This window comes from Thalassotalea sp. Y01, assembly GCF_012932945.1.
Classification (GTDB): Bacteria; Pseudomonadota; Gammaproteobacteria; order Enterobacterales; family Alteromonadaceae; genus Thalassotalea_A.
Genome location: NZ_JABBXG010000003.1, coordinates 271,145 through 378,700, shown reverse-complemented (window position 1 = coordinate 378,700; position 107,556 = coordinate 271,145). Strand labels below are relative to the sequence as shown.

The following is a 107,556-nucleotide window of genomic DNA, read 5'->3' as shown; positions in this document are numbered from 1 at the left end:
ACCAGAGATATCGTAAACAACGCGTGAGATGCCGTCGATTTCGTTGATGATTCGGTTAGATACCAAACCTAGGAAATCGTAAGGCAAATGTGCCCAGTGAGCGGTCATAAAGTCAATGGTTTCAACGGCACGAAGTGATACAACCCAGTCGTATTTACGACCGTCACCCATAACACCTACTGAACGTACAGGTAAGAATACGGTAAATGCTTGGCTGGTTTTGTTGTATAAGTCGTGGTTGTGCAACTCTTCGATAAAGATAGCGTCGGCGCGACGTAGTAAATCGGCGTACTCTTTCTTCACTTCACCTAAAATACGAACACCTAAACCAGGACCCGGGAACGGGTGACGGTATAGCATGTTGTAAGGCAAACCTAGCTCCAAACCAATCTTACGTACTTCATCTTTAAATAATTCACGAAGCGGTTCAACAAGACCTAGCTCCATATCTTCAGGCAGACCACCAACGTTATGGTGTGATTTAATAACGTGGGCTTTACCTGTAGCAGATGCCGCAGATTCGATAACATCTGGGTAAATGGTACCTTGTGCTAACCACTTAGCATTGGTTAATTTGCTCGCTTCTTCGTCAAAGATTTCAACGAACACATTACCAATGATTTTACGTTTCGCTTCAGGATCATTTTCACCCTTAAGGCGATCTAAGAAACGATCTTCAGCATTAACGTGGATAATATTTAGACCGAAATGGTCACCAAACATTTCCATTACTTGCTTACCTTCGTCTAAACGCAATAAACCGTTATCGACGAATACACAAGTAAGCTTGTCACCAATTGCGCGGTGTAAAAGCATGGCAACAACAGACGAGTCAACACCACCAGATAGACCAAGCACAACTTCATCGTCGCCTACTTGCTGTTTCATTTTGGCAATGGCATCTTCAATAATTGATGCTGATGTCCAAAGTTTTTCACACTGACAAATATCAATAACAAAATGCTCAAGCATACGCATACCTTGTTTGGTATGGGTTACTTCAGGGTGGAACTGAACACCGTAGAATTGCTTTTCTTCATTGGCCATTGCTGCATGTGCACAGCTTGACGTTTGTGCGATGGTGCTAAAACCAGCTGGAATCGTCGCAACTTTATCACCGTGACTCATCCAAACATCTAACGTTGCATTACCGTTAGCGGCAATCGCATCTTCGATGTTTTTGAACAATTCTGATTTTTTAATCACTTCAACCGCTGCATAACCAAACTCTTTGTGCTCAGAGCTTTGTACACTGCCGCCAAGTTGCTCGGCCATGGTTTGCATACCGTAACAAACACCTAAAACCGGTACACCAGCATCAAATACATATTGTGGTGCACGAGGCGAGTTGTCTTCGGTTACAGATTCTGGACCACCAGCAAGGATAATACCGCTAGGGGCAAATTCTTTGATTTGCTCTTCGCTTACGTCCCATGCCCACAGTTCACAGTAAACACCTATTTCACGAACGCGACGGGCGATAAGTTGGGTGTATTGAGAACCGAAATCTAAAATTAGAATTCGACTGTCATGAATGTCTCTGCTCATTATCTTTTCTCTTTGCTAAGAAGCACCGCCTTCATATAGGCCATGCTTATATATTTTAAACCAATAAAAACTAACGACAGGTTAACCTAAACGATAGTTTGGTGCTTCTTTGGTGATGGTCACATCATGTACGTGAGACTCACCCATACCTGCACTGGTTACGCGAACAAACTGTGGCTTAGTGCGCAATGTCTCAATATCAGCAGAACCGGTTAGACCCATAGCACTGCGAATACCACCGAGTTGTTGATGGATAATATTTGAGATTGGACCTTTATAAGCAACACGGCCTTCGATACCTTCTGGTACCAATTTGTCGGCTTCGCCATCACTTTTCTGGAAGTAGCGATCTGATGAACCTTCTTTTTGGCTCATCGCACCTAAGCTACCCATACCACGATATGATTTGTAGTAACGACCTTGGTACAGTTCAACTTCACCTGGTGCTTCTTCAGTACCAGCAAGCATTGAACCCACCATGACACAGTGAGCGCCTGCGACTAGGGCTTTAACGATATCACCAGAGAAACGAATACCACCATCGGCAATAATGGTGACGTCCATACCTTGTGTGCCTTTTACTGCTTCAGAGATAGCGGTAATTTGCGGAACACCACAACCGGTTACGATACGCGTGGTACAAATAGAGCCTGGGCCGATACCAACTTTAACGGCGTTAGCACCCGCTTCTGCTAGCGCTTTTGCGCCTTCAGCTGTAGCGATGTTACCGGCAACAATTTGCAACTCAGGGTACTTAGCGCGAGTTTCTTTAACGCGATCAAGTACACCTTGAGAGTGACCGTGAGAGGTATCGATAAGCAGAATATCAACGCCAGCTGCAACCAGGGCATCAATGCGTTCATCGGTACCTGCACCAACACCTACTGCCGCACCAACGCGTAAACGACCGAACTCGTCTTTACAAGCATTTGGTTTGCTTTCAGCTTTTTGGAAATCTTTTACGGTGATCATACCTTGCAAGGCAAAATTCTCATCAACCTGGAGGATTTTCTCAATGCGGTTTTCATGCATTAGGTTAAGAATATCTTCACGACTGGTACCTTGCGTCACGGTTACTAGCTTGTCTTTGCCAGTCATCAACTCAGATACTTTCTTATTTAAGTCTGTTTCAAAGCGCAGATCACGAGAGGTGATAATGCCAACCAAACTGTCGGTATTATCGACAACGGGGAAGCCTGAGAACTTAAGTTCGTCAGCTAGTTTCAATACTTCTAGAATACTAACGTCTGGACGAACAGTTACTGGATCTGTCACAATGCCAGACTCAAATTTCTTAACTTGACGTACATTTGCCGCTTGCTCTGCAGCGGTCATATTTTTGTGAATAAAACCAAGGCCACCTTCTTGCGCAAGAGCAATAGCAAGGCGCGCTTCTGTCACGGTATCCATAGAGGCAGACAGAATTGGCACATTCAATTGAATTTTGCTAGTCAGTTTGGTTTTTATATCTGCAGTGTGAGGTAACACTGTCGAGTGGGCAGGTACTAGTAGTACATCATCAAAGGTTAAGGCTTCTTGAGCTATTCTTAACATGGCAACATTCTCGCTTATGTGGGAGTAGTAAATATTGCGGTCGGATTTTATCGCCTTTGTTATCTAAGGTAAACCGAAATTTGCGAAAAACTTGCGTTTTTTATGAAAAATTAACATCAGCGAAAGAATAAACATGTTTAATAACCCCAAACAGCATATATTACAGGTCAGCGAGCTTACTAAAAAAGTACGTTATATTCTCGAATCTGAGCTCTCTGTCGTATGGTTATGTGGTGAAATATCGAATTTTATCGCCGCAAGCTCCGGTCACTGGTATTTATCGCTAAAAGATGCAAAATCTCAAGTCCGCTGTGCGATGTTTAAAGGCAATAACCGTAGCGTGCGCATTAAGCCTGCAAACGGGAAACAAGTGCTGGTGAAAGCGCGGGTGTCACTGTATGAGCCTCGCGGTGACTTTCAACTGATTATTGAGCAAATGCAAGACGCGGGTGAAGGCGTACTGCAACAAAAATACGAGCAACTCAAAGCACAACTGCAAGCCGAAGGCTTATTTGAGCAACGCTACAAACAACCGATTCCAGAGTATGTGCAAACCATTGGTGTGGTCACCTCGCCAACAGGCGCCGCGGTTCACGATATCCTTAATGTACTTAATCGCCGAAACCCGGGCATTAAAGTCATCATATACCCTACTCTGGTGCAAGGTGAAGGCGCCAGTGAGCAAATCGCCGATGCCATTTATACGGCTTATGAGCGTGACGAAGTAGACGCCTTAATTGTTGGTCGCGGTGGTGGTTCATTAGAAGATTTATGGTCATTTAATGAAGAAGCGGTAGTGCGTGCTATTTTCGATTGTGACATCCCCATTATCAGCGCTGTGGGTCATGAAGTGGACACCAGTTTATCCGACTATGTTGCCGATATGCGTGCCCCTACACCATCGGCCGCTGCCGAAATTTTATCGAAAGATACAGGTATCCAACGCCGTCAAATTCAAGCAATGAATCAAGCGTTGCGCTTAAACGCCAGTGCCATCGTGCATCGCTTGCGTCATCGACAGCAACAATTATTGCAGCGTCTGTCGATGCAAAGCCCGGTTGCACAATTACGCTTGCAACAACAAAAATCCGATGATTTACAAATTCGCTTAATTAATTGCCTGAAAGAGCAACACCAACAGCGTATTAATCAGCAACAATTGTTGGCACAACGACTAAGCTCGGCCACGCCAGCAAGACAATTACCTCTGCACGCTACGCACCTTGCTGATTTAAGCACTCGTCTTAAAAAAGCCATGCTGCATAGCAAAGATAATAAACACATGCGTCTGGCGATGTTGGCGCAGAGCCTAAATTTGGTCAGCCCGTTGGCGACCATAGGTCGAGGATACAGTATCAGTCGAGACAATGATGGCAAGGTTATCCGCAGCATTGAACAAATCAACACAGGCGATGCTATTTCGGTGCAAGTTAATGACGGTCAAATTATTGCCCAGGTAACCGAAAGAACGGATAAGCGTTAATCTTATATTGCCTTTGTTAAGGATTCGCATTTCCCCGTAAGCCGGTCCGGGACTACACTTGAGGTATGCGAATCCAATATGTCTTTGTCATTGCCTTGTTATGGCTTTTGTTATCCTGCGGCTCAGATTCAAGTAATGATAACTTACCAACCAAACAACGAGACAATGGTCTGTGCGAAAACCTTGAACTAAATCAAGGCCAGACATTTGATGCCAGTATTTACCAGCAACCTGGCATTCACTTACTGGTTATGGGCGACACTGGCACCGGCTCTGATCAACAAAAACATGCCGCCCAATTATTTGAAGACTTCCACTTAAACTATCCATTTGACGCCATCATACATACTGGCGATGTTTTTTATCCCGACGGTATTTCATCGAGTGACCACCCATATACACAAACTCGCTTTAAAGATATTTATTTTGATAAAGCTTACGGACAGTTGCCTTGGTATATGGTGGCGGGTAATCACGACTATGACGGTAGCATTTCGGCGTTAAAAGGCTTTTTTGCTGAATATGACCACCTGATTTATCCAAACAATTATTATCACCAACAAATAAGTATCGAAGGTATTAATCTCGAGCTTGTTGCTCTGGATACAGATCCGGTTATTAAAGGTGTGGTTCAGGCAGAGCAAATCAGTTGGCTCGCGGATACCTTTGCTACGGTTAATACGCAAGAGTCCGTGGTTTTTGTGTTTGGTCACCACCCTATGTATTCCAATGGTTCGCATGGTAATAACGATGCTTTACTCGGTATTTTTTACGACATGTTAAAAGAGTATCAAGCCGAGCTGTATCTTGCCGGTCACGATCATAGTCTGGAATATCTGGTTAAAGGCAAGTTACCGCAATTTGTTATCAGCGGTGCGGCGGGAAAAACATTGCGCGATATCGATTGTGGTAAAGACAGTGTCTATGCTCGCTCAGAAGCCGGCGGTTTTGCACTGTATGTACAACAAGAAAACATATGGATTATTCCCTTGGTGAACAGCAATCCGGATTATATGTTCACTCTTAGCCATTAACCATGGCCTTTTAAAAACGGTAATTCAATTCGATGTTATAACGATTGACATCATGATTGAATTTACTGTCATAGCCCAAATCGGTTAACAATAATAATCGCCAATGATGGTTCATTTGGTATTGATAATATAAGCCGACATCGTATCTATCATTATCGTATATCTGATAGTAACGAAACCTCAGCCCAGCATAGTGGCTATCGGTAAACGCATATTCACCGTTTATTTGACCAAGAAAAGAAGAGTCGCTTTGTTCACTGTCGAACTCAACGCCGTCGAAATCCAACTGCTGATGATGACCACCAATAGATAAGGTCCAGGTTAGCGCGGTGGGCCAGTCGAAATGATAGCTGACACCCCATAACTGCCTTGATAGGGTGAAGTCGTTATCATCAATTTCTTCTTGTAAAAACTCGAACTCAGCAAAGACTTGCCACTGTGAAGCCACATCATATTTAGCTTTAAATATCAGACCGTCAAATTCAATATCTTGATTAAGTGGCACATAACGCTGCAAGCCCATACCGATTTCTGTGGCGTAAAGATTGGTCGAAATCAGCAACAAGCCAGCTATGCACAGCTGTCTGATGCTCTGACCTAAATCTTTGAAATTGTGCACAAACACACCTTAATCTGAAATCCGATTAGAGTGTTAAGTGTAATACGGCTTTACTTTGTTTGCCGAATATTGCAAACAGGCCAATTCTATATCCAGCGCCTTACTTTTTGGCAATAAAAAGTAAATGCGTCACCAAATTTTTGCTGCAAAAAACGCTCTTCCGGAACAATTTGCAAACGGTTGATGTAAAGAATAAAAACAATGGCTAATGGAAATAACCATAACGTGTTTAGCGCAAGCCCCAAGGCAACGATCAACAGTAAAAAGCCAAGGTACATAGGGTTTCGGCTGATACGATACACGCCTTTAACCACCAAGGCGTCGGTTTTATCCGGGTGCATGGGGTCAACGGTGGTTTTTTCTTTGCTAAAACCAAACACAGCAAACAACACTAGTAGCACCGCTATGGCGGTTAACGCCAACCCTGTTATATGTAGCCAATGTACTTCCGGTCCAATGAATATCGGTGAGTGAGGCAATAGATAGATGCCAAGAAGGAAGATTATAACTAACAGCAAAGGTGGCACTTTCAATTCTAATTTTTCTAACATCGTATCTGTCCTTATTGTTATCTGCCCACCGGCAAATATTTCGCTTTGCTACAGACAATGATACACTTTCGCCAATTTTACAATGCATTGATGGACTCCGTATGAGCAAACCATTTCCACGGGCAGGTTTCAGACGCCGACTGGGCTCTTACATTTATGATTTTTTAATGGCTGTTGCCGTCTACATGTTGGCAGGGTTTATTGTCTCTATCCCGTATCTGTATCTGTTTGATCAAGGCATTATTGACTCGCAAGGCTATACACATGCGATTGATTTGCTCAATTCGCATTGGTTTTACGTTGCCTTAAACGAAGCATGGAAGTTGTTTTGGGTGGGCTTCTTTTTTGTCTATTTTTGGGCCAAAGCGGGGCAAACCATAGGTATGCGTGCATGGCGATTACTGGTACAACATCAAGATGGTTCGCCAATTAATAAAGCCACTGGCTGCAAGCGTCTGTTATTTACCTTATTAGGGCTCGGTAACTTTTGGGTGTTATTTGATCGTAAAAACAAATTGAGTTTACAAGACCGAATGACTGATACCGAAGTTATCGTGCTCAGCGTCGACGCGAATCGCGCGGCTATGGGCTAGTCAAACGATGTGCTAAACCTTTGGTTTAGCACATAAAAAAAGACGGCATTGGCCGTCTTTTTTTGTCGGTTAAGGCAATTAACTTATGCCGGCTAGCGCTACACTTTTCGCCTCAGTAAATATACGGCAATAACCACAAACAGTAAGCTGGGTAATACCGCTCCTAAAAATGGTGGCATATTGAAAGTTTGACTAAACGAGCCAAACATACGGTTAATAAAGTCATATGCGATGCCGGTACCAATACCCATCATGATACGTGCTCCCATAGACACACTTCGCAATGGTCCGAAAATATACGACAAGGCAACCAATAACATCACCGCCACAGTAAATGGCTGCATTAACTTGCGCCAAAATGCCAACATATAACGACTGGTATCTTGTTTGTTTTCTTCTAGATAATCTAGGTAGCTAACTAAGCCTTGTAACGATAACGCTTCAGGTTTTACCGTCACCACACCTAACTTTTCTGGCGTCAAACTAGACTGCCACATTTGAGAGTCTATATGTTCGGTATCAATTTTTTCCTCGCCAAAGGTGGAGACTTCGACCTCATTAAGTTGCCATTGTTCATTGAGCCAATTGGCACTTTTCGCACTCAACCAACGCTCCATCTTGCGTTCATCACTGAACTTGTACATCGACAAGTTTTTTAAAGTGCCGGTATCTGCGACTTCAGTAATATGCACGATGAACTCGCCATCTTTGGCCCATACGCCATTTTTCGCCGATATCAGGCTGCCCTCCGATATCGCTTGGGCACGTATTTCACGAGCTTTGGCTTCACCCTGCGGCGCTAAAAACTCACCAATAGCCATACTTAATACAATCAGTACCGCCGCACTTTTCATCACCGATTTAATGATTTGTAGCTTCGATAAACCAGCGGCTTGCATAACCACCAACTCTGAATTACTGGCCATCATACCAAGACCGATAAGACCACCCACTAGTGCCGCCATTGGAAAGAAGATTTCCACATCACGAGGGATTGAATAAAAGGCAAATAATGCCGCATCAAGCAAGTCATAATTACCACGACCAACGGCACGCATTTGTTCAACAAACTTGATGATGCCACTGATACTGACCAATACTGATAAGGTTAAAAACGTGGTCATGGCAATAACGCGACCTATGTATAAATCTAGGATCTTCATTATGCGTTGCCTCGTTTCAATCGAGCTTTTAATTTTTTGCCGCTACCTCGACTTTTCAGTAACAACATCCAACCAACAAACAACGCCGTTAGATGAATTGGCCACAAACCGACTGCCGGAGCAATTTTGCCATCATCCATTGCTGAGCGGGCACTGGTAAGTAGCAAATAGTAAATCAAAAACAGCATCAAAGCGGGGAACATTTTGGCGAACTTACCCTGCCTTGGATTGACCACACTTAAAGGCACCGCGATTAGGGTTAAGATCAGTACCGTAATTGGAAATGACATTCGCCATTGCAATTCAGCTTGGGCTTCAAAATCATCGCGACCGATTAAATCCGAGGTTGGAATCGCACTGAGTTTACGACGTTTTTCTTCGACTTTTTGGTCTTGTATTTTCATCTGATAACCGGCAAATTCCATGCTTTCGAATTCTGTCGTCAGATTATTTTTTTGGTAGCGATTACCTTCGCTCATGATCAGCTTTTGCGCGCCGGTTTCGTCTTCGGTTACTTTACCTGTTTTGGCAAAGATAACGTTAATCATGTCTTGTCTGCCGCTCTCGTCTTTTGGCAGTTGTGCGACAAATACATTTCGCAGTTCATTTTTATCGTTAATATCTTCAATAAAAACAACGGCTTCATCGTTACTGGTTTTTTGGAACCGACCTGCGGTCAGCGCGGTCAAACCGATGTCTTTAGACAGCTGTTCTTTGACTTGGTATTCCTTTTCTTGCGCTAATGGCGACAAGTACAAGGTAAATAGCCCAGTGACCAAACTTGTCACCACCGCCAATACTAAAGTGATGCGAACCACATACCATTCACTAACCCCACAGGCATGTAAAACCGTCATTTCATTTTCGGCATAAATACGCCCATAAGCGAGTAAAATACCAAGAAACAAACTAAGAGGCAGCATAACGCCCATTAAGTGCGGAATTGTCAGCCCCATGAAAGTCAAAATCATCTCTGCAGGAAAATCCCCATCAGAGGCATTGTCGAGAATACGTACAAATTTTTGACTGATAAAGATGGTCATTAATACAAAAAACACACCCAATTGAGTGCGACCAACTTCATTTAATAAATATCGAAAAATAATCACAAAATTAACCCAAAAAACTTTGTTTTTTTCTGACAACCGCTCAAATTTTGAGTAAACTACTCATTTTTATAAGTCATTCGTTTTTGGCCGTTGTCTCAATAATTCATAAAGACGCGTAATATCTAGCTATAATTACTAGATCTAATAATAGCGCAAAGAATTTAAAATGACGCTAAATAGTCTATCGTTTCCACGTTGTTTTTAGCAAGTTGATAAACAAAAAAGTGGTCAAAAACCAACAATTAAGCATTAAATAGGAGTGTTCATGGAGTTCAGTGTAAAAAGTGGCAGCCCGGAAAAGCAGCGCAGTGCCTGTATTGTCGTCGGTGTATACGAGCCACGTCGCCTAAGTGCGGTTGCTGAGCAACTAGATGACATTAGCGGTGGCTACATTTCTAATTTGTTACGCCGCGGTGACCTGGAAGGTAAGCCAGGCCAAATGTTGTTATTACACCAAGTACCAAATGTCCTGTCTGAACGAGTTCTTTTGGTTGGCTGTGGTAAAGAGCGTGAATTGGACGAGCGCCAGTATCGCCAAATCATCAGCAAAACCATCAACACCTTGAATGAAACTGGTTCAATGGAAGCGGTTTGCTTCTTATCTGAGCTACATGTTAAAGGTCGTGATACCTATTGGAAAGTACGCCAAGCCGTAGAAGCGACGCAAGATTGTCTGTACAGCTTCAATCAGCTGAAAACGCGCAAAGAAGAAGCCCGTCGTCCACTACGTAAAATCGTTTTTAACGTCCCTACTCGTCGCGAATTGCCTATTGGTGAACGCGCAGTCGCACATGGCTTAGCTATCTCTACAGGTATGACATCATGTAAAGATGTTGCCAATATGCCACCAAACATTTGTAATCCTGCGTATCTTGCAGAACGCGGTCAGCAGTTAACCCAGATCAACGACAAAATCAGCGTTGATGTTATCGACGAACAACAAATGGAAAAACTGGGTATGGGTTCATACCTAGCCGTTGGTCGTGGCAGTGTTAATGAATCGTTGATGACCATCATCAACTACAAAGGCGCTAACGACGACAGCAAACCAATTGTGCTTGTCGGTAAAGGTCTAACCTTTGATTCTGGCGGTATCTCTATCAAGCCAGGTGAGGCAATGGATGAGATGAAGTACGATATGGGCGGTGCTGCCGGTGTACTAGGTGCTATGCACGCATTGGCCGAACTTGACCTGCCAATCAACGTTATTGGTGTATTGGCTGGTTGTGAAAACATGCCTGGTGGCAATGCATATCGTCCAGGTGACATCTTAACCACCATGTCTGGTCAAACGGTTGAAGTGTTAAATACCGATGCTGAAGGTCGCTTGGTTTTATGTGACGCATTAACCTATGTTGAGCGCTTCGAGCCAGACACGGTAATCGATGTTGCTACCCTAACCGGCGCCTGTGTGATTGCCTTAGGTGCCCATGCAACCGGTCTATTGAGTACACATAACCCACTTGCTCACGAATTGCTTAACGCTTCGGATCAAAGTGGCGATCGAGCATGGCGTTTACCGTTATGGGATGAATACCAAGAACAGTTAGAAAGCCCATTTGCTGATTTCACCAACCTAGGTGGACGCGCAGCGGGTACCATTACTGCCGCTTGTTTCTTAGCGCGATTTACCAAGAAATATAACTGGGCTCACCTTGATATTGCTGGTACAGCATGGCGCGGTGGTGCGAAAAAAGGTGCAACCGGTCGTCCAGTAAGCATGTTGACTCAGTTCTTGTTAAACCGCAGCGGTCAGGAACAAGGTGAGTAATATGACGACTCAGGTAATCTTTAGCGTACTCGATGCAAGCGCCCAAGATCACCTGCGTCTGGCGTGTGAAAAAGTCGCTAGCCTTTACAGGCAAAATAAGCGAGTGTTTATTTTTTGTGACTCACAAGGTGAGGCGCACAAAATCGACGAGCTGTTGTGGTCATTTGATAGCGACAGCTTTGTTCCTCACAACCTGCCTGGCGAAGGGCTGGAGTCTGGTTCACCCGTCGAAATCAGTTGGCAAGCGCCAACCAATCAAAGACACGTATTAGTAAACCTGGCCACAGACGTTCCCGCGTTTGCTGGCCAGTTCAAACACATTTTAGATTTTGTCCCTGCCGACGATGGTTTAAAGCAACAAGCTCGCCAGCGATATCGCAGCTATCAACAAGCGGGTTGCCAATTGGCAACTGAGTCGGCCTAACAAGCAAAGAATTGTAAGAAAATCATGGAAAAAACGTTTAATCCTTCGGCTATTGAACAGGCTATGTATACAGCCTGGGAAGAAAAAGGTTATTTTGCACCAACCGGTAAAGGTGATGGCTACTGTATTGCTATCCCACCACCAAATGTTACTGGTAGCCTGCATATGGGCCATGCCTTCCAACAAACCATTATGGACTCATTGATTCGCTATCAGCGCATGCAAGGTAAAAACACCTTGTGGCAATCGGGTACCGATCACGCCGGCATCGCCACGCAAATGGTGGTTGAGCGCAAAATTGCGGCAGAAGAAAACAAAACTCGCCACGACTATGGACGTGACGCCTTTATCGATAAAATCTGGGACTGGAAAGCACACTCAGGTGGCACCATTGGTCAACAGATGCGTCGCTTAGGTAATTCTATCGATTGGTCTCGTGAACGCTTTACCATGGACGACGGCATGAGCAATGCTGTGCAAGAGGTGTTTGTTCGACTTTATCAAGACGATTTAATCTATCGTGGTAAGCGATTGGTCAACTGGGACCCCAAATTGCACACGGCGATTTCTGATTTAGAAGTCGAAAACAAGGATAAGAAAGGCCACATGTGGCATTTTCGCTACCCGCTTGCTGATGGCGTAATAACCCCTGATGGCAAAGACTACATTGTGGTTGCAACAACGCGACCAGAAACCATGCTTGGTGACACCGGTGTTGCGGTAAACCCTGACGATCCGCGTTACAAAGATCTTATCGGTAAGAATATCCTATTGCCTATCGTTAATCGTTTGATTCCAATCGTTGGTGATGAACACGCTGATATGGACAAGGGCACAGGTTGCGTAAAAATCACCCCTGCCCATGACTTTAACGATAACGAAGTCGGTAAGCGTCATAACTTACCAATGATCAATATTTTTGATGTTGATGCCAACATATTGAGCGAAGCTGAAGTATTTGATGTAAACGGTGAAGCGTCGGACGCTTGTAGCGATGCATTACCAGAATCTTATGCTGGCCTTGATCGCTTTGCAGCGCGTAAGCAAATCGTTGCCGAATTTGAACAGTTGGGCTTGCTTGATGAAATTAAAGACCATGATCTGACGGTTCCATACGGTGACCGCAGTGGTGTTGTGATTGAACCATTTTTGACTGATCAGTGGTATGTACGAGCTGATGTATTAGCCAAGCCTGCAATAGATGCCGTTGAAAAAGGCGATATTGAGTTTGTACCTAAGCAATATGAAAATATGTATTTTGCTTGGATGCGCGATATTCAAGATTGGTGTATTTCACGTCAATTGTGGTGGGGTCATCGTATTCCGGCTTGGTATGACGAACAAGGCAATGTCTATGTTGGTCGCAGCGAAGACGAAGTACGCAGCCAAAACAACCTGTCTGCTGATGCTGTATTGCGTCAAGACGACGATGTTCTGGATACCTGGTTCTCGTCAGCACTTTGGACCTTCTCAACCTTAGGCTGGCCTGAAGATACCGATGCGCTAAAACAATTCCACTCAACGGATGTACTGGTAACCGGTTTCGATATTATTTTCTTCTGGGTTGCCCGCATGATCATGATGACCATGCACTTTGTTAAAGACGACGAAGGTACACCGCAAGTGCCATTTAAGAAAGTCTATGTTACCGGTCTTATTCGTGATGAGAACGGCGACAAGATGAGTAAATCAAAAGGTAATGTAATCGATCCTTTGGATATGATTGATGGTATCGAGCTTGATGATCTACTTGAAAAGCGCACTGGCAACATGATGCAGCCACAGTTAAAAGAAAAGATAACTAAGCTGACCAAAAAAGAGTTCCCTGCTGGTATTGAAGCCCATGGTACCGATGCCCTGCGTTTCACCTTAGCTGCGGTTGCGTCTACAGGACGTGACATCAACTGGGATATGAAACGTTTGGAAGGTTACCGTAACTTTACCAACAAGCTGTGGAACGCCAGTCGCTATGTATTAATGAATACTGAAGAGCATGACTGTGGTCTTGAAAATAAAGACATGATGTTGTCACTAGCGGATCGCTGGATCATTGGCCAGTTTGAAAATACCGTAAAAGCCGTGCATCAAGCATTTGATAGTTTCCGTTTTGATATTGCCGCCCAGGCATTATACGAATTCACATGGAACCAGTTCTGTGATTGGTATCTTGAATTAACCAAACCGGTCATTTTCAAAGGCAGTGAAGCCGAGCAACGTGGTACCCGCCATACCATGGTCAACGTCTTAGAAGCGTTATTGCGTCTTATGCACCCGATCATGCCATACATCACCGAAACTATTTGGCAACGTGTTGCACCGCTTACCAAGGCTGACGTTAATGACGACAGCATCATGATACAAGCGTACCCACAATTTGATGCAGCACAGGTTGATGAGCAAGCGATTAGCGATGTTGAGTGGCTTAAGCAGTTTATCGTAGCGATTCGTAATATTCGCGGTGAAATGGATATTGCGCCAAGCAAGCCATTACCGGTATTGGTGAAAAACGTTAACGCTGACGATGAGCGCCGCTTGCAACAAAACAGCCAATTCTTAAGCGCCTTAGCCAAGCTAGAAAGCATTGATATTCTAGCCGATGACGAGCAAGGCCCTGCATCAGCAACGGCTGTTGTTGGTGAGATGAGCGTACTTATTCCGATGGCAGGCTTAATTGATGTCGAAGCCGAGCTTGCACGCCTCAATAAATCAATTGAAAAAATTGAAAAAGACGTTCAGCGCACACGCGGCAAACTAAGCAATGACAACTTCGTCAGTAAAGCACCTGAAGCGGTAATTGCTAAAGAGCGCGACAAACTTGCTGAAGCAGAAGCGACGTTGGCCAAGCTTGAAGAACAAAAGCTGTCTATCGCCAACATGTAACATCAACGCGATTGCAAACATTGAAAAGTCAGCATTTTATATGCTGACTTTTTTTTGCCCATAGCAAGTGCTACATTAAATTGAGTGACCATAATAAAATATAATAACTGAGTTTGTCGTATGAACGCTTTAGCTAAATTGCTAGGTACGTTACTGATCATATTTGCGCTTAACTCGCCATCATCAAACGCTTTCCAAGAAAAGACAACCGACAATAAACCGGTTGTACCAGATTGGCCTATTGATGTGCCAACTATTCCGCAAAAATGGGACTGGATACTGCTTAAAAAAGGCGAGCTATTAGGCGGCGAACTGATTTCCATGTATCAAGACACCGTCGAATTTGACAGTGATGAGGTTGGTCTCGTTAATATCAAGATGAAAGATATTGCGCAAATCCGCACCAATTCAGTCATGAGCATTCGTATGGACGATGGCCTTATCGCCCACGGTCAATTATTGATCACCGAAGATAAAATCAAATTCATCAATCAACCTGACGTAAGCTTTCCACGCATTATGTTACTGTCGATAGCCCCTTCTGAGAAGAGTGGTGATAGTTTGTGGGATGGCGATATCAGCATCGGTATGAACTTTAAAAGCGGTAACTCGGAGCGCTTTGACTACACAGCGCAAGCCAGTGCGACTCGCTTAACCTCTATTACGCGAACCTTGCTAGCCTATACCGGCATATTCTCAGAAGTCGAAGACCCCGACACCGGCAGCAATGTTAAAACCGAGGAAAATCATCGTTTTAACGCGTCATTTGACTGGTTTTATTCGCGCCGATTCTTTTTCCGCTTACCGTCATTCGAATACTATACGGACGAGTTTAAAAACATAGAATACCAAGTAACCACCGGTGTCGCTGCCGGTTATATTCTCTATGATGAAGCGGATTTCAAATGGGATATCTATGCCGGTCCAAGTATCCAGTACACTCGGTTCAATAAAGTTGATGAGGGCGAAAAAGACGATGATACTTCACCGGTTATTTTGCTTGGTACCATGTATGAGCGGGACCTCACCGATGACATTGAATATGTATTTATTTACAGCGCCAAATTTGTCTCTGAAGAGTCCGGTAAAGTTATACATCATTTAGAAACGGGCATCGAAATAGAAGTACTCAGTGATTTTGATATTGATTTAAAGGCCATTGTTGATCATGTTGACCAGCCGATCCCAGATGAAGACGGCAATATACCTGAACAAACCGACATACTGTTTATTGTCGGCTTGAGTTACGATTTCTAAGCATTAAAAAAGGCTGTAATAACAGCCTTTTTAATGATGCTAGGATTACAATTATTCTTCGAAATAGGTGCCCCAGCCATCGTAATCAATATTACAACGTTGGGCGAATTCAAACATTTGCAGTGTTTCTTTCTTCAGCACGTCGTCATCAAGATATTGTTCTGTAATCACATCGAAAGCAAATACACGAGCACCGTTTTCAAGCTCCGCTTCTTCCGGTTCTTCAACTTCCATGCCCTCTTTAAAGGCACTGATAGCTGCTGCTTCTAGGGTATCAAAATTTGAACAGGAAAAGTGATGCTCTATGGTATGCACCGCATCATCATTAGTGCCATCTTCGAGTAGCTCATTAATCAAGGCATCGGTATGAGCATACCATTCTTGCAGTTCAGCTTTTTGCTCGTCAGTTAAATTCACCCTTGTTTCGCTCATTACACTATCCTGCTTTTTTCTCTACCGCGGGTAGATTCTCAAATGGGTTACCGGCTTCTACGCTCAGCTCTTTAATTCGTTCCATCATCAAGACACGAGTGTCATTGGCAAAGTGGCGTATGTATTCGCGTTGGCTGCCTTCGACATCGATTGGCTCTTGAAATTCAATGATCATCTTACCGTTATTCCAACGATTAAGTTTAACCATATCATGGGTGTTACTGACACATACTGGCACCACAGGCACCTTCGCTAAAGCCGCTGTGTGGAATGCGCCCGCTTTAAATGGTAGTAGACCGCGACCGTAACTGCGAGTCCCTTCAGGAAACAACCATACAGAGATATTTCGTTCTTTAATTTTTTCTGCTGATGAGGCAATCGTACCGTGCGCTTTTGAGCGATTACCACGATCAATCAAGATGTTACCGGTAAACCAATACATTTGTCCGAATAATGGAATCCACTTAAGGCTCTTCTTACCAATACTCACCGTACCTTTTGGCAATGACGCACTAACGGTAAACACATCGTAGGAATTTTGATGGTTGGCAACGTAAACAACCGGACCGATTTTATCAAGACTTTTAGGTCGTCTTATCTCAACTTTAATACCAAGAATAATCGCAATTTTGCCGATAAATGATGCGGTGTCATGAACGTTATTTCGGTGAAAAGGACGAACAACACACAGCACCATTGATGTAAGGAAAATCACCACCAAAGCAATACAAATAAAGATAACGCGCAATACAGCCAGCACAGAAAAACCTCAAAAGCTAAATTTCAGGTTGCGAATTATACACATATTTAGGGTTCGTTGCGAAACCCTATTAACAATTAGTGATTAATCGCTGCACAAAATAAAAAGGGCAGCGACGCTGCCCTTATTCACTTGACGTGTTTTATCAGTCTTCGACGCCGACAATTATTCGTTCAACGCGCTGTAATCCACGAGGTAATTTGTTACCACGTCGACCTCTTTCACCTCGGTAATGCTCTAAATCGGCAGGTTTTAAGGTTAGCTTGCGCTTACCCGCGAATAAGGTCACCGGTTGTTCATTATCGACCACGGCCAATATTGTCACAAACTCTTCACGACTCTTAGCGCGAGCCGACGGAATATTAATGATCTTATTACCTTTACCTTTGCTTAGTTGTGGTAAATCCGCCAACGGAAACAATAGCATGCGTCCTTCAGTGGTGATCGACAGACACAGTTGCTCATCAATGTTTTCAACCACAGAAGGTGGGATGACTTTGGCACCTTGTGGCAAGCTCAGTAAGGCTTTGCCGTTTTTATTGCGAGACACCATATCGGCGAACGAGCCAATAAAGCCATATCCACTATCAGAGGACAGTAAGAATTTTTGCTCGTCGTTACCCATAACCACCTGGGTAAAGGTTTCACCGGCGCTCAAATTAAAACGTCCGGTTAACGGTTCGCCTTGTGAGCGAGCCGATGGCAAGGTATGCGCATCGGTGGCAAAGGCTCGACCAGATGAGTCAATAAACACCGCCGGGTTATTACTGCGGCCTTTGGCACTGCATAAGTAAGTGTCACCAGCTTTATAACTTAACGCAGCAGCATCGATATCATGGCCTTTTGCAGCCCTTGCCCAGCCTTTCTCAGAGACCACAACCGTCACTGGCTCTGATGGCATCAAGTCTTTTTCATTTAATGCTTTAGCTTCACTACGTTCAACCAGCATACAGCGTCGGTCATCACCATAGTCTTCTGCCGCCTTTAAGATCTCTTTTTTCATGAGCGTATTAAGGCGTGCTTTTGAACCAAGAATTTTTTCAAGGTGTTCGCGTTCTTTAGCAAGCTCATCTTGCTCACCGCGAATCTTAATTTCTTCAAGTTTGGCAAGTTGACGTAACTTGATTTCGAGGATGGCGTCGGCTTGAATTTTACTCAAACCATAGCGCGACATTAACTCACCCTTGGCATCATCGTATTCACGTATAATGGCAATGACTTCATCAATGTTTAGATAAGCAATCAATAAGCCATCTAAAATATGTAAACGCGCTAATACTTTGTCTAATCGGTACTGCAAGCGACGACGAATGGTTTCACGTCTAAACTCCAACCATTCCGACAAGATTTGCTTTAAGTTCTTAACCGCAGGACGGTTATCCAAACCTAGCATGTTTAAGTTAACGCGATAGTTTTTTTCCAAATCTGTGGTGGCAAATAAATGCGCCATCAGTTGTTCAACATCAACTCGGTTTGAGCGCGGTACGACAACCAAACGAGTCGGGTTTTCATGGTCTGACTCATCGCGCAAATCGACAACCATAGGTAATTTTTTGGCTTGCATTTGCTGCGCGATTTGCTCAAGAATTTTGGCGCCAGAAGCTTGATGTGGCAACGCACTAATAACAATGTCGCCCTGCTCGATATCGTACACGGCACGCATTTTAATACTGCCGCGACCGGTTTGATAAATCTTCGCAATCTCTTCGCTTGGGGTAATGATTTCCGCATCAGTTGGGTAATCAGGTGCCTTTACGAACTGCAATAAATCGTTTATTTCAGCTTTAGGTTGCTCAATTAAATGCACACACGCATCGGCCAATTCACGCACATTATGCGGCGGAATATCGGTCGCCATACCAACTGCGATACCGGTTATGCCGTTTAAGAGAATATGCGGCAAACGCGCTGGAAGGGTTTTAGGCTCCTTCATGGTGCCGTCAAAGTTTGGCAACCAATCCACCGTACCTTGGCCTAATTCAGATAATAAGACTTCGGCAAATTTTGATAATTTGGCTTCGGTATATCGCATCGCTGCGAATGACTTAGGATCATCAGGCGCCCCCCAGTTACCTTGACCATCAACCAAAGGGTAACGATAAGAGAATGGTTGTGCCATTAACACCATAGCTTCATAACAGGCTGAATCACCATGAGGGTGAAATTTACCCAACACATCACCGACGGTACGGGCTGATTTTTTATATTTCGCCGCAGCATTTAAGCCAAGCTCACTCATCGCATAAACAATACGACGTTGTACCGGCTTCAAACCATCACCAATGTGTGGCAAAGCACGATCCATAATGACGTACATGGAATAATTCAGGTAAGCATCTTCGGTAAAGCGTCTTAATGGCAGTTGCTCTACGCCATCTAAACTCATTTCGATTGCATCAGACATAATACATGGGGTCCCGAATCCTGACGAAAACTCGTCAAAGTATCTGTATAAATATGATTATTATTATGATTTCTAGAATATCGAAAAAACAGCAAGTTAAAAACTGTTTTTTCTGGTTTACAAGATTTTAACCACTATTTTGAATAATTTACGTCCCAAAAGCTGGCTTCGATGCGATGTCCATCTAAATCCACAACAAAGCAACCATAATATGGGATACCGTATTCAGGACGCGGTCCTGGTTTGCCATTGCATCTCGCACCATGATCTATCGCCACTCGATAAAAGGCATCAACTTGTTGTTTACTGGTTGCCATAAAACCAATATGTGAGCCATTAGCGACCGTTGCCACACCTTGATCAAAGGGAATTTGCAACCAGAAGGTAGGGTAACCTTTACCATAGGCGACAGATTGCTCGTGCTCAGTGACTCGATGAATGTTCAATGTTGCTAAAACCGCATCGTAAAATTCACTGGCTTGGGTTAATTGGTTGGTACCCACAGAAATATGACACAGGGTCTTTGCTTGTTGTTGAGATTCACTGATATTCATGACTAGTTTATTGCTCGTGGCGAGAGTGGTGATTGAAAAAACTAGTGTAAATTATTATTTTGCCAATAGCGACCTGGCTGGAGAGCAATTGGCTGATAACTGCCATCTTCTGCAACGAGATAAGCATTTATAATGTCTGGTTGAAACTGATAATTTTGTTGCTCTGGCAGGTCATCGATGTCATCAAATGTTTTCGCTTGGCTAATGAACGCCATCATGTTGCTATGACTGTCAAAAACAATCAGTAAGCGTTGGCTCACATCATTTAATGATGGTGTTTGCGCGAGCAGAAAAACATTTTCACTGTTTTGCTGATTTCGTAATACGCCAACAGCCATATCGCTTGGAAACGGTAGTTTGTCGTTTGCGGCAAGGCCAAACACTGCATAGCCAGCTTGACGCTTGATGGATGCGGCAAAGCTATGATCGTATTCGCTAATGTCGGCAATGGTTTGATCACGCAAGCTTAGGATTTCAGCGCGCACATGAGTCGCCGGTACGCTAGCGCTACACGAGCTGAGCAAGCACATTATAATAATGACCGAAAAGCTGCGAAAGATGAGGCTATTTTTCATGTCTAGCTCATTAGTTTACATGGTGTTTATAGGTATTTACTTAGCATAGTAGAAATTTTATCGCTCAGCGTAACAATAAACTGCACGCATAAAAAAGCCCCTGATGACAAGTCAGGGGGCTTTTCGGGAGTAACTAATAGAATGTTTAAATCAAATTAATTCAATTCATCATTCTTCGAGTATTTTGTACCTTTCAACGTCGCTTGCAGAGCCAAACCAGCTTCAGTCATTTGATAGACAGTGATGTCACCGATGGTCACACCACCGCTTGCTTGACCGCCTTTATCGTTCGCTTTTGCCGCAGCATCGGCTTCAGCACCGAATGCCCAGCCTTTTTCAACGAAATTATTGAACGCTTCTGCCGTGTGAAAGACAAATAACACATCAAAATCTTTTGCACCTAAACCTAAACCAATGCCACCTTCATACATATCCATATAGGTCTTCTTACCACCACTGCTGGTCGCGACGCCAAAACCACTGCCTGCGGCGAAGAATATCAAGTTAACCTGACCATTTGTAAATGTCGCATAACCACCAGCGGCTGATTTTGCTTTGGCAGCAGCGCCTGGGCTTTCTTTATCGACTTTGGCAAGAACTTCATTGTTTATATTGTCAATTGTTGCGCGTTGCTGCGCAGGGGTATCGCCACTTGCAGAACAAGCAACCAAGACAACACTTAGCATTGCAATCAGTAGTTTTTTCATGACACCTATCTCTAGTTTTTTGCACAGAATTATCTCAAGTATAGGCTAATATTTTTTATTTGCAGGGCGATTTTGAAGTTATTGCCTGATATAAAAAATTAACATAGATTCAACCAGTTACCCGGACAAAAGGTAATAAAAAACGCAGTAAAGACTGCGTTTTCTATGTCAATATGAAAGGTTTATTAAGAATAATTAGGTTAGGTTAACCAAATTACCTTTTTCTTGTAGCCACTCTTTACGGTCACCTGCACGTTTTTTCGATAACAACATATCCATAAGTTCCATCGTTGTATCAAATTCATCTACCGTTAGCTGCACCAAACGTCGTGTATTTGGATCCATGGTGGTCTCTCGAAGTTGCAGTGGGTTCATTTCACCCAGACCTTTGAAGCGCTGTACGTTGACTTTGCCTCGCAGTTTTTCCGCTTCTATGCGATCTAACACACCGTCTTTTTCCTGCTCATCAAGCGCGTAAAATACTTCTTTACCGACATCAATACGATATAACGGTGGCATAGCTACATGCACATGACCCGCTTGAACTAAAGGCAAAAAGTGCTGCATAAACAATGCACAAAGTAAGGTTGCGATATGCAAACCATCAGAGTCAGCATCCGCCAAGATACAGATTTTACCGTAACGTAAGCTTGATAAATCTTCAGACTCAGGATCGATTCCTAAGGCGACGGAAATATCGTGAATTTCCTGTGACGCAAGAATTTGTCCTGATTCTACTTCCCATGAGTTTAGGATTTTACCACGCAGCGGCATGATCGCCTGAAAGTCACGGTCTCGAGCCTGTTTAGCACTACCACCAGCAGAGTCACCCTCTACTAAGAATAATTCGGTGCGCTCAGGCTCTTGTGAGCCACAATCGGTCAACTTGCCTGGCAGGGCTGGACCTTGTGTGACCTTTTTACGGACCACTTTTTTGCTGGCACGCATACGACGTTGTGCATTGGAAATACAAAACTCAGCCAAGGCTTCTGCGATTTCAGTATGCTCATTCAACCATAAGCTGAATGAATCTTTGACCACACCAGACACAAACGCTGAACACTGCCTTGATGACAAACGCTCTTTGGTCTGTCCGGCAAATTGTGGGTCTTGAATTTTTACCGACAAGATATAAGAACACTTATCCCAAACATCATCGGGCGTCAGTTTAACGCCACGAGGAATAAGGTTTCTAAATTCACAAAACTCACGCATGGAATCCAATAATCCCTGACGTAAACCATTGACATGGGTACCGCCTTGAATGGTCGGGATAAGGTTTACATAGCTCTCACCAACATTATCACCGCCATCTGGTAACCAAGTTACAGCCCAGTCGACGGCTTCATGCTGTGATGAAAAACTGCCAATGAATGGCTCTTCTGGAAGATTGGTAAATTTATTTACCGCTTCTTTTAGATAGTCTTCTAGGCCGTTTTCATAGCACCACTGATACTTTTCATTACCGACTTTATCGTGAAACTTAATCGATAAACCAGGACAAAGTACAGCTTTGGCCTTAAGGATGTGTGCCATTTTAGCCACTGAAAACTTATGTGAATCGAAATAGCCGCCATCGGGCCAAAATCGCACTCGTGAACCCGTATTTCGTTTACCTACGCTACCTGTGACGGTGAGATCAGAGACTTTTTCGCCATTCTCAAATGCCATTTCAAACACTTGTTGATTACGACGAACAATGACTTCTACTCGTTTGGACAAGGCATTGACAACAGAAATACCGACACCATGCAAACCACCAGAAAATTGATAGTTTTTATTTGAGAATTTACCACCGGCGTGCAATCGAGTGAAAATCAGTTCAACCCCAGGCACCCCTTCTTCAGGGTGGATATCAGTGGGCATGCCTCGACCGTCATCAATAACCTCAAGTGACTGATCTTCATGTAAAATAACTTGGATATTACTGGCATGACCGGCCAAAGCCTCATCGACAGAGTTGTCGATAACCTCTTGCCCCAAATGGTTTGGGCGAATGGTGTCAGTGTACATACCCGGTCGTCTGCGTACCGGATCGAGACCACTTAATACTTCAATGGCTTCAGAATTATATTGATCAGTCATAAACGTCTATCGTGAAAGAAGTTGAATTATTGTTTTTATCGTTTTGATGACAGGGGGCGTGTTGTTAAACACTGAAAATAAATCAGATTTACGCCCTCTCGCTATGCCCATTATTCTCTAATTGGAAGAATTTAACAATAACAGGCAGCATTTTTTCAAAGTCGATAAAACTATGGTCGCCTCCTTGCTGCACAATTAAGTGGCTGTGCTGGTACTTTTCTACGGCTTGACGGTAATCCAATACCTCATCGCCAGTTTGTACCATTACCATATAATTGTTAGCGTCGATGCGATTTTGATACATATCTTGCAATTGTTGCATATGCTGCGGCAACACATGATAGGTTTCATTGGTATAAGGATTGGTTTGTTCACCAATCACATCTTGCAGCAGCTCAAACGGCCTAACCGCTGGGTTTATTAACACCGCTTTGTGGCCATATTGCTCACTCAAGTAGGTAGCAAAAAAGCCACCTAATGATGAACCGGTAATATACCAGTGTGCATTTGGTTGGGATGCAATGATGTCCTGTAATTGCTGTAACGCTTGTAACGGCGACGATTTTAATTGCGGCGCATGCACTTTAATCTGGGGAAAGTGTTTGTCGAAATACGCCATAGTTAACTGCGCTTTCATCGAGCCCGGAGAGCTATTAAAACCATGAATAATTAGCAATCGTTGCATGCGCATCAATCCAGATAGACCAGAGTCGTGGTAATAGTGCCATCATGATGCAACATAAACTGTCGATAGCCTGCGCCTTGCGGTAAAGCCTTTACGCCATCAAAGTCTGGATCAAATTGAATCGATGTTGCCGGGCAAGCATACACATGCATATTTTTAGGGCCTTGGTATGTCTGGCCGCGATGAATATGACCACAAGCAACAGCTCTTATGCTTTGGTTTGCCTCAACGGCTTGCCAAAAGTCAGCTTGATTATTAAGGCCATGACGGTCGATAAAATACCCCACATCAACTGGATGATGATGCATAAATAACAACGTATGCTCTACCCTATCAGCAACATTTGCTAATTGCTGTAAATGATGGCTATCGACAAAACCTGCCGGCGTTTCGCTTTTGCTGCGCGTTAGCAATAACTGCCAGTTGTCGTGCTCAATATGTTTTTTATGATTTATCGTTGACGCCGTTAACGTCGTAGCCATGACGTGCTCATCATCATGATTACCCGCCAATACATACAATGGACATGATAGCTTGGCATCAATTATTAATTGATTAAACAATAGATACGAGCCAAGACTATGATCTTGGGTTAGATCACCGGTAAAGACGATGGCATCTAAATGCGCTAATTTACCAAGCTCATCGAGAATACGTTGTAAATTGTCAAACACATTGGCGCCATAATGCAATGCACTTTTATCTTCATAGAGGTGGCAATCTGAGATTTGCGCGACGGACATTGTTAGCATTAACACAGCGTCCTTTTACTTGGTTGTGAAAGTGACATTGGCTTTACCTTGTTGCAGACACAACTGTAGCCATTCAACTAAAAACACCAATGTCTGGCGTTTTTCATCGGGTTGGTGCATGCGCTGATTCGGGTAATCATAGCGTGGTTTGATTTGTCGCATATTTTGACTTTCGACCACTTCAACAATACGAGCATCATGATAAACACGGATTGTCATTGCCGGCTTGGGCAAATAAACCTTGCTTGCTAAGGATTCTTTGGCATTAATTAATTGTTGAAACTGAACCATTTGCGTATATCGAGTTTTTTCCAATATCGACATACGATAAGACAATGACTCGCTTATATGAAATTCGCGCACTTGCCCCTGCTCATCAATACCACCAAGTAATCGAATAAGCATCATATAGCTGGTTTCAGCTAAATTAATGAGGTTTTTAATATCAGGACGATAACGTGCCATAAACAGCCTGTGTTTTCATTTTAAATACGACAGTTAATGTTATTCACCAAACTGCAGAGCCAACCATTGTAAGCCAATAATGCTGGAGGCGTTATTTACTTTGCCTTGTGCTTGCAACGCCAACGCCTCAGTTAAGGGTAGCTTATGCACCATAATATCTTCATGTTCATCAGCAAGGCCATGGCTTTGACCATCTTGATAGGCTGATAAGTCTGTATAAGCAACATACATATAAATTTTTTCAGAGGTACCACCTGGGCTCGGCAGAAATTCGCAAACAAAATGACAATCGTCAGCCGAAATGTCAATATTGGCCTCTTCTTTAGCTTCGCGAATGGCGACATCAATTGGTTGTTCGCCTTGATCAAACATGCCAGCAACAAATTCAAGCAACCATGGATTATCTTGACTGCGGATTGCACCGACTCGAAATTGCTCAATCATTAACACTTGCCGTTGTTTTTTATCAAAGATAATTAACACAACCGCATCACCACGCTCAAACACTTCACGGCGTATTAACGCACTTTCACCACCTGCAAATAACTTATGCTTAAGTTGATATTGATCAATGCGAAAAAAGCCCTGGTACATAACATCGCGGCCTTCGACAATATAATCGTCAGAGTTAAATTGGTTGATTTTGTAAACTTTGTTCATATTGTGTAATTCTTTTGAGCGAATACAATGTGTTAGAGAAATTTTCTGTTACACTTTAACTAGGCTGGATACCCCTATTTTTGTTCAGCATAGCATTAAATACCGATACAATTACCAAATAAAATATCAGCATTGGTAAATTAAGGGAAAGTAAACTCATGATAAAAAAATTAAATTCTGTTGTTGCGGGTTTAGTATTGGCTGGTTTCAGTTCACTTACTAACGCGCAAGACCTACAACAAATTTATCAATTAGCGCTAGATAACGATCCAACTGTACTTCGTGCACAAGCTCAATTTAACGCCTCGCAAGAGACTATTGAGCAGGCTCGCTCTGTTTTGCTGCCTCAATTGAATGCCACCGCCACCTACTCACAAACTGAAGTAGAACGTGATGACCAAGATTTCCTAGAGCCAGAAACCACTGAGCTTGCATTGCAACTTAATATGCAGCTGTATCATCACAACAGTTGGTTGAGTCTAGATATTGCCGAGAAGAACGCGCATCGTTTTGACATTAATTATCAGTTTGTAAAACAACAATTGATCACACGTGTCACCGAAGCATACTTTAACGTTCTCGCCGCTTATGATGGCCTAGAATTTGCTCGTGCAGAAAAAGCCGCTATCGAACGTCAATTAGAGCAAACCAAGCAACGATTCTCCGTTGGCTTGACCGCGATTACCGATGTTCATGAAGCACAAGCACAATTTGATACCGCAGTAGCCGATGAAATTGCCGCAGAAAACCAAGTCTATACTGCAGAAGAATTACTGCGCGAAATTACCGGTGTATACCCACGTGACCTAAGTGTATTGAATACCGAGCGATTCAGCCCTTACTCGCCAACGCCGAGCAATGCTGACGAATGGCAAAAATTGGCTGAAGCGAAAAATTTACAATTGCTAGGTCAAAAAGTGAACTTGGATATTGCTAAAGAAAGCATCGATTTAGCCAGTTCAGGTCATTTACCTACGCTGAGCTTATTTGGTAGCTTATCTGCCACCGACACCGATGATGACTTCTTAGATATTGATGGCCAAGAAGACGATACACAAGTGATTGGTTTGCAATTGAATGTGCCGATATACTCTGGTGGCAATACCAGTTCACAGGTACGTGAAGCGCAACAAAATTACGTTGTTGCTAGCCAAGATATGGAATTGATTTATCGTTCGATTATTCGTGAATCACGAAATGCCTATAACACCATCAATGCCACTATCTCAGGTGTTAAAGCCCTAGAGCAATCGGTTATCTCTGCAGAGAGTGCATTAAAAGCGACCGAAGCAGGCTTTGAAGTTGGTACTCGTACCATCGTTGATGTCTTGGAAAGTACCCGTAACTTGTATAATGCCAAGCGTCAGCTTTCAACAACACGTTACGCATATATCGTTAATATGCTGCGTTTGAAAGAAGCTGCAGGTACGGTATCCGAAGCCGATATATCAGCCATCAATCAGGGCTTGACCGCGCCAACACAGCCACAAACTCCGTAGGCTAGTTATCGCGGCTCTCTATTTGAGGCGAACACGATAAATAAAAAGGCGACCTTAGGTCGCCTTTTTTAATAGTCTTATGTGCCTATATGAGCGCTTACTTGTCTTTATCTAGATTCCAACCCTGAGTCGCTCGGGCTCGTTTCTTTTGCTCTGTGTAAGTTAGCTTACGTTTGTTAGCAAATGGGTTCATTGTGCCTCTAAAGTCGACTTTGATTGGCGTACCCATTATCTTCAACGACTTGCGGAAATAGTTAATCAAATAACGTTTATAAGACGCTGGTAATTGATTCACTTGATTACCATGAATAACAATCAATGGTGGGTTATAGCCACCAGCGTGAGCGTATTTAAGCTTAATGCGACGTCCGTTCACCAATGGTGGTTGATGATCAAACACTGCCATATCAAGAACTTTGGTCAGCATTGCCGTCGAGGTACGTCTGGTTGCAGAATCAAACGCTTCTTCAACCGACTCAAAGATATGACCGACACCAGTACCATGTAATGCTGAAATAAAATGCAATCGAGCAAAATCGATAAAGCCTAAACGGCGGTCAATTTCAGATTTAATGCGATCTTTAACGTCGTTATCTAAGCCATCCCACTTATTAACAACCAACACCAAAGAGCGACCTGAATTTAACACGAAGCCCAGTAAGCTCAAATCCTGATCAGTAATGCCTTCACGGGCATCCATAACCAATAACACCACGTTGGCATCTTCAATGGCTTTTAAGGTTTTAATTACCGAAAACTTTTCCACCGCTTCGTGCATATTCTTACGACGACGAATACCGGCGGTATCGATAAGCGTATATTCACGCTCGTTACGCTCCATAGGGATGTACACACTGTCACGGGTAGTGCCAGGCATATCATAAACCACAACGCGTTCTTCACCGAGAATACGATTGGTTAATGTCGACTTACCAACATTTGGCTTACCTATGATGGCGAGTTTGATATTATCATCGGCAGCGATTTCATCGCTATCATCAAACTCTTCACCTTCTGCCAGCTCGACAACATCATCGTCGCCTTCGTAAAGGCTATCGTCTTCATCAATCTCATTGACACTGCGAGCAAACGCTTCAACATGCGGTGCGAGTGCAACATACATAAGTTGGGTAACACCACGGTTATGTGCCGCGGCGATCTGATGTACCGTCTCACCAAGGCCAAGAGAGTAAAACTCAGCAATAGCAGAATCTGCATCGATACCGTCGATTTTATTGGCAACCAAAAACACCTTTTTGCTTTGCTTGCGTAAATGATTGGCAATCGCTTCATCGGCTGATGTTAGGCCAGCACGAGCGTCCACCATAAACAACACCGCATCGGCTTCTTCTATCGCCAGCAGAGATTGCTCCGCCATTTTTGCATCAATACCTTGCTCATTGCCCTCAATACCACCGGTATCGATAACAATAAAATGCTCACCGTCCACTTCGGCTTGACCGTATTGTCTATCACGTGTCAGTCCAGGAAAGTCAGCAACCAACGCATCTCGTGTGCGGGTTAGACGATTAAACAAAGTTGATTTACCCACATTAGGGCGCCCAACTAGGGCAACAACAGGAAGCATGGCCACCTCAATAGTACTTCGTTAAAAAAACGAGGAAAATGAAACAAATAACGGCCCCATTATATAATGGGACCGTTAATAACTTTAGCAACTCGGACGATTTTTTGCCGAGTTTAGGGCGTATTGCCCTTACATTATTTTATTCAGCTGCAGCTGGTTCAGGTGTTTTAACCACCTCTAAGTCACCATCGCGACTCATTACATAAAGCAAGCCGTCAACAACCGTTGGTGTCACATAGATACCGCTTGAATCAACTTCGTGGCGTGCAACTATGCTGCCATCGGTTTTATCAAACCAATGCAAATAACCTTCAAAGTCGCCAACCACAACGTATTTACCAACGCTTACCGCACCGGTTGTACGACGATTGGTCAACAGCAGGTTACTCCATTGCTCCATACCACTATTGCGGTCGATAGCATAAACGTGCCCTTGCACATCGGTTGCGAAAATTTGGTTACCGCTGATGGTCAATTGACGATAAGACGAGTATTTACGTTTCCAAAGTTCACGACCACTGCGTAAGTCAATTGCCGCTAAATTACCATTCGTAGAAATAGCGTAAATTTTATCACCCACCACGATCGGGGTGACGTCAACATCAACAATACGTTGTAATTCAGTCGCACCGCTTGGCTCACCGATTTCGGTTGCCCAACCTTGCTGACCACTTTCAATGATATAAACACCAACTTCACCAGATGCTAGACCAAGGAAAATACCACCAGAACTGGCAACAACACCACTAACACCACGTAACGTTAATGGCGGCACCGATTGCTCGGCTTTCCAAACTTGTTCGCCGGTATTTGCGTCAAGTGCAATCAAGGCACCAGAGCCGGTGTTGGCAATCAGCATGTTGCTTTCAAAAATTGGCTTCGAAATGACTTCACCTGACACTTTAGCGTGCCAAACAAGCTCACCTGTGTTGGCGTCTAAGGCAAAAACGTCACCGTTTTCACTGCCCCATACCACCTTGTCATAACCTAGCGTCGCGCCGCCAGCGATACGAGCAGAAATAGGATCATCAAAAAAGCCTAGTTCATCGTTAATGTCGAAAAGGTCAACAGACCAAATTTCATCACCGGTTTTTTGGTCAAGCGCGTAGGCTTCACCAAAACGGCTCGCAGCGAATACTTTATCGTAACCAATGGCAGGTTTTAGACGAGAAAAGTAATGTGCCACACCGTCACCAATGCTTTCGTCCCAAACCACTTCTGGCTCAAACAATGCATCAATTTCGGTTAGCTCTGCCACCTTATCTTCTTCTTCTTCGTCGTCTGATGAACAAGCGAATAACGCGCTTGATAACAGAACAACACTTATTAGGCGTTTATTAAAAAATCTCACGGAGATCTCCAATTATTGGGCTAAAGTAACAGCCAGATCATCCAGTTTCATTTGCAATGTCGGGTTGCCTTGCAAGCCACCTGCATCGGCAGCGGCTTGGTACGCTGCGCGCGCTTGTTCTTTATCGTCTTGCAATAAGTACGCATCGCCTTTGGTTTCTTCAACATTTGCCTTAAAAGACTCAGGGAAGCTCGTTGCTAACGTTTGTAACGCCGCATCAAACTGCTGTTGTTGAATTTGTACACGAGCTAATCGTAAGTTGGCGATCGCTGTTAAGTCATCGCTTACGGTTAACGCCAATGCTGCATTTAATTGCTTTTCTGCTTCAGCATAATCTTCTGATTGCACAGCATCTTGCGCTAACGCAAATGCAGCAAACGTGGCATAGACTTTATCAGAGTTGGCATCGATAAAAGCTTGAGTATTACTACGAAAGTCTTGTTCTTTGCTCGCAAACGACTCCATAGTTTGCTGATACTCATAAGAGGCTACATACTGCGACTCCAGCTGGCTGTCCTGATAATAGTTCCAGCCAATAAACCCGCCTAACCCTAGTACTAGACCAGCAATTAACGAGTTACCATTTTCTTGCCAAAACGACTTTATCGCTTCAACTTGTTGTTCTTCAGTTTGAAATGCTTCCACAACACTACCCTTTAAATTAATTCTTCAAGCAATTTAGCGACACCATCGAACGGTACCGTTTGTTGCTCTTTTTTCTCACGCAAATATTTGATTGTTGCCTGTTGCTGCTCAATTTCACTGTCACCTAAGATGATTGCAACGTGAGCACCGGACTTATCCGCGCGTTTTAATTGTTTATTAAATTTGCCACCACCACAGTGACATTGAATACGTATATCTTTTACTTGATCTCGCCATTGCTCTGCAAGTGCGATACCTGTAATTTCTGCCTGCTCACCAGCCATAACGATGTAAGCATCTACCGATGAACGAATATTGCCGAGCTTTTCAAGTTCAGTCAACATAAGAACCAAACGTTCGATGCCTAAAGCAAAACCAACACCTGGTGTACCTTTACCACCGAGTTGTTCCACCAAACCGTCATAGCGACCACCAGCACATACCGTGCCTTGTGCGCCCAGACTGTCAGTGACCCATTCAAACACAGTGCGATTATAATAATCTAAGCCACGAACCAAACGCTCGTTGATACGATAACTCACTCCAGCTGCATCTAAACGTTTACACAATTCATCAAAATGCTGCTTTGATTCAGGATCAAGGTGCTCTGATAAACTTGGTGCATCTTTTAACAATGCTTGCACGTCAGGGTTCTTAGAATCCAACACCCGTAACGGGTTAGAATACATACGACGTTTGCTGTCTTCATCAAGAATATCTTGATGTTGCTCTAAAAATGCAATCAATGCATCTCGATATTGAGCACGCGCCTCATTAGAGCCTAATGAATTCAACTCTAGTGTGACAAACTCACTGATACCAAGTTCCCGCCATAAACGAGCACTAAGTAAAATAACTTCGGCGTCGATATCAGCGGTGCTGATACCAAAGCTTTCAATACCAAATTGATGGAATTGACGATAACGACCTTTTTGTGGGCGCTCATGGCGGAACATTGGTCCCATATACCATAGACGTTGTTCTTGGTTGTATAACAAACCATGCTGATTACCGGCACGCACACAACTTGCCGTTCCTTCTGGACGCAAGGTTAAGCTATCACCGTTTCTGTCGTCAAAGGTATACATTTCTTTTTCAACGATATCGGTCACTTCACCAATACTGCGTTTAAAAAGATTGGTAGACTCAACAATCGGCATGCGTATTTCTGCATATCCATAATTGCTGGCTACTCGACGCAACACGTCTTCTACCATTTGCCACTTATTGGTTTCACCTGGCAAACAGTCGTTCATGCCGCGAATTGCCTGAATCGCTTTGCTCACAAAAATTGTCTCTTCAAAGTGTTTAAAATAAAGGCTGGCATTATAGGGGATTTTTGCTCAATCTTACAACAAAATCCCCTAAAAACAGCGTGATCAGGATTGTTTTATGTCGATTCGATTATTGCTATCCATCATTTGTGCTTTGGCACGAATTTTACGTTCAAGCTGATCAACAATATCAAGGTTGTCAATTCGCTCTCTTTGGCGTTCGCCATCGACGTAAAAACCCGACTTTTTCGCACTACCGGTTAAGCCTAAATCAGAAATTGTCGCTTCCCCAGGGCCGTTAACAACACAGCCGATAATAGACACATCCATAGGCGTGATAATATCTTCCAAACGTTCCTCTAGCGCATTGACGGTAGAGATGACATCGAATTCCTGACGTGAGCAGCTTGGACAGGCGATAAAATTGATACCACGGCTTCTCAAACGCAACGATTTTAGAATATCAAAGCCAACTTTAATCTCTTCAACCGGATCTGCCGCTAACGAGACACGCAAAGTATCACCAATACCTTCCGCTAACAGCATGCCCATGCCAACCGCCGATTTTACCGCACCGGAGCGGAAACCACCGGCTTCGGTGATACCCAAATGCAATGGATTGTCGATTTGTTTCGCCAGCAAACGATAGGCACCGACCGCTAAAAAAGCATCCGAGGCTTTCACACTGACCTTAAATTGATCGAAGTTAAGTCGATCTAGGATATCAACGTGGCGCATTGCCGATTCAACCAGAGCTTCTGGCGTCGGTTCACCGTACTTTTCTTGTAAGTCACGTTCTAACGAGCCACCATTGACACCAATACGAATTGGAATATTTTTATCGCGAGCGGCATCAACCACTTGGCGAATTCGGTCTTCTTTACCAATGTTACCTGGGTTAATGCGCAAACAATCAACACCATACTCTGCCACTTTAAGGGCGATGCGATAATCAAAGTGTATATCGGCGACTAAAGGCACTTTGACCTGTTGTTTAATCAATTTAAACGCTTCTGCGGCATCCATAGTCGGCACACTGACTCGGACAATATCGGCACCGACATTTTCCAGTGCACGAATTTGTGCCACCGTCGCATCAACATCGGTAGTCTTGGTGTTGGTCATCGATTGCACAGAAATAGGCGCATCACCACCGACGGCGACATCACCAACCATAATTTGTTTTGACTTACGGCGTTTAATAGGAGATTCACTAAACATAATTACTTACTTGTCACTTCGGCATTAATTTAAAAAGGCCGCCATAGTTTAACACGGCGGCCATTGATTTTCTTTGATATCGATTGATAATCGGCCCATTTATTGGCTATGGCATTTGTGCTGTAGGCAAATTAAATTTGGCAATTTGACCTATTTGGTAGCCACTTAAATCGACCGACTCTTGGTTGTAGCTTAGCTCAACCAATTCTGGCTTGCCTAAAGTGATTTTAAACGGTGCCTGACCGTTTAAGTTCATCACATAACCGGCTTTCTTTACACCCCAAGCCAGTCGCTTACCATTGGCGTCAAATATATTGACCCAACAATCGCCTTTAAAGGTGAATTGTAAATTTGATTCAGGTGCATCATTAGCAACCGGTTGTGCAGCCTCTGGTTGTTGGCTAGCAACGGTTTCTACAGGCGCTTCAGGCTCTGCTTGCGATTGTTGCATATGCCTTTCGAATACTCGATCTTGGGTTTCGATCTCGTCTGGCTGTGCGGCAACCTCTTGGCTTACAGGCTCTGCATCGGCGCTTTCGTTGCTTTCAACAATGGTTTGTTTTATCGCAGGCTCGCTTGTTCGCTGTGCATCGTCACTTTGTGTGGCGACGGTTACCGTATTTAACTCTGGTGCCAATGACAGTGCCGTGGTGCTTGAAGTTTGCTGCCACCACCAAACGATGGTCAATACAAACATGCTGAAGATCAATAAATAGATAACCAACATCAAGCGATTATTCTCGGCCTTTTTACGAGTACTTTGCGAGAAGCTTTTCATGTCGCCAGTACCTTGTAAACCATGATCAACACGGTCAAAACGAGCGACTATGTCATTATCATCAAGATTGACTAATTTCGCGTAGTTCCGGATGTAACCGCGAATAAATGTTTTCGGCGTCTTACCTGAATATTGATCTGATTCTATTTCTTGCAACAGGCTTACTCTCAGGTTCAGTTGATCACCGATTTCTTCCTGAGATAACTGCATTAACTCTCGTGCCTGACGCAGCATGGCGCCAGGACCTATTTTGTCAACACCCTGTTGTTCGATGTTGTCCGCTTGTTCACTCATAATTCTATTCTGGTTTCGTTAATCTAAGCACCTGCCCTAGTTGGATCTCTTCGTTGGTCAAATTGTTCCAACGACGCAGGGTGGAGATGGTAATGTTGTATTTTATCGAAATTTGGTAAAGGTTATCACCTTTTTGCACCACGTGGACCGGGCTTGCCATGTCCGCAACCCGTATTTTAACAGGTTTTGCCGGCATTGTGGCAGCAGGTATTGGCGGCGTAACCGCCGGAGTTGCTGCTTGCGTAACCGGTTTGCTTACAGGTTGTGGTGTTGTCACCGCTGCCGTTGCACCACTACTTTGCGCTAACTGCGCGTTATTATTGGCTTTTGCTTTCGCTCCGGTTACCGGCGCTGTCGTTTGCGCTTGATTCGCCTGGCTTGCGACCAAACTGTTATTATCAATGCTTTGCCCCGTCTGTTTGGCAATTGTTGCATCATCAACCAGTTTATTATTGCTAAAGTCGACTTTCGGCTTTTCGGTCCTCAAACCATCAGATGGCAATTGCTGCTGTTTGTTTTTATTGACTACCACAATCGGCTTTTTGTTTACTTTGGCGCCAGATTTAAGCAACTTATATTTTTTATAGTCCTTGGCCATATCATCAGCACTAATATGACTTAATTCGTTGTCTAAATATTGTTTTGATTCCACCGATTCTGGAAACATATTAAGCAACATAGTGGCATAGTTATTGGCAATTTCGTCATTACCAAGATTCTTTTGCACCTTAAAGCTTAACGCTATCGCCTGAGGCGTGAATCGGCGAGTAGCCAACTCAAAGCGACTTAAAAAATTTGCTGCTTGTTCATAATCTTTTTTCGCGTATTGCAACTGCGCCATTTGCATTAAACTCGACGCACTATTCGGGCTGTGCAAAATACTACGACGCAATGCATCTTCAGCCTTATCAAACTCAGGCTCTTTCAAATAACATAACGCGATATTTTCATAGGTTTCCGAGACACGAATATAGGTTGGCACACGAATGGCTTGTTTAAAGTAGACTTCCGCTTCTTCAACACGACCGCGGCGACATAAAAACACACCAAAGTTATTAAGCGTATCTGCGTCATCTTCCGCGAGTTCCAGTGCGGTCAAATACGATTCTTCAGTTTGCTCATACTCACCTACGGTTTCATAGTAATGCGCAAATGCAGTATACACATCGACTAAATCAGGGGAAAACTGACGGGCTTTTTCAAGATTGTATTTTGCCTGAGCAGTATTGCCCATATCCAAATAGCCAAGCGCAAGGGAAATACGGGTTTTTGCCAGTTGATCATCACTATAATCTTTTTCAACGACAGGGGTATCATCGGCGAAGTTTTGGGTAACACAGCCGCCAAGACCGGTAAATACAGAAAGTGATAACAAGGTGAGGGCCACTTGCCCTGCCGAGTGTAGACGTTTGCTCATATCTTCAGCTCTATGTTTGTTATTATTGCCAACAAGGTAATCTAACTGTCTAGATTACCTTGCCTGACGACAAATTACACCACTTTAACTGAAATTTCTTCGCTGTCTTTAAGTTGTTTCTTCAGGGCCCGCTTGGTTCTGTCCTTGATATCGCCTGCCAGTTGTCCACAAGCGGCATCTATATCGTCACCTCGGGTACGACGAGTAATAACAGTAAGACCATAACTTTGCAGGACTTTATCAAAACGATCTATGCGCGAATTGCTTGAACGACCGTATGGTGATCCAGGATATGGATTGAACGGAATTAAATTGATTTTACTTGGCGTACCTTCTAATGCTTTTGCTAAATCGTGCGCCTGATCGGTCGAATCGTTAATATGATCGAGCATGACATACTCAATAGTCACCTGTTTATTAGCCTTTGAACCGTCTATATAACGACGACTCGCGGCTAAGAATTCTTCCAATGGGTACTTTTTATTGATTGGCACTAATTCGTCACGCAACGTGTTATCTGGGGCATGTACTGAAATAGCCAAGGCACAATCGACCTCTTTCTTAAGCATATCTAACGCAGGGACCACACCAGAGGTCGATACCGTTACACGACGTTTTGATAAACCATAGCCCAAATCATCTAAAAAGGTTTTCAAAGCTGGGATCAGGTTTTTCATGTTCAATAAAGGTTCACCCATGCCCATCATAACGATGTTGGTGATAGGACGAGTACCAGCAATACGAGTCGCGCCAATATCATTGGCAACACGCCATACCTGACCGATGATTTCAGACACCGATAAGTTACGATTAAAGCCTTGTTGCGCGGTTGAGCAGAAGGTACATTCTAATGCACAACCAACTTGCGATGAAACACACAGCGTCGCGCGACCGTTTTCTGGGATCCACACCGTTTCGACTTCTTGACCACCTTCAAGCTTAATGGCGTATTTAATGGTGCCATCATTTGACACTTGTTTTTCTGAAATTTCTGGTGCTTTAATTTCAGTCAAGCGAGCTAACTTTTGACGCAATGCCTTATTTAGATTGGTCATTTTTTCAAAGTCATCGTAACCAAAATGATAAATCCACTTCATCAATTGATCGGCACGGAATGGTTTTTCGCCTATCGAGGCAAAATATTCGCGCATCATCTGATGATCAAAATCCAGCAGGTTTACCTTTTTTACAGCAGTGTCAGTCATTAAATTGGCTCACTTTCATTTACACGGGGACAGATTGTACATTTTTTAGACAACCTAAACAATTTTACATTGTTATGAATTTGTTAATGGACTGTATTGCCAGTCGACTAACAAATTCACAACCGCTGAGTTAATCGGTCACATTAAGACAAAAAAGGATTTCACTGATAGCAGCAAAATCCTTCTTGTTTACAGGTCGCAACGCGACCTGTTATACGTCATTCGCTAAATTAGCGAGTACGTGGGCAGATTTCTTCGTCAGAGAAGAAGTATGCGATTTCACGAGCAGCTGACTCAAGAGCATCAGAACCGTGAACAGCATTTTCGTCGATTGATTCAGCGTAGTCGCTACGAAGAGTACCGGCTAAAGCTTCAGCTGGGTTAGTAGCACCCATGATTTCACGGTTCTTAAGAACAGCGTTTTCGCCTTCTAGAACTTGAACCATAACTGGACCAGACGTCATGAAGTCAACTAGTGCACCAAAGAATGGACGCTCGCTGTGTTCAGCGTAGAAACCTTCAGCTTTTTCACGGCTCAAGTGAACCATTTTAGAAGCGATGATTTTAAGACCAGCAGATTCGAAACGGTTGTAGATTGCACCGACAACATTTTTAGCAACTGCATCAGGTTTTACGATAGAAAAAGTACGTTCGATAGCCATGATAAGCCCTCAATAAATTGTTATATAAAAATTTTGGCGCGATTATAGAGGAAATAATGGAAAAACACACGCTAAAATTTTCCCTAAGTCGGCTTTTACCTGATTCTTGTGGCAAATAGTGCTAGTTTGGATATATCGATGTTGCAATTCTGTTGTTTATAAAGAATGACTAAACCTAGTTTTCAGATAAAAAGCGAACTTCCTAGTGCTTTGTTACGTGCTGTATCACTGCTGCTGACGTACTGTTTTTTGCTTAGCATATCGCCAGCAAAGGCCAACGATGGCCAGATAAGCAGTAAAGAATTACTGGACAAGACCATGTGTCGTGAAGCCACCGCAAAGTATCAACTTGCCGATGAAAACGGTTACTTACATTGGTATCAAGGACAGGTTCAAGTGCATGTAAAAGTCGTCAGTATCATTGCCGATGATACCGTTAGAATTCGTATTTTAAGTTGGTATGCCCATGACGAAACGTTAAGACAGTGGCAACCTTATTTAAAAAAACCACCTTTATTAGACAACTTGGTATTGGAAGTCGGTAAATACCATTCGGTAAAACGTAATGATTGGTACCTGTGTGCTGACAAGCCCGGTACCTTTGTTTAGCCTGATTTATCCATGTCCATAAAAAAGCCCGGAGAGTTTACTGTCCGGGCTTTTTGTTTGAATAAGCGTAAATGTTTAGACGGGGGAGTGCTTATTGCTTAACGTTTATTCGAACACTTGCGCTGAGCAGCAGCAATAACAGCGATAATAATGCTATTGAACCACCAGAACTGCCAGATTCTTTTTTCAGCTCTAATGAATCTGAACCCGACTCTGTTTCAGACTCTGATTCACCGTTAGCGCTGCAATCAGCGTTTGCTGTAAAACCATTGACTTGCTGTACGTTAACCAAAAATGACGTGCTGGCCTTGTCATCCGTGTTATCCATATCAGCAACGGTGACCAGTACTTCTGTGGTACCGGCAAAATCACAACTTGCGTCTATGGTCAAAATAGAGCCTGGGGTGTGTCCAGATAACTCTGTCATAATAGAGTCTGATTGCACGGTAATTTCATTGACGCTATTGGCTAAATCGTTATAAATCACAAGGATTTCGATACGTTCACCCTGATTAATCACCACATCATCAATATCACGAATAGTTAGGTTACCAGCCACATTTAAGGTATTGGTTACCGATTTGGTCATACGATCCAATTTGGTTTTTACAGTAAAGTCGATTTGCTCACCCGCGTACCCCTCTTCCACTTTAACCCAGAAGTTAAAGTTTGATTTACTGTAATCATCGCCAATATAGTCAAAACAAATCACCAAATTATCATGCAGTAGTTGGTCTATATTGTTGTAACCGACAGAGCGATTGCGGTAACCGCCAACAGGACCAAAGGTCGTACGCAGACCCGCCATCCCGTGCAGACCAATTGAGCCCTTATTGTGAGTTGTTTGGATATTGTCATAAGCATAAATCAACTCATAACTGCCCATTTCATAGCTGTATTCAAGGTCGATCATTGCCATGAAATCGAAACTGTCACCTTGCGGCGTACCCTCACTGCCGAAGTTATAACGATCACCCTTGATGGTGTACGCGTTATCCCACTCGATGATCAGGTTTTTGTTTTCTCTACTCATAAATGCCGCCAGGGTAATACCCTCAGCATCATCGGCTTGCAAGGCATCTTCAGGGGCTTTTTTACCGGTCGTTAATTGCGTATCAAAGCTACCCACCATCAATGGCCCTAAGCGAATATCAGGTAAGAAATGCATCACCGTGAATGGGTCTGCGTAAGGCACACCAAACAATGGGTAGTCCACACCTGAGTCGATATATCCCATCGGACTAATGCGTAGCTCATGGTAAGCGTTTGGCGCGTTATACAGATTAAAATCAGCGTCTGTACCATAACCAAACAACTGCTGTGTATTAACGCGAATTTGATCTCTCCATGAAGTCATCTTGTCTGGATTTTCTGAACCATAAGGCGGCGTTGCCATTCGCGGGTTCAAACGAGCCAAATCGATATAACCACCGTTTGGTGAAGAGCCATCAATATAGCCACCAACAGGTGGTGTTTTACATTGGGCGTTGAAAGCCGCTGCCAATGGGTGATTCTCAAACTCTTCTTTTGACGGATCAACATTGCTACTGATTTGATAGAACGGCAATAGACGATAGCTGTTTGGTTGATAACCGCTAATGGTCAGATTACCGCCTTGCTCGGAATAACCGGTGACAAAGCGTGGGTCACCACCAACGCTGTAAGGAATGTAGGTTAAACCATCCGGGAATTCGACATCTAGGGCAAAGGTGCGTTGATAACCGGTATGGTTCGGCGCGTAGTTAACATCAACACGAACATAGTTACCGGCCTTTACCTCAGTATCAGAAACCTCAACCGTAAATGCGTCAGCACCACGTGTCAGCTTAACAGGGATGGCACCAAGGTTATCGAGATTATTTTCTGATGTTCCCAGTTCGACAAAACCGTATACCGCATCGCCTTGGTTAAGTTTAATATCATAGGTCACGTCCAACGTCATAGCTTGAGTACCTTGGTACGAATCAGGGGCTACAACCGCCATGGCACTTGATGTTTCGTCGCCAATCACAGAAACAGCATACTTAAAGGTATCTTTAACGGTATTAAATTGACGAGTGCCCACGTTTTGTAAATGAATCCAATACTTACCTGGTTCAGGATTGTGGATTAGACAGTGATTTAAGCTCAACTCTGTTGACGATACACACATACCTTCTTGTTTATAGTCAAGCTCTTGGTTGTCATCATTGTCGCGGCCAACGACCACCAATAAATCACCACGTTTCCAGATATCAGCAGGGTTGCCGCTGGCCTCTGTCGAACTGCTTACATGCTCAAGTATATCAATAGCCAACAGTTTGCTATTGGCCGGTACATCGACCCAAATCAAGTGCAGTGAATCTTCTTCGATAGAGAACTCCGCAGCTTCCTGAGTCAAGTCGCCATGATCAGGGCTTTGATCAACGGTAAGCTCAGTTTGACCGATTATGGTCGAGCCGTTAGCGAAATCCGCTGCAGAAAAGAAGAATTGCCCCGCTCCTGTGGTTGCAACATGTCCGTCATTATCTGTTTTAACGTAGCTAACACCACCTTGTTGATAAATATTCGCTTGTAAATCGTCGCTAGATCCCCACGGGGCAATCCCGTTGAGAGGGAACTGACCAACGTCTTCTGACGCAGAGCCGTGCCCCATAAGTGGTAATCTAGATGGTGTTAAGGCAATACCAACCGGTAAATGCGCTGACACCACACCAGGAGTTTGAGGAATTAGGTTAACCATGCCGTCAACCATTCCTGAGCCATCACTGCTGGCACTGGTAGAACGTTTGATTCGGGCAGTAAAGAAGATGGTCACCGATTCACCTTTTCGTAAGGTGAAACTTGATTTTGATGCGGTTAGTTCGATGGACTCTTCCGAGTTTTCAATATCAATAACCCAGGTATTATCACCGGCAACCGTCGAGGTGAAGGTACGGGTAAAATAACACTCTTCATGACAGGCGCCATTAAACAAATACGGTAAGTTTAATTGTGTTAGGTCACCGCCCTTAGTTGGGTCTGCTGCTAGATAGTTCTCATGGGTTTCATCCATAATAAGACCGGAATTAAGTGCCGCGTCGACATTAACTAGACCTGAACCAGCTTCCCAAGGACGAGTCCCTTGACGTTCAAAGTAACTTTTAAATACTTTTAGCAGAAGCTTGTCTTCTTCATCTCTGGCGTACTCACCCGTTTCTTTATCAATATAAGGTGCTTCAAAAACAAATTCTTGATGGAAAATATTGTCGGCATCGTACTCAGGACAGATGACATCAGCATCTTGATTATAATCGGTAAAGTCTTGGTTATTAACGATGTCTAAACCAGAACAGTCAATGCGCAACCATGAACCACCAGTAACCACTCCCGCGGTTAACATGGCTGCAGATTCACGCTCGGCAGCCGTCCATTCGTCGCCTCGAACCTGTGCCAATAACGCCATGACACCCGCCATATGTGGTGCTGCCATAGATGTACCGGTATCAAAAGCGTACTCAGCTGAATTTGCACGGGTAGTAAAGGCACTATCATTGGTATACGGCGCCAAAATATTCTCACCAGGCGCGACAATAGATGGCCCCATCAAACTTGGGTAGTGTTTATTTGGCCCTTTAGATGAGAAACCCGCCAAATCACGGATACGTTTCGGATCGTAAGAGACAGACTTTTGTACGGAACCAATTTCTAAATACAACGCGTCATTTTCGATAAACTTTTGACGTAATGTTCTGCGGCCAATACCTTTTCTCCAAGTGGCATTGCCAACATGGATATACGGGAAATTTTGGTAATCGACTATCTCAGTTTGTTCGTCATCGGCATAAACCGGAAAATTTAATGCGCTAGCAAAGCGTGCATTGTACGGATATTCCTTAACCGTGTTGTACATTACCATACCGGCCGCATTTTTATAGAAAGCGTCTTTGGCCTTATTAATGCGCGGTTTGTTGTCTTTAACCGTATCGTCGCCACGACCACACACTAATACTTTATCGGTAAAGTCGAAATCGGCACTAGGATCGTTCGGATCCTTCCAGCTATCGAAATCAAGACAGTACGGGTCGCCAGCAAATATTTTTTGTAATGGCAAAGAACCGATTACCGTCTCTTGTTGAACGGTAACGTCTTCAGTTGGTGTGGAGCTCGCGACAGATGCCATAGTCTTGTCAACTTGACCGGCCGCTTCAAGCGCATATTCCAGTTCAGTAAGGTTACCTTGACTCAAGAAACCGCCACCACTTGGGCCATGGCATGCACCGTGGAAACTATCATAAATATTGTGCGGTTCACCAGGCCAGATGTTTTGATCTGCAACATCGGTGTTATCAATAACACCATAAGCACAACATCTCCCTGTCTTGGCCGACTCACCACTGAAAGGACGGTGGTCGACAGCACAGTCTTCCACTTTGATCGTAGGACAAATAAAAGCTTGCTGGATAGCATCATTACCAAGGCTTGGATACACTGCCAACTCTTGACCTTCACAAATGCTTTCCCAGCTCACTGGGCCGCTAACGTGATCCGCTACACAGCCAATTGGCGTCATGGTTTCACCAATTAGACAAGCACCGCTATCATCACCAGAACCTGGGTTTGATGTCGATAAACGCTCGCATTCGAGAGTGTCATTATTGCGACGTTGCCCTTCGGCACATTGTAAATAACACAAGCCATCGATTAGCTCTGAGCCTTCTTCACAAACCGGGGCAGGTGAACAGTCAAAGTTAATACATTCGCCCATGTCAGCGCCTAATACCGCCACGCCTTGCACGCCACCAGAGATACTGTATGCACGCTCGCCACCAAGATCGATAGAATCAAAGTCTTCACCATCGGTGCTGTAAAGCAATGTTGCTGAGCCAACATTTTCGTTATTACGACCAAGTGACGTGGCGCCAACAGATAAGGACCATGGAGTTACGTTAGATACTTGCTCATAGCCACCGGTATTACCAGCGGCCGCGGTGACATGAATCCCATGCTCTTTTAAGCTTAAGAAGCCAAGTAAGATAGGATCGCCCCAAGGGTCGCGTGAACCACCGCCAATAGACCAATTGAGGACATCAATACCGTCGATAACGGCTTTTTCCAAGGCTGAGATCATCGCGGTTTCTAAACAGCCTGCAAGCGCATCACCACCACCTCCAGGTAAACAAACCTGATACGAAATTACATTCGCATGCGGGGCAATACCGGATAAGTCACCTACGGGTTCTTCCATTGCCGCAATACCCGGTCCAGCCAATAATTGACGATAAAGAAAATCGACATCTTTGACATAGTTACCCGCGGCAATACCACCGGTATGACTACCGTGGCCAATATAATCAATACCCGTCGCTGGTCGAATCATGCCATCGTTGGATAAATCTACCTCTTTACCACGATTTTCGGTGATTTGATGGGCAATTTGACTGCGATAATAACTTGTAATTTCCTCGTAAGAGTAAATACCAACAAGCTTGTTATTACATAAATGGCGCCATTCTGCTGTCGCACAATCACCCAAGAAATTGCCATCACCAAATGGGTTTGTATGCACATAACCATCAGCACCGACTTCGGCAAACGAGGCGCTACTGGCATTAATACCGGTATCGGCGACACCGACAATCATGCCTTCACCTTTATAGCCCCATGCATTCCAGACTGACTCGACATTAATAACCTCACTCGAGCCCAACAGTTCACTGTTTACCAACTCTTGCAGTTGGAAGGTGCGAACCGGTGAGATGGAGACAACGCTGGAAAGCTGAGCAAGGCTTTGTGCTTGCTCTTGAGTCATTACCGTCGTAAATCCATTTACGGCGTTGGTGTATTGAAAGTTGGTGTTAATGCTAACCCCAAGTTTGGCGGCTGCATCGACGATTTGCTGCTGGCTTGCTAACAAATAGTTTTGATAGGCTTCAATTCTGCGTTGATATTCTGATGAATTTTGCATGGCTTTTAGAGTTGCACGGTCTGTAACCGCCGGCTTACCATTTGCTTGAATAGTGCTGCCATGTTGTTGTTGAGCAAAGGTTTTTAAATGGGTTGCCGCTAGACCCGCAACGCCACCTTTATAAGCAGCGACAGGTTGTTCTGCCAGAACCACCACAAACTCATGTTCTCCACTGATTGTTGGGTCATAGCTGAACTTTTGGCTGCGAATAATTTGTTGGTTTACAACATTATTAACGCTTGGCATGCCATTAAAACGATTAACTTTTGCCTCGACATTGTTTGTCGTTGATACCGCTGTTGCTGGTATCTCAACTTGCTGACGTTGATTCGACTCAAGCAAGTGTGCCGGTAATTGGGTTTTATCAATATCCCAAACCTGAGTAGCTGCCATAGCGCTGCTGACATACAGTGCCCCGCCTGCCGCTAAAATGAACTTTTTGGTATTCATAATTTATACCTTTTTTTATTTACCCGCCTGTTGGCGTGTTAACGAAACTGCTTAAAAATGATGACTTAACTGAATGAAGTATTCGCGCCCTAGCGCTGAACCTGAATAGCTGTAGATGTCGTACCAAGGCCATTCAGTGGCCATAAAGGTGTCATCTTTTGGCGCTTTTTCATCAAACACGTTTTGTACGGTTAACGAAATATTGGTATCACCTTCGTTAAAGGCATAAGCCAATACCAAGTTCGCGGTAATGTATGGGTCAAGACGTTTTTGCGAGCGTTTGGTTTCACCAACTAAACGCGCATCTTCACCTTCGTAATAACCGTCTTGAACGATGTACTCACCGTCATCATTGATTTGATAGTTAAGCGGGTCGCCGTATTTATCGAAGAAAATAATTTGACCATTTTCATCTGTTTTCGGTTGAATTCGGCGTGGTGCCAGCTCACTCATATAACGTGCGGATAACGTCGCAGCGAAGTTCTCATAAAAGTAACTCACCGATGCGGTGACAATATCTTGCGGCTCGCGGTTAGCGATGTTGTCGCTAAAGCTGTACGGCGCTTGGTCATCATCGGCTAACGCGTCATATTCGGTGGTCAAAATACCGGTGTGATTAATGCCAAATTTCAAGTCGCCCCAAGCACCGATATCAAGTAGATAATCGATGGAACTGTCGATACCGGTCTGACGATAAGAGGCTAAGTTAAACGCCGTGGTATTCACCGCTTCCAAGCTACCGCCGGCCAGTGGGTCGTCACTGTTTGGATTCTCATTACGGATAACTAGGCCTTGACGGTCTTCGGTACCGGTAACGATGTCACAACCAAAAATAGGTGCCGACTCACCGGTGCCATAGCGACAATGGAAGTCCTCAATTAAGATTGATGAAATATCACCACGTTGCACCTGATTGCGGATTTCTACATCGTAATAGTCAAACTTGATGGTCAACTCTGTCATTGGAGAGTAGACAAAACCTAAACCAATCGAAGTGCCTTCTTCGTTTTCCAGTTCGGTATTTGGCAATTGCTCGGCATTAAAGGTACTGCCCAAACATTGACTGTAATATAGAGAGTCTTTAACGAACTCACTCGGGCTTACCCTGCCGGCAAAGAACTGCTCATAACAGGAGACGTAATCGGTACCAAAACTAAAGGCTCGCGAGCGAGTAAATATTGCCTGCATGTCCGGCGCTTTGAACGAGCGCGAGTAACTGGCACGGAACAGCCACTCGTCATTTGGTCGAAATTCAACATTATAAGCTGGCGTATACTGACCATCGTTGGCGGTCGATGCGCTATCGTATTGGTCATAACGAATGGCGAATCCAAAATTTAAATAATCAGATACCGGGAATTTGGTCTCTAAACCGGCAGAAGAGCGAGAGCGTTCACCAAACCCACCAAAGCCAGCTAAGCCCCACCAACCTTCACCTTCTGGCATGGTCATAAGCTCATCTGGTTGGTATTCAAACTCTTCATTCACGTATTCAAGCACCGCCGCATATTGCGCAGGCCCAGACGGCATGTCGAACATATCACCGCTGATCACCGCACTCGCCATTTGCGCTTCGGTTTTATTATTAGTGGTAGTTGTACCGACCAAACGACGGATATCTTCCTGACTTAGGCGATCATAAACACTATGCGTACCGGTGCCATCGTAGACCTTGACGCCGAGTTGTTCTTTTAAGTAGTTACCAAAGAACATTTCTTCGGTTTCTTGATAACGCAGGGCTTGTTGTTCGGTATCCAACTCGTAACGGGAATCGGTGAAATACACCTCCCAGGCGTGGTCGCCAAGATAACCTTCAATACCTAAGGTGATGCTTAATGACTCTTCATCAAAATGGTACGCCGTGTCGCCAATTTCTTCGCTTGGTAGGATACGACCAAGGGTGTACCAATCAGGCATCACCAAATACTGGCCATTTGGCCCTTTGACCTTTAGTTGGTTCGCGCCACTTTCAAGCTCAACCGTACCGCCATTGACGGCAATATGACCATGGTCGGTTTCGGCGGTGTTTTGCGTGTACAAGAGATCGATAAAGCCACTGACGTCGCCACCCATGTCATGGTTGGCAGAAAGCATAAAGGCGAACTTTTCAGTTTCTGGTCTTAGCGTGCGATATTTAGCGTTATCAAATCCGCAATAATGTCCCCAAGAACCACCTGTTTGCCCTAGCGCTTCAGCTTCAGGCAATTGGCTGCGATATTCATAACTGGTCCAAGGTAAATTGCTACAAGCATCCTCGCCCGCATCAACATAGGTTGGCTCACCGGTTGGATTTAACAAGTAATCGTAAGCCGCCCAATTGTCGATTTGAACCGCACCACGCGCCATAACGGGATCGCCATAAGGGTAATCAAAGGCAGAATCAATATCTTCTAGATCGCCACCTTTTATGTAATCACTCGACGCATACTCACCGATTAGGGTGATATTGCCGTTTTCTAGGTCAATACCATGGGTCAGTTGCAAACGATAATTGTCTTTATTGTGCTCTTCGCCAGTGCCATAGGTTAAGGCAACATTGCTATCATCGACGTCTTTTTTCAAAATAACGTTAATAACACCAGATACCGCATCACTGCCGTATATAGCGGATGCACCTGTGGTTAGCACTTCCACTCGTTCAATAGCAGCAGTTGGAATGGTGCCGATATTAACCACCGAGCTATTTGACTGATAGGCAGCAGGATAGTTAGCTAAACGACGACCATTAATCAGCGTCAGAGTATATTGCGGGCCGAAACCACGCAGATTAATGACATTAGCATTCGGCGTAAAACCGCTCGCACCTACCTCACTAGTGTCAACCAAACCGGTGTTTTGTGACAGATCCCGAAGCGCATCGAACAAGGTAATATGACCTTCGCGCGCCATATCTTCACCGGTAATTACCGTAACCGGATTAGGGCCTTCAAATGAAGTCTGACTAATTCGCGAACCCGTTACTTGAAATACTTCAATGTCTTCGTCGTTATGTTGCTGCTCTGCTTCTTGTTCAACCGTCGTTTCGGTTTGTTGTTCAGCAAAGGCATATTGAGATACAGGCACATTCAGCACGGATGCTAACAGCGAATAGCGAATGCTTTGTGCCAGTAATTTAACAGATACGTTCATCTCTTGATTACCACTTATTATTAGTATGTCTGTCGCCCCAATAAATGAAATAGTGCAAAAAGGGGCGAGTTTTTATAGCACACGAGAATGCAACTCAAGCGTTAAAAAGTGTTAATCGTAAGTACAGAGATGTGTTGTGAGAGTTAACTTATTGCGCCATAAGGCAAACACCAAAACGGACGAATAAGGCAACAGTTAAAATTTAAAAATCGGCAAAAAACTCAGCTAAAATCAAGATTATAAAAGCTTTATTGATTGCTACAAAAGATCATAATTAAGTCACTGATTAAAGGGAAATTAAAGCGGTTATTGGTGGTATATATTGTGACTGAAAAATTGGCAAAAAAAAGCCGGGCATAAGCCCGGCGTTTTGTTGTTGATAGGCAGGCTTATGCGGTAACCGCTTGGCCTTGCATAGGGATATCGATTTCACCTTCAGATTTGGCAACAATGGTATTGATGGCCGTATCACCAACCACGTTGGCTGTGGTACAGAACATATCACAAATACGATCGACGGCAGCAACGATAGCCAATGCTTCTACTGGCAAACCGAATGTATGCAAACAGATACCGATTGATACGATACCACCACCAGGCACACCACCGGCACCAATAGATAGCAACAATACCGTAAATCCTAGCGGCAGCATTTGCTCCATTGTCATTGGCATGCCATAGGCATTGGCAACAAAAATGGTGGCAATCGTGGTATAAATCGCCGCGCCTGACATGTTCATAGTAGCCCCAAGCGGAACACCAAATCCGGCAACTGAACGACTAACACCAAGTTTTTCTGTAACCGTACGCATGGTCACTGGGATGGTGGCATTCGAAGACGCACTCGACAAAGAGAACATGATTTGCTCACGAATGTGCTTTATAAAGGTTACCGGCTTAATACCTGTAGTGATAAACACCAGCATCGGGTAAACCACCAAGAACATAAAGATAAACATGCAAACCACTAACGCGATATAACCCGCAACCGCTAACATCTTAGATGAGTCTAATGTCGCGCCCAAAGAAATCATCAAGAAGAACACACCGTATGGTGCTAAAGACATTACCAAGGTAATAAGCTTCATCATGATTTCGTTCGCCATTTTGAACGAACGGATCGCAGGTCCACCGCGCTTATCTAACGCTTGAATGGCAATACCGGTCATGATCGCCATAAAGATGATTTGCAACATATTACCTTCAGCAAACGCTTGGAAAGGGTTTGACGGAATAATGTTGATCACCATTTGCCACATATTCGGTGTTTCTGTTGCGGCAAGTGTGACGTTTTCGGCCATCGCACCAAGGTTTACACCGACGCCAGGCTGGAGCCACATAACAATTGCCATCGTTAAGGCGATAGCTGCAATGGTATTAATAATATAGAAACTGAATGTTTTAGTGCCTAAGCGGCCAAAACTTGATAAATCTTTTAATTCACAAATACCGCAGGTAATGGAAATAAAGACTAATGGTACGACGATAAGTTTGATCATCGAAACGAACATACCACCTAGGCCTGTCGATGCCTCAGTTGCAAAACCGGCAGCAGCCCATGATGGTGGGATAACATATTGGATCATCGTACCAATAATGAAACCCAAAACTAGACCAAGAAAAACCTTGGCTGATAGTGAATTTTTTATTGCAGTCATTATTTAACTCTTACTTCTCGATTTACTTCTCTTGCTGTAATTTTCCAATCGAGTTAACTCACCAAGCTAGCGATATCTTGGTCAGTTAACCGGATTGAGCAGCAATCATAATGAAATTGCCTTGGATCACTAGGAAAAATCCGTCAATTTTACAAATCAAAACAGCGTATTCACAGACGCTTACCGAGAGGCAACAGCCTAGATCAAAGATGTGCTAAGTCATCACAAACTTACCTTAAATAGTGACATTTTAGTGCAGCCAAGCAAACAGTCGATTAAAAAAGCAACTTATAGCTTTTGTGTTGTTTTCCTAAAAATTAATCGCTTTGTATATAAATGCAGCGCTTTCTCATCAAGGGGCAATCTTTGTTCTATAGTTAATAACATTGCTAGCAACGACTAATGAGGACACGCGTGAAAAATGAATGAAACAATTGAAGTTGGTGCGATTGAATCACTTGTCATCGCAATACTCGTATTGTTTATAGGTCGCTTTATCAATCATATTGTCAAACCTATTCAAAAGTTTAACTTTCCAGAGCCAATCCTTGGCGGTCTGGCAATTGCCATCGTAATAACTTGGTTACACGCGCAAGGCGTAAACATCGAGTTTAACCTGCCCTTGCAAAGTACCTTTATGTTGTTGTTCTTCTCTACCGTAGGTTTGTCAGCGAATTTTAAATTGCTGGCACAAGGTGGCGCTAAGGTCTTTATCTTTCTTGGTGTCGCGACGCTCTATATCATTGTGCAAAATGGTCTAGGGGTGACGCTCGCCAGTCTGCTTGGTCTCGAACCTATCATGGGATTGATTGCCGGCTCTATTACTCTTAGTGGTGGGCACGGTACTGGGGCTGCATGGTCGGCAACGTTTCAGGAAATGTATGGCATTAATACCCTAGAGCTGGCCATGGCAGCGGCAACCTTTGGCTTAGTCATGGGTGGTATTATTGGTGGCCCGGTTGCACAGCACATTATAGACAAGAACGGCTTCGAATCAGAATACGGCCGGGGTGCTCATCATCACGATACCCATCCAGACTTGGTAACCTATAACCAGTTGGAAGAAGACAAAGTAACCGCTAAAAAAGTATCAGAGACGCTGTTTATTATGCTTATTTGTGTTGCAGGGGCAAAGTACTTTAAAGAGTTTGTCGACTCCTTCGATATCAGTTATCTGAAAATACCAGATTTTGTTTACGCTTTATTTATAGGTGTGGTCATCACCAATATTTGCGAAATCACAGACAAATACAAAATCAATAGTGAAACCGTCGATATCTTAGGTACCGTGTCTCTGGCGCTGTTTCTATCGATGGCATTGATGAGCTTGAAACTGTGGGAAATATTTGATCTTGCCATTCCATTATTAGTGATTCTGGTTTGTCAGACCATAACGCTAGCACTGTTTGCCTACTTTATTACCTTCCGTCTAATGGGCAGAGACTATGATGCTGCGGTTATGGCTGGAGGTCATTGTGGTTTTGGTATGGGGGCAACGCCAACAGCGGTGATGAACATGGGTACCTTAGTATCACGCAATGGTCCTTCACCAAAAGCGTTTATGGTGGTGCCCATTGTCGGTGCGTTCTTTATCGATATTACCAACTTGATTATCTTGCAAATGTACCTAGCCTTTATCGGTTAATAGCAAGCTAATTTATCGCAACAATTAACCTTAATTCAGTCGGTCTGTTATGATACAGACCGACTTTTTATTTCCTTTTACTCATACAAGGATGCAGCATGTTAACAATCAAGGACTCCGCACGCCTTAGCTATCGCTTTATCGACCTAAATGACACTGAGGTGTTGCAAGAACTCGATAGCGATCCACAAGTCATGAAATACATTAATGGTGGCAAGGCCAATAGTATGCACACCATAGAAAGCGTCTTTATCCCGCGTTTAGCAAAGTATCGTAATGCAGATAAAGGCTGGGGTCTGTGGCAAGTTAATGAAAAACAAAACGGCCAATTTCTCGGTTGGGTATTAATCAGGCCGATGCATTTTTTCACCGAACAACCGCATTGGCGAGATTTAGAAATCGGCTGGCGATTTAAGCAAGGTGCATGGGGTAAGGGCTTTGCCAGTGAGGCTGCTAAACAGGTGATGAATGCGTTAATCGCTGAAGGTAAAGTCGATTATTTTAGTGCCATTGCCGATGCCAAAAACCTGGCATCAATCGGGGTAATGAAAAAGCTCGGATTAGATTATCAAAAGACGGACCAGCACCCGGATGTTGCAGGTGAACAAGTGGTGTTTTATCAACTTAAGGTAACGACGGATAAGCCATAGCGCTATAGGATGCAACAATAGAAAAGACCTATAATTATTGGTCTTTAATCATCCATACTTTGCTAAAGCCGATTCGCGCAAACTCCTTTTGCCTAAAATTTTTCATAATACCTTGGCCACGGCTAACCATTTCCAGTTGCTGCTCCATAGCAAGAATGGACTGGATATCGACACCTTCCGCCGCTGCTACCGCTTCGTACATATCGCGATGTTGAGAATAAGAAAAGGCAATTTTCTTGGTTTTACCTCGATAGATGTACTCTACAAATCTTGCCATGTATGACTCCTAGATTATGCTAATCGTGCGCTGATCCAGTCAGCAATATCACTAATTTGCTCTGCACAAACCGCGTGCGGCATGGCGTAGGTTTTCGACTCTACCTTGTAATCTAATTGGCGCAGATTCTGCTTCGCTTGTTCACCTAGTTCCGGCAACACCACAGGATCTTGACTGCCATGCATCACCATAATATCAATATTGCGATTCGCCGCCGATAAGCTAATACAATCTTTAGTCGCAAAGTAGGTCGACATCGCCAATAAACCTGCCAAAGGCTGGGCAAATCGAAGCGCGGTCTCATAGGCCACCGCGCCACCTTGAGAGAACCCTGCAATAATGATTCGTTGCGCTGGAATGCCTTGCTCAATTTCCCGTTGAATTAATGCATCGATAGCGTCTGCTGACTGTTTAAGTTGCGCCGCATCAACTTTGCGATCCACGCTCATATCTAAAATGTCATACCAAGCAGGCATCACCATGCCGCCGTTAATGGTGACTGGAATTTTTGGTGAATGGGGAAAGATGAAGCGAATATTCGTGTTCTCTGGAAACTTCATCATAGGAACAACCGGCTCAAAGTCGTGGCCGTCGGCACCTAATCCATGCAACCAAATAACACTGGCATTGGCCTGAGCTTGTGGCTCAATCACCACACAATCAAGATAAGACATAAATTCTCTCGCTATAAATTATTTCCCTATGATAACGAATATCGCCGCGAGAAACATACTTGATAGCAGAAAAAATCACTGGAGTGGTGTTTCAATAGCTGTTAGCTTGCCTAACACGCACGATAAAAATAACGGCGTGATGCAAGGAACGCCCATTCATGTTTAGAAAATATATACGCCCGGTTAAAATCGGTATTAAAACCCGTCTTGAACAAACCGTACTGGAACTGGCTGCGAGTATTATATGCGCGGTATTCAGTTATCAAGGATACCTCGCAGATATCGCCCTGTTGGCGATACCATGCGCTATCGTTAGCGTCGTCAGCTTTGTGCTGTTTTTACAAAACCTATATTTGCAATTAAACGACTGGCGTAGCAATTAGTACCCAACCATTTTTGTACCGCCAATTTTTAGCAAATACCTATAAATCTCTTATAGTTAAGTTAGTTAAATTGTTGCTTGGATAACAATGTGATGCAAGCGATGCAATAACAACATCTTCAATCTTAATAAGAGGTGGTGATGAGAACCTTACTCACAACATTACTGTTGCTGTTAACGTTATTTGGCTGCGCGAGCCCACCCGAAACTCTCGACATTGAGGTTAATGCCGATGGTGACGTTAATCGTGCTGATTACAAGACTTTTAGCTGGATAAATGATCATTACGCCTTAAATCACAGCAGCAATGTCGAACCACAAATCGTGAAAAAAGTCGCTAAACAAATCACATCGACATTAATTGATATGGGCTATACCCCTGCTCTTTCGGTATTTGATGCAGATTTTACTGTCGGCTTTACCCTGGGGGCAAGAGATAAAATGCCCGCAAATGCCTACCCGAGTGGTTACAACAAAGAAGACTGGTTGGTGGGGCCACTAGGTTACGCCTGGGCACCGAGTGATTCAAACGCTGGTCGCGCCTACAAAGAAGGTGAATTAGCCATTGATATTTTTGATGGTAAGCAAAAGAAACCTGTTTGGCATGGCTATGCAAAAACCATGGTAACCCAAGACGACAATGTGGATGCCGTGGTCGAAGAAGTGGTGGCTGCAATTTTACAACAATTTTAATCGCTATCGCGGCCACAGCTGTGACAAACTAGTGACCATAAAAAACGGGATGATTATCGATCCCGTTTTTTATGACATATTGGCTGGCATGTTAGCTGACGTTAGAACAAAACATTAGCATCAGAAATTAAACGCTGCGATTGGCGGCAATATTTGCCAGAGCAATCAATGCTTGCTTGTAAATACTGTCATCTAGAGTCGCTAGTGCTTCTATGGCTTTTTGCGCTTCCTGCTCAGCCATTTGTTGGGTATAGGTTAATGCGCCAGTTTGTTGCATCGCCACAAGAATATCATCTAGGTGAGCCATACCATCGCCATTTTCTATAGCAGAGCGGATCATCGTGGCTTGTTGCTCATTACCATGGTGCATAGCATAAAGTAGCGGTAAGGTTGGTTTACCTTCGGCTAAATCGTCACCGACATTTTTGCCCATTTTTTTGGCGTCAGCGGTGTAATCCATCAAATCATCGATAAGCTGAAAGGCTGTACCTAAATGCATACCATAGGCTTTCATTGCCGCAATAACATCACCCTTTTGCCCTGTCACCACGGCAGCTAAACGTGTCGCCGCTTCAAATAACTTAGCTGTCTTTGAGTAAATGACCTGCATATAACTTTCGACAGTGGTATCTGGGTCGTTGCAGTTCATGAGCTGCAAAACCTCGCCTTCGGCAATGACATTGGTCGCATTAGACAACACTTGCATAACCGTCATGTCGTCAAGTGTCACCATCATCTGGAACGAACGGGTATATAGGAAGTCGCCCACTAAAACACTGGCACTGTTGCCGAACATTGCATTGGCAGTTTCTCGACCACGTCGTAATTCCGATTCATCAACAACGTCATCATGTAACAAGGTAGCCGTATGGATAAACTCGATGATCGCCGCTAAACAAATGTGCTTGTCGCCTTTATAGCCGAGCGCTCTAGCAGCCAATACCGTCAACAAAGGACGAATTCGCTTACCACCAGCGTTAACTATATACATACCTAACTGGTTTATCAGCACCACGTCAGATTCGAGCTGCTTATATATAAGGCTGTTGACGCCGGCCATATCCTTTTCGGCCAAGGATTGAATCTCAGTAATATTCATATATATCGGTTTGATCCCAGGGGATCCTTTATTTAAAGCCGAAGTTGGCTAAAAATCTATTGCTAAAATTGTTGTTGCTGATTTTACACTATTTTACGCAAGTGCAAAGACACTTAATGAAAATTTGGGTAAAATATCATCGCTTTATCAACACTTTTGATCTAGCGCAGAATAATCTCGCAACGCCTTGTAAGTCTGGATTTGCTGTGAAATCTCTGTGTGTGATTTTATGTAATCAGCATTTCTCAAAAAATTACAGGAAAAATTCATCTTTAGGCTTGCGAATCCAATAATCTTAGCGTAGAATCCGCGACCTATTATTTTAATTTGTGCGTCACATGAAGATGGCGTGTATCGGAGTAGCAAATGTACGCGGTATTCCAAAGCGGTGGTAAACAACATCGTGTAAGCGAAGGTCAAGTTGTTCGCTTAGAAAAATTAGAGCAAGAAATCGGCTCTTCAATTGAATTTGATAATGTTTTAATGGTTGCTGATGGCGACGACATCAAAGTAGGTGCTCCTTACGTTGATGGTGGCAAGGTTACAGCTGAGATTGTAGCTCAAGGCCGCGGTGACAAAGTTAAAATCGTTAAGTTTAAACGTCGTAAGCATTCACGTAAGCAGCAAGGCCACCGTCAGTGGTACACTGAAGTGAAAATTACTGGCATCAACGGTTAATAGGAGTAGTTAACGATGGCACATAAGAAGGCAGCAGGTAGTACTCGTAACGGTCGCGATTCAGAAGCTAAACGTTTAGGCGTTAAACGCTTTGGTGGTGAGACAGTATTAGCGGGTAACATCATCGTTCGTCAACGTGGTACTAAGTTCCACGCTGGTACAAACATGGGTATTGGTAAAGACCACACTCTATTTGCTCTAACTGACGGTAAAGTTCAGTTTGAAGTAAAAGGTCCTCAAAACCGTAAGTTTGTATCTATCGTCGCTGAATAATAGCGATTAACGACACAGATTGAAAAGCCTCGCTTCAAGCGAGGTTTTTTTTTGCATAAGAGTAAGGGCCTAACAGCCAGTAAAATACTGTGCTGATAAAATATCTACGCTGAAGTTTTATGACTTAAGCGGGATTACGTTTATAATTAGGTTCTTATTGCCAAAACATTGTTCCCCAGATTGGAGCTTGATTAAAGCTAATGAAATTTGTTGATGAAGTAGAAATTCGCGTAGACGCCGGTGACGGTGGTAGTGGTTGCGTCAGCTTTCGCCGCGAGAAGTATATCGAATACGGTGGTCCAGATGGTGGCGACGGTGGTGATGGTGGCGATGTCTACCTCGAAGCCGATGAAAACCTAAACACCTTAATAGATTATCGCTTTGAGCGTTTTCACAATGCCCAGCGCGGTGAAAACGGTAAAGGTCGTAATATGACCGGTAGACGCGGAAAAGACTGTACTTTGAAAGTACCTGTTGGTACTCGCGTTCTTGACTGCGATACGGGTGAGCAAATTGGCGACTTAACCAAGCACAAGCAAAAGTTAATGGTTGCTAAAGGCGGCTGGCATGGTCTAGGTAATACTCGCTTTAAAAGCAGTACCAACCGAGCACCACGTCAAAAAACATTAGGTACTCCTGGTGAGATCCGTAACTTGCAACTAGAGCTGATGTTGCTTGCTGATGTCGGTCTACTTGGTTTACCGAATGCCGGTAAGTCGACACTGATTCGCAGTGTATCAGCAGCCAAACCAAAAGTTGCTGACTATCCATTTACGACGTTAGTACCAAACCTAGGTGTTGTGCGCTTAAACCAGCAACGCAGTTTTGTTATTGCTGATATACCGGGTTTAATCGAAGGTGCATCTGAAGGTACCGGACTTGGTATTCGCTTTTTAAAACACCTTGAACGTTGTCGTATTTTATTGCACTTGGTTGATGTATTGCCAGCAGACGAGAGCGATCCTGCGGAAAATGCCGCCACTATCGTTAAAGAGCTTGAGCAATATTCAGATAAATTAGCGAATAAACCACGCTGGTTGATCTTCAACAAATTGGATTTGTTGCTTGAAGACGAAGCGCAAGAAGTTATTCAACGTGTTGTTGAAGCTCTTGATTGGCAAGGTGAAGTTCGTACGATTTCAGCGTTTAATCGTGAAGGTACGCAACAGCTAACCCAAGACATTATGAACTTTATTGAGTCATTACCAGATGAAGATGTTGTTGAGGAACAAGAATCTGAATCTGTTGAATTCAAATGGGATGACTATCATAAAGAGACCGTTGAAAACTACGATTATGATGATGATCTAGATGATGAAGATTGGGATGACGACGATTACGATGTAGAAGTCGAATATCGCAAGTAAGCGACAATCTGTATGCAAATAAAATAAAACGCCAGAGCATCGCCTCTGGCGTTTTTGTATCTCACTATTTTTAAGCGTTGTCAGCACTGCAACGAGAATCTTGCAATTTCTCTTACATAGCTCAACGATGAAGCTAGCAAAAGCCTTAAAAGCCCATTAGAATTGCCTAATTCAATGCGCAATAGTGCGAAGCCCTTAGCTGCTATCATCGCCAGTTAGCAAGGCACGTCAGACTATGCAAATAAACCCGTGCTCATATGATATAGAGCGAAGAAATAAAGAGACTCACATGACTATTCTTTCGATGATTGTTGCTCATGCTAACAATCGTGTTATCGGTAAAGACAATGATATGCCATGGCATATGCCTGCAGATCTAAAATACTTCAAAAAAACCACCTTGAAAAAGCCAGTGATCATGGGCCGAAAAACGTTTGAATCAATAGGTTTTCCGCTGCCGGGTCGCCGTAATATTGTCATTACCCGAGATGCCAATTACCAAGCTGATGGCATCGAAACTGTCGATAGCGTCGATGCGGCATTGGCGTTAGTGACTGATGTTGAAGAGATCATGGTGATTGGTGGTGGCAGTATTTATCAGCATTGCTTACCGGCTGCAGACCGACTGTATATTACCGAAATCGATCTTACCACAGACGGCGATACTTTCTTCCCAGATTATAATGCCGATAATCGTTGGCAGTGCGTTAGCGAAGATGCGCATCAAGCAGATGAAAACAATACCCACCCGTATAATTTTAAGGTTTATGAGCGCAAGTAATAAGTAGGGTCAGCACAAAAAAACAAGGGGTCAGAACTAAAGTTCTGACCCCTTGTTTTTTTGTGCTGACCCTTGTTTTTTTTCGTTATAACTTAATTATGGTTTTCTGCTGCCACAGGCGTTGATTCACTGCGCGGTTGCGCCTCGCCTGAGGCGATATTAAACCAGCGACGAAATACCGCTTTAATATCTTCAAACAACACGTACAAACATGGAATCAACATCAAGGTTACGACCGTTGCGAACAACACACCAAAACCAAGTGATACCGCCATTGGCACAACCAATTTAGCCTGCATGCTGGTCTCAAAGAACATTATTGGTGCTAAGCCGATAAACGTCGTTAACGAGGTCAACAAGATAGCACGGAAGCGATAACAACCGGCATCAACCACCGCATCTTTGGCGCGTACACCCGCATCACGAGCTTTGTTGATGTAATCAATCATAACCAATGAGTCATTGACCACAACACCCGCTGCCGCTATCAGACCAAACAATGACAGTACCGACAAGTCCATGCCGAGTATCATATGTCCGCCAACTGCACCGATAATACCAAATGGAATCACCGACATAATAATCAATGGCTGTGAGTACGACTTTAATGGAATCGCTAACAAGCTAAAGATAATCATCATCGAGATAATAAAGTCACGTATTTGCGTGTTAGCACTTTGCATTTCTTCTTGGATTCGACCCGATAATTGACTCTTCACCAAAGGATACTTTTTCAAAAGTTGCGGGATATAATTATCGCGAATATCCGCAGCAATTTTAAATGGTTCGGCTTGCATCGCATCGACTTTGGCCCAGACATTAATGGTGCGGTTACCGTTTTCACGACGGATTTGATTAACACCATTAGTGACCTTTATCTCAGCGATTTCTGATAGTGGCACTTCACCGCCGTTTGGCAATTGCACCATAACATCATCAACGTGACCAATTGAGCTACGATCTTTTAATGGGTAACGCACCATAACTTTGATTTCTTCACCGTTTCGCAATATGCGTTGCGCTTCCAAACCATAAAAGCTGTAACCTACCTGAGAGGCAACATCCGCTAAAGTTAAGCCCATACTGTAAGCCAAAGGTTTAAGCTCAAACTGGACTTCGCGGGCACTGTTCATACGAGAATCAGTGACATCACTAACACCAACCAAGGAGTTTAACTTCTCTTTTAAGTCGCGTGACGCTAACAACAACTGTTGGTCATCATTGGCTTCTAGACGGAAACTGATATCCCCATCATCACGATCGTTACCAAATAAATTATCCTGAGTATCAAGGCGTTTAACCCCTGGGATCAATGGCATATTGGCGCGCCACATTTCCGCTAATTCAAAGGTATTCATTGGGCGCAATTCTGGCTCAATCAACTTGACCATAATTTGGGCTTGAGTTCGTTCACGCAAGTCAACTTGCATATCAGAAATCATGCGCACACCATGCTCTTGCTCAATTTTATCATCAACCGCATAAAGCGATTTTTCGATGGCGCGAGCCGCATCTAGTGTTGCCTGCTCTGAAGAGTCCAAGTTCATTTCCAAGTTAATACGTGGAAAGTCATGTGGAATTTTAGGCTGGCCAACAAATCGCACTAAACCACTTTCAAATAAGCCAACACAAATCATCACCATGGCGACAAACAAACAAGTAACGCCGTAACGATATTTGACCGCTTTTTGCAGGGTTGGGCGGTATTTGTTTTCAACAAAGTACTTTAAGCCCGAATCTATCTTCGCACGAAAACGTGACATCGGATTTTTTGGGTTTGGCTCGGTCACTTTCATACGCGCTAAATGCGCTGGTAATATCAGTTTTGACTCAACCAATGAGAAAAACAGACACAAGATAACCACAAAACCGATGGCGTGGTTCCACGCTGACGCAGGGCCATCACTGATAACCAATGGCATAAATGCAGCGATTGTTGTTAAAACACCAAATGTTGCCGGCATAGCGACGCGTTTTACACCACGAATAACGTTATCAACACTATGCCCTTTATTTTCAATTTCGGTATAAGCGCTCTCGCCCATAACGATGGCATCATCAACGACGATACCAAGCACCAAAATAAAGGCAAATAACGAGGTAATGTTGATGGTTACATCAATCATGCTCATAGGCATCAGTAATAATGTACCAAGGAAACATACCGGTAGACCCATCATTACCCAAAACGCTAAACGTACACGCAGGAATATAGCAAGCATTAAGAAAACTAACACCGCACCTGTCACTAGGTTAGACATCATCATATCCAAACGCTGCTCTAGATATTGGGTTAAATCTACCCAGGTTTCCAAATGCATGCCTTCAGGTAAGGTATTTTGTTTATCGGCGACATAGGCTTTGAGCACTTTGGCAACATCAGTAATGGACTGATCATTGGCTGCACCAATGAAGAATGTCACCGAGTTTTGACCATTAAACTTAGAATATTGAATGCCTTCTTCAAATTCATCGGTTATGGTTGCCACTTCACCTAGCATAACTTTGCTGCCGTCTTCACGGGTGATCAGCGGCAGGTTTTCAAATTCGTGACCAATGTAGGCTTGGTTTTCAACGCGTAAGTTTATATAGCCATTTTCTGCGCGGATTTGCCCTGCTGACATATTACGGGACCAGTTACGTACCGCATTGGCGACATCAACAAAGGACAATTTGTATTCACGCAGCTTGTCTTTGCTGACTTCAATGGCAATCTCGTAATTCAGGCCGCTGTAATATTCAGAAATATTGATCAGTGGTAATTGCTGTATTTCATCGTGTATTTTGCGCCCGAATTCCTTCAGTTGCTTTTGCTCCATATCCCCGTAGAGGCTGATATACATAACCTCCTGTCGCATTTTAATGCGCTCAACCGTCGGCCTTTCCATGCCGGCTGGAAATGAGGATATTGAATCAATTTGAGATTTTACTTCTTCAAGAACGACTTGTGGGTCGTAAGCTTCATCAACGCGAAACCAACCGTAAGAGGCGTTTCGACCCGAGTAAGTAATCACTCGCTCTAAGCCTTGAACAGACTCTAGGGCCTCTTCGACTTTGATGGTAATGCCTTCTTCCACTTCTTGTGGCGCGGCACCAGGATAGATAGTGCGATATTCAAGCCAGTTAATTTCCACTTGCGGGAAAAACTGTTTGCGGATGGTGCCCATAGTCAACAAGCCGCCGATGATGATCACCGCCATCAACAGGTTTGCTGCTACTGGATTTCGAGCAAACCAGGCAATGAGACCTTTGTTGGTATCAATCATTACTCACCTTCCTTGAGAGCGATTTGGGTGTCGGTGTCGTCCTCGTCTGCCGCAGGGGTATCGACTTCAGCACCTAGTACTGAAACCGCCATGCCATCGACAGGGAAGTCTAGCGCCGAAGTAATGATCATGTCACCTTGCTCTAATCCATTCGTCACCACGACGCGGTTACCTTGTTGACGTAAGATTTCAACGTTGCGGTAACGTAATTTATCATCATCACCAATAACGGCTACTTGACGATTATCAATTAGATGGCGTGGCACAAGTACCGCACTATTTATCTCTAGACCGGAAATAGTGGCATTCACATACGTACCAAAACGAATAATAGGCTTGTCGGTTTCACGGCCATACGGATCTTCGATTTCAGCAACTAAGTAGTTCATGCGAGATACTTTATCGATCACCCCTTCAGAGCGAGAGATATTGGCTTTCCATTGACTTTCTTGACCCGAAAACTTGCTGCTTAGTAGCACCTCAGCATTAACACCACTGTCGAGTAGAAACTGCAACTGATTATCAGCGACCGGTAAACGAACTTCGGCAATATCGGTACTCAATAGATGACCAATTCTATTACCCACGTTCACAAATGAACCTAAACCAATGTCACGGGCGTCGACCATAGCATCATATGGGGCAACAATTTTGGTGCGTTCCAAGTTACGTTTTGCACGTTTTACTGCCGCTTCAGCAGCATCTACGCGCGCCATCTCTTGCGCTAATTGCGGCTTACGTAAGCTCAACTCGGTTGGTGTAGAATTTTGGATACGTTGCCATTCACGTTCAGCAACTTTACCTTGTGCCTTTTCTTGTTCAAGAGAGGCTTTTGCTGATGCTAGATTTGCATGTGCTTCAATTAATGCCGCTTCATAATCGTTTGGATCGATTTCAGCCAAAAGCTGACCTTTACTCACAAAACCACCGCGCACAAACGTATCAGACAAGGTAACAATTTGTCCTGAGATTTGTGCGACTAATTCTGTTTGATATTTAGGTTCAACCAAACCATACGAGCTGACATCTAACGTCAATGGTTGTAAGTCAACTGTTTGTACCGATACAAATGGAGTGGTATCGATTTCTTTTTTCTCTTCGGGTGGCTTTTTCATTGCACTTAGTGCTTGAAAACCGCCAATGCCTGCGACTAATACGAGAATAGGTATGAAAATTTGCTTTTTGCTTGCCACGTTAGTTTCCCCCCGGAAATTCTTTTCTACGTAATAGATTAACAAAGTGATTACAATCTTGGTGTGTCAATATGTTACGAGTTATTACAATTGGAATATATGTGCCAATCTACGCTTTTCACAGGACCCAAAAAATTACTACCAACCTGCAAAAACAAACAAAATAACAATTACAATCAACTACTTATATTAAAAGCTATTTTGCACCGCTTAAAATGTAACAACATATTCACAACGGTCTATTACGATAATAAATGCGCGACACCATAGCACAGATTAATGGCTATTTTTAGGGCAATCTTTACAGTTTTTAACAGTTATTTTCGACATTACCGCCCATTTATGCCGTTACATCGCTGAAATCGACAAAATATAGCGTAAACCACTTGCAATCTAAATGTTATAAAGTAACAATAGCTGACATTATGTTACATTATAACAATACCTACTTAAGGACTTACTATGGCTACAGCTAAAACTTGGGGACTGGCACTGTTACCTATGCTTGTCTCTGCTTCACTCGCAGCGCAAGATATTACCGGCATCGTTGTCGATAAAGATGGCAATGCGTTAAAAAACGCCAAAGTAAAACTAAAAAGCCAAACCATTTACACGGATGAGCAAGGTCGATTTTCATTTACCGAACTTGATGCTAAAGATCATGAAATTCATATCAGTGCGACTGGCTATGGTCACATCAGCAAACAGGTACTCGCGGCCAACAACGCTGAAATTAACGTTATATTATCTCCTTCACCAATTGAAGTTGTTGATGTTTACGCGACACCATTACATACCTCAAACATAGAATCAGCATTGCCCGTTAATGTGTTGGCTGCAGACGAGCTACGTCGCAAACAGGCTGCTACCTTGGGTGATACCTTAAAAGGTGAAGTTGGCGTTCACTCAACCTCTTACGGCAGTGTGTCTAGTAGCCCAGTGATTCGTGGCCAAGATGGTCCACGTGTGCTAATCACACAAAACGGCCTAGATGTTGCCGATGCATCACGGGTTGGTCCTGACCACATTGTCGCGGCAGAGGCGAGTACCGCACAACAAATTGAAGTACTAAGAGGTCCATCGACCTTGTTTTACGGTAGCGGTGCTATCGGTGGTGTGGTCAACGTAGTCGATAATCGCGTGCCAACCAACAGCGACAATCGTGTTGATTACATGACCTCACACGATTCGGTTAATGACCAAGATGCGGCATCACTTGCGATTAACACTGGCTCAGACAGCTTTGCCCTGCATGTAGATGGCTTTTGGCGCGAATCGAATGACGTTGACATTCCCGGTCATGCCGAATTACATGATGAGCATGATGAAGATCACGATGACGGTAATGACGAACACGAAGAGCATGATGAGCACGAAGGCGAAGCCAAAGGTACTATCGAGAATACCGCCGCCAAATCAACTGGCTTTAATATCGGTACAAGTTATTTACTCGATAATGGTTACATCGGTATATCCTATGGCCGTTTAGATCGTGAATACGGTATTCCAGGTCACGCACATGGTGAAGAGCACGAAGAACACGATGAGCTCGAAGGCCTTGATGAACACGATGAGCATGAAGAGCACGAAGAAATGGTCAGTGGTGAATTAGAGCAAGATCGCTACCAAATGCTCAGTGACTTAACATTCGATGACAGCTTTATAAACCGCGTTGCCACCAAGCTTGCCTATACAGACTACGAACACCGTGAAATTGAAGGTGGTGAAGTAGGTACACAATTTAACAATGAAATGTTTGAAGCACGGGCCGATTTATACCATCACGAAGTAAATGGCTGGAAAGGCGCATGGACATTACATTACAAAGACCGTGATTTTGAAGCCATTGGTGATGAAGCATTTAGCCCACCATCAGAGACAACATCGGTCGCGTTTGGCTGGTTAGAGGAGAAACATTTTGGCGATGTACTTTGGCAAATTGGTGCGCGTATTGAGTACGTTGAGTTATCTTCAGATGGTGACTTTTTCGAGCATGATGAAGAGCACGAGGAACACCAAGAAGAATTCGATGAGCATGAAGGCGAAGAGCATGCCAGTATCGATGATCAAGACTTCACCCCTGTTAGCTTATCGGTTGGTGCGGTATGGGATTACCAACCAGGTTACAACCTAGGTTTTTCAGTATCCTATTCACAACGCGCTCCATCCGCGGCGGAGCTATTCGCTAATGGCCCACATATCGGTACTAATACATACGAAGTTGGCGCCATATATGATGTCGAACAACATGACGATCACGTCGATGTTGAGGTCGGCTCACAAAATGTCGATCTGGAAACATCGTATAACTTAGATTTGACCTGGCGTAAATTCGAAGGTGACTTTGGTTTCGTACTAAGTGCTTTTTACAACCAAGTTGAAGATTACTATTACCAACAAAACACAGGCTTCTTTGCCGAAGACGGCCACGAGCATGAAGACGAAGTCGACATGATGGAAGAAGACGATCACGGCGATGAAGAAGGTTTACCGATTTACGCTTACCGTCAAGCTGATGTTGATATGTATGGCCTGGAAGCTGAGTTTGTATATCAAATATCTCAACCATTACAATTATCGGTGATTGCTGATTACATTCGTGCCGAATTATCTGATGGTGGAAACCTACCACGTATTCCACCGATGCGTATCGGCTCTGAACTTGCCTATGAGCAAGACAGCTACGTAATTTCAACCGGTGTAACTCACTACTTTGAACAAGACGATGTCGCAGAGATGGAAACATCGACCGACAGCTATACCATGGTCGATGCCAATTTAAACGTCTATTTAGATAACATCGGTGACGATTTTGTAATCTTCTTTAAAGGTCAAAACTTAACGGACGAAGAAGGTCGAGTGCACGGTTCTTTCTTAAAAGATATCGCCCCACTGCCAGGCCGTAATTTTTCTGTCGGTATCCGCGGTAGTTTTTAAGCTCAGCGTACCCCCATTAAAAAGCCCGCATCAATAGCGGGCTTTTTTATTTTTGTATAAAACGTTAGTGGTTATTAGTCAGCGAAAAACGCTATTAGCACTACACTTTTATGAAAATTTTGTGGCGGTACATCCAAGCCAACAACAGCCATTGCACAGCCAAGAGAAATACAATAAATATCAATGCCTGCCATGCCTCAGGCAATGCAGTCAAAATGCCACCAAATAAGCTGTTCACCAAATACTGCCAATTAACCAACGCCGTTGCCAAATAGATGATGATTGAATTCATGCCAATGATAGCAAATGGCTTCGCCATCTTTTGGTAGTCACAGATATCAATTAAGAAATAAAACAAGGCCAGAAATAGTAGGCTCCAACCACTGGTAACCAAAACAAAACTTGGCGTCCATAAGGTTTTATTCACAGGGACAAGATTGTCTAACCCCCAACCGATCAGCAAAGTCACAAGGCCAGCAATCAGCAAGTATTTCAACAGTGTATATGGTTGGTGCTTAAACTGGACAATTAAGCGACCAACAAACACACCGGCAATGGCATTTAATATAGAGCCTAAATTAGACAATAAACCTTCCGGATCGACCGCCAAATTCTGATAGCGAATGCCCGGTAGCAGCGTTTGATCAACCCAAGCATTAAGAGAATAGTTAACCGAGTAATTACCGCCATAATCGCCAATGGTCGGCACCGCTAATAACAACCAATAAGCAAAAAATAGCAGTGCAGCAACCGCAAGTTGGGTTTTCAAATTGCAATGCCAAACCAACATGGCAGCGACAAACCACGCCAAACCAATACGACCTAAGACACTGACATAACGTACACTTTCACTGTCCATTGGGATACCACCACCCCAGCCATGGTTATAGACAATGCCTAATAGAAACAATAATCCGAGCCGCTTTAGCGCATGCTGATATTTACCCTTGCGCTGTTGCGCGGTTAGACTTGCAATTGGCTTTGCCGCAAGACCTAAACTGACGCCCGATAAAAAGATAAACAGGGGAAAGATCAGATCATAAAAGGTAAAGCCATGCCATTGACTATGCAGCATTTCAGCAGCGGCCAGATTGAAAAATCCAATACCGGTCAGGGTAAATAGGGCGGCAAACAAGCCTTCGGCACCTAATATCCAAAACATATCGAAGCCACGCAGCGCATCAATTGACAGCAATCGTTGCTTAGCCTGTGGTTGTTTTATTTCTGTCGTCATAACCAACTAATTTGTTGTAAGAAAAAGTTTATTACCCCACTCTAGCACAGCGATAAAGTTACGATAAGCAATTTTTGACAGCGCTGTCATGTATGCTATTTCTAGCTTAAGGTATTGATGCGCGACAAAGCGTAAACACGTGCTTGTGACGTTGACCAGAAAAATGCATTATCTGCCAATAACAGCTATTATTAGCAAATCAGAATTATAAACCCTAAACGCTATGATCAATCGAATTCGAGTATTTATTAAGACCCTGCAAGTAGACACTGTTGTTGCTAACACCATCTCACTGGAAATTGCCACGGCAGTGTTATTATTTGAAGTTATGCGCGCTGACCAACAAATTGAAGAGCAAGAAAAACAGCTTGTCGTCGATGCCTTGCAACAACATTTTGACTTATCAAAAGCCGAAGTCATGGATGTGCTTTCACTGGCTGAAGATGAATCCGCCCATGCCCATGATTTATACAAGTACACGTCATTAATAAATCAGCAATTTGAGCTCGGAGATAGAATCAAAATCGTCGAATTACTGTGGCAAGTTGCTTACAGTGATGGTCATCTTGATGTTATTGAAGAACATGTAATTCGCCGAATCGCCGACTTATTGCATCTGCGACACGGTGAATATATTCAGTGCAAGTTAAAAGTACAAAATCAACACGGTATTGAAAGTTAAAATGATGTAGAATACCACGCTCTTTTTCCCCTCAGTTGAATAGCAGGATTCGGCATGGCTGATATTGGCAAAATAAACACATTAACGGTTGCAAAACTAACCGAACAAGGCGCGTATCTTGACGCCAATGATCTAGGTGAAGTTTTATTGCCTAATCGTTATATGCCTGAACAATTAGCCGAAGGTGATGCTATCGAGGTATTCATTTACTTTGATTCAAGCGATCGGTTAATCGCCACCACCGAAACGCCAAAAGCACAAATGGATGAATTTGCTAGTTTGAAATGCTTGGCGGTTAATAAGATTGGTGCTTTTCTCGACTGGGGCTTACCGAAAGATTTATTGGTTCCATTTAACCAGCAACACCATAAAATGGAAGTCGGTAAATATTACTTAGTTAAAGTCTATAAAGACCAATACAGTGATCGTATCGCCGCGACAAGTAAAATCGATCGATTTTTGGATATCTGGCCAGCAAACTATGAGATAGGTGATCGCGTCGATTTGATTATCGCCAATAAAACCGATTTAGGTTTTAAAGCAATCATCAATGAAAAGCATTGGGGTCTGATTTTCCACACGGATATTTTTCAACCACTAAGATCAGGGTTGAAAACTCAAGGTTATATTAAGCAAGTACGTGAAGATGGCCGCGTTAATCTAACCCTAACACGCAGCGGCATGGGTAAAATCAATGATTTTGCGCCTCATTTTTTAAGCTATTTGCAAGAGCACGATGGCGTTTGTAACATCAATGACAAAAGCTCTCCTGAGCAGATCAAAGACGCGTTTAATGTCAGTAAAAAGACCTTCAAAAGCACCGTTGGTAACTTATTAAAGCACGGCAAAATTCGCATTGATGGTGACAAGATATTGTTAGAGAAAAGCAAACCTCAAGGCGCTAAAAAACGCCCAACAGCAACAGCGAAAAGCAATCGTAAAAGCAAACCTAAGAAGCGCTAGAATTTGCGCTTTTTAGCCTACCAACATACAATGGGTTAACCTAATAAAAGGGGTTAACCCTATGACAAGCAACATTATTCTTCCTGTTTTAGCACTGTTATTACTGACCATAATCGTTTGGCTGTACATGTACTACAAACGACTTTCTTATATCTTTAAACACAACATAGACGCGCAAGACTTAGTTAGCCCAGAGCAGCTAAAAGCGATTATTCCCGAGATCGTTAATCGACCGGCAAATAACTTGGCAAACTTATTTGAAATGCCAGTGTTCTTTTATGTGTTGATGCTACTGGCAATGCAGCAGCAATTTGATAAACCAATGTTCATCGCCTTGGCATGGGGTTTTGTCAGTTGCCGAGCCATACATTCTTTGATTCATTGCAGCTATAACCAAGTCATGCACCGTTTCGTTTTCTATTTTCTGGCCAATTTGTGTTTGATTGGCCAATTTGTACTGTTCGCGTTGGAGATACTGACATGATCGATGTTCGCTACCAAGACAATATCGCTATTGTCACCCTTAACCGACCCGACAAGATGAATGCTTTAAATATCGAGTTATTTGAAGCTATCGACAAGGTGTCAAAACAGCTGCGTAAAAATCGTAAAATACGAGCCATCATCCTGACCGGTGCTGGCAACAACTTTTGCGCCGGCATTGATATAAAGTCAGCGCTTGGTAGCAAAACAGCGGCGATAAAACTGCTGTTTAAATGGTGGCCAGGTCAGGCAAATTTAGCGCAAAGAGTCAGTCACAACTGGCGTACAATTCCAGTTCCCGTGATCGCCGCTATTGAAGGCCATTGCTTGGGTGGTGGTGTGCAATTGATTTTAGGAGCAGATTTTCGTATCGCCAGTCACAATGCCCAGTTTTCCGTCATGGAAGGAAAGTGGGGCATCATTCCCGATATGAGTGGCAATATGGGCTTAGCGCAGCTGATGCCAAAAGACCAAGCAATGAAGCTGGTGATGAGCGCACAAACCATTGATGCCAAGCAAGCTCTGCAGTATGGCCTGGTTACTGAGCTAGATGACAAGCCAATGGAACGTGCCATCGAATTTGCTCAATCCTTGTGCCAGCGCTCACCTGATACTTTGGCCGCCAGCAAAAAGCTCTATCATAAATCATGGACCGACAAACCGTGGCGCTGGCTAATGCGCGAATCTTGGTACCAAATTAAGATTTTGCTTGCCAAGAATCAGCGTATTGCGGTTAAGCGTCAGCAATCTATTGACAAAGGTGAACAACCACGCCGAGATTTTGTCCCTCGTCAGCGTTGGTAATGACTAAGATTATATATCCGCTACAAACATAAAGGGCTTGTTTAACAAGCCCTTTATGTTTGTAGCGCTAGATTGCGAGCTTACAACTCGAAATAATTGGTGAATACTTTATACAGTTCGGTGCCTAAATTGACGCTTGCTGAGGCAAAATGCAAAATAGGAATAGCATCTTCTTCTAATTGGATATAATGCAACGCATCACCATCACCGTAGTTATCCATGCGTAAAATGCGCGCCAACGGTGAGCCAGCTTTTAGTTCTTCACCAAATTGCGCAAGATAGTCGACCATACCGCCCATCGGCGAATAAAATATCTTGTAATCTTTTAAGTAACAGCCATAACGGGTGATGTTTTGTGGCACAAATTCGTCACTGGCAATGACCTGCTTATATTGTAAATAAGACAAGATTGACTTAGCATCGTATAAGGCTTCATCCAGATCAATTAACTCTTGTGAGCCAAGTTCTACGGTAAAACTTTCCTTACCAAAATCAAGTTCGCGGCCATTTTCGGCAAACTTCTCTGCTAGAGTCCACCATGGACAAAACGTCGCTTCGTCCATTGCCCCGGCAAAATCATTGGGGATCAATATGGTATGTGGAATATTGAAAAAGCTGGCACTATTGCGTGCGTATTCCGGACAATAAATATGTTTTGATGATATTGGCCCGGTATGTAAGTCCAAAACAATATCGTGCTGGTGCGCTAATTGTTGTAATCGATAAGCAATTCTTCGGCCAGTACTTAACCCGTAATTGTTGTGATCCAGCTTTTGCTCAATATCATCTAACATCAACTGCTGAAAATATTGTTTTATGGTATCAACATCACTGTTACTGTGCTTTTGCATGACGTGTTCAATCAACTGTTCATTATGATGGAACATGCGATTCCAGTTCACACCGGTAATCGGGTCAAATCGACCTAAGGTGTACTCACCATTTTTATGATTACAGCCGACAGGGTTGGCGTAAGGCACCAATGTGATATCACCAAGCAGAGATTGCTTTTGCAACAACTCAAGTAACTGATAGATTACCGCATTGCCTTGCACTTCAGCGCCGTGAATATTGGCTTGAATATATACTGACGGTCCTTGTCCATTGCCTTTTAAGCGATAAACAGGAATGGTCAGTGACACGCCACTGGCCATCTCACCTACGGTTAATACTTGTTTGGTGAACAACTCTGACATAAGTGCTATTAAAGGTTATTGCGGCTGTTGCACAACCATTCAGTGATTGCTGTATCCGCCGCCAAGACTTTGCTATCAGAAGCCAGTTCCAGATGGGTTAGTGGTGCACGCAATACAGGCGATGAGATAACCCCTTGCTTGTGCATTAACACTTTGACTGGAATTGGGTTGGCAACCTCAAACAACGGACTGATGGCGTTATACCAAACAGGAAACAAGCTAGCACCTTGGCCAGTCAATGCTTGACGCACATACAAATGAGTCGCCTCAGGCCAAGCGTTGGCGCAAACCGACACCAAACCGACAGCACCAGCCGACGCAAGGTATGGGATCAGAGCGTCTTCACCTGAGTACATTTTCATGTTCGGCGCTGCTTCGACAAAACCTAAAAACTCATTGATGTCGCCACTGGCTTCCTTCATCGCCCACAAGTTTGGATGCTCGGCAAGGTTTTGTACGGTTTCAACGGGGATACTCACGCCAGTTCGAGAAGGAACGTTGTATATCATGCACGGTTTTGTGGCGATATCCATCAATGCTTTAAACCAATTGGTTTGACCTATGATGCCAGGTTTAGTGTAGAGCGGCGCGGTGAGCAAGTAACTGTGTATAGGTAACGAATTGCATTGTTCAATCCAAGCCGATTGTGCTGCTAAGTTAGCACCACCAACGGCAACCATAAGTGGTACCTGCGGCTGCAAATCACAAATAAATTTAACAATTTGGTATTGCTCGTGTTGTTCGATAGCCAAGCCTTCACCGGTACTACCGCAAATCAAAATACCATTACCAGCTTGTACTTGATCCTCTACGATTTTAGCTAGGCTGTCATAATCTATCTCGCCAGCGTCATTGAACGGCGTGACTAAGGCTGTCCATAGAGGAAAATCATCAAGTTGAAAAGTTGTCATGTTACGTCTCGTTACTGCGTGCGATGTGTTTATCTTAATCGCGATATTTATTATTCGAGCGTAAATAGAAAGACTGGAGCCAGCAATACGATGCTGGGGCCAGAAGCTCTCCACTTAAACTCATGTTAAGCGACAGCTGCAGGGATTCAACCCATACAGCCGACAGTATACCTACCTTTTTCGGTATCTGCCTCGGCGATAATCCCCCTGATTATCCTTTATACGGGTAAGGCCCTAAGGATAACTGCCTGGTTAACGCTCCTCTTCTGATCCTCGGAAGGAGGAGACACATATTTAATGTGTCGGAATGTCGCGTATTTAACCACTTTAAGAAGGGACTTTCAACACAAACGTACCGGTGTAACCTATTTACCAAACACAGTGTCAGATGAAGCCGATGTAACCACTTTAGCAAACGCAATGCAAACCACAAAACCACATTTATATCGTCAGCCTAAGTTCTCGCATCTGGCTTGCCTAAAATGATAGCTGCGTTGGCAATAAGGTATTGTGTTAGCTCGGCTAAATTTATGCTTTTTTCCATAGTCATAACATGCGAAAATAGCGTTTTTACGACATCACGGTAACTTATGGCTGTTAGTAATCCATCACAACTATTACTCAGAAATACTGACTTATTGGACAGTAAACATCCCTTAGTTGTCGGTTGCCCTGATGTAGAACTGATCAAAGAACTGACTCAACTGTATCCTGATGCCAAGGTTACCAGTTACCAGGTAAATTATGCGCAACATCAAGCGATAAGCAAAGCCTGTCAAAATGTGCACTGTGAATTTGGCGAACAATACCAAAGCAAGCAGCAACATGATCTGGTTATCTTTTACTTCCCGAAATCTAAACCTGAATTTACCATGCAAATGGCCATGCTCTCGAACAGCCTAAGCGATAACGCCATTGTATTGTTCGTTGGAGAAAATAAAGGTGGGGTTAAATCGGCGGCGAAATTGGCATCAGACTATGCCTTGCGCTGCGATAAAGTTGATTCAGCAAGACATTGTCTTTTGTATGAGATGGTGTTTAACAATAACCGTTCAGCATTTGTGCTTGATGATTGGTATCGCCAATATCAGATACAGCAAGCTGATACGGCATTGACCATTTGCGCTTTGCCGGGCGTGTTCTCCCATGCAGAGCTTGATATCGGTACCCAGTTATTATTGCAGCATATACCAGACAAAGTGACCGGTAAGGTGCTTGATTTTGGTTGCGGCGCGGGCGTTATTGGTTGTTATATTAAGATGGCCAATCGCGATGCCGATATTGAAATGATTGATGTCAACGCCTTGGCGATTGCCAGCGCTGAAAAAACACTGGCTGTTAACAAGCTTAGCGGTAACGTCTATGCCTCAGACGGTTTATCTAATGTTGGCCAAGGTTATCAACTCGTGGTATCTAATCCGCCATTTCATCAAGGCTTAAAAACCCACTACCAAACCACCGAAGTATTTTTGCAAAGCGTTAAAAACAAAATCAACAAAAATGGTAAATTGACCATAGTTGCCAACAGCTTTTTAAAGTATGCACCGATTATTGAAAAGCAATTTGGGCATTCAAACTTGCTCGCTAATCACAAAGGTTTTGCGATTCATCAAGCGCAAAAGCGTTAACACAGAGGTAAATGTTAAACACAGCAAAACACAGGGTAAAAACAAGGTTAATATTGACAACAAATTAACCTACCAGTAATGCTTTTTTGTCAATTTTGATTTGTTACTAACCTAATAAATGGCCAAGGATTACAATTTGTTGCAAAGCCGATTTTTCCTCCCTCACATAACCACTCACAACTATAAACATAATAATCAATAACTTAAAAAGAAACACAGGTATTTTGTTTACATTTTGTCACTTACATTTTTACAACAATTTCACCATTGTTTACTTTCTGACATTTACTATCATATGCAACATAAATTTTAGTCTTGAGTTTGCAGCCAAAAATGCAGCGACTCTATACGCCCTTATGTTTTCATGCTCGCTGACATTTGGGTATTAACTGTTGAGGTATATATGATCAACCAACCGCAAGCCAAAGTTCTCATCGTTGAAGATGAAGAAGTAACACGTTTAAATCTGAAAAATCTGTTTGAAGCTGAAGGTTACTTAACCTACGTAGCGGCAAACGGTGAAGAAATGGAGCGTCAACTACAAGATCGTAATATTGACCTTGTTTTGATGGACATTAACTTACCAGGTAAAAACGGTCTGTTATTAGCTCGTGAAATCATCGAGAAAGACGACAAAGGTTTGATCTTCATCAGTGGTCGCGACAGCGATGTGGACAAAGTATTGGGCTTAGAGATCGGTGCGGATGATTATATCACTAAACCTTTTAACCCACGCGAGTTAACTATTCGTGTACGCAATCTACTTAAGCGTATTAGCCAAGTAGAAAAAGCGGCGCCAATGGCAGCAACTGAGTTGATTCATTTCGACAACTGGCAGTTAGACCCTAACTCTCGTCAAATGACATCACCAAATGGCATTACGTTCCCAATTCCTCGTGGTGAGTATCGTGCCCTACGTCTATTAATGGCGAATCGCGGTAAGATTGTTACCCGTCAGGCGTTAATTCAAGAAATGACCGGTCGTGACCTACGTGAAAATGACCGTACTGTTGATGTAACCATCCGTCGTTTGCGTAAGCATTTTGAATCAGACGACGCTAGCCCTGAATTCATTAATACCATTCACGGTGAAGGTTACCGTTTTATCGGTAATATTGAATTATAAGCGTACGGCTTTTAGAACAAGACAATGGCTAGCATTATGCTAGCCATTTTTTTAATTCGACTAATGATAGCTGATGCAGTTCGCGCATTTTCAGCAACTCATTATTGAGCTGACTAAAATCATCTTTGCTGTACTCTACCGAGCCCAACAATTGATGTAAGCTGTTTAATCCAACATTGCCTGCCGCTGACTTCATTATGTGACAATGTTGTTGCCATGCATGGTAATCGGATTTTTCAACAGCCTCTGCTAAATGCCTGAAATACGTTGTCGCCTGCTGTTCATATAAATCGATGGTCTGCAAAAACACATCCTTACCTAAGGCTTTGGTGTATTCGCTGATGATTTGTGTATTCAAATGTTCCATAACGGCTACGTGCTATTGAGTATATGTTGCAAAAACTATCATGTTTTTTGCAAAAAAAAACAAAAAACAGGCAAATTAACAAACAAACTACATGAGTCACACATGATACTTACGCAAGCAACAGAAATGGATCAATAAAACCGCGAATATATTCGGGCGAAACGCTTGTTTAATTGCTTTTCGTCCCCATTTACTGCAGAATAGCCGACCATTTTACTCGGACTTTATCGGCGTAAAACAGGGTTTACCCTCACTTTTTGCCGAAAACGGCGAAAAAAAAGTAAAAACCTGCGCGGTTTTTCGCTAGAATATGCGCCCTTAATTGCCTTTGATGAATTTCATGATGCTATTCATTATAGGAAATGAATTGCAAAACAGCTGTAACAGGAAACCAATTAACAATGCCAACATCAATGCCAGATATCGCAAACCAGACCGCGGCTCAAACTGAGGGTACGCTCGATAGAGTCGGTATGGGAAATATCGAAATGCCAATTATGGTTGCGGCAAAAGATGAAGCTGAACGTGTCGTCTCGGCTCATATCGATGCATTTGTAAATTTAATGCAACCAAAAGCGAAAGGCATTCATATGTCTCGCTTGTATTTAGCATTAGATGATTTGGCCAGCAATAACGTGCTGACCTATCAGACGTTGGTTACGTTATTAAAAGAATTCATTGCCTCGCACGAAGATCTAAGTGATACCGCTTACGTTAAATTCAGTTTTGACTACCCGATGCGCCGCGAAGCGTTAATCAGCGGTAAGAAAGGCTGGCGCGTATATCCAGCGTCTATCGTTGGTAAACTGGAAAAAGGTGAGTTTGATATTGAACTGAGCGTTGATATTGCTTACTCATCCACTTGCCCGTGCTCTGCCGCGTTGGCTCGCCAGTTAATTCAAAAATCATTTGCTGAGAAGTTCGCTGAGCAAGACCAAGTTAGCAGTGAAGAAATTCACACTTGGTTGGGCACCACTGAAGGCATCGTTGCTACCCCGCACAGCCAACGCTCGATTGCAGAAATTAAAGTAAAGCTTAACTCTTTAGTTAACTCATTTCCGATCACAGACATCGTTGATACCGTAGAAGCTGCATTGCAAACACCCGTTCAAGCGGCGGTAAAACGTGAAGATGAGCAAGAATTTGCCCGTCTTAATGGTCAAAATTTAATGTTCTGTGAAGATGCCGCTCGCCGTGTTCAGCACGCGTTAAACCTTATTGAAGGTTATGATGATTTTTGGGTGAAAATAAACCATTTAGAATCATTACACGCGCACGATGCGGTTGCGGTTACCACTAAAGGCATCGAAAATGGTTATCAGCCTTAATTGATACCATTAAATATTCCAAAAAAAGCCGGTTAAGCCGGCTTTTTTTATTGGCATAACTTTCTCGCTACGATTTACCCTGCAAAATTATCTTTTTTGCATAAATATCAACTCTCTAAACCCACAAATAAAAACAAAACTGAAAGTTTTCAGTTGTCACAACAAAGTCTCTAGCCCCTTATATTTATTAGTGATTTACAAATACTGGCAAAATTCTTTTATTTTTCCTGTGCTTTTTATTGGTTAAAAAGTTAAGAGTAATAGCTCTATTTTTCATTGACCTTTGCTCAACATCCTTATATCTTAAAAAGTTCCCCTATTGGGAAAACGCTATATTTATTCATTTTTCAGCTTTATTTATTCTATTTCAGGGCGTTTTAATCGATAGATATGAATACAGGAGAGAGACTGCATGCAATTATTTGATCCCAATTTTCAAAAAGACAATTGCGGATTTGGCCTTATTGCCCATCAAGAAGGTGAGCCAAGTCATAAGCTGATCAAAACAGCGATATCTGCACTGGATCGTATGCAACACCGTGGCGGTATTAATGCCGACGGTAAAACCGGTGACGGCTGTGGTTTGCTGATGCAAAAGCCAGACAGTTTTTTTAGAGACATTGCCAAAGAGAATGATTGGAACCTGAGTGCTAAATACGCCGTCGGTATGGTTTTTGTAAATCCAAACCCAGACGAAGCAAGTTTTAGTAAGCAGATTCTTGAACAAGAGCTAACCGAAGAAACATTAGAAGTTGTTGGCTGGCGTATTGTGCCTACCGATATCAATGTACTTGGTCCTATTGCTAAAGGTAATTTGCCAGGTATCGAACAGGTGTTTGTTAACTGCCCTGCCGGTTGGCGCAGTCAAGATTTCGAACGTCGCCTATTTATGGCACGTCGTCGCGCTGAAAAACGCATCAAAGATAATCGTTTTTATATTGCCAGTTTGTCCTGTTTGGTCACCATCTACAAAGGTTTGGTGATGCCGAAAGACTTACCAAACTTTTATAAAGACTTGGCTGATATTCGCCTGCAGTCGGCGATTTGTGTATTCCATCAGCGTTTCTCAACCAATACATCACCGCAATGGCATTTAGCACAGCCATTTCGTTATCTTGCTCATAATGGTGAGATTAATACCATTCGCGGAAACCGTGAGTGGGCAAAAGCGAGAACCTATAAGTTTAAAACGCCTTTAATCCCGGATTTAAAAGATGCCGCGCCGTTTGTTAATGAAAGCGGTTCGGACTCTTCCTCATTAGATAATATGTTGGAATTGTTTTTAGCCGGTGGTATGGATTTATATCGTGGTATGCGTTTGCTTATGCCACCAGCATGGCAAAACAACAATGCCATGGACGATGAGCTTAGAGCATTTTATGAGTTTAACTCGATGCATATGGAACCTTGGGATGGCCCGGCTGGTATTGTTATGACCAATGGCCGTCACGTTGCATGTAACCTAGATCGCAATGGCTTGCGCCCTGCCCGTTATGTTCGCACCCGCAATGGTTTTATTACCTTAGCGTCTGAAGTAGGCATTTGGGACTACGGTGAAGATGAAGTCGTTGAGAAGGGCCGAGTAGGTCCTGGTGAAATGCTCAGTGTCGATACCTATACAGGTACGGTATCAAAGTCCAACGAGATTGATAAGAACTTACAATCGCGCCATCCATATAGAAAATGGTTAGATAACAATATCCGCCGCCTAGTGCCATTTGAAGAACTTGAAGCGGAACTTGTTGGTAAGCGCGCTTTCGATGACCAGCAGATGAACCAATACCATAAGATGTTTAATTACTCTTATGAAGAAATTCATCAGGTCATTAAGATCATGGCGGAGAACGCTCAAGAAGCGACCGGTTCCATGGGTGATGATACACCAATGGCGGTGCTATCGAGTAAATCTCGTACTATGTACGATTACTTTCGCCAGCAATTTGCCCAGGTAACCAACCCACCTATCGATCCACTACGTGAACGTTATGTTATGAGTTTAGCGACCTGTATTGGTCGTGAGCACAACGTATTTAATGAAACAACCGGTCTTGCCGATCGCGTGGTATTTGACACACCGATTATGATGTATACCGGTATTAAACAATTACGTGAATACGATGACAAACATTATCGCTGCGATACTATTGCACTGAACTATAAACTCAGTGAAGGGCTACAAGCGGCCATTCAACGAGTATGTGACGAAGCGGTACAGGCAGTGCGCGATAATAATGCGGTTATCATCATTCTTAGTGATCGTCATATCAGCAAAGACTGCTTACCTATTCCAGCGGCAATGGCTGTTGGTGCCGTGCAAAAGCGCTTAGTTGAGGAAAATTTGCGTTGTGATTCGAACATTGTGGTGGAAACCGCATCAGCTCGCGATCCACACCACTTTGCCGTGCTATTAGGTTTAGGTGCGACTGCTATTTACCCGTTCTTAGCTTATGAAACCATTGAAACCTTGGTTGAACAACAACAACTCGACATGCCACCGAAAAAGGCATTAGAGAATTATCGAAATGCCATTAACAAAGGTTTATTGAAAATCTTGTCGAAAATGGGTATTTCCACCATTGCCAGTTATCGTTGCGCTGGTTTGTTTGAAATTGTCGGTCTCAATGAAGAAATCATGGACCTTTGTTTTGACGGCATCCCAAGCCGCATTCAAGGTACTGATTTTAGCGATGTTGAACAAGATGCCATTAACCTAGCTCGTCGAGCATGGTTACCGCATCAAAAAGTCACCCACGGTGGCCTATTAAAATACGTACATGGTGAAGAGTACCACTGCTTTAATCCAGACGTGGTATCTAGCCTACAAAGGTCAGTGCAAAGTGGTGATTACAGCGCTTATAAAGTATTTGCCGATGCAGTGAATACACGTCCACCAGCTACCTTGCGTGATTTGCTCGCCCTTAAAGAAGATCAAGAGGCGATCAAACTGGATAAAGTGGAAGCCGCTGAAGAAATGTTTAAACGCTTTGATAGTGCAGCAATGAGTATCGGTGCATTAAGCCCTGAAGCTCACGAAGCATTAGCAATAGCGATGAACCGTCTTGGAGGTTATTCAAATTCAGGTGAAGGCGGTGAAGACGCCAATCGTTTTGGTACGGTGCGTAATTCACGTATCAAACAAGTTGCCTCGGGACGATTTGGTGTTACACCACACTATCTAGTCAATGCCGATGTATTGCAAATTAAAATTGCCCAAGGTGCTAAGCCAGGTGAAGGTGGTCAATTACCAGGTGATAAAGTGACGCCACTCATCGCTAAATTGCGTTTTTCGGTGCCAGGTGTCACCTTGATTTCACCACCACCACATCACGACATTTATTCAATCGAAGATTTAGCGCAACTTATCTTTGACCTAAAACAGATCAACCCTAAGTGTATTGTCTCGGTAAAACTGGTCTCCGGCCCTGGTGTCGGCACGATCGCATCAGGTGTGGCAAAAGCCTACGCTGACTTTATCACTATCTCAGGTTATGACGGCGGCACAGGTGCCAGCCCATTAACGAGTGTGAAATACGCTGGTTGTCCATGGGAGCTCGGTTTATCCGAAGCGCATCAATCGCTAGTTGCCAACGGTTTACGCCATAAAGTGAGATTGCAAGTAGACGGTGGTTTGAAAACCGGCGTTGATATTGTCAAAGGCGCGATTCTTGGTGCCGAAAGTTTTGGTTTTGGTACCGCGCCAATGGTCGCGCTAGGCTGTAAATTCTTACGTATTTGTCACCTTAATAACTGTGCCACCGGTGTTGCCACGCAAGACCAATTATTGCGTGATGAGTATTTTAAAGGCTTACCAGAACAGGTGATGAATTACTTTAAATTTGTTGCTGAAGAAGTACGTGAAATCCTAGCCAAGCTTGGTGTCGCGTCACTGCAAGACTTGATTGGTCGTACCGATTTACTTGAACAATTACCAGGTCAAACCGCGAAACAACAAAAACTGGATCTGTCGGCGATTATTGCGCCCGTTAAAGCCAGTGAGCATACCGGTTTATATCAAACCCAAAGCAATGAACCATTTGATAAAGCGGTACTTAATAACAGTATCCTTGCTCAGGTGTCAGACAACATTGTCAATAAAACCCCTGGTGAGTTTTATTTTAATGTTCGTAATACCGACCGCTCTGTAGGTGCTTTGATTTCTGGTGAGATTGCCCGTCATCACGGCGACCAAGGTATGGCTGCGACACCGATTCACCTAAACCTAAATGGTACGGTTGGACAATCGTTTGCCTGTTTTAATGCTGGCGGACTAAACATTACCTTAACCGGTGATGCGAACGACTATGTAGGTAAAGGTATGGCTGGTGGTAAAGTGACGGTTATGCCACCTAAAGGTGTAACCTACCAAACACATTTAACGCCGATTATGGGTAATACCTGTTTATACGGTGCAACCGGCGGTAAGTTATACGCAGCGGGTCGTGCTGGTGAGCGTTTTGGCGTTCGTAACTCTGGCTGTCATGCGGTTATTGAAGGCGCAGGCGATCACGCATGTGAATACATGACCGGCGGTGTTGTCACCTTCCTAGCCGATGTTGGTCTAAACTTTGGTGCCGGTATGACCGGTGGTTTTGCCTACGTTTTAGATGAACAAAACGATTTACAACAACGTTTGAATGGCGAGTCCATTGAAGCTCTGGAATTGGTTGATTTGCGTATTCATCAAGAACATTTACGTGGCATCATCAATCATCACCTTGAAGAAACAGGTAGCCCAAGAGCCGCCTATATTCTGGAAAACTTTGGCGAATTCAGTAGCAAATTTAAATTGGTTAAACCCAAAGCAACTGATGTTAAAACCTTGCTCGGACACCGCAGTCGAAGTGCGGCAGAGCTGAGAGTGCAAGCGCAATAAACTAGCAGGACAGTGTTATGAGTAAGAATGTTTATCAATTTGTTGACGTTAAGCGCATCGATCCGCCAAAGAAAGCTATCGATGTACGCAAAGCCAATTTCGTTGAAATTTATCAGCCGTTAAGTTCCGATCAAAGTGCCGGTCAGGCGGATCGCTGTCTTGATTGTGGTAATCCCTATTGTGAATGGAAATGTCCAGTTCATAATTACATTCCACAATGGCTGGAATTAGTCACCGAGGGCAAAATCCTTGAAGCGGCTGAGCTATGTCACCAAACCAACTCACTACCAGAGATGTGTGGTCGAGTTTGTCCACAAGACAGATTATGTGAATCGGCGTGTACGCTAAATGATGAATTTGGTGCTGTGACCATAGGTAATATCGAAAAATATATTACCGATCAAGCCTTTGCCATGGGTTGGACACCTGATTTAAGTCATGTTGTCGATACAGGCAAGAAAGTCGCCGTGATTGGTGCAGGCCCTGCTGGGTTAGCATGTGCTGATGTACTAACTCGCCATGGCGTTAAAGCGACGGTTTATGATCGACAGTCAGAGATCGGTGGCTTGTTAACTTTTGGTATTCCATCGTTTAAGTTGGAAAAAGAAGTTGTTATCCGCCGCCGTAAGATATTTGAAGGTATGGGCATTGAGTTTGTATTAAATACCAATGTCGGTACTGACATCGGCTTTAGCGAGATCAGCGAACAATACGACGCGGTATTTCTTGCCTTGGGTACCTATACCGACATGACCGGTGGCTTCGATAATGAAGGGGCGAAAGGCGTTTATAATGCCTTAGATTACCTTATCGCCAATACCCAAAAGACCATGAACATCACCGAAAACGTCAAACCTTACACCAGTTTTCAGAATAAAAAAGTCGTTGTACTGGGCGGCGGTGATACAGCGATGGATTGTGTTCGTACCGCAATTCGCCAAGGCGCAACACAAGTCACATGTGCTTATCGTCGTGATGAAGCCAATATGCCTGGTTCGCCGCGCGAAGTACAAAATGCCAAAGAAGAAGGTGTTAAATTTGAATTTAACATCCAACCTTTGGATATCGCCGTTGACGCTAATGGCAATGCCGTTGGTGTTAAATTTGTTAAAACTGAATTAGGTGAGCCTGATGCCAATGGTCGACGCCGCCCACAACCTGTTGCGGACAGTGAATTTGTGATGGATGCCGATGCCGTGGTTATTGCCTTTGGCTTTTTACCTAGTCCACCAAAATGGATGCAAGACGCGGGTGTTGAAATTGACAGTCGCGGCCGAGTCGTGGCCACTGAACATTCTGCCTTTGCAATGCAAACCAGCAAGCAAAATATCTTTGCCGGTGGTGATATGGTGCGCGGTTCCGATTTAGTGGTTACCGCTGTTGATGAAGGTCGCAAAGCGGCGATTGGTATTCTTGATTTTGTCATGAACGAAGAATTACTGCACATTCAACAAGCCTAATATCGATAAATATGAATTGGCCAGGCGCAATGTCTGGCCTTTTTTAAGTCTAAACAAACGCGCCTTTGTCAGCCTCTCTATCTACATTCAGTAATAACGCAACGTAGCCATTCAGCAAAAGTACTTACTTACAAAAACGACCTACTCACAAGTAGCGCAGTTATGTTATCCGCCCAAGTCATGCACCAACGTAGCGCACCAAAACGGTGCAAGAGTTTTCGACTAATGTCCTCGGATCGCTTATAAACTGCTAAATTAGCGCTTATAGCCCGTATATCTGCCTACTTTTCATTCTGGTACACATGTTGCATTTCTATTGTAATGATAAATATAGGAGACATCATCGTGGACAAACACTACATCATAGCAACCGATTTGGACGGTACTCTGCTTGATCACAGTACATATAAGTTTCACAAAGCGGTACCGGCACTGGAATATTGCCAACAGCAAGATGTCCCAATTATTTTCAACACCAGTAAGACGTTTGCAGAAACAGAACATCTGTGCCGCGTGTTAGACAATAGCCACCCGTTTATTATTGAAAACGGCTCAGCGATGTACATTCCTAAAGATTACTTCGCAAAAGAATTAGACAGTGATATTGAACGATTTGATGCCGGCGCTTATTGGTTATACAAGTTTGGTTTAAATCGTAATGAAATCCTATCGCGATTGACCCGATTTGCGAAAACACAACGTTTTCAATATCAAGGCTTCTCGACCATGACCGCTCGAGAGCTTTGCCGTTGTACCGGGTTATCACTCCCCAAAGCCGCAGAAGCCAAAGAGCGACAATTTTCGGAGCCTTTGTTATGGCTAGATAACAGTGATAACCAAGCCTTATTTGCCAAGCATCTAAAATTGCTGGGATTAAACGTGATCAAAGGTGGCCGCTTTGTGCATGTCTTAGGACAGAGTGACAAAGCCAAACCGCTTGAGTATCTAAAGCGTTTGTATGAACTCAACAGCGGTTCTGAGCATACCTTGATTGCCCTTGGCGACAGCGCCAACGACAAAGCCATGCTAGAAACCGCCGATATTGCCGTGGTGATTGAATCACCGGCGCATCAAGATCCAGTTATCGATATTCATCCGCATCTAATCCGCTCTCGTTTTCAAGGGCCTATAGGCTGGAATGAAACGGTGCTCGACATACTGCAACGATAACCACAAAGACAACCACTAGCGCACAACAGAATAGGCAATTTAAGGAGCAATATTATGGGCGATTTTTATCAAAACGGTATAATCACGACGCTACACAACTTATCCTCACGTCCTATTGAAGATTTGGAGCAAGAACTATCGAGCTTTAGCAGCAAACGTCCTATGGGCTTAGTCCTGCCAAGCCTGTACTCAGAATTAAACACCGAGGCATTACCTAACATTGTTAATGAATTAGCCAAAGTACCGTATCTGTCGCAAATCGTTATCGGTTTAGACAGAGCCGATCAACAAGAGTATCAACACGCTTTGAAGTTTTTCTCAAAGCTACCACAACCACACCGTGTGTTATGGAATGATGGCCCTCGTCTGAAAGCCATTGATGCGGAATTAAAAGAACTTGGTTTAGCACCGGAGCATTTAGGCAAAGGTCGTAATGTTTGGTACTGTTTCGGTTATACTTTAGCCTGCAACCAAGTCGAATCGATTGCCTTACACGATTGCGATATTCTTACCTACGATCGCAAAATGTTGGCACGACTCATTTACCCAGTCGCCAACCCCAAATTTAACTACGAGTTTTGTAAAGGTTTCTACTCACGTATCGCCAATGGTACGCTCAATGGTCGAGTTTCACGATTATTAGTAACGCCATTAATTCGTGCCTTGAAAAAATTAGTTAAAGACGATGATTATCTCGATTATCTCGACAGTTTTCGCTATGCATTGGCCGGTGAGTTTTCATTTCGAATCGATGTCTTAAATGATCTGCGCATCCCAAGCGATTGGGGTTTAGAAATCGGTGTGCTAGCAGAGATGTATCGTAACTATTCAACCAACCGTTTGTGCCAAGTGGATATTGCCGACGTCTATGACCACAAGCATCAGGAGTTAAGCTGCGATAACGAGCAAGGTGGTTTGTCAAAAATGTCGATAGATATTGCCAAAGCCTTGTTCCGAAAACTCGCGATTCAAGGCACGGTATTTGATGCTGGTACCTTTAGAACCATTAAAGCAACCTACTACCGTATTGCCTTAGACTTTATCGAAACCTATAAAAACGATGCCATTATTAATGGTCTCGAGCTGGACATTCATAAAGAAGAACAAGCGGTAGAGATGTTTGCTGAGAATATAATTAAAGCCGGTCACACCTTTCTTGATGATCCAATGGAAACACCGTTTATTCCAAGTTGGAACCGTGTTGTAAATGCCGTGCCTGATATATTTGAACGCATAAAAGATGCTGTTGAGCAAGACAACTTAGAATTTGGCCAAGCGGCAAAATTAGCCAAAACAGCCTAATGATAATCGCTTTAACCAGCGTTCTTCATTAAACCGTTTTCATTAATCCGTTTTCATTAAACTGTTTTCGTTAAACCAAAGGTTAATACATCACAGGGTGGAATTGATGACAAATTACACGAATCATAAAAATACAATGCAGGATTATAAGACAACAGATAGCGAGGCGATGCAACAGCTTATCAGTCGCCTGCAAAGTCATATCTATAGCGTGTACGGTGAACAAGTCGGTAAGGTTTTATGCCAAGACTTGATTGCACACATGGGCATCACCAATGAGTGCCAACCGCCTGCAGCGTATACCAACCACTGGGATCAAAATGACGTATTTGTGATCACCTACGCGGACTCTATTGAAAACAAGCCAGAGCCAGCGTTGCAAACCCTGCATCACTTTTTAAGTGACTATTTAGGTGACAGTGTCTCCTCGGTACATATTTTACCATTTTATCCGTACAGCTCAGATGATGGCTTTGCGGTTATTGATTATTACCAAGTCAATCAATCGGTTGGCGACTGGCCTGACATCCAAGCGCTGACCAAAGACTATCGAGTCATGGCTGACGTAGTGATTAACCACTGTTCGGCACGAAGCGGTTGGTTTGAAAACTTCAAACAAGGTAAACATCCGGGCAAGGATTACTTTTATTGTGTTGATAAAGATACCGATACCAGCCAAGTGGTTCGCCCTCGCACACATGATTTGTTGCGACCAGTTGAAACCCAAGATGGTGAGCGCTACGTTTGGTGTACATTCAGTCATGATCAAGTCGATTTTGATTTTACCAACCCAAAGGTGTTGTTAGAATTTGTTTCGGTTATAAAGTTTTACCTTGACCAAGGTCTTCGCATATTTCGCTTTGATGCGGTGGCGTTTATTTGGAAAGAGGAGAATTCAAGCTGTATCAATTTGATGCAAACCCATGAAATCATTAAGTGTTTACGATTATTGGCTGAACATTACTGCCCTGGTTCGGTGATCATTACCGAAACCAACGTGCCGAACAGACAAAATTTGATGTATTTTGGTAACGCCAATGAAGCCCATGCGATTTATAACTTCTCGCTACCGCCATTGCTATTAAATACCCTTATTAGTGGCGATTGCAGTCACCTAAAAACATGGCTGATGTCACTGCCTCCTGCCCAACATGGTACCACTTACTTTAATTTCATTGCCTCACATGACGGTATTGGTTTACGCCCTGTTGAAGGTATCCTCAGCCAGCAGCAAATCGATTCATTAATCAATACCATGGTCAATTTTGGTGGCCAAGTCAGTTGGCGAGCGTTAGAGAATGGCCAAAACCAGGCGTATGAAATAAACATTGCCTTATTTGAAGCGTTACAAGGCACCAGCAAAGGGCCTGATAACTTACAAATAGAACGGTTTATTTGTGCTCATGCGATCATGCTCGCCATTGAAGGCATCCCAGCCATCTATATTCATAGCTTTGTTGGCACGTTAAATGACCATGAACGAGTAAAGCACACCGGTCAAAACCGTGCTATTAACCGCCATAAATGGCATTACCCTAGCCTTACCGCGCAGCTCGATGACTCCACCAGCAAAGAGCATAAGGTGTTATCGGCGTTACACAACATGATTGCTATACGCAAAGCACAATCGGCATTTCATCCCAATGCCACGCAATATACCTTGCATCTAGGTACCAGCTTGTTTGCTTTTTGGCGACAAAGCCCAGACCGACAACAAAGTATTTTTGCCATCAACAATATTAGCGACCAAGAACAAACATTGCGCCTCGGCGATCTTAATTTGATAGAACTGGATACCTGGGTCGATTTGATTAGTGACACGCAATTCGACGATTTATACCAAACCATTACCTTGGCTCCATATCAAACGCTATGGATATCCAATAAACGGCACTAATTTGACACGCAAGCATTGTTCAATGTCGGTCTATAATTAGAATATGAAGATATTGCACTTACTGCGTCACGCAAAATCCAGTTGGCAACAGCCAGAATTAGCTGATGTTGATCGAGGCCTTAACGATCGGGGTAAGCGCAATTGCGCCAGTATGGCACGAGAAATTTCCCAAGCAGGTTATGATTTTAAGCATGTCTACACAAGCCCCGCACAACGCGCGCAAAAAACCATCGAGTTAATCGCCGAACATTTGGTAAATGATGAGGCGATTGAAGATTTAAGCTGGCAAAGCGATTCGGCCTTGTATACCTTTGATGCTGTGCAACTAGCTCGCTTTGTCAAATCCCTTGATGATGCCATCAATGAGGTCATGTTGGTTGGCCATAACCCCGCGCTGACATTATTTTGTAACCAATTAACCAATGCCAATATCGACAATATTCCCACCTGCGGTTATGCTCAAATAAAAGTAAACGCACTGAGTTGGCAACATATTGCTGATGCTCCGGCGCTATTAATGTATTTTGTCACCCCAAAAATGCTTACCGCCAGTTAACCAACTGGTGCATAAATAACAGAGTCCCCTGACATAAATGAACAGTATCCGTTTTTTAGTATTTGGCAATGCCATGCAAGTTAAGCGAGTTGCCCAACAATGGCACTTATTTGATGATCCGCATACCGGCATTGGCCGCCGTATTTATGATGTATATATTCCTGATGATCTTAATCAAGAGCAGTTAACCCGCTTTTTAGCGGACATGTTTCATGAGTGGGCGACGGTTGAACACCCGGATGTCATTGTTCGATAAAAAACGGCGGATGTTTAACACTTTCTTAGCACAGCGATTAACGCTAAACTAGCCACTAAGCAACTGTTATAAAATGATATTCAGGGAACGAAAATGAGAAGTAGATTGACTATCGCGGCGTTTATCAGCCTAACCTCTTGTGCAGATTTAACACTCAATACCAATGCTGGCCCGTTTATCCAAGGCCAAATATCATCAGCAGGTGTCGCTGTTTATAGTGCGCAAGAGATGAACCGCTACGAAGCAGAATTCCTAGGTAACGTGCAATCATCATATTGTCAGGAAATAAATGATCCGCATGAAAGACATGCACAAAGAACGCGACAATCCTATAGCCCACACGGGCATTTACTTCGACAATTACAAGTTGAAACCCAACTAACCGGCGGCAATGGCCTAGTGGCACATCAATGCTATGATACCTATACCAGCAGCTGTTCTCCTATTGTGCAGTGCTCTGGTAGTGCCTATTGGGTCGAGCAAGGCAAATAAAGCCCTTACAGTACATACCGACGAAAAAAGAATAGTTAACGCCGTAAAAATGACCGAGTTGCTGGTTATTAACTCTGTATTTTGCCCTTTGTTTCGGGCAAACTATGAGCCATTAGAATAATTAGTTTTTTGTAGGAATTTACATGTCTGAATTATCAACAGCAATTAAGCAAATTAAGCAAATGCTTACCATGCAAGATGCAATGAATACCCGAGTCAGTGATACTTGGCGAACCAATAATTTTGAATGGTATCGTGCTATTTGGGTTGAGTGTGCAGAAATGCTTGATCACCATGGATGGAAATGGTGGAAGCATCAAGAATGTGACGTCGCGCAAGTGCAACTTGAGTTAGTTGATATCTTCCACTTTGGCTTGTCACTGCGTTTGATGCAAGAAGACAACGTTGACGTTATTGCTGAGACTCTAGCCAATGAAATCAGTCGCCAAACATCGCACATTGATTTTAAACTGGCATTAGAAGACTTAGCGTCAGCTGCGGTAAGCAACAAAGATTTCGATGGCCTTAGCTTTGCCGCCTGCATGCGTTTGATGAACATGGATCTTGATGAGTTATTCCGTCAATACGTAGGCAAAAACACGCTTAATTTCTTCCGCCAAGATAACGGCTATAAAACCGGTACGTACATTAAGATTTGGCATGGTAAAGAAGACAACGAAGTACTTGCTGATTTGGTCGCAGGTTTAGACACCAGCAGTGATGACTTTCAACAAAATGTCTATCAAGGTCTAATAGACGCCTACCCAGCCTAAGCGTTATTGCGCCAGATTGATGTCTGGCGCGCAATCTCGCAACAACAATGCGCCAGCATCTCTGGGATACTTTTCTTTGCAGCTCTTGAGAAGGCTTCTTTAGCAGGCTTACAAGGACTTCAGCAAAACAATGTAGATATCCTATTATTAAGGTAGTGATGCAAAGTTATCGTTATGACATCAAATAATCGCAATACCGTTCAATTCCAGCAAAAACCCGCCAAAGCAGGCGGGATAAAATCACTGCAATCTACGCTTAAGAGTATCATTAAATCTCAGCAGCCAAGTACCAACATCAAAAGCCTGTTAAAAGCGAATCAAGATAAAGGTTTTGATTGCCCGGGTTGTGCTTGGGGAGATGAAAAACAAGGCCTGATCCAATTTTGCGAAAATGGCGCGAAAGCCATTGCGTGGGAGTCGACCAGTAAAACTATTGATGCCGCGTTTTTTGCAGAGCATACGGTTAGCGAACTGCAAAAACAAAGCGATTATTGGTTAGAATATCAAGGACGGTTGGCTGAACCTTTGCGCTACAACGCTGAGTTAGATAAATACCAAGCGATATCTTGGTCTGATGCATTTGCGCTGATTGCCAGTCATCTCAATCAACTTGAACATGTTGATCAGGCAGAGTTTTATACCTCAGGTCGTGCCTCGAACGAAGCCGCGTTTATTTATCAGTTATTTGGTCGCCTTTATGGTACCAATAATTTTCCAGATTGCTCCAATATGTGCCACGAAGCCAGTGGTGTTGCGTTAAAAGAAGCGATTGGTGTCGGTAAAGGTACGGTAACCCTTAAAGACTTTTCCTTTGCCGATGCGATTTTTGTATTCGGTCAAAACCCCGGTTCGAATCACCCGCGGATGATGAACGCATTGCGTAAATCAGCGCGCAATGGCTGTAAAATTGTCACCTTTAACAACCTCAAAGAAGTGGCTTTAGAACGCTTTGCCAGCCCGCAAGATGCAGTGGAATTGCTGACTCCGAGCGCAACGCAAATCAGTCATGCCTATTTTACCCCTAAATTAGGCGGTGATATGGCGGCGGTAAGAGGCATCGTCAAAGCTTTACTTGAACGCTATCCGCAAAGCCTAGATCGCAACTTTATTGAGCAACATAGCCAAGGGTTAGAATCTTATATCGAGCTGGTCGAACAAACCTCATGGTCAAAAATATCTGAGCAAAGTGGCTTGACCCAAAACGATTTAAGACAAGCAGCCAGTGTTTGGGCCAATAGTGATAAAGTGATCTGTTGTTGGGCCATGGGTTTAACGCAACACAAGCATTCGGTTGCCACGATACAAGAAATCACCAACCTGCAGCTGCTGGGTGGTCATATTGGCAAACCTGGCGCTGGCTTATGCCCGGTGCGAGGTCACAGCAATGTTCAGGGCAATCGTACCGTTGGCATCAACGAAAAACCGCCAGAGGCGTTCATTGATAGCTTGAGTAAGGTTTTGCAAACACCTTTACCTAAAACGCCTGGACACAATGTCTATCATGCGTTGAAGTCACTGTTGTCTAAAGACAGTAAAGTGTTGGTTTGTTTAGGCGGTAATATTGCCCAAGCAGCCCCAGATAGCGAGCGTACATATCAAGCGCTCGCCAACACCGAGCTTAATGTACAAATCGCCACTAAATTAAATCGCAGTCACTTATACATGGGTAAAGACGCACTTATTTTACCTTGCTTAGGGCGAACCGAAATCGACAGGCAAACAAGCGGTGACCAATACATCACCGTAGAAGATACTTTTTCAATGGTGCATGCCTCTATGGGTAATGTCGAACCGGTATCACGCCAGCTAAAATCAGAAGTAGCAATTATTGCCGGCATTGCCCAAGCAACGCTAGGCAATGATGTAATCGATTGGTCAAATCTCACTGCTGATTACGGCAATATTCGCGCCTTGATCAGCGACTGCTTACCTGAATTTAACGATTTTGAACAACGTCTTGATCATGTTGGTGGCTTCTATTTAGGTAATAGCGCCAGCGAACATCGCTGGTTAAACGTCGCCGGTAAAGCGTTATTTAACAGCAACCCGTTACCGGATGAGCTAGTGCCAATTAGCCAGATTGCATTAGAAGACAGTAAGCGAGAACGCCTACTGACGATGCAAACAATGCGCTCTCACGACCAGTACAACACCACAGTTTACGGCATGAATGATAGATACCGTGGTGTGGTTAATGGCCGAAAGGTGCTATTTATCAACGCTCAAGATGCGAAAAGACAGCAATTATCGGATGGTGATTTAGTGACCATCACCTCGGTTTGGCAAGACAACATTGAACGACAAGTAAGCGATTTTAAAATACACCTTTACGATATCCCTGAGGGGAATGTTGCCGGCTATTACCCTGAAACAAACCCATTAGTACCGATGGACAGTGTTGGCGACAAGTCATTTACACCGACCTCAAAAGCGGTTGCTGTGTATCTACAAAAACAAGTGAACGATCGTATTCTTTAAACGCACCGCATTACCGATAAGACATTGTTATACCATAATTTTTAGCGCGATATACGGTGCTAAATTAAAGACATATATGGCAAGCTTGTAATAGCCAAAGAATTTAAAATAGACGCATTGTAAGGTTTCATCATCGAGCGTAAACATGCGTCGGTGCAATGCTTTAATTGGTTCTGCAAATACTTGCATAATAAGCCACGCTAAAATTAAAAACGCCGCATTAATGACGGTACACCAACCAAAAAATTCAGCCCATTGTTGCATGTCCATATCACCCTCCTACCTTAGCCAGGCCAAGGCTTTATCTTCATCTTCAAAATACGCGACCTCACCACTTATAAACCAACCACCAATTTTGGCCACCATCTGTTGCCAGTCCTTGTTGCCAAGAATGGCGACTTTTTCAAATTCGCTGCCGTGTTTGAGGCCAAGTTTAAAATCATCCCATGCGGCGCGCAGCTCCCACCCTTGCATTTCAGTGGCATTGATAAGCATTTTTACTTTCGGCTGTTTCACCGCCGCCAAGGCATTATCGAGCATTGGTGTTATCACCTGATAATCGGCGTGGGTCAAAGTGCCTTGCGCTGTTAGCGTGACGAAAAACTGATCATCAATACGCTCAATACCTATGGCTAAGCCATGTCGCTTAATGGTCATATTTAACCTCCTGATTGTCGTTTAGCTACGGTCTATACCTTTAAGCCTAAATCACCAGCATCTACGATGCGAATATTTTGTATTAACTTTTGATTAACATCAACAAACACCGAGTCCGAACAAGCACTTGGTGAATAAAAGTTGTTTTAGTTTTTGCGCTAACTCACTATAATTGCCGCATCTTATGCAATGGCAGGAATAAAAACGATGAAAGCAGGTATTATCGGCGCAATGGAGCCGGAAGTTGCAATTTTAAAAAGTAAATTGGCAGACTTTGCCGAACACCAATATTTTGGCTACCGTTTTTTCACCGGTAACATCGATGGCAATGAGGTCGTATTGGTGCAATCTGGTATAGGTAAAGTTGCATCGAGTATTGCAACTGTGCTGATGATTGAGAAGTTTGCACCTGACTACATCGTCAATACTGGCTCTGCTGGTGGCTTTGATCAATCATTGCGTGTCGGTGACATCGTGATCAGCTCTGAAGTACGACATCATGATGCTGACGTTACCGCATTCGGCTACGAAGTCGGCCAGTTACCTGGCATGCCGGCAGCATTTACGCCGCACCCAAGCTTGGTTAGCGCTGCTCAACAAGGCATTGATACATTGCAAGGTATTCAAACCATGACAGGTCTTATCACCACTGGCGATACCTTCATGACCAAAGATGATGACATTGCCAAGGCCCGTGCAAACTTTCCAACCATGGCCGCTGTGGAAATGGAAGGTGCGGCGATTGCGCAAACCTGCCATCAATTAAGCGTACCATTTGTGGTTATTCGTTCAATGAGTGATATCGCCGGTAAAGAGTCGCCAGAGTCATTTGAAGCTTATTTAGAAACCGCTTCGGTAAACTCTTCAGAGCTGGTGATGAATATGCTGACCGCCTTAAAGGGTAAAAGCTTAAGCTAAGCCCCTCATAGCCTAGTGATGAAATCCCGGCTAAGTCCGGGATTTTTTATTGGCTTAAATAGCTAATAACACGCATAATTATCAACAAGTTAATCGATATAACGAGTCGCCTGTGTCGACTTGATTTTGAGGTGAAAGTGATGTTGAAAAAGTTAATGTATATAAGCTGTATGCTGGTCATGTTTAACGCTAATGCATACCATAAACAACAGCCTGTTAGTCCCCTTGCTGCAGACATTGAGCAACAGCAACTTATTGATTTGCAACAAAGTGATGAGCAATTTTTATTGCTGGACGTGCGCACTGCAGAAGAATTTCAAGAAGGTCATATTCCAGGTGCCGTGAACATCTCCCATACAGAACTGGCGGCAAACTTGCAAAAGCTCGAGTCATACAAGGATAAAAATATCGTTGTCTATTGCCGTTCAGGCAGACGCGCCGGCATCGCTATTGAAGAGCTTAAGCAACAAGGTTTTAAGCACCTGACTCACTTACAAGGTGATATGAATCTTTGGCATGAAAACAACAGGCAGGTAGAAAAGTAACATGGCAGAAAGTGTCGCCGCTAATCCTATCAGCACCTTTATCTATTTTGCCGATATTTTTGGCGTTATCGTGTTTGCATTGTCCGGCGCGTTAATGGCCGGCCGTTATCGTCTCGATCCATTTGGTGTTATGGTGCTTGCGGCAATAACAGCGGTTGGTGGCGGTACCATACGCGACATTATCCTTGGCGCTCCGGTATTTTGGACGGTGCAATCCGAGTATGTAGTGATTATCTTTTTCACCTCATTGTTAACCATTTTTCTCATTCGTGAACCTAAACATGTGCCAAAGCGTTTTATGCACATTTCTGATGCTTTTGGTTTGGCATTGTTCGCGGTATTAGGCACACAAAAAGCGCTAATGTATGAACAGTCCATGTTAACCGCAATCATTATGGGCACCATCACTGGCGTCGCCGGCGGTATGATACGTGACATTATTTGTAATCAAATACCGTTAATTTTACGTCAGGAAATTTATGCCACAGCGGCGATGTTAGGCAGTGTATTATTTGTTGGCTTAAGTACGCTAGGCTTTAGCGAATTAATTGCTGGTTCTATAGCGATGCTAGGCGCTCTGGTGCTACGCCTTGCTGGTATTTATTGGAAGGTATCTTTACCTGCATTCAAGTTTGACGACGAGATATAGACTGAAGACTTAGCAATAATAAGGGCAGTATTGCACTGCCCTATTAATCGCATGTAATTAGCCGCATCAATGTGCAACTAATCTTCGAAATGCACGCCCCAACCGTCATTATAACCATCAAATTGACGAGCTAACTTTTCAAAAGTTTGCTCCATTTCAACGATATTGTCGTAACTTGGAATCATCTCCAATCTGCAATCAACGTCCCAAACACCTGGGCTTTTATCTGGGTGCACAGTCACGGTTGCCTGCATGTCGCTTTCTTCAATATGCTTAGCGAGTGCGTTAGCATTGTCTTCTTGTTCAAATAACTGGAAAAACTCAACAACAATCGGCTTGCTTAGATCAATGCCGGCTTGTTCCATTTCAGCCAAGACTTGGCCATGTTCATCATTTGGGTAGCTCATTTATCTCTCAAGCTGTAGCAGTACCATAATTAACGCTATTGTACTGTATTTGACGGTAATTGGCCTAGGATTTGATCAACAGCCGCAATTATTTCTTGCTGATTTTCATCGCTGCTGTTTTCAATATCCAAATCAACCTTTACAAAGCCACGAAACACACTGCGACGTTTAACACTGTCGAGTACGTCAATCACCAGCATTGAGGAACGTATGTCTTGGTTAAGTCGTTGCTGCTCTGCCTGGGCACAGCCCAAACAAGCACGCACTAACTTATTGTAGGTTTGCAGCTCTCGCAAACTACGACCAACTAAGAAATAGCTGATTACCACATCCGCGTCTTCCAATGGTTTGTAATCAAATCCAGATTCTTCCATTTTTTGTTCAATGGCCAATTCAATACGATTACGCTCATAATCACTCAGGCTCTGAATATCACTAAATCGAGATTCTCGAGGAAACAGACTGAAGGTCTTAACCTGAGTAAAATTAAAATCAGGATTAACACTAGACGTAGGTTCACTGGCACAGCCGAGCATTAAGCTAAGGCCAAACACCATGGATAGTAGACGTAAAATCATTTGCTCTCTTATGTTTTTTGTTGTCAATGGCAAACACAGTTAATACTGTACGCTAATTACAAACAAAAATGCCAGTCATTTGACTGGCATTGTCGGTGTAACTTGCAATTAAACCAATGTCACTTTAGCAAATTTGCGTTTACCGACTTGGTAAATAGCCGTGCTACCGGCAACACATGCTTGCTTAGCATCGGCAACTTTTTCGCCATCAATTTTAACCGCACCTTGTTTAACCATGCGCATGGCATCTGAGGTACTACCAACCAAACCTGCTTCTTTTAGTAAGTTTGCTAGTGCTAATTCACCATCGATGGTATTGATTGTCTTCTCTTCAATATCCGTTGGCATAGCGCCTTTTTGGAAGCGATTAATAAATTCTTGATGCGCAGCGTCGGCATCTGCTTGGCTGTGGAATCGAGCAATAATTTCTTTTGCCAATTCAATTTTGATATCACGAGGGTTCGCACCATCAGCAACTTGTTGTTGGAACGCTTCGATCTCTGCAATTGGACGGAAGCTTAACAAGTCATAGTAACGCCACATCAATACATCAGAGATAGACATGATCTTACCAAACATATCGCTTGGCGTGTCAGTTATACCGATGTAGTTGCCAAGTGACTTAGACATCTTTTGTATGCCGTCTAAACCTTCAAGCAATGGCATCATCAGTACCGTTTGCGGACGTTGACCTTCCGATTTTTGTAATTCCCGGCCCATCAACAGGTTAAACTTCTGATCGGTACCGCCCAGTTCAACATCAGACTCTAATGCAACTGAATCCCAGCCTTGAACCAGTGGGTACATAAATTCATGAATAGCAATAGACTGGCCTTCTTTGTAACGCTTTTTAAAATCGTCACGTTCCATCATACGGGCAACGGTTTGACGTGCCGCCAGCTTTAACATACCTGCAGAACCCAGCTTTTCCATCCAGGTCGAGTTAAATTCAACACGGGTTTTCGCCGGATCAAGAATTTTGAACACTTGCTGTTTATAGGTTTCAGCATTGGCCAATACATCAGCTTCGGTCAGAGGTTTGCGCGTAACGTTTTTACCTGTTGGGTCACCAATCATGCCGGTAAAATCACCGATCAAGAAAATGACTTCGTGTCCCAATTGTTGGAACTGACGCATCTTGTTGATCAAAACCGTATGCCCCAAATGCAAATCAGGTGCTGTTGGATCAAAGCCTGCTTTGATTTTTAATGGTTTACCAGATTTTAACTTCTCGAGTAATTCATCTTCCAACAGAATTTCTTCTGCACCACGTTTTAACTCGGCAAACGCTTGGTTAGTATCGGTCATTATTGTGCCTTTTGACTTAAACAGGATTTGTCCTGCGCAATTGCTACTATTTTATTCAAGAACAGCTGATTTTACTGCAAAACTAAGGGTTGTGAAAACCCCGGGGTTGTGAGTTTTTTTAATTTTTTGGTATAGTCTTATCTATAAGTATCAAATAATTATCAGTCTGTATCGGTAACACCTTGACAAATTTAAAGAATTTATATTTAGAACTGCCTAAAAAACACCGTATGTTAATCATCGGCTGCAGTATTTTTCTAGTTATTTTGCTGGTTTTGCCATCAGAACAGGCTGTCGCATCAAAAAATAGCGGCAAACCTGCAATTGAAGTGGGAAAAACTTACGATTTGTCCATTCCGGAGCAAACTAAGAAAAAACTACAACAAGTTGCCGAGCAAAAACCGGCAACCCAGTCATGGCAAACAGCCACCGTTAAAAGCGGCGATACCTTGGCAAAAATCATGAAGCGTTTTGGCCATGGTGCGACAACAACGCACAAATTAACTAAAACAGAGCATGGTAAAGAGCTTAAATCGTTGCGTGTTGGCGAGCAAATTCAACTAGCCAGCAATGATGATGGTGAACTTGTTGGCTTACAGTACAAAATGTCGATGACCGAAACATTGCACATTGCTGTTGAACAACAAAACTTCACTAGCCGTATCGCTGAAAAACAAGTCGAAGTTCGCACCGGTTATGCACAAGCGACCATCACCAGTAACTTCTGGAATGCAGGCCTTAAAGCCGGCATGAGCAATAAACAAATCATGAATTTAGCCAACATTTTTGGTTGGGATGTCGATTTCGCATTAGACATTCGTGAAGGTGATGCTTTTGCGGTGATGTTTGAAGACAAATACATCGATGGTGAATTTGTAGGTCATGGCAATATTTTGGCTGCGGAATTTATTAACCAAGGTGAAACCTTTAAAGCGGTACGTTTTAAAGATGGTGAATACTATAACCAAAAAGGCGATAGCATGCGTAAGTCGTTCTTACGTGCGCCGGTTAGCTTCCAATACATTAGCTCAAATTTCAAACCAAAACGTTACCACCCAATTCTTAAGCGCTATAAAGCCCACAATGGTACGGATTATCGAGCCCCTAAAGGCACACCAGTGAAGGCAGCGGGTAATGGTCGAGTTATTTCATCGACTTACAACAAATACAATGGTCACTATGTATTCATTCAACACGCGAATAACATCGTCACCAAATATTTGCACTTTTCTAAGCGCAAAGTAAAAAAAGGTCAACGAGTGAAACAAGGCCAAGTGATTGGTTTAGTTGGCTCAACCGGACTGTCACAAGCACCACATCTGCATTATGAATTTTTGCTCAATGGCGTGCACAGAAACCCACGTACCGTTAAATTACCTGATGCACAGCCTATCGCTAAAAAGCACAAACAGGAATTTACGAAATTAGCGAGTCGTGTATTAGAGCAACTTGAAGGTTCGAAGCAAACATTAATTGCGGCAACCTTGGATGAGTCAGAAGCACTTGCTGAATAACAACGCAGAACTTTATATTGGCTTAATGTCTGGCACCAGTGCTGATGGTATTGATTTAGCATTGGTTGAATTTAACGACAAATCTCATGTTTTGCACGCCAGCTTTTATCAGCCTTATTCGCCTCAATTAAAACAGCAGATCCAAAGTTTATACACCCCAGACGATAATGAATTAGACCGCCTAGCCGCCCTTGATAAGCAACTTGCGCAGCATTTTGCCAGCGCCGTACTGGCGTTTCTTAAACAGCAACAGCTCAATAGTCATGATATCAAAGCAATCGGCAATCACGGCCAAACCATCCGTCATCGTCCATCTCAACAACACAGTTTTACCTGCCAAATTGGTTGTAGCCAAACCTTAGCGGTGTTAACCGACATCCCAGTAATAGGTCGCTTTCGAGAGAAAGATATGGCGTTGGGTGGCCAAGGTGCACCATTGGTACCGGCATACCATAATGCGATGTTTCGCGATAAGGAAAAGGATGTATGTATTGTCAATATTGGTGGCATTGCTAACATCACCTACTTAGGGGCCAGCGATAACTCGGTTATTGGTTTTGATACGGGGCCAGGCAATGCCTTGTTAGATGACTGGTATACTCGTCATTACCCAAAATGTGCAAAAGGCATTGATGAAGATGCTAAATGGGCCAAAACAGGTCAGGTTAATCAGCACCTGTTGACCGTGATGTTGCAAGACTCGTATTTTGCCAAGGCTTTTCCAAAAAGTACTGGCCGTGAATATTTTCATGATGCATGGCTGCAACAGTTTATCGACCAAGAACGATATAAAGACTTAGCGCCTGCAGACATTCAAGCCACGCTAAATGCCCTCACAAGTCATAGCATTGCGGATGCCATCGGACATTTAAATCCCGAGTCAGAGGTGATTATCGTTGGTGGTGGTGCCCATAACCCATTGCTTATGACCATGCTGAAACAATTACTTGCTGACGCCAATGTGCAGACAGGCAACCAATATGGCATTGACAATGATGCCTTAGAAGCGCTGATATTTGCTTGGCTAGCTTATGCTTTTGAGCACAATTTAGCCTCAAACTTACCGTCGGTAACCGGCGCTAGTCGTGCCACGACCTTAGGTACTTTATTTACCCCTTAATCGCGACTCTGCCCTACTTTTCTCGTTAAATTATTATCAGACCATGTATTCCTATACATACACGGCAATCTCAATTGGAACTCATCACGTATAATAATGTCTATATCTTGGTCTATAGGCGAGTATCTACTTGCCTGACAAAGGATGTCAGCTAGGCTTACAACACCTTAATCAATGTTGGGAGGCATAATGGATATCGATAACATCAAAGTTGGTATGATTTGTACGTCACGTAAAGGCAGTGGCCGAGTCAGTTGGGTAGATGGCGCAACGCAAACTGTGTATATGACTGATTTAATGGATAACAATTCAATTCAGGTTGGCATAGAAGAAATCGTCGACGATCCGCAAGTTCACACACACGAAGACTATTACTATTAATGCTCTGATAATTCATCGATGATCAGCCGGCGATAACCGTCGGCTTTTATTTACCCGCTAATAAAACTCAGCCGTTAAATTTTTCCCGTCCATTATCAACCTTATGTTTTTCACTATCTGAACTACAATTATTGTTTGTTCACATAACCTTATGGCAGCACCTAAAGATTAGTCGTTGTGGTTTTTAATTATGCTACGCTGCCTGTTGCGATAGAGACGATTATGCAAGAGAGTGAAAATTCCCAGCACAACAGCGATGATTCGACTCCCTATCATCAGGCTCACCGTCCAGCCAATGAATTCTCAAGTCGTTCAGATTATCTAGATCATGAATTAAAAATCATGAAGCCCCGTCGTTGGGGGTTGAACTTACCCGGTCGAGATTTCAATTTTGAGTGGGAAGACTTAGTGCCAGCCATTGCCGGAACCATTGGCATTACGGTGATGTATTCTGCGGTAATGTCTGCGTGGGCCATTGGTTTAACAGAAAAGTGGGATGAGGTTAATCTAGGGGCTGAGTTTATTATCTCCGTCGTACGGGTAGAAATGCTTATCCCTGCCCTATTGTTTTGTATTATCAGTTCTGGTTTTATCAACCCAAGAGCCAACTTAGCCGGTAACCATGGGCCGATGATTCCGCTTATTGGTGCCATCGCCCTTGCCGGAGCGCACCCGTTAGCATTAGCTATTTTACTAGGCATTTTTGGCATATTAATGAGTTACTTTAAAGGTGGCTCGCGGCTGGTAAACCTCACCGGCGATGGGGTCGCTGGCGGCCTTTTGGTGTTCCTCGGCTTTGGTGGTGCGGTTAGCCAAATCACCTCGTTATTCAGTTGGGCACAAAGCCTACAGAGCAAGCACAGCTTAGATTACAGCCTCAGTCATGTGGCGTTTATCATTCTTATTGCCAATGTGGTGCTGTATTCATACTTAGCCAGAATCGGCAAGCGTTGGCTGGCGATTCCCTTATGTTCCATCATCGCCATTGTTATCGCCTTTTTATTTGGTGCGGGGTTTGATTTAGTCTTTGTAACCGAACCTGGCATCCCCAATTTAAACCCGGTTTATTGGTGGGGCAGTACCAGTGAAGGTTGGATGCTAGGCTTACCTAATCTGTCACATTTTATTGCCTCGCTACCGTTTGCCATTCTTGCCGTGGCGATGTGGCCACCAGATTTTCTTGGCCACCGGATTTTTCAGGAACTTAACTACCCTAAAGGTACAGATAAAGTATTGATGGACGTGGACGACACCATGACCACCTGTGCGTTTCGACAAATAGTGGGTACCGCAGTAGGCGGCGGTAATATTACCTCCAGTTGGGGGACATATATGATCCCAGCGGCTATAGCCAAACGACCGATACCAGCCGGCGCCATATTGTTAGGCGCTATGTGTATCGTCGTCGCCGTGTCAGGTTACCCGATGGATGTCGCGGTATGGAAACCGGTGATGTCTATTGCATTGCTGGTTGGCGTGTTTTTGCCATTATTAGAAGCTGGGCTGCAAATGGTAAAAGAATCCAAAGATGCGCAATCTGCGGGTATCTGTATTTTTGCCGCCTTTGTAGCTAACCCTGTTCTGGCATGGTCACTGACTATGCTGTTGGATAACAATGGTATGATAGGTGATAAAGATAGAGCCAAACAGTTGTCATTTGCCGACAGAGTTATTATACCTGGATTAGCATTTATCATTTGTTTAATTGCCATGTTAGCGGTGGGTATGCTGCCAGGCATACCAGCGCTATTGTAGCGAACTAGGTCAGCGGGAGACATTTATGACAGTACAATTTATCGCGACCATCCTAGGTGAAGAGCGCTCCGGTGTGATGCGCAGCCTTGCTCAACAAACAAATCAGTTGGGCGGTATTTGGTTAGACTCGCGGGTGAGCCAACTCGGCGGTCGTTTTGTGGGTTTGATTAAGATTGAGATTGGTGAGGACAAAGCTGATGAGTTAAAGGCCTTTTTCGAACACCATGACGGTCTGATAACGCACTTTAATGATTGCAATGACTTACAACAAAGTTTTGCACTGTGGTCATTAACCTATGAAGCGCGTGATAAGTCAGGTTTGATCGATCAGATCACCCAAGCATTGGCGGAATTCGCTATTGATATTGATGATATGGAATCACATCGCTACGCCGTTGTTGAATTAGGACAAAGCGTACTGAGTGCGTATTTTAGTTTGAGGACGCCGATAGACTTTTCACCTGAGCCACTGCAAGAGAAACTGCAACATATCGATCAACAGGCGTCAATCGAAATAACACAAATGCAGTGACACTGCGGGATTAACCAAACTCAATACCGATGATTCGCTGATGGTTTAGATTGTACACCGCAAATCCATCCGCATCTAATATTCCGTAGCTTTGCTCAAAACCGCCTTTCGCTAACGTTATTGAGCCAGGGTTTAATAAATAGCGCTGCTTTGAATATTCCGCTTTTGGTAGATGACTATGGCCAAACAAATAGACGTCACCATCGCTAAAAAAATCATCGCTCGCATCGTCACTATATAAATGCCCATGGCTAAGAACTATGCGGCGATCTTTTAGATACACTATCGCCATATCCGACATCATCGGAAAGTTAAGCAACATTTGATCAACTTCACTGTCGCAGTTGCCACGCACTGCAATAACCTGCGTCGCGAAAGCGTTTAATAGCGTTGCACATTTGAGCGGCGAATACTCATCAACCATTGGATTTCTTGGGCCATGATTCAATATATCGCCCAGCACAATAATGCCTTTGATTGGCTGTTGCGAATATTTGTCTAATACGGTTTTAAGGTTGGTGATGCAACCATGTATATCCGCTAGAACAATAAACATAAACACTCTCTTACACAAAGGATAACAACAGTCAGTGCCTAGATTTTGTAACCAATCACGTTAACAATTGACTAACAAAAATTACATTAATCACCAAGATTATTTGATTGCAATTAACTATTATCTCGATAGGCCATGAAATTAGTTGTTTTTAACATATAATTTTATAACAGCAATTGGGTAATTGCTGGTGCAATTACCAAGAGCACGCCATGCTCTTAAAACAATGACGCACATATTTAAAGTTATGGTGTCGATATATATTCTGTTTGACACGGTAACTGGCCTTTCTAAAATTTGGAGACCGAAATGGTTAGTGATAGCAAAACAAACGCGTGGAGCGACTTCACCCCAGGAGACTGGCAAGAACAGGTGAACGTTCGAGACTTTATCCAGAAAAACTATACTCCATACCAAGGTGACGACAGCTTTTTAGCTGGTGCAACAGATGCAACCAAAACGCTATGGCAACAAGTTGCTGAAGGTATCAAGCAAGAAAACGAAACCTTAGCGCCCGTCGATTTTGATACCGATGTTCCATCAACAATTACTTCCCACGGCCCAGGCTACATCAACAAAGATTTAGAAACCATTGTTGGTTTACAAACGGATGCTCCACTTAAGCGCGGCATCGTATGTAACGGTGGTATTCGTATGGTCGAAAACAGCGCCAAAGTTTACGGCAAAGAGCTATCGCCTCAGGTTAGCGAAATATTCCACAAATATCGTAAGACCCATAACCAAGGGGTATTCGATGTTTACACCTCTGACATTCTTAAAGCCCGTAAGTCCGGTATTATCACCGGTTTACCTGATGCCTATGGCCGTGGTCGAATTATCGGTGATTATCGCCGTGTTGCTTTATATGGCATTGACTTTTTAATGCAAGATAAAGCGGCGCAACACAAATCACTAGAGCAAGAGTTAACAGATGCGACAAGCAGCGAAGAGTTAGAGCGCATCATTCGTTTACGTGAAGAGATTTTTGACCAACATCGCGCCCTTAATGATATGAAAACCATGGCACAAAGCTATGGCTATGACATTTCAAAACCAGCACTTAATGCTCAAGAAGCGGTGCAATGGACTTACTTTGCCTACTTAGCGGCAATTAAATCGCAAAACGGTGCGGCAATGTCGTTTGGTCGCGTGTCAACTTTCTTAGATATCTATATTGAACGTGACATTGAACGTGGTGTGCTTGATGAAGAGAAAGCTCAAGAGCTGATTGACCACCTTGTGATGAAACTGCGTATGGTGCGTTTCTTACGTACTCCTGATTATGACGAGTTATTCTCAGGCGACCCGATATGGGCGACCGAATCTATTGGAGGTATGGGTCTTGATGGCCGTACATTGGTGAGTAAAACCAACTTTCGTTTTCTTAATACCTTATACACCATGGGTGCCAGTCCAGAGCCGAATATGACGGTGCTTTGGTCTGAGCATTTGCCAGAAAACTTTAAACACTACTGTGCCAAAGTATCTATAGATACCAGCTCAATTCAATATGAAAATGATGATTTGATGCGCGCTGATTTTAACTCAGATGATTACGGTATCGCCTGCTGTGTAAGCCCAATGATCCTCGGCAAGCAAATGCAGTTTTTTGGTGCACGTGCCAATTTAGCCAAAGCGCTACTTTATGCCATCAATGGTGGTGTAGATGAAAAAATGCAAACTCAAATTGGCCCTAAAATGGATCCTATCACCGATGAGGTGCTAGATTACGATACGGTCAAAGCCAATTTTGATCAGGTTACCGATTGGGTTGCCAAACAGTATGTATTGGCATTGAACTGCATTCATTTCATGCACGATAAATACAGTTATGAAGCGTCATTAATGGCATTGCATGACCGAGATGTTGAACGCACCATGGCCTGTGGTATCGCCGGCCTATCGGTGACCGCCGATAGCTTATCTGCGATAAAATATGCCAAAGTAAAACCGATTCGTAACGAAGACGGTGTTGCCATTGATTTTGAAATTGACGGCGACTTCCCAGCGTTTGGTAATAACGACGCTCGAGTTGATGACATTGCTTGTGATTTGGTCAGTGAGTTTATGGCGAAAGTCGAGAAGAGCCCAATTTACCGCAAAGCGACGCCGACTCAATCGGTGTTAACCATCACTTCAAATGTGGTTTATGGTAAGAAAACAGGCTCAACGCCAGACGGTCGCAAAGCGGGTATGCCGTTTGCACCGGGCGCAAACCCGATGCATGGCCGTGATACCAAAGGCGCACTTGCGGTGATGCAATCTGTCGGTAAACTGCCATTTAAAGACGCTAAAGATGGTATTTCATATACTTTCTCAATGGTGCCTGGCGCATTGGGTAAAGACGATAGCAGCAAACAGCAAAACTTGTCAGCCTTGCTTGATGGTTACTTCCACCATGACGACAGCATTGAAGGTGGGCAACACATCAACGTCAACGTTCTTGACCGAGAAATGCTGTTGGATGCGATGGCACACCCAGAGCAATACCCACAGTTAACCATTCGAGTGTCTGGTTATGCGGTGCGCTTTAACTCGCTCACCCAAGAGCAAAAACAGGATGTTATTAATCGTACCTTTATCGATCGTATGTAATGACCTAAACAATAAGGATGGCTTCTGCCATCCTTATTTGTGTTAGACGCTTGAGGATTATATGGTTACGGGTCGTGTTCATTCAGTAGAGTCTTGCGGAACCTTTGACGGTCCCGGCATACGTTTTATTGTCTTTATGCAAGGTTGCCTTATGCGCTGCAAATACTGTCATAATCGTGATAGTTGGGACGAAGATGCTGGCGATGAAATGACCGTTGAGCAAGTTTTGGAGCAAGTGCGCCCCTATAAACACTTCTTTAAATCCTCTGGTGGCGGCATCACTGTCTCTGGTGGTGAGCCTATCTTACAAGCCGAATTTGTTACCGCTCTGTTTACCGCTTGCAAGCAAGAAGGCATACATACCACACTCGACACCAATGGCTTTATTCGCGGTCAAGACGAGAAGATGGATGCCTTGATGCAAGTCACCGATCTGGTGTTACTCGATTTAAAACAGATTCAGGATAAAATCCATATTGATTTAACCAAAGTCAGCAATCGCTATGCGTTGAGTTTTGCGCGCCACCTGCAAAAGATCAACAAACCGGTTTGGATTCGCTATGTGATTGTGCCTGGCTATACCGATGACCAATTATCGGCGCAGTTATTGGCAGAATTTCTGCATCCAATGGACAATGTGGTACATATCGAATTGCTGCCCTATCATTCTATTGGTGCCTATAAATGGCAGCAATACGGTGATACCTATGAGCTCGCCCATATTCACCCCCCCAGCCAACTGACCATGCAGCAGTTGAAGAAAACCTTTAATATATACGGACTTAAAGTCGTCCTTTAAGCTCATATCGATTTATCTGCGGGTTGTCGCACAAAGCCGACACTTTATCGTAGCGACTTTTGACATTTCGCCGCGACACTGCTCTATTAGAGCTACACTCAATGAACAATCCCCCGAAGACAAAAGATTATGAAAGTTAACTATAGTGCCCTAGCAATCGGCTGTGGCTTGTCACTTACTTTGGCGGCGTGTAGCTCAACTATGCAAGACAACAATGACTCAGAACCACAAGACCCACGTTTGGTGTATGTTGGCGAAGACAATAAAAAATCGGTGATGTTACGCGAAGATGGTCGTGGCGATCGTGTTGTCAGCGCCCCTTGGGCAACTCGCTCAGCAGTACTTGGCAGCAACGGCATGGCAGCAACATCGCACCCGCTTGCGAGCCAGGTTGCGATTGATATTTTAAAGCAAGGTGGCAGTGCGGTTGATGCCGCGATTGCCGCCAATGCAGCGATTGGGCTTATGGAGCCAACGGGCAACGGCATTGGCGGTGACTTATTTGCCATTGTTTGGGATCCAAAAACCGAAAAACTCTATGGCCTAAATGGCTCTGGCCGTTCGCCTAAAGGACAAACGTTAGCGCAGCTCAAAGCAAAAATTGGTGATGTCAGTGAAATACCTAATTGGGGTAGCGCACCAGTCACCGTGCCAGGTACGGTTGATGCCTGGTATGAGCTGCATGCTAAGTTTGGTAGCTTAGAGATGAGTGACAACCTGCAACCCGCTATCGATTATGCCAATCAAGGTTTCCCTGTAACCGAAGTGGTGTCTTATTACATGGGTATTTATCAGGAACGTTATCAACGCCTACATAAAGAAGGTGAAATTGAAGAAATTGATAACTACAAAGCAACCTACTTAGTTGACGGCGAGTACATCAAAGAAGGACAAATTTTTAAAAATCCAGATTTAGCCAACACCTTAAGCAAGATAGCCAAAGGTGGTCGTGATGCCTTTTATCTAGGTGACATAGCCGACACCATGGACGCATATTTCAAACGCATAGGTGGTGCCTTAAGAAAAGAAGATTTTGCCAGCCACACCAGTACCTGGATTGAGCCGGTATCGGTTAACTATAGAGGCTACGATGTATGGGAGCTACCACCAAATGGCCAAGGCATTGCCGCATTGCAAATGCTAAATATTCTTGAAGGTTATGACTTGAAAGAAATGGGTCACAACAGTGCAGATTACCTACACGTAATGACCGAAGCGAAAAAGCTGGCCTTTGAAGACCGTGCCCGTTTTTATGCTGACCCGGACTACTATGACATCCCACTCGAAGGCTTATTGTCAAAAGACTATGCTGAAAAACGTCGCCAACTAATTGATATGAACAAAGCGGCGAATAAGGTAGAGCATGGCGATCCTAAATTGATTGATGGCGATACCATCTACCTTACCGTAGCTGACAAGAACGGCATGATGGTTTCTTTGATTCAAAGTAACTATCGCGGCATGGGCACTGGCTTGGTTGCTGACGATTTAGGCTTTATCTTCCAAAACCGTGGTGCTCAATATTCTCTAACCGAAGGACATCCTAATGTGTATGCGCCGGGCAAGCGTCCTTTCCA

The 107,556-nt window shown here is 43.6% G+C and carries 90 protein-coding genes and 1 riboswitch (1 of these 91 running past the window's edge); of the genes, 46 read left to right on the top strand and 44 right to left on the bottom strand.

Features of this window, described 5'->3' with window-relative positions; all coding sequences use genetic code 11:
* A partial coding sequence (gene guaA, locus HII16_RS06505) for a glutamine-hydrolyzing GMP synthase (protein ID WP_169128528.1) occupies positions 1-1,548 on the bottom strand: 1,548 nt, incomplete at its 3' end.
* 81 nt (positions 1,549-1,629) lie between these two features.
* Positions 1,630-3,102, bottom strand: coding sequence for an IMP dehydrogenase (gene guaB, locus HII16_RS06500; protein WP_169128526.1), 1,473 nt, complete (start codon positions 3,100-3,102; stop codon positions 1,630-1,632).
* A 133-nt stretch (positions 3,103-3,235) separates the two neighbouring features.
* Between guaB and xseA the strand changes: the two genes are divergently transcribed.
* Both xseA and HII16_RS06490 read left to right on the top strand, forming a co-directional pair.
* On the top strand, positions 3,236-4,585 hold the full coding sequence (gene xseA / locus HII16_RS06495) for an exodeoxyribonuclease VII large subunit (protein ID WP_169128524.1): 1,350 nt from the start codon (positions 3,236-3,238) through the stop codon (positions 4,583-4,585).
* 65 nt (positions 4,586-4,650) lie between these two features.
* Positions 4,651-5,619 carry a metallophosphoesterase gene (locus HII16_RS06490; protein WP_169128522.1) on the top strand — a complete coding sequence of 323 codons (969 nt, stop codon included), beginning with the start codon at positions 4,651-4,653 and terminating at the stop codon, positions 5,617-5,619.
* 10 nt (positions 5,620-5,629) lie between these two features.
* On the opposite strand, the gene HII16_RS06485 is transcribed toward HII16_RS06490, so the two are convergent.
* On the bottom strand, positions 5,630-6,238 hold the full coding sequence (locus tag HII16_RS06485; protein WP_169128520.1) for a hypothetical protein: 609 nt from the start codon (positions 6,236-6,238) through the stop codon (positions 5,630-5,632).
* An 86-nt stretch (positions 6,239-6,324) separates the two neighbouring features.
* Positions 6,325-6,789 (bottom strand): isoprenylcysteine carboxylmethyltransferase family protein, encoded by a 465-nt coding sequence (locus HII16_RS06480; RefSeq protein WP_169128518.1) that lies wholly within the window; start codon positions 6,787-6,789, stop codon positions 6,325-6,327.
* A 101-nt stretch (positions 6,790-6,890) separates the two neighbouring features.
* Here HII16_RS06480 and HII16_RS06475 point away from each other — a divergent pair, with 101 nt between their 5' ends.
* A complete protein-coding gene (locus HII16_RS06475; RefSeq protein ID WP_169128516.1) occupies positions 6,891-7,382 on the top strand; it encodes an RDD family protein in 492 nt (163 codons plus the stop codon).
* A 98-nt stretch (positions 7,383-7,480) separates the two neighbouring features.
* Here the strand turns inward: HII16_RS06475 and lptG are convergent, their stop codons facing one another.
* Together lptG and lptF are read right to left on the bottom strand one after the other, a co-directional pair.
* Complete coding sequence (gene lptG, locus HII16_RS06470; protein ID WP_169128574.1) at positions 7,481-8,548, bottom strand: LPS export ABC transporter permease LptG; 1,068 nt, start codon at positions 8,546-8,548, stop codon at positions 7,481-7,483.
* A complete protein-coding gene (gene lptF / locus HII16_RS06465; RefSeq protein ID WP_169128514.1) occupies positions 8,545-9,654 on the bottom strand; it encodes an LPS export ABC transporter permease LptF in 1,110 nt (369 codons plus the stop codon). The genes lptG and lptF overlap by 4 nt, the downstream gene beginning before the upstream one ends.
* Before the next feature lie 265 nt (positions 9,655-9,919).
* On the opposite strand from lptF, the gene pepA reads away from it, so the two are divergent.
* The 4 genes from pepA to HII16_RS06445 all read left to right on the top strand — a co-directional run bounded on the left by pepA (position 9,920) and on the right by HII16_RS06445 (position 15,986).
* The gene (gene pepA, locus HII16_RS06460; protein ID WP_169128512.1) at positions 9,920-11,425 is read left to right on the top strand and encodes a leucyl aminopeptidase; all 1,506 of its coding nucleotides are present in this window, start codon (positions 9,920-9,922) and stop codon (positions 11,423-11,425) included.
* A gap of 1 nt (position 11,426) precedes the next feature.
* Positions 11,427-11,849, top strand: coding sequence for a DNA polymerase III subunit chi (locus HII16_RS06455; RefSeq protein ID WP_169128510.1), 423 nt, complete (start codon positions 11,427-11,429; stop codon positions 11,847-11,849).
* Positions 11,850-11,873: 24 nt separating this feature from the next.
* Complete coding sequence (locus HII16_RS06450; protein WP_169128508.1) at positions 11,874-14,729, top strand: valine--tRNA ligase; 2,856 nt, start codon at positions 11,874-11,876, stop codon at positions 14,727-14,729.
* A 120-nt stretch (positions 14,730-14,849) separates the two neighbouring features.
* Positions 14,850-15,986 (top strand): DUF481 domain-containing protein, encoded by a 1,137-nt coding sequence (locus tag HII16_RS06445; protein WP_169128498.1) that lies wholly within the window; start codon positions 14,850-14,852, stop codon positions 15,984-15,986.
* Between the two features lie 51 nt (positions 15,987-16,037).
* On the opposite strand, the gene rraB is transcribed toward HII16_RS06445, so the two are convergent.
* From rraB to HII16_RS06390, 11 genes are all read right to left on the bottom strand, one after another.
* Complete coding sequence (gene rraB, locus HII16_RS06440) at positions 16,038-16,418, bottom strand: ribonuclease E inhibitor RraB (protein ID WP_211183422.1); 381 nt, start codon at positions 16,416-16,418, stop codon at positions 16,038-16,040.
* Between the two features lie 4 nt (positions 16,419-16,422).
* Positions 16,423-17,178 (bottom strand): 1-acylglycerol-3-phosphate O-acyltransferase, encoded by a 756-nt coding sequence (locus tag HII16_RS06435; protein ID WP_169128496.1) that lies wholly within the window; start codon positions 17,176-17,178, stop codon positions 16,423-16,425.
* A 145-nt stretch (positions 17,179-17,323) separates the two neighbouring features.
* Positions 17,324-19,582: a DNA topoisomerase IV subunit A gene (gene parC, locus HII16_RS06430; protein ID WP_169128494.1), complete on the bottom strand. Its 2,259-nt coding sequence runs from the start codon at positions 19,580-19,582 to the stop codon at positions 17,324-17,326.
* Positions 19,583-19,716: 134 nt separating this feature from the next.
* On the bottom strand, positions 19,717-20,136 hold the full coding sequence (locus HII16_RS06425; RefSeq protein WP_169128492.1) for a VOC family protein: 420 nt from the start codon (positions 20,134-20,136) through the stop codon (positions 19,717-19,719).
* A gap of 41 nt (positions 20,137-20,177) precedes the next feature.
* The gene (locus tag HII16_RS06420) at positions 20,178-20,711 is read right to left on the bottom strand and encodes a hypothetical protein (protein WP_169128490.1); all 534 of its coding nucleotides are present in this window, start codon (positions 20,709-20,711) and stop codon (positions 20,178-20,180) included.
* Positions 20,712-20,866: 155 nt separating this feature from the next.
* Positions 20,867-21,418, bottom strand: a complete 552-nt coding sequence (locus HII16_RS06415; protein WP_169128488.1) for a YSC84-related protein — start codon at positions 21,416-21,418, stop codon at positions 20,867-20,869.
* Positions 21,419-21,613: 195 nt separating this feature from the next.
* Positions 21,614-23,503 (bottom strand): DNA topoisomerase IV subunit B, encoded by a 1,890-nt coding sequence (gene parE, locus HII16_RS06410; RefSeq protein ID WP_135439255.1) that lies wholly within the window; start codon positions 23,501-23,503, stop codon positions 21,614-21,616.
* Positions 23,504-23,591: 88 nt separating this feature from the next.
* Positions 23,592-24,188, bottom strand: coding sequence for a YqiA/YcfP family alpha/beta fold hydrolase (locus tag HII16_RS06405; protein WP_211183421.1), 597 nt, complete (start codon positions 24,186-24,188; stop codon positions 23,592-23,594).
* A 5-nt stretch (positions 24,189-24,193) separates the two neighbouring features.
* On the bottom strand, positions 24,194-24,940 hold the full coding sequence (locus tag HII16_RS06400; RefSeq protein ID WP_169128484.1) for a metallophosphoesterase: 747 nt from the start codon (positions 24,938-24,940) through the stop codon (positions 24,194-24,196).
* A 15-nt stretch (positions 24,941-24,955) separates the two neighbouring features.
* The gene (locus tag HII16_RS06395; RefSeq protein WP_135439252.1) at positions 24,956-25,405 is read right to left on the bottom strand and encodes a DUF1249 domain-containing protein; all 450 of its coding nucleotides are present in this window, start codon (positions 25,403-25,405) and stop codon (positions 24,956-24,958) included.
* A gap of 39 nt (positions 25,406-25,444) precedes the next feature.
* Positions 25,445-26,065, bottom strand: a complete 621-nt coding sequence (locus HII16_RS06390) for an NUDIX domain-containing protein (protein WP_169128482.1) — start codon at positions 26,063-26,065, stop codon at positions 25,445-25,447.
* Positions 26,066-26,223: 158 nt separating this feature from the next.
* Between HII16_RS06390 and tolC the strand changes: the two genes are divergently transcribed.
* Complete coding sequence (gene tolC, locus HII16_RS06385; RefSeq protein ID WP_169128480.1) at positions 26,224-27,564, top strand: outer membrane channel protein TolC; 1,341 nt, start codon at positions 26,224-26,226, stop codon at positions 27,562-27,564.
* 97 nt (positions 27,565-27,661) lie between these two features.
* Here tolC and der read toward each other — a convergent pair whose 3' ends face one another.
* From der to ndk, 9 genes are all read right to left on the bottom strand, one after another.
* Positions 27,662-29,152, bottom strand: coding sequence for a ribosome biogenesis GTPase Der (gene der, locus HII16_RS06380; protein ID WP_135439249.1), 1,491 nt, complete (start codon positions 29,150-29,152; stop codon positions 27,662-27,664).
* A 139-nt stretch (positions 29,153-29,291) separates the two neighbouring features.
* Complete coding sequence (gene bamB / locus HII16_RS06375) at positions 29,292-30,503, bottom strand: outer membrane protein assembly factor BamB (protein ID WP_348981394.1); 1,212 nt, start codon at positions 30,501-30,503, stop codon at positions 29,292-29,294.
* A gap of 12 nt (positions 30,504-30,515) precedes the next feature.
* Positions 30,516-31,148 (bottom strand): tetratricopeptide repeat protein, encoded by a 633-nt coding sequence (locus HII16_RS06370; protein ID WP_135439247.1) that lies wholly within the window; start codon positions 31,146-31,148, stop codon positions 30,516-30,518.
* 11 nt (positions 31,149-31,159) lie between these two features.
* Positions 31,160-32,434, bottom strand: coding sequence for a histidine--tRNA ligase (hisS, locus tag HII16_RS06365; RefSeq protein ID WP_169128476.1), 1,275 nt, complete (start codon positions 32,432-32,434; stop codon positions 31,160-31,162).
* Between the two features lie 93 nt (positions 32,435-32,527).
* Positions 32,528-33,643 carry a flavodoxin-dependent (E)-4-hydroxy-3-methylbut-2-enyl-diphosphate synthase gene (gene ispG, locus HII16_RS06360; protein WP_169128474.1) on the bottom strand — a complete coding sequence of 372 codons (1,116 nt, stop codon included), beginning with the start codon at positions 33,641-33,643 and terminating at the stop codon, positions 32,528-32,530.
* Between the two features lie 106 nt (positions 33,644-33,749).
* Positions 33,750-34,715 (bottom strand): RodZ domain-containing protein, encoded by a 966-nt coding sequence (locus HII16_RS06355; RefSeq protein WP_169128472.1) that lies wholly within the window; start codon positions 34,713-34,715, stop codon positions 33,750-33,752.
* Between the two features lie 4 nt (positions 34,716-34,719).
* Positions 34,720-36,132: a type IV pilus biogenesis/stability protein PilW gene (gene pilW / locus HII16_RS06350; protein ID WP_169128470.1), complete on the bottom strand. Its 1,413-nt coding sequence runs from the start codon at positions 36,130-36,132 to the stop codon at positions 34,720-34,722.
* A 74-nt stretch (positions 36,133-36,206) separates the two neighbouring features.
* The gene (locus HII16_RS06345; RefSeq protein WP_169128468.1) at positions 36,207-37,337 is read right to left on the bottom strand and encodes a bifunctional tRNA (adenosine(37)-C2)-methyltransferase TrmG/ribosomal RNA large subunit methyltransferase RlmN; all 1,131 of its coding nucleotides are present in this window, start codon (positions 37,335-37,337) and stop codon (positions 36,207-36,209) included.
* A gap of 230 nt (positions 37,338-37,567) precedes the next feature.
* Positions 37,568-37,999 (bottom strand): nucleoside-diphosphate kinase, encoded by a 432-nt coding sequence (ndk, locus tag HII16_RS06340; RefSeq protein WP_135439241.1) that lies wholly within the window; start codon positions 37,997-37,999, stop codon positions 37,568-37,570.
* 249 nt (positions 38,000-38,248) lie between these two features.
* On the opposite strand from ndk, the gene HII16_RS06335 reads away from it, so the two are divergent.
* A complete protein-coding gene (locus tag HII16_RS06335; RefSeq protein WP_169128466.1) occupies positions 38,249-38,608 on the top strand; it encodes a hypothetical protein in 360 nt (119 codons plus the stop codon).
* A gap of 91 nt (positions 38,609-38,699) precedes the next feature.
* Here HII16_RS06335 and HII16_RS06330 read toward each other — a convergent pair whose 3' ends face one another.
* The 3 genes from HII16_RS06330 to HII16_RS06320 all read right to left on the bottom strand — a co-directional run bounded on the left by HII16_RS06330 (position 38,700) and on the right by HII16_RS06320 (position 49,762).
* Positions 38,700-44,984, bottom strand: coding sequence for a S8 family serine peptidase (locus HII16_RS06330; RefSeq protein ID WP_169128464.1), 6,285 nt, complete (start codon positions 44,982-44,984; stop codon positions 38,700-38,702).
* Between the two features lie 51 nt (positions 44,985-45,035).
* The gene (locus HII16_RS06325) at positions 45,036-48,113 is read right to left on the bottom strand and encodes a TonB-dependent receptor (protein ID WP_169128462.1); all 3,078 of its coding nucleotides are present in this window, start codon (positions 48,111-48,113) and stop codon (positions 45,036-45,038) included.
* Positions 48,114-48,502: 389 nt separating this feature from the next.
* Positions 48,503-49,762, bottom strand: a complete 1,260-nt coding sequence (locus HII16_RS06320; RefSeq protein ID WP_169128572.1) for a dicarboxylate/amino acid:cation symporter — start codon at positions 49,760-49,762, stop codon at positions 48,503-48,505.
* 430 nt (positions 49,763-50,192) lie between these two features.
* On the opposite strand from HII16_RS06320, the gene gltS reads away from it, so the two are divergent.
* Together gltS and HII16_RS06310 are read left to right on the top strand one after the other, a co-directional pair.
* Complete coding sequence (gene gltS / locus HII16_RS06315; RefSeq protein WP_169128460.1) at positions 50,193-51,416, top strand: sodium/glutamate symporter; 1,224 nt, start codon at positions 50,193-50,195, stop codon at positions 51,414-51,416.
* 98 nt (positions 51,417-51,514) lie between these two features.
* On the top strand, positions 51,515-52,066 hold the full coding sequence (locus HII16_RS06310) for a GNAT family N-acetyltransferase (protein ID WP_169128458.1): 552 nt from the start codon (positions 51,515-51,517) through the stop codon (positions 52,064-52,066).
* 34 nt (positions 52,067-52,100) lie between these two features.
* Here the strand turns inward: HII16_RS06310 and HII16_RS06305 are convergent, their stop codons facing one another.
* Positions 52,101-52,343, bottom strand: a complete 243-nt coding sequence (locus tag HII16_RS06305; RefSeq protein ID WP_169128456.1) for a DUF2960 family protein — start codon at positions 52,341-52,343, stop codon at positions 52,101-52,103.
* Between the two features lie 14 nt (positions 52,344-52,357).
* Entirely contained in the window at positions 52,358-53,017 is a 660-nt protein-coding gene (locus HII16_RS06300; protein WP_169128454.1) for a dienelactone hydrolase family protein, read from the bottom strand.
* Between the two features lie 158 nt (positions 53,018-53,175).
* Between HII16_RS06300 and HII16_RS06295 the strand changes: the two genes are divergently transcribed.
* Together HII16_RS06295 and HII16_RS06290 are read left to right on the top strand one after the other, a co-directional pair.
* The gene (locus tag HII16_RS06295) at positions 53,176-53,400 is read left to right on the top strand and encodes a hypothetical protein (protein WP_169128453.1); all 225 of its coding nucleotides are present in this window, start codon (positions 53,176-53,178) and stop codon (positions 53,398-53,400) included.
* A gap of 140 nt (positions 53,401-53,540) precedes the next feature.
* Positions 53,541-54,092: a DUF4136 domain-containing protein gene (locus HII16_RS06290; protein WP_169128452.1), complete on the top strand. Its 552-nt coding sequence runs from the start codon at positions 53,541-53,543 to the stop codon at positions 54,090-54,092.
* Positions 54,093-54,219: 127 nt separating this feature from the next.
* Here the strand turns inward: HII16_RS06290 and ispB are convergent, their stop codons facing one another.
* Entirely contained in the window at positions 54,220-55,191 is a 972-nt protein-coding gene (gene ispB, locus HII16_RS06285) for an octaprenyl diphosphate synthase (protein ID WP_169128451.1), read from the bottom strand.
* A gap of 366 nt (positions 55,192-55,557) precedes the next feature.
* On the opposite strand from ispB, the gene rplU reads away from it, so the two are divergent.
* The 4 genes from rplU to folA all read left to right on the top strand — a co-directional run bounded on the left by rplU (position 55,558) and on the right by folA (position 58,290).
* Entirely contained in the window at positions 55,558-55,869 is a 312-nt protein-coding gene (rplU, locus tag HII16_RS06280; RefSeq protein ID WP_135439230.1) for a 50S ribosomal protein L21, read from the top strand.
* 15 nt (positions 55,870-55,884) lie between these two features.
* Positions 55,885-56,142 carry a 50S ribosomal protein L27 gene (rpmA, locus tag HII16_RS06275; protein WP_135439229.1) on the top strand — a complete coding sequence of 86 codons (258 nt, stop codon included), beginning with the start codon at positions 55,885-55,887 and terminating at the stop codon, positions 56,140-56,142.
* Between the two features lie 200 nt (positions 56,143-56,342).
* Positions 56,343-57,509, top strand: a complete 1,167-nt coding sequence (gene cgtA, locus HII16_RS06270) for an Obg family GTPase CgtA (protein WP_169128450.1) — start codon at positions 56,343-56,345, stop codon at positions 57,507-57,509.
* Between the two features lie 289 nt (positions 57,510-57,798).
* Positions 57,799-58,290 (top strand): type 3 dihydrofolate reductase, encoded by a 492-nt coding sequence (folA, locus tag HII16_RS06265; protein WP_169128443.1) that lies wholly within the window; start codon positions 57,799-57,801, stop codon positions 58,288-58,290.
* A gap of 92 nt (positions 58,291-58,382) precedes the next feature.
* Here folA and HII16_RS06260 read toward each other — a convergent pair whose 3' ends face one another.
* Both HII16_RS06260 and HII16_RS06255 read right to left on the bottom strand, forming a co-directional pair.
* A complete protein-coding gene (locus HII16_RS06260; protein WP_169128441.1) occupies positions 58,383-61,556 on the bottom strand; it encodes an efflux RND transporter permease subunit in 3,174 nt (1,057 codons plus the stop codon).
* Positions 61,556-62,749 carry an efflux RND transporter periplasmic adaptor subunit gene (locus tag HII16_RS06255; protein ID WP_169128439.1) on the bottom strand — a complete coding sequence of 398 codons (1,194 nt, stop codon included), beginning with the start codon at positions 62,747-62,749 and terminating at the stop codon, positions 61,556-61,558. Before HII16_RS06255 ends, HII16_RS06260 begins: the two co-directional genes overlap by 1 nt.
* 462 nt (positions 62,750-63,211) lie before the next feature.
* Here HII16_RS06255 and HII16_RS06250 point away from each other — a divergent pair, with 462 nt between their 5' ends.
* Positions 63,212-65,686: a TonB-dependent receptor gene (locus tag HII16_RS06250; RefSeq protein ID WP_169128437.1), complete on the top strand. Its 2,475-nt coding sequence runs from the start codon at positions 63,212-63,214 to the stop codon at positions 65,684-65,686.
* A 100-nt stretch (positions 65,687-65,786) separates the two neighbouring features.
* Here HII16_RS06250 and HII16_RS06245 read toward each other — a convergent pair whose 3' ends face one another.
* On the bottom strand, positions 65,787-66,920 hold the full coding sequence (locus HII16_RS06245) for a DUF5009 domain-containing protein (RefSeq protein ID WP_169128435.1): 1,134 nt from the start codon (positions 66,918-66,920) through the stop codon (positions 65,787-65,789).
* A 223-nt stretch (positions 66,921-67,143) separates the two neighbouring features.
* On the opposite strand from HII16_RS06245, the gene HII16_RS06240 reads away from it, so the two are divergent.
* From HII16_RS06240 to HII16_RS06225, 4 genes are all read left to right on the top strand, one after another.
* A complete protein-coding gene (locus HII16_RS06240) occupies positions 67,144-67,602 on the top strand; it encodes a TerB family tellurite resistance protein (protein WP_169128433.1) in 459 nt (152 codons plus the stop codon).
* A gap of 54 nt (positions 67,603-67,656) precedes the next feature.
* Complete coding sequence (locus HII16_RS06235) at positions 67,657-68,565, top strand: S1-like domain-containing RNA-binding protein (RefSeq protein ID WP_169128431.1); 909 nt, start codon at positions 67,657-67,659, stop codon at positions 68,563-68,565.
* A gap of 61 nt (positions 68,566-68,626) precedes the next feature.
* The gene (locus HII16_RS06230; protein WP_169128429.1) at positions 68,627-69,049 is read left to right on the top strand and encodes an MAPEG family protein; all 423 of its coding nucleotides are present in this window, start codon (positions 68,627-68,629) and stop codon (positions 69,047-69,049) included.
* Positions 69,046-69,852, top strand: coding sequence for a crotonase/enoyl-CoA hydratase family protein (locus tag HII16_RS06225; protein WP_169128427.1), 807 nt, complete (start codon positions 69,046-69,048; stop codon positions 69,850-69,852). Before HII16_RS06230 ends, HII16_RS06225 begins: the two co-directional genes overlap by 4 nt.
* Positions 69,853-69,932: 80 nt before the next feature.
* Here HII16_RS06225 and HII16_RS06220 read toward each other — a convergent pair whose 3' ends face one another.
* Positions 69,933-71,048 (bottom strand): succinylglutamate desuccinylase/aspartoacylase family protein, encoded by a 1,116-nt coding sequence (locus HII16_RS06220; RefSeq protein WP_169128425.1) that lies wholly within the window; start codon positions 71,046-71,048, stop codon positions 69,933-69,935.
* An 8-nt stretch (positions 71,049-71,056) separates the two neighbouring features.
* Entirely contained in the window at positions 71,057-71,959 is a 903-nt protein-coding gene (gene dapA, locus HII16_RS06215; RefSeq protein WP_169128423.1) for a 4-hydroxy-tetrahydrodipicolinate synthase, read from the bottom strand.
* A gap of 95 nt (positions 71,960-72,054) precedes the next feature.
* Positions 72,055-72,233: riboswitch (Lysine riboswitch) on the bottom strand.
* Positions 72,234-72,549: 316 nt separating this feature from the next.
* On the opposite strand from dapA, the gene HII16_RS06210 reads away from it, so the two are divergent.
* Together HII16_RS06210 and arcA are read left to right on the top strand one after the other, a co-directional pair.
* On the top strand, positions 72,550-73,587 hold the full coding sequence (locus HII16_RS06210; protein ID WP_169128421.1) for a methyltransferase: 1,038 nt from the start codon (positions 72,550-72,552) through the stop codon (positions 73,585-73,587).
* 403 nt (positions 73,588-73,990) lie between these two features.
* Positions 73,991-74,713 carry a two-component system response regulator ArcA gene (gene arcA, locus HII16_RS06205; RefSeq protein WP_135439215.1) on the top strand — a complete coding sequence of 241 codons (723 nt, stop codon included), beginning with the start codon at positions 73,991-73,993 and terminating at the stop codon, positions 74,711-74,713.
* 34 nt (positions 74,714-74,747) lie between these two features.
* Here the strand turns inward: arcA and HII16_RS06200 are convergent, their stop codons facing one another.
* Entirely contained in the window at positions 74,748-75,080 is a 333-nt protein-coding gene (locus tag HII16_RS06200) for an Hpt domain-containing protein (protein ID WP_169128419.1), read from the bottom strand.
* 401 nt (positions 75,081-75,481) lie between these two features.
* Here HII16_RS06200 and folE2 point away from each other — a divergent pair, with 401 nt between their 5' ends.
* The 11 genes from folE2 to HII16_RS06145 all read left to right on the top strand — a co-directional run bounded on the left by folE2 (position 75,482) and on the right by HII16_RS06145 (position 91,665).
* Complete coding sequence (gene folE2 / locus HII16_RS06195) at positions 75,482-76,408, top strand: GTP cyclohydrolase FolE2 (protein ID WP_135439213.1); 927 nt, start codon at positions 75,482-75,484, stop codon at positions 76,406-76,408.
* A 412-nt stretch (positions 76,409-76,820) separates the two neighbouring features.
* Positions 76,821-81,281 carry a glutamate synthase large subunit gene (gene gltB / locus HII16_RS06190; protein WP_169128417.1) on the top strand — a complete coding sequence of 1,487 codons (4,461 nt, stop codon included), beginning with the start codon at positions 76,821-76,823 and terminating at the stop codon, positions 81,279-81,281.
* A 17-nt stretch (positions 81,282-81,298) separates the two neighbouring features.
* Complete coding sequence (locus HII16_RS06185) at positions 81,299-82,741, top strand: FAD-dependent oxidoreductase (RefSeq protein ID WP_169128415.1); 1,443 nt, start codon at positions 81,299-81,301, stop codon at positions 82,739-82,741.
* A 345-nt stretch (positions 82,742-83,086) separates the two neighbouring features.
* Positions 83,087-83,911 carry an HAD-IIB family hydrolase gene (locus HII16_RS06180; protein WP_169128413.1) on the top strand — a complete coding sequence of 275 codons (825 nt, stop codon included), beginning with the start codon at positions 83,087-83,089 and terminating at the stop codon, positions 83,909-83,911.
* 54 nt (positions 83,912-83,965) lie between these two features.
* Complete coding sequence (locus HII16_RS06175) at positions 83,966-85,213, top strand: glycosyl transferase (RefSeq protein WP_169128411.1); 1,248 nt, start codon at positions 83,966-83,968, stop codon at positions 85,211-85,213.
* A 106-nt stretch (positions 85,214-85,319) separates the two neighbouring features.
* Positions 85,320-87,110: an alpha-amylase family glycosyl hydrolase gene (locus HII16_RS06170; RefSeq protein WP_248289519.1), complete on the top strand. Its 1,791-nt coding sequence runs from the start codon at positions 85,320-85,322 to the stop codon at positions 87,108-87,110.
* Positions 87,111-87,153: 43 nt separating this feature from the next.
* Complete coding sequence (locus HII16_RS06165) at positions 87,154-87,666, top strand: histidine phosphatase family protein (RefSeq protein ID WP_169128409.1); 513 nt, start codon at positions 87,154-87,156, stop codon at positions 87,664-87,666.
* Between the two features lie 37 nt (positions 87,667-87,703).
* Positions 87,704-87,922, top strand: a complete 219-nt coding sequence (locus HII16_RS06160; RefSeq protein WP_169128407.1) for a hypothetical protein — start codon at positions 87,704-87,706, stop codon at positions 87,920-87,922.
* A gap of 93 nt (positions 87,923-88,015) precedes the next feature.
* On the top strand, positions 88,016-88,414 hold the full coding sequence (locus HII16_RS06155) for a hypothetical protein (RefSeq protein ID WP_169128405.1): 399 nt from the start codon (positions 88,016-88,018) through the stop codon (positions 88,412-88,414).
* A 143-nt stretch (positions 88,415-88,557) separates the two neighbouring features.
* Positions 88,558-89,187: a dUTP diphosphatase gene (locus tag HII16_RS06150; protein WP_169128403.1), complete on the top strand. Its 630-nt coding sequence runs from the start codon at positions 88,558-88,560 to the stop codon at positions 89,185-89,187.
* A 174-nt stretch (positions 89,188-89,361) separates the two neighbouring features.
* Positions 89,362-91,665, top strand: coding sequence for an FdhF/YdeP family oxidoreductase (locus HII16_RS06145; protein WP_169128401.1), 2,304 nt, complete (start codon positions 89,362-89,364; stop codon positions 91,663-91,665).
* Positions 91,666-91,692: 27 nt separating this feature from the next.
* On the opposite strand, the gene HII16_RS06140 is transcribed toward HII16_RS06145, so the two are convergent.
* On the bottom strand, positions 91,693-91,935 hold the full coding sequence (locus HII16_RS06140; RefSeq protein WP_169128399.1) for a DUF6868 family protein: 243 nt from the start codon (positions 91,933-91,935) through the stop codon (positions 91,693-91,695).
* 9 nt (positions 91,936-91,944) lie between these two features.
* Entirely contained in the window at positions 91,945-92,322 is a 378-nt protein-coding gene (locus tag HII16_RS06135; protein ID WP_135439202.1) for an STAS/SEC14 domain-containing protein, read from the bottom strand.
* A 207-nt stretch (positions 92,323-92,529) separates the two neighbouring features.
* On the opposite strand from HII16_RS06135, the gene mtnN reads away from it, so the two are divergent.
* The 3 genes from mtnN to HII16_RS06120 all read left to right on the top strand — a co-directional run bounded on the left by mtnN (position 92,530) and on the right by HII16_RS06120 (position 94,434).
* The gene (mtnN, locus tag HII16_RS06130) at positions 92,530-93,240 is read left to right on the top strand and encodes a 5'-methylthioadenosine/S-adenosylhomocysteine nucleosidase (protein WP_169128397.1); all 711 of its coding nucleotides are present in this window, start codon (positions 92,530-92,532) and stop codon (positions 93,238-93,240) included.
* A gap of 140 nt (positions 93,241-93,380) precedes the next feature.
* Positions 93,381-93,785 carry a rhodanese-like domain-containing protein gene (locus HII16_RS06125; RefSeq protein ID WP_211183419.1) on the top strand — a complete coding sequence of 135 codons (405 nt, stop codon included), beginning with the start codon at positions 93,381-93,383 and terminating at the stop codon, positions 93,783-93,785.
* Between the two features lie 28 nt (positions 93,786-93,813).
* Entirely contained in the window at positions 93,814-94,434 is a 621-nt protein-coding gene (locus tag HII16_RS06120; protein WP_189637914.1) for a trimeric intracellular cation channel family protein, read from the top strand.
* A 77-nt stretch (positions 94,435-94,511) separates the two neighbouring features.
* On the opposite strand, the gene HII16_RS06115 is transcribed toward HII16_RS06120, so the two are convergent.
* The 3 genes from HII16_RS06115 to tyrS form a co-directional block, all read right to left on the bottom strand.
* The gene (locus tag HII16_RS06115) at positions 94,512-94,841 is read right to left on the bottom strand and encodes a ribonuclease E inhibitor RraB (RefSeq protein ID WP_169128395.1); all 330 of its coding nucleotides are present in this window, start codon (positions 94,839-94,841) and stop codon (positions 94,512-94,514) included.
* 35 nt (positions 94,842-94,876) lie between these two features.
* The gene (locus tag HII16_RS06110) at positions 94,877-95,419 is read right to left on the bottom strand and encodes a DUF4136 domain-containing protein (protein WP_135439198.1); all 543 of its coding nucleotides are present in this window, start codon (positions 95,417-95,419) and stop codon (positions 94,877-94,879) included.
* Between the two features lie 108 nt (positions 95,420-95,527).
* Positions 95,528-96,727, bottom strand: a complete 1,200-nt coding sequence (gene tyrS, locus HII16_RS06105; RefSeq protein ID WP_169128393.1) for a tyrosine--tRNA ligase — start codon at positions 96,725-96,727, stop codon at positions 95,528-95,530.
* 230 nt (positions 96,728-96,957) lie between these two features.
* On the opposite strand from tyrS, the gene HII16_RS06100 reads away from it, so the two are divergent.
* From HII16_RS06100 to HII16_RS06080, 5 genes are all read left to right on the top strand, one after another.
* Entirely contained in the window at positions 96,958-98,241 is a 1,284-nt protein-coding gene (locus HII16_RS06100) for a peptidoglycan DD-metalloendopeptidase family protein (RefSeq protein ID WP_135439196.1), read from the top strand.
* Positions 98,216-99,361: an anhydro-N-acetylmuramic acid kinase gene (locus tag HII16_RS06095; protein WP_169128391.1), complete on the top strand. Its 1,146-nt coding sequence runs from the start codon at positions 98,216-98,218 to the stop codon at positions 99,359-99,361. Before HII16_RS06100 ends, HII16_RS06095 begins: the two co-directional genes overlap by 26 nt.
* A gap of 189 nt (positions 99,362-99,550) precedes the next feature.
* Positions 99,551-99,742 (top strand): hypothetical protein, encoded by a 192-nt coding sequence (locus tag HII16_RS06090; protein ID WP_135439193.1) that lies wholly within the window; start codon positions 99,551-99,553, stop codon positions 99,740-99,742.
* A 222-nt stretch (positions 99,743-99,964) separates the two neighbouring features.
* Positions 99,965-101,497: a DUF3360 family protein gene (locus HII16_RS06085; RefSeq protein WP_169128389.1), complete on the top strand. Its 1,533-nt coding sequence runs from the start codon at positions 99,965-99,967 to the stop codon at positions 101,495-101,497.
* Between the two features lie 25 nt (positions 101,498-101,522).
* Positions 101,523-102,029, top strand: a complete 507-nt coding sequence (locus tag HII16_RS06080; RefSeq protein WP_169128387.1) for an ACT domain-containing protein — start codon at positions 101,523-101,525, stop codon at positions 102,027-102,029.
* A gap of 10 nt (positions 102,030-102,039) precedes the next feature.
* Here HII16_RS06080 and yfcE read toward each other — a convergent pair whose 3' ends face one another.
* Positions 102,040-102,585 carry a phosphodiesterase gene (gene yfcE, locus HII16_RS06075; RefSeq protein WP_169128385.1) on the bottom strand — a complete coding sequence of 182 codons (546 nt, stop codon included), beginning with the start codon at positions 102,583-102,585 and terminating at the stop codon, positions 102,040-102,042.
* Between the two features lie 309 nt (positions 102,586-102,894).
* Between yfcE and pflB the strand changes: the two genes are divergently transcribed.
* The 3 genes from pflB to ggt form a co-directional block, all read left to right on the top strand.
* Positions 102,895-105,180, top strand: a complete 2,286-nt coding sequence (gene pflB, locus HII16_RS06070; protein ID WP_169128383.1) for a formate C-acetyltransferase — start codon at positions 102,895-102,897, stop codon at positions 105,178-105,180.
* A gap of 61 nt (positions 105,181-105,241) precedes the next feature.
* A complete protein-coding gene (pflA, locus tag HII16_RS06065) occupies positions 105,242-105,979 on the top strand; it encodes a pyruvate formate lyase 1-activating protein (protein ID WP_169128381.1) in 738 nt (245 codons plus the stop codon).
* Between the two features lie 276 nt (positions 105,980-106,255).
* Positions 106,256-107,556, top strand: the 5' portion of a protein-coding gene (ggt, locus tag HII16_RS06060; RefSeq protein ID WP_211183430.1) for a gamma-glutamyltransferase. It continues 394 nt past the right edge of the window; only the first 1,301 of its 1,695 coding nucleotides appear in the window; its start codon is at positions 106,256-106,258; its stop codon lies beyond the right edge, outside the window.

Coding starts and splice junctions, on each gene's coding strand:
- guaB (WP_169128526.1), bottom strand. CDS start 3,102: ATGTTAAGAATAGCTCAAGAAGCCTTAACCTTTGATGATGTACTACTA.
- xseA (WP_169128524.1), top strand. CDS start 3,236: ATGTTTAATAACCCCAAACAGCATATATTACAGGTCAGCGAGCTTACT.
- HII16_RS06490 (WP_169128522.1), top strand. CDS start 4,651: ATGCGAATCCAATATGTCTTTGTCATTGCCTTGTTATGGCTTTTGTTA.
- HII16_RS06480 (WP_169128518.1), bottom strand. CDS start 6,789: ATGTTAGAAAAATTAGAATTGAAAGTGCCACCTTTGCTGTTAGTTATA.
- HII16_RS06475 (WP_169128516.1), top strand. CDS start 6,891: ATGAGCAAACCATTTCCACGGGCAGGTTTCAGACGCCGACTGGGCTCT.
- pepA (WP_169128512.1), top strand. CDS start 9,920: ATGGAGTTCAGTGTAAAAAGTGGCAGCCCGGAAAAGCAGCGCAGTGCC.
- HII16_RS06455 (WP_169128510.1), top strand. CDS start 11,427: ATGACGACTCAGGTAATCTTTAGCGTACTCGATGCAAGCGCCCAAGAT.
- HII16_RS06450 (WP_169128508.1), top strand. CDS start 11,874: ATGGAAAAAACGTTTAATCCTTCGGCTATTGAACAGGCTATGTATACA.
- HII16_RS06445 (WP_169128498.1), top strand. CDS start 14,850: ATGAACGCTTTAGCTAAATTGCTAGGTACGTTACTGATCATATTTGCG.
- rraB (WP_211183422.1), bottom strand. CDS start 16,418: ATGAGCGAAACAAGGGTGAATTTAACTGACGAGCAAAAAGCTGAACTG.
- parC (WP_169128494.1), bottom strand. CDS start 19,582: ATGTCTGATGCAATCGAAATGAGTTTAGATGGCGTAGAGCAACTGCCA.
- HII16_RS06425 (WP_169128492.1), bottom strand. CDS start 20,136: ATGAATATCAGTGAATCTCAACAACAAGCAAAGACCCTGTGTCATATT.
- HII16_RS06420 (WP_169128490.1), bottom strand. CDS start 20,711: ATGAAAAATAGCCTCATCTTTCGCAGCTTTTCGGTCATTATTATAATG.
- HII16_RS06415 (WP_169128488.1), bottom strand. CDS start 21,418: ATGAAAAAACTACTGATTGCAATGCTAAGTGTTGTCTTGGTTGCTTGT.
- parE (WP_135439255.1), bottom strand. CDS start 23,503: ATGACTGATCAATATAATTCTGAAGCCATTGAAGTATTAAGTGGTCTC.
- HII16_RS06405 (WP_211183421.1), bottom strand. CDS start 24,188: ATGCAACGATTGCTAATTATTCATGGTTTTAATAGCTCTCCGGGCTCG.
- HII16_RS06400 (WP_169128484.1), bottom strand. CDS start 24,940: ATGCTAACAATGTCCGTCGCGCAAATCTCAGATTGCCACCTCTATGAA.
- HII16_RS06395 (WP_135439252.1), bottom strand. CDS start 25,405: ATGGCACGTTATCGTCCTGATATTAAAAACCTCATTAATTTAGCTGAA.
- HII16_RS06390 (WP_169128482.1), bottom strand. CDS start 26,065: ATGAACAAAGTTTACAAAATCAACCAATTTAACTCTGACGATTATATT.
- tolC (WP_169128480.1), top strand. CDS start 26,224: ATGATAAAAAAATTAAATTCTGTTGTTGCGGGTTTAGTATTGGCTGGT.
- der (WP_135439249.1), bottom strand. CDS start 29,152: ATGCTTCCTGTTGTTGCCCTAGTTGGGCGCCCTAATGTGGGTAAATCA.
- ispG (WP_169128474.1), bottom strand. CDS start 33,643: ATGTTTAGTGAATCTCCTATTAAACGCCGTAAGTCAAAACAAATTATG.
- HII16_RS06355 (WP_169128472.1), bottom strand. CDS start 34,715: ATGAGTGAACAAGCGGACAACATCGAACAACAGGGTGTTGACAAAATA.
- pilW (WP_169128470.1), bottom strand. CDS start 36,132: ATGAGCAAACGTCTACACTCGGCAGGGCAAGTGGCCCTCACCTTGTTA.
- HII16_RS06345 (WP_169128468.1), bottom strand. CDS start 37,337: ATGACTGACACTGCTGTAAAAAAGGTAAACCTGCTGGATTTTGATCAT.
- ndk (WP_135439241.1), bottom strand. CDS start 37,999: ATGGCTATCGAACGTACTTTTTCTATCGTAAAACCTGATGCAGTTGCT.
- HII16_RS06330 (WP_169128464.1), bottom strand. CDS start 44,984: ATGAATACCAAAAAGTTCATTTTAGCGGCAGGCGGGGCACTGTATGTC.
- HII16_RS06325 (WP_169128462.1), bottom strand. CDS start 48,113: ATGAACGTATCTGTTAAATTACTGGCACAAAGCATTCGCTATTCGCTG.
- gltS (WP_169128460.1), top strand. CDS start 50,193: ATGAATGAAACAATTGAAGTTGGTGCGATTGAATCACTTGTCATCGCA.
- HII16_RS06310 (WP_169128458.1), top strand. CDS start 51,515: ATGTTAACAATCAAGGACTCCGCACGCCTTAGCTATCGCTTTATCGAC.
- HII16_RS06305 (WP_169128456.1), bottom strand. CDS start 52,343: ATGGCAAGATTTGTAGAGTACATCTATCGAGGTAAAACCAAGAAAATT.
- HII16_RS06300 (WP_169128454.1), bottom strand. CDS start 53,017: ATGTCTTATCTTGATTGTGTGGTGATTGAGCCACAAGCTCAGGCCAAT.
- HII16_RS06295 (WP_169128453.1), top strand. CDS start 53,176: ATGTTTAGAAAATATATACGCCCGGTTAAAATCGGTATTAAAACCCGT.
- HII16_RS06290 (WP_169128452.1), top strand. CDS start 53,541: ATGAGAACCTTACTCACAACATTACTGTTGCTGTTAACGTTATTTGGC.
- ispB (WP_169128451.1), bottom strand. CDS start 55,191: ATGAATATTACTGAGATTCAATCCTTGGCCGAAAAGGATATGGCCGGC.
- rplU (WP_135439230.1), top strand. CDS start 55,558: ATGTACGCGGTATTCCAAAGCGGTGGTAAACAACATCGTGTAAGCGAA.
- rpmA (WP_135439229.1), top strand. CDS start 55,885: ATGGCACATAAGAAGGCAGCAGGTAGTACTCGTAACGGTCGCGATTCA.
- cgtA (WP_169128450.1), top strand. CDS start 56,343: ATGAAATTTGTTGATGAAGTAGAAATTCGCGTAGACGCCGGTGACGGT.
- folA (WP_169128443.1), top strand. CDS start 57,799: ATGACTATTCTTTCGATGATTGTTGCTCATGCTAACAATCGTGTTATC.
- HII16_RS06260 (WP_169128441.1), bottom strand. CDS start 61,556: ATGATTGATACCAACAAAGGTCTCATTGCCTGGTTTGCTCGAAATCCA.
- HII16_RS06250 (WP_169128437.1), top strand. CDS start 63,212: ATGGCTACAGCTAAAACTTGGGGACTGGCACTGTTACCTATGCTTGTC.
- HII16_RS06245 (WP_169128435.1), bottom strand. CDS start 66,920: ATGACGACAGAAATAAAACAACCACAGGCTAAGCAACGATTGCTGTCA.
- HII16_RS06240 (WP_169128433.1), top strand. CDS start 67,144: ATGATCAATCGAATTCGAGTATTTATTAAGACCCTGCAAGTAGACACT.
- HII16_RS06235 (WP_169128431.1), top strand. CDS start 67,657: ATGGCTGATATTGGCAAAATAAACACATTAACGGTTGCAAAACTAACC.
- HII16_RS06230 (WP_169128429.1), top strand. CDS start 68,627: ATGACAAGCAACATTATTCTTCCTGTTTTAGCACTGTTATTACTGACC.
- HII16_RS06225 (WP_169128427.1), top strand. CDS start 69,046: ATGATCGATGTTCGCTACCAAGACAATATCGCTATTGTCACCCTTAAC.
- HII16_RS06220 (WP_169128425.1), bottom strand. CDS start 71,048: ATGTCAGAGTTGTTCACCAAACAAGTATTAACCGTAGGTGAGATGGCC.
- dapA (WP_169128423.1), bottom strand. CDS start 71,959: ATGACAACTTTTCAACTTGATGATTTTCCTCTATGGACAGCCTTAGTC.
- HII16_RS06210 (WP_169128421.1), top strand. CDS start 72,550: ATGGCTGTTAGTAATCCATCACAACTATTACTCAGAAATACTGACTTA.
- arcA (WP_135439215.1), top strand. CDS start 73,991: ATGATCAACCAACCGCAAGCCAAAGTTCTCATCGTTGAAGATGAAGAA.
- HII16_RS06200 (WP_169128419.1), bottom strand. CDS start 75,080: ATGGAACATTTGAATACACAAATCATCAGCGAATACACCAAAGCCTTA.
- folE2 (WP_135439213.1), top strand. CDS start 75,482: ATGCCAACATCAATGCCAGATATCGCAAACCAGACCGCGGCTCAAACT.
- gltB (WP_169128417.1), top strand. CDS start 76,821: ATGCAATTATTTGATCCCAATTTTCAAAAAGACAATTGCGGATTTGGC.
- HII16_RS06185 (WP_169128415.1), top strand. CDS start 81,299: ATGAGTAAGAATGTTTATCAATTTGTTGACGTTAAGCGCATCGATCCG.
- HII16_RS06175 (WP_169128411.1), top strand. CDS start 83,966: ATGGGCGATTTTTATCAAAACGGTATAATCACGACGCTACACAACTTA.
- HII16_RS06170 (WP_248289519.1), top strand. CDS start 85,320: ATGACAAATTACACGAATCATAAAAATACAATGCAGGATTATAAGACA.
- HII16_RS06165 (WP_169128409.1), top strand. CDS start 87,154: ATGAAGATATTGCACTTACTGCGTCACGCAAAATCCAGTTGGCAACAG.
- HII16_RS06160 (WP_169128407.1), top strand. CDS start 87,704: ATGAACAGTATCCGTTTTTTAGTATTTGGCAATGCCATGCAAGTTAAG.
- HII16_RS06155 (WP_169128405.1), top strand. CDS start 88,016: ATGAGAAGTAGATTGACTATCGCGGCGTTTATCAGCCTAACCTCTTGT.
- HII16_RS06150 (WP_169128403.1), top strand. CDS start 88,558: ATGTCTGAATTATCAACAGCAATTAAGCAAATTAAGCAAATGCTTACC.
- HII16_RS06145 (WP_169128401.1), top strand. CDS start 89,362: ATGACATCAAATAATCGCAATACCGTTCAATTCCAGCAAAAACCCGCC.
- HII16_RS06140 (WP_169128399.1), bottom strand. CDS start 91,935: ATGGACATGCAACAATGGGCTGAATTTTTTGGTTGGTGTACCGTCATT.
- HII16_RS06135 (WP_135439202.1), bottom strand. CDS start 92,322: ATGACCATTAAGCGACATGGCTTAGCCATAGGTATTGAGCGTATTGAT.
- mtnN (WP_169128397.1), top strand. CDS start 92,530: ATGAAAGCAGGTATTATCGGCGCAATGGAGCCGGAAGTTGCAATTTTA.
- HII16_RS06125 (WP_211183419.1), top strand. CDS start 93,381: ATGTTGAAAAAGTTAATGTATATAAGCTGTATGCTGGTCATGTTTAAC.
- HII16_RS06115 (WP_169128395.1), bottom strand. CDS start 94,841: ATGAGCTACCCAAATGATGAACATGGCCAAGTCTTGGCTGAAATGGAA.
- HII16_RS06110 (WP_135439198.1), bottom strand. CDS start 95,419: ATGATTTTACGTCTACTATCCATGGTGTTTGGCCTTAGCTTAATGCTC.
- tyrS (WP_169128393.1), bottom strand. CDS start 96,727: ATGACCGATACTAACCAAGCGTTTGCCGAGTTAAAACGTGGTGCAGAA.
- HII16_RS06100 (WP_135439196.1), top strand. CDS start 96,958: ATGTTAATCATCGGCTGCAGTATTTTTCTAGTTATTTTGCTGGTTTTG.
- HII16_RS06095 (WP_169128391.1), top strand. CDS start 98,216: ATGAGTCAGAAGCACTTGCTGAATAACAACGCAGAACTTTATATTGGC.
- HII16_RS06090 (WP_135439193.1), top strand. CDS start 99,551: ATGGATATCGATAACATCAAAGTTGGTATGATTTGTACGTCACGTAAA.
- HII16_RS06085 (WP_169128389.1), top strand. CDS start 99,965: ATGCAAGAGAGTGAAAATTCCCAGCACAACAGCGATGATTCGACTCCC.
- HII16_RS06080 (WP_169128387.1), top strand. CDS start 101,523: ATGACAGTACAATTTATCGCGACCATCCTAGGTGAAGAGCGCTCCGGT.
- yfcE (WP_169128385.1), bottom strand. CDS start 102,585: ATGTTTATTGTTCTAGCGGATATACATGGTTGCATCACCAACCTTAAA.
- pflB (WP_169128383.1), top strand. CDS start 102,895: ATGGTTAGTGATAGCAAAACAAACGCGTGGAGCGACTTCACCCCAGGA.
- pflA (WP_169128381.1), top strand. CDS start 105,242: ATGGTTACGGGTCGTGTTCATTCAGTAGAGTCTTGCGGAACCTTTGAC.